Annotated in this window: 98 protein-coding genes, 1 tRNA gene and 1 pseudogene (1 of these 100 running past the window's edge); 40 read left to right on the forward strand and 60 right to left on the reverse strand. The window is 59.9% G+C overall.

Features of this window, described 5'->3' with window-relative positions; genetic code table 11:
- From AC07UC_RS31655 to speB, 4 genes are all read left to right on the forward strand, one after another.
- Positions 1–490, forward strand: the 3' portion of a protein-coding gene (locus AC07UC_RS31655) for an ABC transporter permease (RefSeq protein WP_494908607.1). Its footprint begins 428 nt before the window's first position; only the last 490 of its 918 coding nucleotides appear in the window; its start codon lies beyond the left edge, outside the window; the stop codon is at positions 488–490.
- A gap of 26 nt (positions 491–516) precedes the next feature.
- The gene (locus AC07UC_RS31660) at positions 517–2,565 is read left to right on the forward strand and encodes a dipeptide ABC transporter ATP-binding protein (RefSeq protein ID WP_494908608.1); all 2,049 of its coding nucleotides are present in this window, start codon (positions 517–519) and stop codon (positions 2,563–2,565) included.
- Between the two features lie 199 nt (positions 2,566–2,764).
- Positions 2,765–4,189, forward strand: coding sequence for an aldehyde dehydrogenase family protein (locus tag AC07UC_RS31665; protein ID WP_494908610.1), 1,425 nt, complete (start codon positions 2,765–2,767; stop codon positions 4,187–4,189).
- Positions 4,190–4,337: 148 nt separating this feature from the next.
- Entirely contained in the window at positions 4,338–5,291 is a 954-nt protein-coding gene (gene speB / locus AC07UC_RS31670) for an agmatinase (RefSeq protein ID WP_494908611.1), read from the forward strand.
- A 100-nt stretch (positions 5,292–5,391) separates the two neighbouring features.
- Here the strand turns inward: speB and AC07UC_RS31675 are convergent, their stop codons facing one another.
- The 6 genes from AC07UC_RS31675 to AC07UC_RS31700 form a co-directional block, all read right to left on the reverse strand.
- Positions 5,392–5,814: a cupin domain-containing protein gene (locus AC07UC_RS31675; RefSeq protein WP_494908612.1), complete on the reverse strand. Its 423-nt coding sequence runs from the start codon at positions 5,812–5,814 to the stop codon at positions 5,392–5,394.
- A 219-nt stretch (positions 5,815–6,033) separates the two neighbouring features.
- Positions 6,034–6,933 (reverse strand): hypothetical protein, encoded by a 900-nt coding sequence (locus tag AC07UC_RS31680; protein ID WP_494908613.1) that lies wholly within the window; start codon positions 6,931–6,933, stop codon positions 6,034–6,036.
- Positions 6,934–6,990: 57 nt separating this feature from the next.
- The gene (locus AC07UC_RS31685) at positions 6,991–7,920 is read right to left on the reverse strand and encodes a hypothetical protein (RefSeq protein WP_494908614.1); all 930 of its coding nucleotides are present in this window, start codon (positions 7,918–7,920) and stop codon (positions 6,991–6,993) included.
- Between the two features lie 109 nt (positions 7,921–8,029).
- The gene (locus AC07UC_RS31690; protein WP_494908615.1) at positions 8,030–9,067 is read right to left on the reverse strand and encodes an ABC transporter substrate-binding protein; all 1,038 of its coding nucleotides are present in this window, start codon (positions 9,065–9,067) and stop codon (positions 8,030–8,032) included.
- A 9-nt stretch (positions 9,068–9,076) separates the two neighbouring features.
- Positions 9,077–9,892, reverse strand: coding sequence for an ABC transporter permease (locus AC07UC_RS31695; protein WP_494908616.1), 816 nt, complete (start codon positions 9,890–9,892; stop codon positions 9,077–9,079).
- Complete coding sequence (locus AC07UC_RS31700) at positions 9,892–10,677, reverse strand: ABC transporter ATP-binding protein (RefSeq protein ID WP_494908617.1); 786 nt, start codon at positions 10,675–10,677, stop codon at positions 9,892–9,894. Before AC07UC_RS31700 ends, AC07UC_RS31695 begins: the two co-directional genes overlap by 1 nt.
- Positions 10,678–10,850: 173 nt before the next feature.
- Between AC07UC_RS31700 and AC07UC_RS31705 the strand changes: the two genes are divergently transcribed.
- Positions 10,851–11,888 carry a LacI family DNA-binding transcriptional regulator gene (locus tag AC07UC_RS31705; RefSeq protein WP_494908618.1) on the forward strand — a complete coding sequence of 346 codons (1,038 nt, stop codon included), beginning with the start codon at positions 10,851–10,853 and terminating at the stop codon, positions 11,886–11,888.
- A gap of 204 nt (positions 11,889–12,092) precedes the next feature.
- Here the strand turns inward: AC07UC_RS31705 and AC07UC_RS31710 are convergent, their stop codons facing one another.
- The 4 genes from AC07UC_RS31710 to AC07UC_RS31725 all read right to left on the reverse strand — a co-directional run bounded on the left by AC07UC_RS31710 (position 12,093) and on the right by AC07UC_RS31725 (position 15,039).
- Positions 12,093–12,869, reverse strand: coding sequence for an amino acid ABC transporter ATP-binding protein (locus AC07UC_RS31710; RefSeq protein ID WP_494908619.1), 777 nt, complete (start codon positions 12,867–12,869; stop codon positions 12,093–12,095).
- Between the two features lie 8 nt (positions 12,870–12,877).
- Positions 12,878–13,609, reverse strand: a complete 732-nt coding sequence (locus AC07UC_RS31715; protein ID WP_494908620.1) for an amino acid ABC transporter permease — start codon at positions 13,607–13,609, stop codon at positions 12,878–12,880.
- Between the two features lie 214 nt (positions 13,610–13,823).
- Positions 13,824–14,696 (reverse strand): ABC transporter substrate-binding protein, encoded by an 873-nt coding sequence (locus AC07UC_RS31720; RefSeq protein WP_494908621.1) that lies wholly within the window; start codon positions 14,694–14,696, stop codon positions 13,824–13,826.
- Positions 14,697–14,724: 28 nt separating this feature from the next.
- Positions 14,725–15,039, reverse strand: a complete 315-nt coding sequence (locus AC07UC_RS31725; protein ID WP_494908622.1) for a hypothetical protein — start codon at positions 15,037–15,039, stop codon at positions 14,725–14,727.
- 233 nt (positions 15,040–15,272) lie between these two features.
- Between AC07UC_RS31725 and AC07UC_RS31730 the strand changes: the two genes are divergently transcribed.
- Entirely contained in the window at positions 15,273–16,289 is a 1,017-nt protein-coding gene (locus tag AC07UC_RS31730; protein ID WP_494908623.1) for a LacI family DNA-binding transcriptional regulator, read from the forward strand.
- A 168-nt stretch (positions 16,290–16,457) separates the two neighbouring features.
- Here AC07UC_RS31730 and AC07UC_RS31735 read toward each other — a convergent pair.
- Positions 16,458–16,679: pseudogene (locus AC07UC_RS31735) on the reverse strand (substrate-binding domain-containing protein); the annotation flags it as partial.
- A gap of 542 nt (positions 16,680–17,221) precedes the next feature.
- Here AC07UC_RS31735 and AC07UC_RS31740 point away from each other — a divergent pair.
- From AC07UC_RS31740 to AC07UC_RS31830, 19 genes are all read left to right on the forward strand, one after another.
- Positions 17,222–18,421 (forward strand): FAD-dependent monooxygenase, encoded by a 1,200-nt coding sequence (locus AC07UC_RS31740; protein ID WP_494908624.1) that lies wholly within the window; start codon positions 17,222–17,224, stop codon positions 18,419–18,421.
- Positions 18,422–18,461: 40 nt separating this feature from the next.
- Complete coding sequence (locus AC07UC_RS31745) at positions 18,462–19,487, forward strand: 2,5-dihydroxypyridine 5,6-dioxygenase NicX family protein (protein WP_494908625.1); 1,026 nt, start codon at positions 18,462–18,464, stop codon at positions 19,485–19,487.
- 88 nt (positions 19,488–19,575) lie between these two features.
- Positions 19,576–20,343 (forward strand): maleate cis-trans isomerase family protein, encoded by a 768-nt coding sequence (locus tag AC07UC_RS31750; protein WP_494909018.1) that lies wholly within the window; start codon positions 19,576–19,578, stop codon positions 20,341–20,343.
- A complete protein-coding gene (locus AC07UC_RS31755) occupies positions 20,334–21,146 on the forward strand; it encodes an alpha/beta fold hydrolase (RefSeq protein ID WP_494908626.1) in 813 nt (270 codons plus the stop codon). Before AC07UC_RS31750 ends, AC07UC_RS31755 begins: the two co-directional genes overlap by 10 nt.
- Complete coding sequence (locus AC07UC_RS31760) at positions 21,143–21,760, forward strand: isochorismatase family protein (RefSeq protein ID WP_494908627.1); 618 nt, start codon at positions 21,143–21,145, stop codon at positions 21,758–21,760. The genes AC07UC_RS31755 and AC07UC_RS31760 overlap by 4 nt, the downstream gene beginning before the upstream one ends.
- Positions 21,761–21,782: 22 nt before the next feature.
- The gene (locus AC07UC_RS31765; RefSeq protein ID WP_494908628.1) at positions 21,783–22,493 is read left to right on the forward strand and encodes a TetR/AcrR family transcriptional regulator; all 711 of its coding nucleotides are present in this window, start codon (positions 21,783–21,785) and stop codon (positions 22,491–22,493) included.
- A 246-nt stretch (positions 22,494–22,739) separates the two neighbouring features.
- Complete coding sequence (locus AC07UC_RS31770; protein ID WP_494908629.1) at positions 22,740–23,780, forward strand: alpha/beta hydrolase; 1,041 nt, start codon at positions 22,740–22,742, stop codon at positions 23,778–23,780.
- A gap of 14 nt (positions 23,781–23,794) precedes the next feature.
- Positions 23,795–24,670, forward strand: a complete 876-nt coding sequence (locus AC07UC_RS31775; protein ID WP_494908630.1) for an ABC transporter permease — start codon at positions 23,795–23,797, stop codon at positions 24,668–24,670.
- Positions 24,670–25,581 (forward strand): ABC transporter permease, encoded by a 912-nt coding sequence (locus tag AC07UC_RS31780; RefSeq protein WP_494908631.1) that lies wholly within the window; start codon positions 24,670–24,672, stop codon positions 25,579–25,581. The genes AC07UC_RS31775 and AC07UC_RS31780 overlap by 1 nt, the downstream gene beginning before the upstream one ends.
- A 5-nt stretch (positions 25,582–25,586) precedes the next feature.
- Complete coding sequence (locus tag AC07UC_RS31785) at positions 25,587–26,666, forward strand: ABC transporter ATP-binding protein (RefSeq protein ID WP_494908632.1); 1,080 nt, start codon at positions 25,587–25,589, stop codon at positions 26,664–26,666.
- Positions 26,666–28,099, forward strand: coding sequence for an aldehyde dehydrogenase family protein (locus AC07UC_RS31790; RefSeq protein WP_494908633.1), 1,434 nt, complete (start codon positions 26,666–26,668; stop codon positions 28,097–28,099). Before AC07UC_RS31785 ends, AC07UC_RS31790 begins: the two co-directional genes overlap by 1 nt.
- A gap of 16 nt (positions 28,100–28,115) precedes the next feature.
- Positions 28,116–29,324 (forward strand): aspartate aminotransferase family protein, encoded by a 1,209-nt coding sequence (locus AC07UC_RS31795; RefSeq protein WP_494908634.1) that lies wholly within the window; start codon positions 28,116–28,118, stop codon positions 29,322–29,324.
- Complete coding sequence (locus AC07UC_RS31800; RefSeq protein ID WP_494908635.1) at positions 29,321–30,358, forward strand: agmatinase; 1,038 nt, start codon at positions 29,321–29,323, stop codon at positions 30,356–30,358. The genes AC07UC_RS31795 and AC07UC_RS31800 overlap by 4 nt, the downstream gene beginning before the upstream one ends.
- Positions 30,359–30,403: 45 nt before the next feature.
- Entirely contained in the window at positions 30,404–31,555 is a 1,152-nt protein-coding gene (locus AC07UC_RS31805; protein ID WP_494908636.1) for an ABC transporter substrate-binding protein, read from the forward strand.
- A 270-nt stretch (positions 31,556–31,825) separates the two neighbouring features.
- The gene (locus AC07UC_RS31810; protein ID WP_494908637.1) at positions 31,826–32,740 is read left to right on the forward strand and encodes an amidohydrolase family protein; all 915 of its coding nucleotides are present in this window, start codon (positions 31,826–31,828) and stop codon (positions 32,738–32,740) included.
- Positions 32,737–35,619: an FAD-binding and (Fe-S)-binding domain-containing protein gene (locus AC07UC_RS31815; RefSeq protein WP_494908638.1), complete on the forward strand. Its 2,883-nt coding sequence runs from the start codon at positions 32,737–32,739 to the stop codon at positions 35,617–35,619. The genes AC07UC_RS31810 and AC07UC_RS31815 overlap by 4 nt, the downstream gene beginning before the upstream one ends.
- Positions 35,620–35,882: 263 nt before the next feature.
- Complete coding sequence (locus AC07UC_RS31820) at positions 35,883–36,638, forward strand: autoinducer binding domain-containing protein (RefSeq protein ID WP_494908639.1); 756 nt, start codon at positions 35,883–35,885, stop codon at positions 36,636–36,638.
- A gap of 75 nt (positions 36,639–36,713) precedes the next feature.
- Positions 36,714–37,316 carry an acyl-homoserine-lactone synthase gene (locus AC07UC_RS31825; RefSeq protein WP_494908640.1) on the forward strand — a complete coding sequence of 201 codons (603 nt, stop codon included), beginning with the start codon at positions 36,714–36,716 and terminating at the stop codon, positions 37,314–37,316.
- Between the two features lie 34 nt (positions 37,317–37,350).
- A complete protein-coding gene (locus tag AC07UC_RS31830) occupies positions 37,351–37,767 on the forward strand; it encodes a LysR family transcriptional regulator (protein ID WP_494908641.1) in 417 nt (138 codons plus the stop codon).
- A gap of 25 nt (positions 37,768–37,792) precedes the next feature.
- Here the strand turns inward: AC07UC_RS31830 and AC07UC_RS31835 are convergent, their stop codons facing one another.
- The 13 genes from AC07UC_RS31835 to AC07UC_RS31895 form a co-directional block, all read right to left on the reverse strand.
- On the reverse strand, positions 37,793–38,020 hold the full coding sequence (locus AC07UC_RS31835; protein ID WP_494908642.1) for a DUF2274 domain-containing protein: 228 nt from the start codon (positions 38,018–38,020) through the stop codon (positions 37,793–37,795).
- Positions 38,017–39,216 carry a TraB/TrbI/VirB10 family type IV secretion system protein gene (locus tag AC07UC_RS31840; protein ID WP_494908643.1) on the reverse strand — a complete coding sequence of 400 codons (1,200 nt, stop codon included), beginning with the start codon at positions 39,214–39,216 and terminating at the stop codon, positions 38,017–38,019. The genes AC07UC_RS31835 and AC07UC_RS31840 overlap by 4 nt, the downstream gene beginning before the upstream one ends.
- Positions 39,213–40,226: a P-type conjugative transfer protein TrbG gene (gene trbG, locus AC07UC_RS31845; protein WP_494908644.1), complete on the reverse strand. Its 1,014-nt coding sequence runs from the start codon at positions 40,224–40,226 to the stop codon at positions 39,213–39,215. The genes AC07UC_RS31840 and trbG overlap by 4 nt, the downstream gene beginning before the upstream one ends.
- A gap of 47 nt (positions 40,227–40,273) precedes the next feature.
- Positions 40,274–40,960 (reverse strand): conjugal transfer protein TrbF, encoded by a 687-nt coding sequence (trbF, locus tag AC07UC_RS31850; protein ID WP_494908645.1) that lies wholly within the window; start codon positions 40,958–40,960, stop codon positions 40,274–40,276.
- Entirely contained in the window at positions 40,957–42,327 is a 1,371-nt protein-coding gene (trbL, locus tag AC07UC_RS31855; RefSeq protein WP_494908646.1) for a P-type conjugative transfer protein TrbL, read from the reverse strand. The genes trbF and trbL overlap by 4 nt, the downstream gene beginning before the upstream one ends.
- Complete coding sequence (trbK-alt, locus tag AC07UC_RS31860) at positions 42,324–42,692, reverse strand: putative entry exclusion protein TrbK-alt (RefSeq protein ID WP_494908647.1); 369 nt, start codon at positions 42,690–42,692, stop codon at positions 42,324–42,326. Before trbK-alt ends, trbL begins: the two co-directional genes overlap by 4 nt.
- Positions 42,693–42,704: 12 nt before the next feature.
- Positions 42,705–43,418 carry a P-type conjugative transfer protein TrbJ gene (gene trbJ, locus AC07UC_RS31865; protein ID WP_494909019.1) on the reverse strand — a complete coding sequence of 238 codons (714 nt, stop codon included), beginning with the start codon at positions 43,416–43,418 and terminating at the stop codon, positions 42,705–42,707.
- A 32-nt stretch (positions 43,419–43,450) separates the two neighbouring features.
- Positions 43,451–46,000 carry a conjugal transfer protein TrbE gene (trbE, locus tag AC07UC_RS31870; RefSeq protein ID WP_494908648.1) on the reverse strand — a complete coding sequence of 850 codons (2,550 nt, stop codon included), beginning with the start codon at positions 45,998–46,000 and terminating at the stop codon, positions 43,451–43,453.
- 12 nt (positions 46,001–46,012) lie between these two features.
- Positions 46,013–46,294: a VirB3 family type IV secretion system protein gene (locus AC07UC_RS31875; protein ID WP_494908649.1), complete on the reverse strand. Its 282-nt coding sequence runs from the start codon at positions 46,292–46,294 to the stop codon at positions 46,013–46,015.
- Entirely contained in the window at positions 46,294–46,557 is a 264-nt protein-coding gene (locus tag AC07UC_RS31880) for a TrbC/VirB2 family type IV secretion system protein (RefSeq protein WP_246093916.1), read from the reverse strand. The genes AC07UC_RS31875 and AC07UC_RS31880 overlap by 1 nt, the downstream gene beginning before the upstream one ends.
- A gap of 83 nt (positions 46,558–46,640) precedes the next feature.
- Positions 46,641–47,606, reverse strand: coding sequence for a P-type conjugative transfer ATPase TrbB (gene trbB / locus AC07UC_RS31885; RefSeq protein ID WP_494909020.1), 966 nt, complete (start codon positions 47,604–47,606; stop codon positions 46,641–46,643).
- Positions 47,607–47,819: 213 nt separating this feature from the next.
- Positions 47,820–48,272 (reverse strand): CopG family transcriptional regulator, encoded by a 453-nt coding sequence (locus tag AC07UC_RS31890; protein ID WP_494908650.1) that lies wholly within the window; start codon positions 48,270–48,272, stop codon positions 47,820–47,822.
- A 4-nt stretch (positions 48,273–48,276) separates the two neighbouring features.
- Entirely contained in the window at positions 48,277–50,274 is a 1,998-nt protein-coding gene (locus AC07UC_RS31895) for a conjugal transfer protein TraG (RefSeq protein ID WP_494909021.1), read from the reverse strand.
- Positions 50,275–50,641: 367 nt separating this feature from the next.
- Here AC07UC_RS31895 and AC07UC_RS31900 point away from each other — a divergent pair, with 367 nt between their 5' ends.
- Entirely contained in the window at positions 50,642–52,255 is a 1,614-nt protein-coding gene (locus tag AC07UC_RS31900) for a hypothetical protein (RefSeq protein WP_494908651.1), read from the forward strand.
- 61 nt (positions 52,256–52,316) lie between these two features.
- On the opposite strand, the gene AC07UC_RS31905 is transcribed toward AC07UC_RS31900, so the two are convergent.
- The 12 genes from AC07UC_RS31905 to AC07UC_RS31960 form a co-directional block, all read right to left on the reverse strand.
- The gene (locus AC07UC_RS31905) at positions 52,317–54,056 is read right to left on the reverse strand and encodes a relaxase/mobilization nuclease domain-containing protein (protein ID WP_494908652.1); all 1,740 of its coding nucleotides are present in this window, start codon (positions 54,054–54,056) and stop codon (positions 52,317–52,319) included.
- Positions 54,057–54,303: 247 nt separating this feature from the next.
- Positions 54,304–55,413 carry a lytic transglycosylase domain-containing protein gene (locus AC07UC_RS31910; protein WP_494908653.1) on the reverse strand — a complete coding sequence of 370 codons (1,110 nt, stop codon included), beginning with the start codon at positions 55,411–55,413 and terminating at the stop codon, positions 54,304–54,306.
- Positions 55,397–55,723 carry a DUF736 domain-containing protein gene (locus tag AC07UC_RS31915; protein ID WP_494908654.1) on the reverse strand — a complete coding sequence of 109 codons (327 nt, stop codon included), beginning with the start codon at positions 55,721–55,723 and terminating at the stop codon, positions 55,397–55,399. The genes AC07UC_RS31910 and AC07UC_RS31915 overlap by 17 nt, the downstream gene beginning before the upstream one ends.
- A gap of 46 nt (positions 55,724–55,769) precedes the next feature.
- On the reverse strand, positions 55,770–56,330 hold the full coding sequence (locus tag AC07UC_RS31920) for a S26 family signal peptidase (protein WP_494908655.1): 561 nt from the start codon (positions 56,328–56,330) through the stop codon (positions 55,770–55,772).
- On the reverse strand, positions 56,327–56,791 hold the full coding sequence (locus tag AC07UC_RS31925; RefSeq protein ID WP_494908656.1) for a DUF2840 domain-containing protein: 465 nt from the start codon (positions 56,789–56,791) through the stop codon (positions 56,327–56,329). Before AC07UC_RS31925 ends, AC07UC_RS31920 begins: the two co-directional genes overlap by 4 nt.
- Before the next feature lie 313 nt (positions 56,792–57,104).
- Positions 57,105–57,971 (reverse strand): replication initiator protein A, encoded by an 867-nt coding sequence (locus tag AC07UC_RS31930; protein ID WP_494908657.1) that lies wholly within the window; start codon positions 57,969–57,971, stop codon positions 57,105–57,107.
- Between the two features lie 18 nt (positions 57,972–57,989).
- Positions 57,990–58,280 carry a helix-turn-helix transcriptional regulator gene (locus AC07UC_RS31935; RefSeq protein ID WP_494908658.1) on the reverse strand — a complete coding sequence of 97 codons (291 nt, stop codon included), beginning with the start codon at positions 58,278–58,280 and terminating at the stop codon, positions 57,990–57,992.
- A gap of 135 nt (positions 58,281–58,415) precedes the next feature.
- Positions 58,416–58,844, reverse strand: a complete 429-nt coding sequence (locus AC07UC_RS31940) for a DUF2285 domain-containing protein (protein WP_494908660.1) — start codon at positions 58,842–58,844, stop codon at positions 58,416–58,418.
- A gap of 133 nt (positions 58,845–58,977) precedes the next feature.
- Positions 58,978–59,256, reverse strand: coding sequence for a transcriptional regulator domain-containing protein (locus AC07UC_RS31945; RefSeq protein WP_494908662.1), 279 nt, complete (start codon positions 59,254–59,256; stop codon positions 58,978–58,980).
- 71 nt (positions 59,257–59,327) lie between these two features.
- Positions 59,328–59,606, reverse strand: a complete 279-nt coding sequence (locus AC07UC_RS31950) for a DNA -binding domain-containing protein (protein WP_494908663.1) — start codon at positions 59,604–59,606, stop codon at positions 59,328–59,330.
- 92 nt (positions 59,607–59,698) lie between these two features.
- Positions 59,699–59,902 carry a helix-turn-helix domain-containing protein gene (locus AC07UC_RS31955; protein WP_494908664.1) on the reverse strand — a complete coding sequence of 68 codons (204 nt, stop codon included), beginning with the start codon at positions 59,900–59,902 and terminating at the stop codon, positions 59,699–59,701.
- Positions 59,903–60,120: 218 nt separating this feature from the next.
- The gene (locus tag AC07UC_RS31960) at positions 60,121–61,320 is read right to left on the reverse strand and encodes a DUF932 domain-containing protein (RefSeq protein ID WP_494909022.1); all 1,200 of its coding nucleotides are present in this window, start codon (positions 61,318–61,320) and stop codon (positions 60,121–60,123) included.
- A gap of 417 nt (positions 61,321–61,737) precedes the next feature.
- Between AC07UC_RS31960 and AC07UC_RS31965 the strand changes: the two genes are divergently transcribed.
- The gene (locus AC07UC_RS31965; protein ID WP_494908665.1) at positions 61,738–62,265 is read left to right on the forward strand and encodes a Ros/MucR family transcriptional regulator; all 528 of its coding nucleotides are present in this window, start codon (positions 61,738–61,740) and stop codon (positions 62,263–62,265) included.
- An 87-nt stretch (positions 62,266–62,352) separates the two neighbouring features.
- Here the strand turns inward: AC07UC_RS31965 and AC07UC_RS31970 are convergent, their stop codons facing one another.
- From AC07UC_RS31970 to AC07UC_RS31990, 5 genes are all read right to left on the reverse strand, one after another.
- The gene (locus tag AC07UC_RS31970; RefSeq protein ID WP_494908666.1) at positions 62,353–62,664 is read right to left on the reverse strand and encodes a DUF736 domain-containing protein; all 312 of its coding nucleotides are present in this window, start codon (positions 62,662–62,664) and stop codon (positions 62,353–62,355) included.
- 861 nt (positions 62,665–63,525) lie between these two features.
- Positions 63,526–65,649 carry a ParB/RepB/Spo0J family partition protein gene (locus AC07UC_RS31975; protein WP_494908667.1) on the reverse strand — a complete coding sequence of 708 codons (2,124 nt, stop codon included), beginning with the start codon at positions 65,647–65,649 and terminating at the stop codon, positions 63,526–63,528.
- Positions 65,650–66,162: 513 nt separating this feature from the next.
- Positions 66,163–67,773 (reverse strand): LA2681 family HEPN domain-containing protein, encoded by a 1,611-nt coding sequence (locus AC07UC_RS31980; protein WP_494908668.1) that lies wholly within the window; start codon positions 67,771–67,773, stop codon positions 66,163–66,165.
- 21 nt (positions 67,774–67,794) lie between these two features.
- Complete coding sequence (locus tag AC07UC_RS31985; RefSeq protein ID WP_494908669.1) at positions 67,795–70,104, reverse strand: SEC-C domain-containing protein; 2,310 nt, start codon at positions 70,102–70,104, stop codon at positions 67,795–67,797.
- A gap of 32 nt (positions 70,105–70,136) precedes the next feature.
- On the reverse strand, positions 70,137–71,297 hold the full coding sequence (locus tag AC07UC_RS31990) for a hypothetical protein (RefSeq protein ID WP_494908670.1): 1,161 nt from the start codon (positions 71,295–71,297) through the stop codon (positions 70,137–70,139).
- A gap of 467 nt (positions 71,298–71,764) precedes the next feature.
- On the opposite strand from AC07UC_RS31990, the gene AC07UC_RS31995 reads away from it, so the two are divergent.
- On the forward strand, positions 71,765–76,921 hold the full coding sequence (locus AC07UC_RS31995) for a hypothetical protein (RefSeq protein WP_494908671.1): 5,157 nt from the start codon (positions 71,765–71,767) through the stop codon (positions 76,919–76,921).
- 88 nt (positions 76,922–77,009) lie between these two features.
- Here the strand turns inward: AC07UC_RS31995 and AC07UC_RS32000 are convergent, their stop codons facing one another.
- A complete protein-coding gene (locus tag AC07UC_RS32000) occupies positions 77,010–77,156 on the reverse strand; it encodes a DUF982 domain-containing protein (RefSeq protein WP_494908672.1) in 147 nt (48 codons plus the stop codon).
- Between AC07UC_RS32000 and AC07UC_RS32005 the strand changes: the two genes are divergently transcribed.
- Positions 77,139–77,489, forward strand: coding sequence for a hypothetical protein (locus AC07UC_RS32005; RefSeq protein ID WP_494909038.1), 351 nt, complete (start codon positions 77,139–77,141; stop codon positions 77,487–77,489). The genes AC07UC_RS32000 and AC07UC_RS32005 overlap by 18 nt on opposite strands.
- A gap of 462 nt (positions 77,490–77,951) precedes the next feature.
- Here the strand turns inward: AC07UC_RS32005 and AC07UC_RS32010 are convergent, their stop codons facing one another.
- The 4 genes from AC07UC_RS32010 to AC07UC_RS32025 all read right to left on the reverse strand — a co-directional run bounded on the left by AC07UC_RS32010 (position 77,952) and on the right by AC07UC_RS32025 (position 80,332).
- On the reverse strand, positions 77,952–78,101 hold the full coding sequence (locus AC07UC_RS32010) for a hypothetical protein (protein WP_494908673.1): 150 nt from the start codon (positions 78,099–78,101) through the stop codon (positions 77,952–77,954).
- The gene (locus AC07UC_RS32015) at positions 78,098–79,312 is read right to left on the reverse strand and encodes a DUF6538 domain-containing protein (protein WP_494908674.1); all 1,215 of its coding nucleotides are present in this window, start codon (positions 79,310–79,312) and stop codon (positions 78,098–78,100) included. The genes AC07UC_RS32010 and AC07UC_RS32015 overlap by 4 nt, the downstream gene beginning before the upstream one ends.
- Before the next feature lie 129 nt (positions 79,313–79,441).
- A tRNA-His gene (locus AC07UC_RS32020) sits at positions 79,442–79,518 on the reverse strand.
- 355 nt (positions 79,519–79,873) lie between these two features.
- Positions 79,874–80,332, reverse strand: a complete 459-nt coding sequence (locus AC07UC_RS32025; protein ID WP_056566362.1) for a phasin — start codon at positions 80,330–80,332, stop codon at positions 79,874–79,876.
- Between the two features lie 248 nt (positions 80,333–80,580).
- Here AC07UC_RS32025 and AC07UC_RS32030 point away from each other — a divergent pair, with 248 nt between their 5' ends.
- Entirely contained in the window at positions 80,581–84,486 is a 3,906-nt protein-coding gene (locus AC07UC_RS32030; protein WP_494908675.1) for a PAS domain S-box protein, read from the forward strand.
- Positions 84,487–84,731: 245 nt separating this feature from the next.
- Here the strand turns inward: AC07UC_RS32030 and AC07UC_RS32035 are convergent, their stop codons facing one another.
- Entirely contained in the window at positions 84,732–86,702 is a 1,971-nt protein-coding gene (locus AC07UC_RS32035) for an acetoacetate--CoA ligase (protein ID WP_494908676.1), read from the reverse strand.
- Positions 86,703–86,901: 199 nt separating this feature from the next.
- Between AC07UC_RS32035 and AC07UC_RS32040 the strand changes: the two genes are divergently transcribed.
- A complete protein-coding gene (locus AC07UC_RS32040) occupies positions 86,902–88,752 on the forward strand; it encodes an AsmA family protein (protein WP_494908677.1) in 1,851 nt (616 codons plus the stop codon).
- Positions 88,753–88,840: 88 nt separating this feature from the next.
- On the opposite strand, the gene AC07UC_RS32045 is transcribed toward AC07UC_RS32040, so the two are convergent.
- The 6 genes from AC07UC_RS32045 to AC07UC_RS32070 all read right to left on the reverse strand — a co-directional run bounded on the left by AC07UC_RS32045 (position 88,841) and on the right by AC07UC_RS32070 (position 95,812).
- The gene (locus AC07UC_RS32045) at positions 88,841–89,659 is read right to left on the reverse strand and encodes an ABC transporter permease (protein ID WP_140774844.1); all 819 of its coding nucleotides are present in this window, start codon (positions 89,657–89,659) and stop codon (positions 88,841–88,843) included.
- Positions 89,656–90,624, reverse strand: a complete 969-nt coding sequence (locus tag AC07UC_RS32050) for an ABC transporter permease subunit (RefSeq protein WP_494908678.1) — start codon at positions 90,622–90,624, stop codon at positions 89,656–89,658. Before AC07UC_RS32050 ends, AC07UC_RS32045 begins: the two co-directional genes overlap by 4 nt.
- Before the next feature lie 9 nt (positions 90,625–90,633).
- Positions 90,634–91,773, reverse strand: coding sequence for an ABC transporter ATP-binding protein (locus AC07UC_RS32055; protein ID WP_494908679.1), 1,140 nt, complete (start codon positions 91,771–91,773; stop codon positions 90,634–90,636).
- Between the two features lie 81 nt (positions 91,774–91,854).
- Positions 91,855–92,952, reverse strand: coding sequence for a polyamine ABC transporter substrate-binding protein (locus AC07UC_RS32060; protein WP_140774841.1), 1,098 nt, complete (start codon positions 92,950–92,952; stop codon positions 91,855–91,857).
- Between the two features lie 321 nt (positions 92,953–93,273).
- A complete protein-coding gene (locus AC07UC_RS32065) occupies positions 93,274–94,227 on the reverse strand; it encodes a DMT family transporter (protein WP_494908680.1) in 954 nt (317 codons plus the stop codon).
- A 136-nt stretch (positions 94,228–94,363) separates the two neighbouring features.
- On the reverse strand, positions 94,364–95,812 hold the full coding sequence (locus tag AC07UC_RS32070) for a helix-turn-helix domain-containing protein (protein WP_494908681.1): 1,449 nt from the start codon (positions 95,810–95,812) through the stop codon (positions 94,364–94,366).
- A 237-nt stretch (positions 95,813–96,049) separates the two neighbouring features.
- Here AC07UC_RS32070 and aceA point away from each other — a divergent pair, with 237 nt between their 5' ends.
- The 3 genes from aceA to AC07UC_RS32085 all read left to right on the forward strand — a co-directional run bounded on the left by aceA (position 96,050) and on the right by AC07UC_RS32085 (position 98,322).
- On the forward strand, positions 96,050–97,339 hold the full coding sequence (gene aceA / locus AC07UC_RS32075; RefSeq protein WP_140774838.1) for an isocitrate lyase: 1,290 nt from the start codon (positions 96,050–96,052) through the stop codon (positions 97,337–97,339).
- A 55-nt stretch (positions 97,340–97,394) separates the two neighbouring features.
- Complete coding sequence (locus tag AC07UC_RS32080; protein ID WP_006202762.1) at positions 97,395–97,637, forward strand: SMc00767 family acetate metabolism repressor; 243 nt, start codon at positions 97,395–97,397, stop codon at positions 97,635–97,637.
- Between the two features lie 307 nt (positions 97,638–97,944).
- Positions 97,945–98,322, forward strand: coding sequence for a response regulator (locus tag AC07UC_RS32085; protein WP_494909023.1), 378 nt, complete (start codon positions 97,945–97,947; stop codon positions 98,320–98,322).
- 10 nt (positions 98,323–98,332) lie between these two features.
- On the opposite strand, the gene AC07UC_RS32090 is transcribed toward AC07UC_RS32085, so the two are convergent.
- On the reverse strand, positions 98,333–99,049 hold the full coding sequence (locus AC07UC_RS32090; protein ID WP_494908682.1) for an HAD family hydrolase: 717 nt from the start codon (positions 99,047–99,049) through the stop codon (positions 98,333–98,335).
- A 146-nt stretch (positions 99,050–99,195) separates the two neighbouring features.
- On the opposite strand from AC07UC_RS32090, the gene AC07UC_RS32095 reads away from it, so the two are divergent.
- The 3 genes from AC07UC_RS32095 to AC07UC_RS32105 all read left to right on the forward strand — a co-directional run bounded on the left by AC07UC_RS32095 (position 99,196) and on the right by AC07UC_RS32105 (position 103,266).
- Positions 99,196–100,632, forward strand: coding sequence for a glutamine synthetase family protein (locus AC07UC_RS32095; RefSeq protein WP_181180057.1), 1,437 nt, complete (start codon positions 99,196–99,198; stop codon positions 100,630–100,632).
- 115 nt (positions 100,633–100,747) lie between these two features.
- Positions 100,748–102,034, forward strand: coding sequence for an NAD(P)/FAD-dependent oxidoreductase (locus AC07UC_RS32100; RefSeq protein WP_494908683.1), 1,287 nt, complete (start codon positions 100,748–100,750; stop codon positions 102,032–102,034).
- 425 nt (positions 102,035–102,459) lie between these two features.
- Positions 102,460–103,266 (forward strand): SH3 domain-containing protein, encoded by an 807-nt coding sequence (locus tag AC07UC_RS32105; RefSeq protein WP_494908684.1) that lies wholly within the window; start codon positions 102,460–102,462, stop codon positions 103,264–103,266.
- 130 nt (positions 103,267–103,396) lie between these two features.
- Here AC07UC_RS32105 and AC07UC_RS32110 read toward each other — a convergent pair whose 3' ends face one another.
- Positions 103,397–104,683, reverse strand: coding sequence for a Mur ligase family protein (locus tag AC07UC_RS32110; RefSeq protein WP_494908685.1), 1,287 nt, complete (start codon positions 104,681–104,683; stop codon positions 103,397–103,399).
- An 87-nt stretch (positions 104,684–104,770) separates the two neighbouring features.
- Positions 104,771–105,517, reverse strand: a complete 747-nt coding sequence (locus AC07UC_RS32115; protein WP_140775209.1) for an SDR family oxidoreductase — start codon at positions 105,515–105,517, stop codon at positions 104,771–104,773.
- Between the two features lie 309 nt (positions 105,518–105,826).
- On the opposite strand from AC07UC_RS32115, the gene zwf reads away from it, so the two are divergent.
- From zwf to edd, 3 genes are all read left to right on the forward strand, one after another.
- Positions 105,827–107,296: a glucose-6-phosphate dehydrogenase gene (gene zwf / locus AC07UC_RS32120; protein WP_140774831.1), complete on the forward strand. Its 1,470-nt coding sequence runs from the start codon at positions 105,827–105,829 to the stop codon at positions 107,294–107,296.
- A complete protein-coding gene (gene pgl / locus AC07UC_RS32125; RefSeq protein ID WP_494908686.1) occupies positions 107,278–107,994 on the forward strand; it encodes a 6-phosphogluconolactonase in 717 nt (238 codons plus the stop codon). Before zwf ends, pgl begins: the two co-directional genes overlap by 19 nt.
- 70 nt (positions 107,995–108,064) lie before the next feature.
- Entirely contained in the window at positions 108,065–109,888 is a 1,824-nt protein-coding gene (edd, locus tag AC07UC_RS32130; RefSeq protein WP_140774829.1) for a phosphogluconate dehydratase, read from the forward strand.
- 63 nt (positions 109,889–109,951) lie between these two features.
- On the opposite strand, the gene AC07UC_RS32135 is transcribed toward edd, so the two are convergent.
- The 4 genes from AC07UC_RS32135 to folD form a co-directional block, all read right to left on the reverse strand.
- On the reverse strand, positions 109,952–111,613 hold the full coding sequence (locus AC07UC_RS32135; protein WP_140774828.1) for a vWA domain-containing protein: 1,662 nt from the start codon (positions 111,611–111,613) through the stop codon (positions 109,952–109,954).
- 86 nt (positions 111,614–111,699) lie between these two features.
- Positions 111,700–113,082: a tetratricopeptide repeat protein gene (locus AC07UC_RS32140; protein ID WP_181180056.1), complete on the reverse strand. Its 1,383-nt coding sequence runs from the start codon at positions 113,080–113,082 to the stop codon at positions 111,700–111,702.
- A 202-nt stretch (positions 113,083–113,284) separates the two neighbouring features.
- On the reverse strand, positions 113,285–114,283 hold the full coding sequence (locus tag AC07UC_RS32145; protein ID WP_140775208.1) for a GlxA family transcriptional regulator: 999 nt from the start codon (positions 114,281–114,283) through the stop codon (positions 113,285–113,287).
- Between the two features lie 28 nt (positions 114,284–114,311).
- Positions 114,312–115,211, reverse strand: coding sequence for a bifunctional methylenetetrahydrofolate dehydrogenase/methenyltetrahydrofolate cyclohydrolase FolD (folD, locus tag AC07UC_RS32150; RefSeq protein WP_140774826.1), 900 nt, complete (start codon positions 115,209–115,211; stop codon positions 114,312–114,314).
- Between the last annotated feature and the right edge of the window lie 132 nt (positions 115,212–115,343).

The following is a 115,343-nucleotide window of genomic DNA, read 5'->3' on the forward strand; positions in this document are numbered from 1 at the left end:
TACTTTACAGGCATTTCCTGGCGTGGCGCTGGCGCTCACCGTCATCGCACTGCTTGGTCCCTCGATGGTGAACCTTATCTTGTTGCTGACCATCTCCTTCGTTCCCTACTACGCCCGCGTCTCCCGAGCGCTGGTGATGCAGATCAAGCAAAGCGAGTTCGTGAAAGCGGAAACCGCGCTCGGAGCCAGCGACCTGAGGACGATCTTGGTGCACATCGTGCCAAACATGATGACCTCGCTCATCACCATGATCGCAATGGATATCCCGTCGATCATCACGGCCGAAGCAGGCCTTTCTTTTCTAGGCCTTGGTGTAAAGCCGCCGGCTGCGTCTTGGGGCTCGATCCTCAATGACGGGTTCGGCAGGCTCTCGGAATGGCCATGGGGTGTCGCCTTCTCCGGGCTCGCCATCGTTCTCGCCACGCTCGGCTTCACGCTGGTCGGCGAGCGGCTGCGTGAGCTCCTCGACCCACGTTATATGCATCGATGACCCAAACCATGGCAAACGAGCCCCTCTTGCTGATCGATAGTCTCGACGTCACATTTCAAGTGGCCGGACAACCGTTATTCATACTGAAGGATATCAACCTCTCGTTGCGGCAAGGGGAGGTCCTGGGGATCGTTGGCGAATCGGGAAGCGGGAAGTCGACGCTCGCTTCAGCGCTCCTGGGCGTCCTGCCGGCCAACGCCAAGGCAACGCGCGGCCGAGTTCTCCTCGCCGGCAGGAGTCTGCTTGAACTTAGCGAACCCGATATGCGCAAGGCGCGCGGTGCGGAGATCGCCATGATCTTCCAGGATCCGCTCACCAGCCTCAACCCCACCTTCACAATCGGGGGCCAGATGCGCCGCGCACTCATGGCGCATGGTACCGTTGGGAACGAGACGGACTTCCGAACACGCGCGGTCGACGTGATGAACAAGGTCGGCATTCCCGACCCGGCCCAAGCTTTGGGCCGCTATCCCCACCAATTCTCGGGAGGCATGCGGCAGCGCATTCTCATCGCTATCGTACTGTTGCTCAAGCCGAAATTGATTGTGGCCGACGAACCTACCTCGGCCCTGGATGTTACGCTGCAGGCGCAAATCCTCCATCTCCTGCGCCGACTTGCCGAGGAGAACGGCACCAGTATGATCTTTATTTCACACGATCTGCGTGCCGTTTCCCAAATCGCGGACCAGGTCGCTGTTTTGTATGCTGGAAGGGTTGTAGAACAGGGCACAATCACCGAGACATTCCGCAATCCGCTGCACCCCTACACTCAGGCACTTCTGGCTTCCGCGCCAACCCTGAGCCGCCGACACAGCGAACTGGTCTCCATACCTGGTCGTGTCCTCGACCCTGCGCTGCGAACCGGCGGGTGCAATTTCTATGATCGCTGCCCTCCAGCGATCCCGCATTGTCGCAACGTCATGCCGGTTGGAATTTCGACCGAGACCGGCGCCGTGAGTTGTCATCGTTATGACCCGGCGTTGGCGCTAGAGCACCCGAGCCTTACTGCCGGGATAATGAAAAACAGCGACATAATAAGCGACGAAAGGCGTTACAAGGAACCGCTTGTTGCGGCCCAATCCATCGATACGAGCTATTCCCACTTTGGTCACGGCCTTCGTTCCATTCTTCCCAGCGCGCGCAGGATAAAGATCGTCGATCGGGTCAGCCTGGAGATAGGGCGGGGCGAGACTGTAGGGATTGTCGGAGAATCTGGAGCGGGGAAGACCACGCTCGCTAAGTCGTTGGCTGGATTGCAACCTGTTTCCGCCGGATCGATAATCTTCGACGAAATGGACGTCGTAGGCGCAAGCCGCAGCGAGAGGCATCGCCTGCGCAGCCGTGTTCAATTCGTGTTCCAAGACGCTCATTCCAGCCTTTCGCCACGTATGCGCATCGGCTCGTTGTTGCGTGAGCCTTCCAACATCAACCGGATTCCGAAAGCTGACCGTTTCTCAGCCGCCGAATTGTTGGCAATGGTGGAACTGGGGCAAGAGCACGAGGACAAATATCCGCACGAATTGTCTGGCGGACAGGCGCGGCGTGTTGGTTTCGCGCGGGCACTCTCCACCAGACCCGACCTGATCATCGCCGATGAGCCGTCGGCAGGGCTGGATGTCTCGGCGGCGGCCAGCATCCTCAATCTGATGAAGAGATTGAAGCGCGACTGGGGTACAGCCTACCTCATCATCACCCACGATCTGGACCTCCTCGGCTATATCGCAGATCGGATTGCCGTCATGTATCTGGGGCAGTTGGTAGAAATAGGCGCAGCTGACACAATATTGGCCCGGCCGGTACACCCTTATACGAAAGGACTTCTGGACGCGATTTCCGTGGGTGATCTGAGTGGCAAGAGCGCGCACAAATCGCTGTTACCCGACGAGATGCCGAGCCCATCCAATCCACCTTCAGGTTGCCGGTTCAGGACTCGATGCCCACACGCACTCCCGCTATGCGCGGTCGAGCGCCCCACGACAGAGCGCATTTCCGCAGGCCACGACGTGGCCTGCCATCGCTGGGCCGAACTGTATCAACCAGCATCCACTGAAAAAGACACTTCGCCAACAATGTAGGCGGTGCCTGGCAACTCAATCCGCAATGTTTCGCAAGCTGAACCCCTTTTGTGACATCAAATCAGAACGAATGTCGATATTTTCTTGAGACATCAGCGTCATCGAGAAACAGGAGCACGCGAGGGTCGCAACGTTTGACGCGGCTGATCACATCGCTCCTCGCCCCAACATCACCAAGTAAGCAATACAGGATATGTTCGTGCTTGATAGACGTAAATTCTACATCGATGGCAAATGGGTCGACCCAATTTTCGTGAACGACCTTGATGTTATAGACCCGGCAACCGAGGAGTCTATCGCGGTGATCTCCATGGGTTCGCAGGCAGATGTCGACGCTGCGGTCATGGCATCAAAAAGGGCATTTTCTACGTTTTCATGCTCTACACTTGAAGAGCGGCTCGCGCTGCTTGAGAATTTGCTCGCCATCTACAAGCGCCGCTACGAGGAAATGGCCCAAACTATCACTCTCGAGCTGGGCGCGCCGATCACAATGAGTCGCGAACAGCAGGCCGATGTCGGTGTCGGCCACGTGCAGGGCTTCATCGATGCATTGAAGTGCCTCAAAAGCCGCGAGAAATTGCCTAATGGCGACACCGTGTTGCGAGAACCCATTGGCATCGTCGGTCTGATCACGCCATGGAACTGGCCTATCAATCAAATCGTGTTAAAAGTCGTGCCGGCGCTCGCCACCGGCTGCACTTGCATTCTGAAGCCGAGCGAATTCACGCCGCTTAGCGCTCTTCTCTACGCCGAAATCATCGCTGAGGCAGGCTTTCCGGCTGGCGTTTTCAATCTCGTCAACGGCGATGGGCCAACGGTTGGCGCCGCTATGTCACGCCACAAGGACGTTGATATGATGTCCTTCACTGGCTCTACACGTGCTGGCATCTCCGTGAGCAAAGACGCAGCAGAGACCATTAAACGCGTGACCCTGGAACTTGGTGGAAAATCTGCGAACCTAGTGTTCGAGGATGCAGCTCTGGAGGAGCGAGTTACTGCCAGCGTATTCGATTGCTTCAACAATTCGGGCCAATCCTGCGACGCGCCCACACGCATGCTTGTCCAGCGCTCGGTCTACGACAAAGTGCTTGCCATCGCAGAAGAGGCGGGCGCCGTCATTTCGGTCGGCGATCCGAAAAAGGAAGGCTCCCATATTGGTCCGCTGGTCAGCGGCATCCAGCAAGAACGCGTTCAGGCATTGCTCGAAGCCGGCGTCGCCGAGGGAGCGCGCGTCCTGATAGGTGGACCCGGGAAGCCAGATGGCTTTGATAAGGGTTATTTCGTCAAGCCGACAATCTTCGTCGACGTCGATCCGAAGATGCGCGTCGCGCGAGAAGAGATCTTCGGGCCAGTTCTATCGATGATCCCTTTCGACACCGAGGACGAGGCGATCGAGCTAGCAAACGACACCGCCTACGGGCTCGCCGCGTATGTACAGACGGGTGATCCGGCACGGGCCGAACGGGTGGCAGCACGGTTAAGGGCCGGAATGGTGCATATCAATGGCGGTCCACATCGCTATGGAAGTCCATTCGGCGGTTATCGGCAGTCCGGGAATGGCCGTGAAGGTGGCATATTCGGGTTGGAGGACTTTCTCGAGGTCAAGACCTTGCATCATCCATAGTGCGAGACGCACCGCCGCTCCCTTTGGTAGCGGTGAGATCGTCCACAAACCAGCCCGCATCAACTCGAGCCGACCGGTACGATGTCTGAAAGCTCTACCAAGCCGAATGCGTACTTGATGCCTTCCCATGACAAGCCAAGGATTCACCATGACACGAACTTTGAACCAGCCTCTCGGCGGCAATGAAATGCCACGCTTCGGCGGGCCGACGACGATGATGCGTCTTCCGGCACAGCCCACCGCGGAAGGCCTCGACGCATGCTTCGTTGGCATCCCGATGGACATCGGGTCGTCCAACCGCTCGGGAACGCGACATGGCCCAAGACAGATTCGCGCCGAATCCTGCATGCTACGACCGTACAATATGGCGACGGGCGCCGCGCCCTTCGACAGCCTGCAGGTGGCCGACATCGGCGATGTGGCGATCAACACGTTCGACCTGAAGAAGACCATCGGCTTAATCGAGCGCGCGTACGACGATATCCTGGCACATGGTTGCAGACCACTGACGCTCGGCGGCGACCATACGCTAACCTATCCGATCCTGCGGGCGATGAAAAAGAAGCACGGGCCGGTGGCACTCATCCACATCGACGCGCATGCGGACATCAACGACGAGATGTTCGGCGAGAAGATTGCGCACGGCACGCCCTTTCGCCGCGCCTCCGATGATGGGTTACTCAACAACGACAAAGTCTTCCAGATCGGGCTCCGTGGGACCGGCTATTCACCGGACGATTTCAATTGGTCGCGTAAACAGGGGTGGACCGTCGTTCAGGCAGAGGAGTGCTGGGGCAGGTCGCTCAAGCCGCTGATCTCGGATGTCCGATACAGGATCGGCGATACTCCGTGTTACATTTCTTACGACATTGACAGTCTGGACCCGGCATTCGCGCCGGGCACTGGAACAGTCGAAATTGGCGGTCTGACGACATGGCAGGCACTGGAACTGATACGCGGCTGCGCTGGCCTTAACATCGTCGGAGGCGACCTTGTAGAGGTCTCGCCACCGTTCGATCTCTCGGGCAACACCGCGCTCATCGGTGCAAACCTTCTATACGAGATGCTCTGCGTGCTACCAGGCGTCCGAAACGCCGGCTGACACAAACACGTGGAATTGTAAGCGGCAGCGATGTCGTCGCTCGATCGCCGCTTCAGCGGCGATCCGTTTGATGTACTCTCGCCTGTGCTGCTTTTGGTCGTCAACTAATCGCAAGGAATATCTTGGTGGAAGGTTCGAGTGTCAGCCATGAACCCTGCCAGCCTCGAGGCACTACAAACCCTTTGCCGGCGGTAAATTCAATGCTCTTTCCGAACGCGTCACGCAAACTCACGCGCCCGGACAGGATGGCGCAGACTTCCGTATAGGGCCACATGTCGAACGACACTTCTCCCGGCTCGCCTGTCCAGTAACCGACCGTGACCTCGCTGCTCGGCGTGATAAAGCAGCGATATTCAGCCTCCGACCAGCCAGCGGACGGATTCTTGTAGTCCGAAAGGGGCGGCACACATGCAAGAGCATTTTCGGCGCAGATCTCGATGATCACATCTACGCCCATGGACTGCCTAGCCGACACGTCGTCTTCTAACATGGGATTGTTGCCCTCGATCAAGCTGCGATCCATGATGATTTCTCGGCCATCTTGGTACGTGTAGTTGCGTGCAATTGCAGGCGGACTGCTGCGAAAACTTCAGATGCCGACGCCCAGGTTGAGAAATGCATTGCCACCGGCCAAGCCGAAATAGAGCTTGCCGTCAGCGCCCCACAACCCGGAGGTCTCCGCACGCGGTCGGCGAAGGCGGGGTAAGCGGCATCGAGCGTGCGCGCTGCGTACCGACCCTCACTACGAATTAAGGTGGAACCTGATGCCGCCAGGTGATCGTCCTGCCTTTACCGCCACTTCCGCGCCTACATCGTTCTGCCACCGCACGACGTCAACCGGCGAGCGCAGCCTATCTTCGGCACCGAAAGATTGCGTATCCGCAGTTTTGAAGCCAAGCGCGTAGAGGCCGGGGCGCAAAGGCCAGTCCTCACGAAGTTCGAGGTCCAGGCCAGGGTACCAAAGGAGGTCGACCGGACAACGCCTTCTGTCGTCGGCAAACATGGAACACCCCATGGCCGCAGGACGCGGGAGTTGCATAAGGTCGACCATTGCCTCCTCTGAAAGCGTGGTTCGCCGGATATTATGGTAGCCAAATTCCTCATTCCAAAATCGGAATTCAGCGTCGATCAGATTGGCCGGAATGATCCAGGAAGTCAGCGAGACCTCAGAGAACAGTCGGTCTGGATCGCGATCGAGAACAGTTGGGATGCCACCGGCTGAATAGCTGACACAGAAAATCGAAACGGCAGCATCGGGCGAGACGACGCGCGCTTCGGTCAGATGGCGCCCAGTATCGATGGTCCAACTGACAGGTGACGGCCGGCTGCCGCCTGCATCCGCCGCCAGCGCAATTGCTCGCTGGATATCGGTGGTATAAAAATCGATTCCATGTCCGCCTGCTTCAAACGGTTGCATTGGACGCGCAGCGTGATGCGTCTGCACCAGCCGAACCACTGTCTCGGTCCGCCGGGAACTTAACAGTAGCTGGCTCTCGGCTTCTGCGCATCCATAGAGTGCCAATGCCGCCTGTCGGTCGATCCTGATCGGCGAAACTGTGTCAAATCCGAACACCTGGATGAATGCAGCCATCTTCTCAAGATCGGCTGCGCCTATGATGAACTCGAAAGGTCCTGAAATCACTTCTTGGTCACTCCATGCGTTCTATCGGTCGGCCGGCGGATGCCTGAGCGGATCGGGTTAGTCGCGAGCCTCGAAAAGCTCAAAGCGGATGCCTCCCGGCGAGATGGCGGACGCCGCTCTGGTTTGGCCTCTCCCAAAATCGACCTCGACGGGTTTTGTGAATGCCAGGGCGTCAAATGCATCTATGGCAGCTTCAAGCTGCGGGACGGGAAATCCAATGGAATGGAAGCCGGGACGCAGGTTTGTTTCCTCGGTCCGCACGCCCTCGATATTCCTGTAAAACAAAAGCTCTAGCCGCCGCCGCTTTTCACGATCGCAGAATTGGACCGCACCCATCCGGGCTTTATGAGGCAAGTCCATCAACGACTGCATGGCTTCGTCTTCGAATTCGAGATCCTTGCGGAAAAGTTCTAGTCCCGCCCTTTGCGTCCAGAATTCCGTTTCCTCCGCAATGTCATTCTCGTCGACAAAAGCTACGATGGTGACAATGTCGGAGAATTGACGTTCCGGTTGACTGTCGAGCGCACTGGGGAAAGGCCTATTCTGCACCTCAGATATGAAGATCGCATAGTCTTGATCGGTTGAGAGCACCCGCGATTCCAGAATTGTCACGTTACGCGCGGCATAGGGTACATTGATGGATGCACGACCGCCGGCAGCGCTGACCACATCTCGTGAATGAGCGAGATTTGACGTGTAGAAATCGACCCCGTGGATTCCAAGCTGAAACGGCGCCAGAGGCGTCGGGGCCAAGTCGGTCTCGACAATGCGAATTTCACCGCGGAGGTTGTTCGGCTTCATTGCGATCTGCCGGGCGGAAGCGCCGGCTCCGTAAAGCCTTTTTCCAGCTTCGGCCGGCAGGTCCGGTATTGCGAAGGACTCGTGCCCGAAAGCTGCCAGGTAAGCTGCGGTGGTAGCGGGCTTGTTGCTTCCGAGAGTAACATACGAAAGCCATGACGATTCGAGTGGCCTCTTTGAAGGGCGCATCGATTGCTCCTGAACAAATATGAAATGGATATTTCGCCGACAACGTGCGGGTATGTAACGCAAACAGTCGACGAAGCGTCGAGACGCTCCGCTCAACCTCTTCGATACGTCAATTGCAGGAAGTCGGAAGGTATCTGTTGTCTATGATCTTCGACAGATCGGGTTTTTCGGTGATGAGCGCGCGCTTGACCATCCATCCTGCAAATTCTTCATAACGAGGCAAGCTGAGGCAGCCTAATTCGCCCGAGTCAGGTATCATCAACTTTAGCGACAGTGGAACACTGGCACGGAGATAGTCTTTATCGCGGCTGGTTACCGTTTCCATCAAAGTGGTAACTTCTGCAGGGTGGTCATTTGAATCCTTCACCCCGGCATAATAGGCTTTCAAAAAGGCTTTGACGCGCTCGCGATAATCTTGGTCATTGTCGAGACGGTTGGGGTCGGCAACGATGACGTTCTCGTCGTAGCTCGGGACGCCTAGCGAATCGACCGGCATCATGAAAGGCTTTGCACCGGTTTGCTGTTCGATCTGGATGGCCTGCCCATTGATGAAACCGTCGCCAATGGCATCGACCGAGCCGGACAGAAGCGCCGGAACGAGATTGAAGCCGACATTTATAATCTCGACGTCTCCCTTCTTGAGCCCTGAATTTTCGATCATCGTCTCGATCAGCGCCAGATAGGTTGGAATTCCTGAATACCCGACCTTGCGTCCTTTGAGATCGCTCATTGACTTGATGCCCGAAGACGCGGGAGCCATCATCGCAACAAGCGGCCGCGGAATGACCGAACCTATCATCACCACGGGTACGCCCTGTTGTGCTGCCAGGATGGTCTCGGTGGAATAGGAGATCGCGAGATCGATCTTTCCAGCCGCAACGAGTTTGAGCGGCACAGTCGTATCAGAAGGCGAGAGAATTTCGACCTTCAACCCCTGTCTCTCGTACATTTTCTGCTTCTCGGCCCAGTAAATCGAACCATGCATGGGGCCTGGGGTCCAGTCGAGCATAATCGACAGTGCCCTGTCCTCTGATCGGGCCGATCCAATTGCTGCCGACATTGCAACAATAGCGCCTATGATTGATTTGAAGATCATTTCTTGTTCCCTTGTTTTATTGTTGTTGGGCGGCACGAAGATATGCCGCAACGGCGGGTCCTATCGCGCCTGACCGCTGACGAACCGGGGAGACCACGGAGCCACCAGCCGCTCGACAGCGGCAACGACGCCGATCAGGCAGAATGACATCGCGCAGAGGATAATGACTGCAGCGAAGATACGGGGCGTAGCGAGAGCTGCCGCATTTTGCTGCATGTAAAAGCCGAGCCCAGCCGAGGAGCCTGACCACTCCCCGACGATCGCTCCAATGGCGGCGTAAGTGGCGGCTATCCGCACCCCCGAAAACATCATCGGCAGCGCGCCTGGGATCTCCACACGCCGCAATATCGCCCAACGATCCGCGTGAAGGGTTGCCATCATGCGCTTGATGACGGGATCTGCGGATTGAAGTCCATCTGTGGTGGTAACCACAATCGGAAAGAAGCAGATCAGAGCGACCATCACCAGCTTGGGCCATATCCCAAAACCAAAGACCACGACCAAGATGGGAGCCATGACTATGATGGGAATCGCTTGCGAAGCCACGAGGATGGGGAAGATCGAATTCCGCAGCGTCGCCGACATATGCAGGGAAAGCGCGGTAAGCAGACCTGCCACCAGCGCAAGTGCAAATCCGAGTAGGATTTCTCGAAGCGTGACGCCGGCGTGAAAGGCGAGATTGACGACATCTCCCGTCAGGGACTCGGCGATGTCCGCCGGGGTTGGCATGAGGAACTTTGGCACTGAGAACTGGACAAGCGCGACTTGCCAGATGACGCCGATTCCCAGCAGGATCGCAGCCGGCCCACCGTATTGCTTCAGCGTCTCGGTCAGCGAGTTCGGTCGGCCTGCCACAGGCACATAAGCGGGCTGCATCAGGCAATCTCCAAGGCTTCGAGCGCGCGCTCGCGCAGTTCGACGAATTCTCTTGTCGTAATGGTTTGGCGACGGGTGGCCAGACGCGGTACGGTCACCTCGACGTCAAGCGCTACCCGTGCCGGGCGGGACGAAAGCACGATCACCCTGTCACACAGGAAAAGTGCCTCCTCGACGTCGTGTGTCACCAGAATGAGCGTGCTTGGCGTTTCATCCAGCACGCTACGCAGCCACTCCTGCATTTGGCCACGCACGATCGAGTCGAGTGCGCCGAAAGGCTCATCCAGGAGCAGCACCGACTTTTGGGCCAAGAGAGTGCGGACAAAGGCGACACGTTGGCGCATCCCTCCAGAAAGCTCAGTGGGCCCGGACCGCTCAAAGTCAACCAGCCCTACGCGCTTAAAAAGCGGGCGGGCGCGTTGGCGTGCAGCCTCCCAGCTAAGTCCGCGATTTACCAACGAGATACAGGCGTTATCGAGCGCGTTTAACCACGGCAGCAATAGATCTCTCTGGGGCATGAGGGCGCATTGCGACAGCCGCCCTTTGGGATCCACCTTTCCATGCACGGACAGCTCCCCGGAGGTCTCTCTTTCCAGGCCCGCGACGATCGATAGAAGCGTTGATTTTCCCGACCCGCTTGGTCCGAGCAAGGCAAGGCGGCGTCCGGTAGAAAGTTCGAACGACACGTCCGCCACCGCCTCCATGTAGCCGAAAGCACGTCCCACCTTTCTCGCATTGACGGCGGCTTGTCGCGTGGTGTCCGATATTGCTGCCGTGGTGCTCATGCCGCTCCCCTTTGTAATCTCAAGCTGATTAGAACGCTTCGATTTGTCAACACGATTTGGCACCCAAAATTCCTGGGTATTTCGACAATTTCAACAAGAATATGCCAAAATATTTTGGCATATTGGAGCGCGATGATTGTTTTAGGTTTCGTTGGTTGATAAGCGTGGTCGCAATGAAAAATATCGTAGCAGTCGCGAAAATAGCCGGAGTATCGACGACGACCGTTTCGCATGCGTTGAATGGCAAGGGACGGGTCAGCGAGAAGACGCGCCAGCGTGTCGAGAAGGCGGCGCGAGACCTCGGGTACCACGCTAACGCAAGTGCGGCTGGCTTGCGTACCGGATCGTCGCGTCTGATCGCATTACAGATCGCCTCGGACATGATCGAGGTTACGCTGCCAAATTCTGCTTATTTCACTGAACTGCTTAACGGAGCGGCGCAAGCTGCGATGGAGCTGGGATGGCTTGTCACTGTAATTCCTACAATGATCGACGTGGGGATTATGGATGCATTGGGCATCGACTGCGGTATCGCGGTGGATCCGACGGGATCGGAGTCGTTGCTCAGATTCCTCAATGATCGACGTGGCGTCGTTGTCACGACCGGTCGCCCTCCAGACGACGTCGTCAAAAGTCTTCCTAATCTGTCGTTGTCATATGTCGACAATGACATCAAGAATTTGACCTTCTGTGGTTTGGACCATCTGTTAGCTGCAGGATACACCCGCCCTGCGCTGCTGACACTCAGCAGCCGCAAGTCCTATATCAACGACATCATCGCCGCTTACGAAAGCTGGTGCGTGGCTGTCGGATGCGAGGCGATCGTCGCCCGCGCCTCAAATCTTAACGAGCCACATGCGACCCGGACCGCGGAACGCCTACTCAGCCAGATTCCTCGACCAGACGCGATCTTTACGACGAATGAGGGGGCGGCCCATGGGGTGATCAAGGCTGCGCAGAAGATGGGAATAGGTATTCCCGATGATATTGGTTTGATTGCGACAATGCCGACGTCGAGAATTATTCATTCCACGCCTTCAATGACCGCTATAGATCCCAACGCATACGAAATTGGCCGTACAGCTGTTCGGACCTTGATGCAGAAAATAGGCAATTCCCCATCCGAGGAGGCTACCAGGCCGGTTCCTTTTTCGCTTCGCCCGGGCACATCGACGTCGCGCTTCCTCATCAAGCGTTCGCATCGAACTTGAAGACGGGGTGCTAAACGGCGCGCTAAATCGATGGTCAACAGCCGTTGGAGATACCAGATCCTGCTCCTTCCGATACGCCTATCAAGTGCGAGCCGGCAAAGGAGCAGATCCGGTTACGGTTGATGGGTATCCGCCAATCCCCTGGCATCGACCTTAAAAGGGATGAGCCTTAACAGGACGATTGCGGGATTACTTCTCAGCTATTCAGAGCACACTAGAAAAGAAGGCGGCAGCTCGCTCAGTCCGAGGACACTCGATGACATCTCGGGCGGGGCCTTGCTCGACGATCCCGCCATCTGCCATGAAGACGACGCGATCAGCAACCTCGCGAGCGAAGCCAACCTCATGGGTGACAACAAGCATCGTCATTCCCGTCCGGGCCAATTCCTTCATGACGTCGAGCACTTCTCCGACGAGTTCTGGATCAAGGGCGGATGTTGGTTCGTCGAACAGCATGAGCTTCGGATTCATGGACAGCGCCCGTGCGATAGCTACCCGCTGTTGCTGCCCGCCGGAAAGGTGAACTGGAAATGCATGCAACTTTTCCGTCAAGCCGACCCGATCAAGCAAGTCCCGTGCATTCTTCTCGGCGGCTTTCATGCTACGGCGCAGGACTACGGTTTGCGCCAAAGTGACGTTTCGCAAGACGGTGAGATGAGGAAAAAGATTGAATCTCTGAAACACCATCCCGATTCGTGTGCGCTGTCTCGCTACCTCCCTTTCCGGACATTCATACAACTTGCCATTGCGACGCTCGTAACCGACAAGTTCGCCTGCCACCTCTATCGTTCCGCCGTCCAGGCGTTCGAGATGATTGACGCAACGCAGAAGTGTGGTTTTCCCCGAGCCCGACGGACCCATGAGACAAACGACTTCGCCCGACGCAATGGTCAAGCTGATGTCTTTCAGCACCTTCAGTGCACCGAAGGATTTGGACGCGCCCCGGATAACGATTGCTTCAGGGTGCTCGGCTGGGTGCATTGATGTAATCATCTGACAAGAAACCTGCCCAAGGTTTTGATCCCGCCGTCGGCAGCCCCTTGCCCGTCCCGCGTCAGGTCCGCAGCATACCTCTTCTCCACATAACTTTGAAGCAAGGAGAAGACCGTCGTTAGGAGAAGGTACCATATCGATATCACGCAGAGCAGTTCGATCGTCTTGAAATTGATTGCATAGATACGCCTGGCAGTGCTGAGCAACTCCGAATATCCAATGATCGAGACGAGGGACGTCCCCTTGAGCATGGCATTTAACTCATTCCCAAATGGCGGAATAACCAGTTTGGCTGCCTGCGGACCCACTATCTGGTAGAAGACCTGCCAAGGGCCCATTCCCAATGCCTTTGCCGCCTCATGCTGCCCCGGGTCGACGCCAATAATTCCTCCCCGAATGATTTCGGCCATGTATGCGGCTTCGTTAAGACCCAGGCCCAGAAGTGCGCAGACAAGCGCACTCATGATCTGGTTTGTTGGGGTTGAAAATAGCACAACATCGGTGAAGGGAACCGACACAGATAGATTAGGAAACAATAGCCCGATATTGAACCACAGCACGAGTTGCACAAGACCGGGCGTGCCACGAAACACCCAGATGTATAGCCCCGCCAGACTCCTGGGTACGGGATGCAGGGACAGCCGGAACACTGCCAGCACGGTTCCTAATAAGACGCCGATAGTCAGCGCCGCGACTGTCAGGCCGAGGGTTTTGAGAACCGCGTTCATTATTGCGGGTTCAAAAAGGTACCTGCCGACATCCACCCAAGAGATGAACTTGTTCGAGGCAAGTGCCTGAACTAGGCTGACGAACAAAAATACGCAGGCAGCACTAACGGCCCACCATCCATGGTGCCTTAGACGAACGATAGGCTCGACGGGGATCTCTGTTATCGTCGCAGTGGATGTATTCGCGTCCGCGGTGCTATCTTTGGATAAAGATCTATTTTGTGCCATTGATCGTCACGCGATCGACAGCGCTCGTTTCCAGCCCCCACTTGCCGATTAGCTTCGCATAGGTTCCGTCGTCAATCATTTCCTGCACGGTTTCGCGCAAGGTCTCTGCAAAAGCAGATTGATCCTTGCGCACTGCCATACCGACAAGACCGGGCTTGCTGTCCTCGGTAGCGAACGCCACTACCCCCGCAGGAAGGTTCTGCAACGAGCTCAAGGACTCCACGAAGATGTCAGCTCTCTCGCTGCGCACCGCCAGCACTGCGTCGCTCGCAGATTCAAGAAGTACTTTCGTAATCTCCGATTTGCCTTTCTGGACACATATCCGGCTTTGGTCGTCGATTATCTCGTTGAATATGGATCCGGTCATTGTGATCACACGTAGCCCGCAAAGATTGGCGAACCGCTTGACCGGTTTGTTCGTTTCCCGTTGGAGCATTCCGTCGACGAGAAGGGCATAGTCTATGAATGTGACCTCCTCTCGCCGCTCCTTCGTATCGCTGGCGCCGGAAATCATGATGTCAAAGCGATCGGCCTTAAGAGCCGTGATCAGACTGTCGAAACCAATGTGCTGGATATCGACCTTGAGACCTAACCGCACACCCAGTTCCTTAGCTAGGTCTATGTCAAATCCTTCAGGCGTCACCCCGTCACTGCCGAAATATTCGAAAGGCCGGTAACTGGATTCTATATCCGAGCCGACCCTGACGGTCTTGGCGGTCACGATAGACTCAGGAAGCCCCTTGGAGGCATCCTGAGCCAAGGCCCCGGAACCTAAGCTCAAAAGAAGCGATATCGAGAGTGCAGGCAAATTCAGCATTTGAACCGCCGCTTTTCCGCACAGGATCCGTTTGGCAACCATTGTTCCGCCTCCCTTCTGACGTTTCAACTCAATCGCGAACCGAAATCGCGATCTTGAGGATTCGGCCAGGCTGAATCCAACGGCCGGTGTCTGCGCCCTGATATTTCAGAATCTGACCGGCGGTAGCTTTGTGAGAGACGCCATCGGAATCGATAACTTCCACCTCTCCTTCGAGAATTATGTCGAACTTTGTGAGGCCATCGGGAGATTCCACATTCGGATTGAGCGCCCCAATGTCGGCGTCGCGCTTCCAAAGATAGAAATGAACCTTGTCGTCCTTGCTCGCAAAAACTTCATTGAGACTACCCGGACCAATGTGGTCTGGCGTTTCGTCGAAGCTCATTTCATAGCTTTCCCACCGTAAATCTTTGCTAGATGGATCTATTACAACTACATTACTAGCCAAATCCCGCTCCTATGTGATGATTTCAGCCTAATATCAGGAATTAACCCTGATGGTTTCAGATAAGCATCTTAAGACACGGTTGTCAAATCGATTTGGCAATCAAGCGTGATAAATTTTGTTGCATGTCATTGTTCGCTTGCATAAACGGATGCTCTTGGCGGGAACGTTTTATGGCAGTCAGCATTGCAGCAGTGGCGAAGGCGGCGGGCGTATCACTGACCACTGCATCACAAGCGCTGAACGGCAAAGGACGCGTCAGTCCCGCAACGCGCGAAAGCGTCCTCAACGCGGCTCGGAAGCTTGGCTATCGCGGAAACGCCCTTGCCAGAAGCCTGCGCACGGGTCGCTCAAAATTTGTGGGAATCCAGATCGCTTTTTCGGGAGACAATGGCGTCATCCCAAGCACCAATTATTTCGCCAGATTGCTGGACGGCGCTTCCAGGGCTGCATTCGAAAGAGGCTGGCTTGTGGTGGTTGTGCCTTGGAGCATGAACCTTGCATTGCTGCAGGATTTGGATATTTCGGCTGGCATTATCGTTGACCCGTTAGGGACGGAGCCACTTCTGAGCCATCTTGTCCGTCACGGTGGTTCTGCCGTATGTGTCGGTCAGCTTTCCGGGGGAAACTCCAGACGGCTGCCAGCACATGCCTGCTTCGTCGACAACGACATTGCCAAGGTAGTCGAAACCGGCCTCGATCATTTGGCTCGCGCCGGATATCGCAACTGTGCACTGCTGACGAGCGATCCCGGCGTTTCCTATGTTGACGACACGATCAAGGCATTCAAAACCCTGTTCAGTCGCGATGGACGAGAGGTCGGCATCCGAAGTGCGACCCGAACAGACGACGAAGCGGCAACAAGGGCAGCCCGTGAGTTGTTCAGGCAGCCGACAAGACCCGACGCAATCTATACGACCGACGAGGAAGGGGTTCTCGGCGTTCTGAGAGCGGCCGAGGAGTTCGGCCTGCGCATACCGGAAGACCTCGGTCTGCTGGCTGCGCTAGACAGTCCGATGTTGGCAAACATGCGACCGGGCATCACGGCCATAGACCTCTTTCCAGAGAAACTCGGGCAAGTATCGGTGGCGGCGCTCATCGACTATCTTGACGGTGAAAAGCAGGATTTGCGCTCGCAGTTGGACATGCCTTTTACGTTGAGACCGCGACATTCGACGAAACGAACCTAATCAAGATTCCCGTCCTGGTCAGTTTTCCGAAATAGAACCGCGCTTTATGTCTTTCGCGGCATTTCTCATCCGACCGAATGGCATTCACAGGCGCCGAAGACGAGCCGTGCCGGCCCGATGCCAACAAGGACTTCTGGACCGGTATTATGGAATGGCCACTTTGAGAGCCTATTGCGGTATGGTGAGCTTGGGCACTGGAACCGGGCCTGTGCTATGGCGAACGATGAACTCGACGGGCAATGCGGCCGTTGAGATCAACGGTCTCCCACCTATTGCATCGACTAGGACCTCTACCGCCCTCGCCCCCATCGCCACGGCCGGCGTGCGAACGGTTGTGATGGCCAGTCGGAAATAGGACGAGATATCGAGTTCGTTGAAGCCAACGACAGAAAGATCCGCGGGGGATTCGCAGGCCGACCTCCATAGCCTGCTGCATCACTGCGATGGCTATCACGTTATTGACTGCGAAAACAGCAGTCGGCCGATCACCGCGGGTCAGTTCATAAGCCGCGCGACTTCGGACCGCATCAATCGTGTAGTGATCTGCTTCCCAAAGCTCGACCGCCATGCCCAGGTCCCTGGCTGCACCATCGAGGCGTTACGCCGACGAACAGGGCCTGGCCACAAAGGCTTCACCATCATAACCGCGACTTGACGGTCGCCGAGTGATGCCAAGTGCTGCGCCGCCTGGGCAGCTCCACCTTCGGCATCTTGGCGCGCTTACAGTTTTTTGCTTGGTTCTCTGGTTGACACTAATTAATCAATCGTATAATTAAAAATAACTAGATGAAAGCCCTAGCATCGCAGATCAACGTTCTGGGGTGGAAAAGTACCGTCCAACGCAGAGGCAGAATGCGATTGCGCTCCAGAGCCGCTGGGGCGCCGATGACAACGGCTGACTAGAAAGACGAATAGCTCCAAGGGCGAGGGTCATGAGGGTAGGCATAGTGGGAGGAGGTATTGGCGGCGTGACGCTTGCCAATTGCCTCAGGCAGAAGGGCATTGAGGTCGCGGTGTTCGAGCGTGCAGCGACTTTTGGTGAGGTGGGGGCTGGCATCCAGATGACGCCAAATGCCGTCAAAGCGATCAAGGCCCTTGGTCTCTTTGACAAGATGCAACGCGTTGGCTTCTTTCCAAAAGCGGTAATAGGCAGAAACTGGCGTAGCGGACGACAGAATTTCCAAATTCCTCTCGGTGACGAATTTATAGAGTTCTACAAGGCGCCGTTCGTCCACATTCACCGAGCAGATCTGCACGCACTCTTTGCCAGCGAACTCCCCGATGAAGTCTGCCGCTTCGGAATGAATTGCGAGGCCGTTGAATCCACTGTAAATGGCGCAGTTGCGACGTTTTCCGACGGAACGACCTTCGAAGCTGATTTGATTGTCGGGGCTGATGGTGTGCGCTCGATCGTGCGCAGCGCCCTATTCGGCGCAGAGGCTCCCAAGTTTACCGGCCACATGTGCTACCGCGCGCTCGTAGAGACCGGCGGCATCGTTGACTACGTGCTTCCGACGTCAACGTTCTGGATGGGGCCGAACGCCCACGTTGTAACCTACTATGTGAAAGGCGGAACGGCCGTCAACATCGTCGCCGTATGTGAGGCGCGCGAATGGATTGAAGAAAGCTGGTCGACGCAGGCTTCGAAACAGGAGCTTTTAACTGCGTTCAAAGGTTGGCACCCCGATTTGCAAAACCTTTTCTCCCGCGTCGATCAGGTCTTCCGGTGGGGTTTGTTCGACCGAGATCCGATGCCCCAATGGTCCAAGGGTCATGTTACGCTGCTTGGTGATGCAGCGCATCCGATGTTGCCCTTTCTTTCCCAGGGCGCAGCCATGGCCATAGAAGACGCTCTTGTCTTGGCTGCCGCAGCAGACGGCAATCGAAGCGACATTACCGCCACCCTCTCACGATATGAGGCGGAACGTCGCCCGAGAACTGCCCGGGTTCAGCTTGAGGCTCGCGAGCGCGGGCGCACCTATCATTTGCCCTCGCGTACACAACAGCTGAGGCGCGACACCAATTATCTGATGCGGAGTATTTTCAAACCTCGAAGCACCGGCATCAAGGCGGACTGGGTTTACGAATACGATCCAGGCGCCTTTGATCCATCGCCGCAATTGCAAGGTTAGTACGAACGCGACATTGGCGCAGAATGCAGGAGGAACTCTAATGGACATGAATTCTCTTATAGAGATTTGCCTTCATCAACTTGTACACAGTGGAGTGCAGGAAGGTGAGAAAGTCGTGATCCTCTCCCAAGGAAACGAACGTCTCGACTACGCTGATGCATTTATGGCTGCTGGTCAGCGACTGGGTGCCTTGATGTACCATATGCGCTTGCCTCCGCCGGTACCGACCAGTGCCGCCTGGAATGTCGGACAGACGGGGCTTGCCACCAATCCTGAAGCTGTAGAAGCCCTAAAAAAGGCCGATATGGTGGTCGATCTGATTTTCCTTCTTTTCAGTGACGAGCAAATGGCGATTCAAGCCGCCGGAGCGCGCGTGTTGACAGCGGTAGAGCCGGCGCCATTGCTCGCTCGGTTGCTACCGACCAAAGAGCTCAGAGATCGGGTCGAGATCGGAGCAGAACTGCTCGCAAAAGCGAAGACCATGCGTATCACCAGCAACGATGGTACCGACGTGATCTACAAACTCGGAGTGTATCCGACAATGAGCGAATATGGCTGCACCGACACGCCGGGTCGTTGGGATCATTGGCCGGCGGCCTTCGTCTTCACCGGTGGCGCCGATGACGGTGTCGATGGTCAGATTGTTGTCGCGCCCGGCGACGTTCTGCTGCCGTTCAACAGCTATGTACGAGACCCCATCATCTATACGATCGAAAACGGGACCATTATCGACATTCGCGGCGGTCTCGATGCCGAACTCGTAAAATCCTACATGAAATCCTTCGATGATCCAAACGGTTACGGGATGAGCCATGTGGGATGGGGGCTCGACCACAGGGCAAAATGGCATGGCTTGACCCACTTCCCTGGAGGGATGGGTATGGAACTGCGCTCGTTCTACGGGAATGTCATGTTTTCAACCGGGCCGAACAACGAGCTTGGAGGCCCGAACGGCACGGCGTGCCACCTGGATATACCAATGCGCAATTGCTCCCTGTTTCTTGATGATGAGCCCGTCGTCATCGACGGCGACGTTGTCGTGAAGGAAATGCGCCACACGGCTTAATTTGCCGTTTTGTGCTTGCGGACAACTCAACGAGTGACCGACGTGGGTGAACGTTCGTGGGCACCGACCAGCAAGAGAAAAATCAATGATGACAAAGACATTATATCGAATCGGCCAGATTGTTCCAAGTTCCAATGTCACCATGGAGACGGAAATCCCGGCAATGCTTACGGCCCGGCAGTTGATCCGTCCCGAGCGTTTCACCTTTCACTCATCTCGGATGCGGATGAAAACCGTAGGCAAGGAGGAGCTGGCGGCGATGGACCGTGACTCTGACCGGTGCGCCCAAGAGCTTTCGGATGCTGCGGTTGACGTTATGGGCTATGCTTGCCTGGTCGCAATAATGGCGATGGGACCTTCATATCATCGTAGCTCGCAGGAGAGGCTTCAGCGCACTTCAGCGCAAAACAATGCGCCGACCCCCGTCGTGTCGAGCGCCGGTGCGCTCATCAATGCGCTCCATCGAATGGACCTCAAGCGGATCGCCCTTGTCGCTCCATACATGAAGCCGCTCACCCAACTTGTTGTGGACTACATCCGGGCAGAAGGGATCGACGTTGTCGATCATATTGCGTTGGAGATTCCGAACAATCTGGACGTGGCGCGTCATGATCCGGAGAACCTGCCTGAAATTGCAGGCCGGCTTAACCTCGAACGAGCCGATGCCGTGGTGCTCTCGGCATGCGTTCAGATGCCCTCCCTGTCCGTTATACCCAAAGTCGAAGCGCAGCTTGGAAAGCCCGTCTTGTCGGCCGCAATTGCAACGACTTGGGCGATACTGAATCAACTCGATCTGGATCCAATCGTGCCGGGCGCTGGAGCGCTCCTGTCAGGTGCTTACCCCAAATGCCCATAAGCGAGTTAGTCTATGGTGCCAATGTCCATGCGAATGGAATTCGGCAGCATTATCTGCGCTATGGTGGTCAAGGATCCCCCCTCGTTCTGCTGCCAGGCATAACAAGCCCTGCGATTACGTGGGAGTTCGTCGCGCTTCGACTTGCTCGGGATTTCGACGTGTATGTTATCGACGCCCGGGGGCGCGGCTTGTCATCGTCGGGTCCAGATCTAGACTACGGGTTAGATGCCATGGCCGCCGATGTGTCATGTTTCGTCGAACAGATAGGATTAAGCGACTATACTCTGCTCGGGCATTCCATGGGTGCCCGCATTGCGATCCGTACGGCGGGATCGGCACCCAAAGTGCCTTCAAAGCTTGTCATTGTTGATCCGCCTATGACAGGCCCTGGTCGTCGGCCATATCCAGCGCCATTGTCCTGGTATGTTGACTCCATTCGTTTGATGCGACGTGGAGAAAGCTGGGAAAAGCTGCGGCCGTTTTCGCCGACATGGTCGGAGGCGGAGCTTAGATTGCGCGCGGAATGGTTGCACACCTGTAACGAGGACGCGGTTGTGCAGAGTTACCATGACTTCCATGGAACCGACATCCACGCAGATCTGTCGAAACTGACCATGGACACACTATTGGTTTCCGCAGGCAGGGGTGGCGTAGTGACACCGGCCGACCTGGAGGAGATATCACACCTCAATAACGCAATCCGACACCAACGTGTAGAGGATGCGGGACACATGATACCCTGGGATGATTTTGAAGGCTTCTTCAGCGCCATCGGTCCATTTCTGAAAGGATGTGCTCGATGACGGATAAACATGACGTCTATGCGCGTCAGGGCTTTGGCCAACCCATCGGGCTCGGGAGCGTGATTGGCCTCATGATCGTGGATTTTGTCAACAGCTTTGCTAACCCCAACCAGTTTGGAGGCGGAAACATCGCGCCCGCGATTGAGTGCACCAAGGAGCTCCTTGCCTATTCTCGCGCTCACGGCTGGAAAGTCGCGCATAGTCGCATCGTCTACATGAACAACGACGCCAACGCCAATCCCTTCTGCCGCAAAATCCCGGGCTTACTGAGCTTGAAGGATGAGGCTTTTGCCAGCCAGATTGTGGACACCCTGAAGCCAATTGAAGGAGAACTCGTAGTCAAGAAGTCGGTGCCGTCAGCGTTTTTTGGAACCATGCTTGCCCCTTGGCTGATGAGCCATGGCGTGAATAGTCTGATAATAGCCGGTGCCACGACATCAGGATGTGTGAGAGCCACAGTCGTAGATGCGATTTCGTATGGCCTGCGCGTTACTGTGCTGAAGGATTGCGTTGGCGATCGGGCCCTTGGGCCACATGAAGCCACTCTCTTTGACATCTCTCAGAAATATGGCGACGTTATTTCTCTAGGCAAACTCAAAGCGGCAATTGCCTGAAGTTTGATATGGTGAGAAATTGATGGAAAGTATGAAAAAAGGCATGGATAAACCGCGCAATCTGAAAACATCCGAAAGAAAACGCCCTGCTAAGAGGGAGCGTAATCGCCCCGGCCGACCGGAGGGTCAAACTAACCTCCGCGACAAAATTCTCGACGTGGGCGAGCTTCACTTTGCTGAGTTCGGCTATTCCGGAACATCTCTTCGTCAGGTCGCGGAGCAAGCCGAGGTCAATTCGGCAATGATCGGGTACTACTTCTCCTCGAAGGAAAACCTCTTTCGAGAGGTTTTCCTTCGCAAGGGCATGCAGGTTGCGCACGAAAGGCTGACTGAACTCGAGCGCCTTGGAATGAAGGGGGAGTTGACCGTTCGCAATTTGGTTCGCGCGTTTCTAGCTCCTTCGCTGCGCTTGCGCGAGACGGATCAAGGGCGTGCGTTTTTGCGTCTCCATTCTAGGCTCCATATGGAGCCGGAACGTATTGCGTATGAACTTCGCAGCTCGGTCTACGACGAGTCGACGCGCGCCTACGCCAAAGCCTTTCTCAATTTGCTTCCTGAAAAAGATGAAAGGCAGGTGTATTTCAACATGTCTCTGATGATTGGAGCATACCTTTACGCTTTTTCAGATACCAATCGTCTGAATGAACTACTGCCACCAGGTTCAGCCGCCCAAGATAGTGCGAACGACCTCGACGTGACGGTCAAATTTATCACCGCGGGGATGGAGTCCTAACCTCCTCCCGCGCCACTCCGATGCCTTGATCAGCGGCATCGTCAAATGCCAGATTTTCTTGCCTTAGTCACGGCAGAATTGCCGAAAGGGCTAGACCGACATAGAAATTAATTATACGATGGATTAATAAAAAATGGTACGAAGGCGCCTCAGAGGCGCAGTGGAGGAAATCGTACAGATGCGATCCAGCCGTATCTCAAGCAGAGTTCGGCATTCTCGATCGAGCATCCGCGGCAACCGGACCGGATGCTGCCCCTGTTCGATTTGAAGAGCTTTAAGTTTGAAACAAATGAGCAAAATTGGCGTCAGCGCCCAGGAATGGAGCATAGCGTGAACAGACGAGAGTTCGAATTTTTCAGCGACGGAATCAAGCTCCGGGGGGAGCTTCATCTGCCGGCCGATTATGAATCGGGTCAGAAGCGACCGACGGTGATTATTGCCTCAGGCAGGTTGGGGCTAAAGAGTTGGATCCCTCCGCGATGGATGCCTCTGTTCCTTGAGGTGGGATTCGTTTGCGCCGCCTTTGACTATCGCAATCTCGGCAGCAGCGATGGCGAGCGCGGTCGCCTGTTTCCCGAAGAAGAGATCCGTGACGTCAGGAATGCGTTCACTTTCTTAGAGCAGCAGCCTGAGGTAGATTCTGAGCGATTTGCCCTTGTTGGGTGGGGGCTCGGCGGTGGCATTGCGGTATCGGTCGCAGCCCGCGATCCCCGCGTGAAGGCTGTGGCCTGCGTCAACGGCTTCGGCGACGGCGAACGCACTGTGAGGGTTGGTGTCCCTGAGGACGCTTGGCTTCGGCGAAAGAAACAACTCGCCGTCGACCGTATCAAGCGCGTTTTGGAAGGAAAATCCGACTACATCTCCTATGTAGATGTGACACATCCGGGTAAAACACCCGATGTTGGCCAGTATCAGGATTTCCGAAACGCGCTGAATAACGCAGTTGGCGCAGAGGATGGCAAGGCTATCGGCCTGGGCCACGGACTTCCAGATCGTTTCACACTCGAATCCGCCGAAGCCCTCTACGAATTCAGGCCAGAGCGAGAGGCTCTTCTGATCGCGCCACGGCCGCTGCTCGTGGTGCATGCCGAAGACGACGACTACTACCCCGTCGATGAGGCCTACAGCCTCTATGAAAGCGCGTCTGAGCCCAAGAAATTGGTTATTATCAAAAATGCCGGCCATATCGATTGGATCGAAACCAGCCACCCCCTGCATCGTCCCAATGTGAAAGCGACCGTCGAATGGTTCGTCGATCAGGTGGGGAGCCCACGCGGCTCGAATTAGAGTGAGGGCAACTCATGGCTTTGAGTTTCAGAAGGCGTAAGGGCGACGTGCCCTGGCTGCTGCTAGGGCCCGCTCTGGTTTCGATAGCTTTCTTCATCGTAGCGCCGATCGTGTTCATTGGAACGTATTCCGTGCTCACACGATCGGCAACCGGCGCCATCGAATTCCATCTGACGCTGGAAAATTGGGCATATGTTTTCAGCGACCTGTTCTATCTTGAAGTGCTTGCGAAGACAGTTTTGATGGCTTTGGTCGCAACTGCGCTTTGCGCGCTTATCGGATACGCGCCGGCCTATTTTCTCACCCTTGTTTCCCCGCGGGTGCGGAATTTTCTCCTGTTGCTGATCTTCCTACCGTCATGGATCAGTTACGTCATAAGGACGATGGCGTGGATTCCGATCCTAGGGCCTGAGGGCCTGCTCAATCACTTTCTCGTTTTGACCGGTTTCAGTACTGCACCAGTAGGGCTGCTTTACAATGACTACTCCGTCTACATTGGCGTCGTGCAGTATGTCCTGCCCTTCATGATTGTGAATGTCTTTATCGGGCTGCAGTCGGTTGATGAGAATATAGTCATGGCTGCCCGAACGCTTGGGGCAAGCAGCTATCAGGCGTTCCTCACCGTTACGTTCCCACTCGCTCTGCCGGGGCTCGGTGCCGGTGCGCTGCTTTGCTTTATCCTCGCGATGGGCACCTACGTAACACCACTGCTTCTGGGCGGGACGGGGACGACCTATTATGCGAAGCTGATCTACGACGCCGTCATTCTTGAAAATGACTGGCCGGTCGGTGCGACGGTGTCGCTGGTACTAGTCGTCTTCCTGGCCGCGACCATCGCCCTGTATGCCAGAAAATTTGGCCTAAGCCATGTACTCAAAGGGGCCAAATGATGAATAGCAGCTTCGTCGCTCGGTTTTTGCTCGGCCTCAGCTACGTCGTCGTACTTATTTTCATGCTCGGCCCGGTCCTTGTCATCGTGCTGTTGAGCTTCAATTCTGCGCAATATGGAAGCTTTCCTATCGAATCCTACAGCCTGCATTGGTTCAGAGAACTGGCGCGGGACGAGGCAATTATTACTGCTTTCAAGACTTCGCTGATCATCGGACTAAGTGCGAGTGTCGTTGCTACAGTCATTGGTACGAGTGCAGCTTACGCGGTCTCGCGTTTTGTCTTCCCAGGACGTGGTATCATCCAGATGCTCCTCACTATGCCGATTCTGGTTCCCCATGTCATATTGGGGGTAGGTCTTTTGGTGACCTTCCGCTTCTTCGGGCTGAACAAGAGCCTGCTCTTGCTGATCATCGGTCACGTCGCTCTGATCCTTCCCTTCGTTGTATTGACGACCCAGCACAGGCTGCAACTTATTCCGGCTTATCTGGAGGAAGCTGCGCGTACGCTGGGAGCCAGCCGTTTCCATACGTTCCGCACTGTGACGTTGCCGCTCGCAATGCCTGCCATTGTGGCGGGTTGGGTTCTGGCATTCATGTCTTCCTTCGACGAAGTGACTGCTACGCTCTTCTGGCGGCCCGCGAATACGGAAACGATCCCCACCTATGTGATGGGTATGTTGCAGTTCTCCGTTGATCAGCGGCTCAATGCACTTGGTGCGGTGTTGGTAGGCCTGACCACTTTCATTCCATTATCGGTCGCCATTTTGCGGCTGTTTCCAAGGAAGCCACTATCTCGCACGGAAGAAATTGAGGCTGCGACTACGCCGTCCGAGGTCACCAGACGCATTCCCAACTTCGAAGCCAATTCATCTATGCCAGCCAGCGATGCCGTCGTCGCGATTAGGAGCTGAAAACCATGGCCGGAAAAGACGTGACAATCGCCAATGTCAGCAAAGCTTATGGAGGAGCCGTCGTCGTAAACCAAGTCAATTTCTCCGTCAGGGAGGGAGAGTTCGTTTCTCTCCTTGGCCCGTCGGGTTGTGGCAAGACGACCACGCTTCGGATGATTGCGGGGTTGGAATCCGTAAGTGCTGGCGATATCACAATTGGGGGCACTCGCGTTAACGAAGTGCCGGTGCATAAACGAAATATCGGTATGGTTTTCCAGAACCATGCTCTGTTCCCGCACAAGACCGCCTTCGAAAACATCGCTTACGGTCTACAGTTCCGAAATGTACCGAAAATTGAGATCGAGCGCCGGGTCCGCCGTGCGCTGGAAGTGGTACGCCTTCCGCACATGCAGGACAGGCTTCCCTCCCAGCTTTCCGGCGGTCAGCAGCAACGCGTCGCAGTTGCGCGTGCAATCGTCATAGAGCCCGATCTCCTGCTGTTTGACGAGCCTCTTTCCGCGCTCGACGCAAACTTGCGCGAAGAAATGCGGGTCGAACTGAAGCGTATCCAGCGGGATCTCGGCATTACGACTATTTTCGTCACACACGACCAAGCTGAAGCGCTGGCCATGTCCGACAAGATAGTGGTGATGAACCGAGGGCGCATGGAGCAGGAGGGCCCGCCGGAGGCAATATTCAACAGACCACAATCGGAATTCGTCGCCAAATTTTTCGGCCAAATCACGCGTATCGCGGCGACGGTAAAGGAAAGTGGCCCAGAGGGCTCGAGTGTACTGCTCAACAATGGATACCCTGCGCGCCTAACACATACGCTACCGACAGGCGCAACAATTGTTGAGCTGGTTCTGAGAAGTGAACGTGTCCTGGTCGACACCGGTCACTTTGGTACGCCAGATGCCGACATTTTCGATGGCGAAGTGATGTCGTCCGAGTACCTCGGCATGCTTGTACGTTACACGGTATCGGCGCTTGGCACAGAGATAAGCGCCATTCAGCCGCACAAGGGTCGCTCATTACCCGTGGGAAGCCGCGTGCAATTGCGCGTCGCACACGACGCTTGGCTGACGCTATTGGAGGAGAGATAATGCCCGATCCAATGAGTTTTTACATCAATGGTGCTTGGCACGCGGCCAATGCAAATCCGAGGATCGATCTCACCGATCCCGCCACCGAGAAGGTTTTTGGAACTGTTGCTGACGCCGAGCCCGAGGACGTCGAGCGTGCGGTCGCAGCTGCAAAGGTCGCCTTCCCCTCATTCTCTGCGACAAACAAGTGTGAACGCGCCGCGCTTCTTCGTCGTATTGCGGATGTCTATGATGCCCGCAAGCGCGAGATTGCTGAAACGATCAAACGTGAAATAGGTGCTCCTAAATTTCTCGCCGAAGGCCCCCATGCAAATGGCGGATCGTTGTTCTTGCGCGCTATGGCCGATACACTCGAAGAGTTCCAGTTCGAAGAACAGGAAAACAGTACATTGGTCGTCAAGGAGGCGATTGGCGTCTGCGCTCTAATCACCCCGTGGAACTGGCCAATCAATCAGATCGTCAACAAGGTTGCACCGGCTCTTGCTGCCGGCTGCACGATGGTGCTGAAGCCAAGCGAGATTGCACCGCTCACCGCGATGACCTTTGCTGATATGCTTCATGAGGCCGGCGTTCCGCCAGGCGTGTTCAATCTTGTCAACGGCTATGGTCCTCGGTCTGGTGCCTGGCTCTCGTCCCATCCGGACGTTGATATGGTATCCTTCACCGGTTCAACGCGAGCAGGCGCTGAGATCACGCGGGCGGCCGCTGCGTCGATCAAGCGCGTAACGCTGGAATTAGGCGGCAAATCAGCGAATATCCTGCTCGATGACGCTGATTTCTCAGTGGTTGTGCCAAAGGCAGTTGAATTGTGTTTCAACAACTCGGGCCAAACCTGCAATGCACCCACCCGTCTGCTGGCACCGCGGTCGCGCTATGACGAAGTGTGCGAACGTGCTGTCGCTGCAGTGCGGAATATTGCTGTCGGAGATCCAACCGTAGAAACGACACGGGTCGGACCGGTCGCGAATTCAGTTCAATTTGCCAAGGTGCACGGCTTTATCGAGCGGGGAATTGCCGAGGGGGCGCGTGTCATCGTGGGCGGGCCAGGCCGTCCGGATGGCTTGCCCATTGGCTTCTATGTGAAGCCAACAATCTTCGCAGATGTCACTTCATCAATGGAAATCGCACAGCAAGAGATCTTCGGGCCGGTCCTCGTGATCATCCCGTACGAAGACGATGATGACGCAGTGCGCGTCGCCAACGACAGCATGTACGGCCTCGCCGCGGATGTTCAATCGTCGGATTTGTACCGCGCGCGCGCAGTCGCGCGGCGCATCCGGGCTGGCACTGTCCGGATCAACTATCCGCCACTCGACCGGAACGCTCCCATGGGCGGGTACCGAATGTCGGGAAATGGACGAGAGCGCGGTGTCTACGGCATGCACGAGTATCTCGAGATCAAGGCGCTCATGGGTTACGGCGCCTCCAAATGAATTGAAAGAGGATACTATGACCATCTCTCCCCTTATGCCCACATTCAACCGGTCCCCGATTTCATTCGAGCGTGGACAGGGTAGCTGGCTGTGGTCACACGACAACGAGACATATCTCGATTTTGGATCGGGAATTGCGACCAATAGTCTTGGCCATGCGCACCCTCACCTCGTTGGCGCGATCGCCGACCAGGCCTCCAAGATAATACATGTTTCAAACCTTTATCGCGTGCCACAGGCCGAGAGGCTGGCGGAGCGCCTCGTTCAGGCATCGTTCGCCGATAGCGTATTTTTCTGTAACACCGGGGCCGAGGCCAATGAAGGCCTGATCAAGATGATTCGCCGTTACCAAAGCGACCAAGGGCATCCGGAACGATACCGTATCATCTGCTTTCACGGGGCTTTCCACGGCCGCACCCTCGCGACCATCGCGGCAACCGGCAATCCGGCTTACTTGAAGGGTTTCGGTCCGGTTGTAGACGGCTTCGACCATGTTTCGCCTGGCGATCTCCAGGCGGTCGAGGATGCCATCACGAATGAGACAGCGGGAATCTTGATCGAGCCCATCCAGGGCGAAGGTGGAATTCGCGTTATTGCAGCGGGCTTCCTGGCTGGCCTTCGCGATATCTGCGACAGGCACGGGCTGGTGCTGGCCATGGATGAAATTCAGACCGGCGCGGGCCGAACCGGGAGGCTGTTCGCTCACCAATGGACGAGCGTCACGCCAGACATCATGTCGGTCGCAAAGGGAATTGGCGGAGGCTTACCGCTTGGCGCGATCCTGGCCACGGAAGCCCTGGCCAGACCGATGGTTCCGGGAACTCACGGAACAACGTTCGGCGGGAACCCACTTGCCTGTACCGCAGGAAATGCGGTTCTCGACATCATGCTTTTTGAGGGCTTTCTCGATGCAGTCGTGGCCCGGGGACAGCAACTGCGCGAGGACTTAGAGCAGGTCGCTGCGGAGTTTCCCCAGCTCTATTCCGAGGTTCGGGGCGCGGGCCTTTTGCTCGGCTTAAAATGCGTCGTATCGAATGCGGAGGTTCGCAATGCCTTGCTTGCGCAACGGCTCCTTACCGTGAATGCGGGCGACAATATAGTGCGCTTCGTGCCTGCGCTCATTGTTAGCCCGGACGAATGCGTCCAGGCAGTTGAACGCGTGCGTGCGGCTTCACTTCAGCTCATGGAAGAACAGGGCACCTCCCAACGGAAGGCACTGCCATGAGCGGCGATATCAATCATCTACGCCAACTTTTCGGGGATCCTTCCACCACAAACGGTAATGCGGATGGGTTGGACGACATTCGAGCAAGTTTGTCGAAGGAGAAACCGCGCTCGCCCTTTTCTGGTGCGACAACCTTCCTGTCACTGCCCAACCGCCAGGACCTGAAGGAAAGCGGAAACTTCGCAGAACTGGACGTCGCGATCGTTGGCATCCCGTACGACCTCGGCGTTACGAACCGGTCAGGTGCCCGCCTTGGCCCCAAGGCAGTGCGCAATGTCGAGCGCGTCGGGCCGTTCAGCGCCGCCCACCGTATAGCACCGCCAGCCATGCTTCGCGTCGCCGATATAGGCGACGTCGATTTCCGCGAGCGTTATCAAATCGAGAGCTGCGTCGAGGACATCGAGATTTTTTTTCGTCGGCTCGTTGCCCAAGCCGTCACGCCGCTGACCGTCGGCGGCGATCATTCACTGAGCTTCCCGATCCTGAAAGCAATCGGGGCGTCTCAGCCGGTTGGCCTAATCCATATCGATGCGCATACCGACACAAGCGGGCCTGCAAACGGAACAGCGTTTCATCACGCCACACCATTCCGCAACGCGGTACTGGCCGGGGTTCTGGACCCGAAGCGAACCGTCCAGATCGGAATGCGTGGGGCTGGCGGCGTTTGGTCGGAGTTTTCTCACGCGTCTGGAATGACAGTCATCCCCACCGATACATTTGTGGAAGATGGGCCGGGCGCGATTGCAAGGCAAGTTCGAGAGATTATCGGAGTTGGGCCTGTTTATATCAGTTTCGACATAGACAGTATTGATCCTGGTTTCGCGCCTGGTACGGGCACGCCTGAAGCAGGAGGGCTTGCACCGCGCGAGGTCTTTTCGTTTCTCCGCAAACTCGCTGGAATCGAAATTGTCGGCGGCGATGTCGTCGAACTCGCCCCGCAATATGATCCAACGACCAATTCCGCACTTGTGGCAGCCCAAACACTTTTTGAGTTGCTGGCCCTCGTCGCGATGAAAAGAGTTTATGACCGATAATATCAACTTAGACTCACGAGAACAGGCCAACCAGAGGAGGATGCTATGGACATTACTTCAATTTATGATCGGCTTCATTCAAGATTGAGAGATGGCGATATATCCCGTCGCTCTTTTTTGGGGCGACTTGGTATCCTTGCGGCGGCAAGTGGGGTTGGTGGCAGCGCAATGTCGCTGTTTGCACCCTTGGCCCGAGCGGAAGTGAGTTCGGTCCGCTTTGACGGCTATGGTGGCGCCGCCCAGGCGGCATGGGAAAACAACATATTCAAGCCCTTCATATCCAAGACCGGCATTTCGGTTGATCAGGGATCTTTCAGCAGCAACGACGAGCTGTTGTCGAAAATCACGGCCGACGGGCTCGACCAGTATAATTATTTCGACTGCGGTAGCCCGCTCGACGCTTTGCGCTTCTGGCGGCAATCCTACCTTGAGCCGCTCGATGAAACGAAACTGCCCAATCTGGCCAACGTCGCCTCTCGCGCAGTCGAAAGTTTCAAAAAGCCGTTCGACAACAATCTCATCGGCGTTCCGTACACCGTGACAGGCTATCTCATCGCCTACAATACCGAGAAGATCTCCGTCGACGAACTCACCGCCAAAGGGGTCAACATCCTCATCGATCCCACCCACAAAGGCGTGATCACCGGGCAGGATCGATGGTCGACTCGCATCTGGTTCGCGGCTCTCCAAACGGGACAAGACCCTAACTCTATCAAGGATATCGATGCTATCTGGGAAAGAATTCGCGAGAGCCGCCAACTAGTCCTCAAATACTACACAAGCGGCGCCGAGCAGACTCAGCTTCTCTCCTCGGGCGCCGCACATCTCGGTGACGGGTTCTTTATCCGAATCCATAACATGCAGCGACAAGGGCTGCCGATCCACGGCTTTCAGGTGCCTGGACTGAGCCTCTCCTTCGGCGCCCTTGTCCCTCTCAGAGGCAGCCCGAAGGAACCCTTTTACGAGATGGCCAATATTCTTCTCACACCAGAAGTACAAATCCAACTGGCGCTCGGCCTAGGCACTATGTGCGCGCTCGACATGTCGAAAGTCGACGTGCCACAGGAAATCAAGGAAATGCCAGGTTACGATCCGACGGGCGAATTACGTGGCTGGACCATACCCGATCCGGTGTATTGGTCAAACAACGCTGACGCATGGCAGCGTCAGTATCAGCGCCTGATGGCGCGCGGCTAGGACCGAACCCGACCGGACCCACACAGCAATACTTGAATACTTGAAGCTCTATCTATGAGCCATCCTCCCGCAGGGGACAGCTCATAGCATCATCTATTCATACAACAGATGGCGAACCAGTAATGTGGCATTGTCGCTCGGAGTACTAGAGATTGTGATCACAATTGTACTGAATTCGCACGGGAACGAAAGCACGTCCTCATCATCCTCGGCTACGCAGATTGCATACGGTTAGGCTGTTGGATTCCCTTTCCTTACAGGAGGCTTGCAATGACGTTGATGTCGCCCAAGAACCCCCCATTCTGTCCGCCACCAGACGATGTCACACGACCGGCCGCGCGCTTTGCGATACCCACCAGCGCAGTTGATTGTCACGCGCACGTAATCGGTTCCGAACCGGATTTTCCGCTCTTGAAGGACCGGAGCTATACGCCGTCTCCGGCGTCGCCTTCCGAATACTTCAAGATGCTAGACGCTACATCCATGACTTATGGAGTGTTGGTCCAAATCAGCGTCCATGGTAAGGACAATCGCTATCTACAGCAGGCATTGCGCTCCGCACCTAGACGTTTGCGAGGTGTTGCGGTGATTGATGCGACCGCGACCGACACGCAATGCCAACGGCTGGTCGATGACGGGGTAGTTGGTCTCCGAATAAATGCAATGTTTCGAGGTGGTGTCTCAATCGCGGACATCGAGCGCTACGGTGCGATCTGCCGGGATTGGGGATGGCATTTACAATTGCTGGTTGACGCCTCTGTCTTGCCGCAGCTCGCTGCCCCCATCTCCAATCTTCCGGTTCCCGTCGTCTTCGATCACATGGGGCACCCAGCAGTTGCACAGGGCATAGGAGCGAAACCTTTCCAGACGCTTCTTTGCCTCGTCAGGGATGGATCTTGGGTCAAACTTTCCGGCGCTTACCGCTTCACGCAGCAAGGCTTGCCTTATAGCGACGCGCTGGCATTCGCCCGGGCACTTTATGGGATTGCGCCAGAGCGGTGTGTCTGGGGCTCAGATTGGCCGCACGTCGCCCACTGGGGCAAAATGATGAATGTGGGTGATTTGCTAGACCTGCTATTCGATTGGTTGCCTAACGAAAGGGACAGAAAGAGGGTTCTCGTTGATAATCCACGCCGGCTCTATCGGTTCGGAACGGAGACCAATACCGAGAGCCTCTCGTCGTGAAATCATTCGACTATCCGGTCGGTTCGGCCGCCCACTTCAGGGAACTTAGCGGCAGTTTGCGAAAGGCTGGGTTTGCAGGCGACATAGTGGATGATCCTGCATCGCTTGCTGCGATGTCCACCGATAACAGCGTCTACCAGATTACCCCTGATTTGATCGTTTGCCCTCGCCATAGCAACGATGTCCAGATCATAGCAACAGTTAGTGCAAGCCCGGGGCTCGCAGGTATCGGCCTAACAGCGCGCGGTGGTGGTACCGGAACAAATGGTCAAGCGCTCAATCACGGCGTGGTGATCGACTTTCGCAGGCATATGAATCGTATCTTGGCGTTGGATGTCGAGGAGGGTTGGGTGGAGGTTGAGCCGGGCATAGTGCTCTCCGAACTCAACGATGCAATCGCACACACAGGACTGTTCTTTGCCCCCACAACCTCGACGGCAAACCGCTGCACGATCGGCGGCATGATCGCCACGGACGCATCGGGTAAGGGCTCTCGTATCTATGGCAAGACAAGCGACAATGTACTTGGGCTTGAAGCCATCATTCGTGGAGGACTTGTTCTTGACAGTCACCGTCCGACACCTGTCGCGGCTATGCCCATTTTGGAAGAAATCGCTTCCGCATGCGATTTGGGCAGAGATGCCCTGTTAAGCCGTGTGCCGGAACTGTCGCGACGTTTTACAGGTTATGACCTAGATCGGGCCCGGCCAGACGCGCAGACACTAGAATGGTGGCGCCTTCTGATCGGTGCTGAGGGAACCCTAGGGCTTATCACGCGCGCTCGTTTAAAGCTCATCCACAAACCGCTCAAGAGCCGCTTGCTGGTGATTGGCTACGATAGCTTCGAAAACGCCTTGGCGGCTGCGCCAGCTCTGCTTGAATGCGAACCACTCGCCATAGAAGCTCTCGATGGATGGGTGCAGCGCCTGGCAGAGGAGGCTGGTCTCTTGGAGAGCCTGCCAAAAGATCTGCGTGGTAGACTTGGTGCAAGACCTGTTTACAATTTTGTCGAGTTTGCGGACGACGAGGAAGCCGTGCTCGACGAGGCAGTACGACGAACCATCAATGTCTTGCCCAGGATGACGCGCGTTTCCGGCCATCATGTAGCGAAAACGCATGCGGAAATCGCCCATCTTTGGTCCGTGCGATCGGCCAGCGTGGGGTTGCTTGGAAAGGCCAAATCCAGGCGTAAGCCAGTAGCCTTCGTCGAAGATTGTGTCGTTCCTCCAAAAAACCTTGCTGCATTCGTCAAGGATTTCACGAGCCTCATTCGTGAGGAAAATGTGGACTACGGTATCTATGGCCACATTGATGTCGGCTGCCTGCACGTCAGGCCCGCGCTTGATATCGATGCCATACCAGACCGGATGATCCTGAAGCGCTTGTCAGATGCGGTTTACACAGCTGTCAACCGTCATGGTGGCATTTTCTGGGGTGAGCACGGCAAGGGAGTTCGCGGCGAGTATTTGGCCGATTTCGTCGGCCCTATCGCTTATGAAGCGTTCCGGCGTGTGAAAGCGGCTTTCGATCCGGCCAATCGGTTCAATCCGGGAAAGCTGGTGACACTTAGTGGCGACGTTCTCGGCGTTTCTAGCACACCCTTTCGACAAAGAAGCCCCAGGGACTTGGGCACACTCGACAAGGCCTTTGCGTGTAACGGCAATGGTCTGTGCCTGAGCTACGACAAAGCCTCTCCTATGTGCCCGTCCTTCAAGGCCACAAAGGACCTACGTCATTCTCCAAAGGGGCGCGCTGAAGCACTGAAGCGATGGGACAAAGCAAAACGCGAAGGTGCCACGGATTTATTGGAGATCGAGAATGCTACCTTTGAGGCTCTCGACGGCTGTCTTGGTTGTAAGGCGTGTTCGGGATCTTGCCCCGTTCAAGTCGATATCCCCGCGATGAAATCGACGTTCCTGGAAAGCTATTATGCTACGCGACCACGCAGGGCAGCTGACGTTTTGGGAATCGCTTTAGAGCGGTTTTTTCCGATGCTAGACCGGATACGCCTGCTATTGCGCTTGGGGCAACATTTCGGTTTGGATAGGGTAGCCGCACGGGTAGCAGGTTTGGTGGACGTACCCCGGTTTTCTCGTCATGGGCTATCGACACTGCCTTACCTCATCGTCGATCCCTACAACCTGAATAGCCCGTGGTCCGTAAATACGGTGTTTATCGCACCCGATGCATTCACGGTGCTGTTCGACGTCGACGCAATCCGAGACGTTTGCGACGGCCTCGCTGCAGTTGGGTTTGCGCCTGTGGTTCTCAAGCTCGGTCCTGCCGGCAAGGCAGCACATGTCAAGGGACACCGCCAGGCTTTCATTGATCAGGCAGAGCGCCTTGCGCAGTCTCTGAACGCTGTCAGGAAACTCGATCTGCCGATCGTTGGCGTCGATCCCGCATTTGTCCTGTTGTTGAGGGACGAATACCGCAAACTCGGATTGTTTACTGATCAACCCGTGCTCCTAGTGCAAGAATTCTTGCTGGATAGGGTGACCTCGGAATTTATGCAGGAACCAGTAATCGATCAGCAAGCCTCATCCGTCTTTCTTCATTGCACGGAAGTTACCCGGGGACCAAATGCACTCGGCCAGTGGAAACAAGTGTTTCAGAGGCTGCGTATCCCGACCACCGTGGTTGCAACAGGTTGCTGCGGCATGGCCGGGTTTTTCGGGCATGAGCGAGATAACCTCGAAATAAGCCGGTCGATCTTCGAAATGTCCTGGGCAGCCCCAGTTGCTAAACAAGACAGGATTTTTGCGTCTGGGTTCTCGTGCCGGTGTCAGGCGAAGAGATTTGGGGGCGTGAGAGCTGCGCATCCGATGCGCCTTGTTGCAGAAGCTTTTCAAGCAGGGCGCACTGAAGTCACGAAATGACACTACCGTCTTTCCAGACGCCCGAAACTCGTCAGAGGTCAACCTCGCCGCTACGACTAGGTCACGTGTTTGTCGAGATCAGATCGGAAGCCGCTCGTCGTGGTCGTGTGCCTCCGTTTCCATTTTCATCAGACGTCCCTCGTAGCTGCTCCTTGGGCTTCAAAACTTCAACCTGGCGAAGCTTGGACCGTTATCCGATCACGCTGAATCGTTCCGGCGACGCGCATCGGCTGGACGCTCCCGCCCCGCAAGGATGACAACGAATGGTCGTGAGAGAAACTGCACTTTGGCGCAGGCGTCTTGATGATACGCTCGAATTTCTGTGCGGCATTCGGCGGAGTTCAACCCAGCAAGAAATCTGTCGGCATCTGCTTTGTTATGCGGAGCGATTTGGCGCTACGAACCTGCTGGCAGGACCAATTCCCCCACCTCGTGCCTTAAGGCGTGAGCAGGTTTCACATGTCCTGCTCGACGCTTGGCCAGAACAATGGTCCGAACGCTATTTCTCAAAGGGCTACCTTTTTCGCGATCCAACCATTCAGCTTGTAAGTCGTGGTAGCAGCCCCTTCCGCTGGAGCGAAATAGATGAAATGTGCAGGGTCTGCCCTTTTGGCCGGCGTATCATGGACGAGGCAACCGAGTTTAAGTTATGCGAAGGTTTCACAATACCATTCGCGACATCGGAAAGGGGGGCGGTCGGCTTTTCCGTCGCCGGCGAAAAGCTGGACCCAGATCCTCACGACCGTCTCGCCTTTCAGTTCGTTGCAGCTTACGCTTTCGGCTGCGCGGTTATTCTTGCAGACGGAAAACGGCAGTCGAGGCCGGCTCGCCTGTCTCCGCGACAGCAGGACGTACTGCGATGGGCGTCTGAAGGCCTCACCGTGGACGAGATCGCTGATCACCTTAACATCAGCCGCAATACCGCCGATACGCATCTGCGATTGGTGCGAGAAAGGCTCGGCGTAACAAGCACCGTGCATGCTGTCGCCGAGGCGTTCCGCTTGGGGTTGATCGCCTAATCTCACGCAAATACGTGATGCCTCCTGCTTCCGGGGAGGCCCATTGGTTGACCTCGAAACTGGAGGACAACCAAGATGCTTCTTGTCGTTACAGCGCAGAATGCGGAAGAATATCGGGCAGAGTTGGATCACGCGTTCCGTCTTCGCCACAGGGTGTTTGTCGAAGATAAGGGCTGGACGGATCTGCGGCGCGAAAACGGTCGTGAGATTGACCGCTTCGACGATGAGCACGCAGTCCACATGCTCTTTACCGTCGAGGACCGCGTTGTCGGCTACCAGCGCATGCTGCCTTCGACGCGTCCCCACCTTTTGTCCGAGGTCCTGTCCGGCCTATGCGAAGGCGAGCGGCCAGCCGGAGATAACATCTGGGAGTGGACGCGCTACTGCGTCGAACCGCAATTTCGCGAACGCGGACGCATGCTCAGTCCTGTCGCGAATGCGCTTTTGTCCGGCATTGTCGAGTGGGGCCTGGGCAGCGGCGTCGACACAATCATCGTCGAAATGAACCCGCTATGGCTGCTGCGCCTGGTCCAGTTGCATTTCAGGGTGACGCCGCTGGGGCTGCCGAAGGTCATAGGCGGCGAAGAGACGGTCGCGATGACGGCGCGCTTCGATGAACGCACGCTGGAAAGGCTTCGCGAGACGCGCAGCCCAAGGAATAGCAACTCAATCTTGTGACAACGAGACATCGTCTCTGCGCAAAGGAGGTCCAATGTGGCGCTCCATTCATCTGATCACGCTCTACTGTACGCTCGTTATCGCTGAGGAAGGCAGTTTCCTCGGTGCCTCCCGGCGACTGCGAATTCATCATTCCGCGCTCAGCAGGCGCATTAGGCATCTTGAGTTGATGTTGGGCGTGGCTTTGTTCGAACGCCACCCGGGCGGGGTCAAGGCAACGGCTGCCGGCGAACATTTCCTGGCCAACATACGTCGCATTCTAAACGATCTGGAAGATGTCCTTGAGCGGGCTGAAGCAGCCGGGCCGGGGAACAGTGGCCAATCATCGATCGGATTGGATGCGTCCTTTTGCAATTGCGCGGTTCTCAAAGCCGTCGTTGGATCGATGGGCAACGATCCCAACGTAACTCCCTTCATCGCATTTCTCCGAAGGCTGCATCCTGCCTCTTGACACTCGCCATCGTCCGCGCGGGAACCTAGCTGCCTTTCAGACCATGCCGGGCTCGGGTAAACGCCCGATCTGTCGCCATGAATCGCGCCAACATCGGTGCAATGAGCTTTGCCGGATCGACAACTTTCTGGTCCGTCTCGCGCCCGAGCACTTCGGCGTAGGCGACAAGATCGCGGTGAACGGCGGCGGGCAGTTCGACCGTGATCTTAACGGGCCGGTCGTCAGGAATGGCGGAAAGCTTCAGTCTGGTCATGACGGATCCTTCGGCGCGCCATATGGCGCCAGCACAATGTCGCGGTTGACGATCACGCGGACCGGGAAACCCGGTCGGACTGTCAGTGTTGGCTGGACATCGAGTTGGTGGCCCACGATCTGCTGACCGATATTGCTCATCGAATTCTGCGTGCTTTCGCGGATCGCTTTGGCGATGTCACTCTCGTTGTTGTTTGAACCGAGGCTGCTGCCGACGCCCAACAACGTCGAGAGCACGGCAGCCCGAAACAGCTGCCCCCAATGATGGTCGATCTCGTCCTCCAACCCGGAAAACCCTTCAGCGTCCGCGCCCTGCTGGCGCTCCAGCATGATCGAGGTGCCGTCGGGCATGATGAGCCGGTTCCAGACCAGCAGCACGCGCGACTGGCCGAAGGCGACCTGACTGTCGTACTGGCCGATCAGTCGCGCACCCTGCGGAATCAGGAGATACGATCCTGTGAGGCTGTCGTAGACGTTCTCCGTGACCTGAGCGGTGATCTGACCGGGAAGATCGGAACGGATACCGGTAATGAGTGCAGCCGGAATGACCGTGCCGGCCTGCACGACATAGGGCGAGGCCTTCTCCGCGAGACGGTCAGAACTGACGGTGCGGCGATCCGGCTCAGCATCAACGAATGCGAGCTTCCGATCCTGCATGTTCTGAGCGGAGCCTGGATCGAATGGCTGTGTCGCGGTGGCCAGCGTCGAGCCACTCGCCGGCTCCATCGGCGGCGTCCGTTGAGTGGCCGTTTCCCGAACATTTGTATCGGTGAACAGTTTCGCCACACGCGCGGCCTCGATCTCTGCCAGGCGACGCTGCTCGTCCGGATCGGCGCGCGGCGTACTAATGTTGGGCACCTCGATCGACTGGCCACGCTCCTGCGTACGCAGGATTGGCCGGCCGAGATCGCCGGGCAAGGGCGGCCCGAGTTTTGGAATGCCAGCGTAATCCTTCGGCAGCGTTTGGAGCCCGTCGGCGGTCGATCGATTTTCAGTTGTGAAGAGTTCGGACGGCTCATCGTTGCCGCGCCGCCTGGTGTCGAGCGCCCAGATCAGTGTGCCAAGGATCGCAGCGCTGGCCACTCCACCAAGACCGATCAGCACTTTGCGCGAAAGGCGCGTGACCCTGGCGGGCTCGGGCCTCAGACGTAGTTCGGCCCTGATGTCCGCGTTCGGGGGATTTGCAACGTCGCTCATCGGAACAGCCCCGCGCTGCGCTGCGGTTTTTTCCCGTCAGTGCGCACGATTCTGACACGCTTCTCGCTCGTCTTGTCGCCGAGCCTTAGTTCAGCCGCGGCGAAGAGGCGGTCGACGACATAGTAGTTCTGCCGAGCGCGGTAATTGACCAGTTCCGAGCCGCCCGATGGGCCGATGACGAAGAGCGGCGGCATCTCACCCTGACCGATACCGGACGGGAATTCGATGTAGACTTTTGAGCCGTCATCGAACGCGCGTAGCGGCTTCCACGGTGCCGCGTCGCCCTCGATGCGGTAGCGGAAATTGAGTTTCTGGATGTCGACGCCGGAAGCGACCGGCTGGGCTGCGGAAGCCTGCGCGTTCTGGCGCCGCAGCGCGATCAACTGGTCCTGCGGATACTGCCAGGACACGGAGGCCATATAGGTCTTCTCGGTCGATCGCAGCTCGAGATGATAGGTGCGGCGGTCGCTGTTGATGACAAGGTTGGTCTGGAGGTCGGACCTCGTCGGCTTGACGAGAATGTGGACCTGCAACCGTTCCCCTGCCCCGCTCTGCGTGTCGCCGATGATCCAGCGCACGGTGTCGCCGGCGGCGACGGGACCGGAGCCGACGAGCTGCTCGCCGGGCTGGAGCGCAATATCGGTGACCTGACCAGGTGCTGCATAGATTTGATACAGTGCGCCTTCACTCCAGGGATAGAGCTGGATCGCGTTGATAAAACCGTCCCGGACGGGCTGCATTCGTGCGGCCTCATTGGCCTGGCTGATCCTCTGTTTGGGATCGGCCGGCTCCGCCTTCGCCCTGCTGGTTTCTATCGGCTTTAACTGACCGGGTAGCGGAAGCGGTTTCGGCACCTGCACCACTTTCACCGAACCAGGCGGATCGACCTTCTGCGTGGCAGGCACCGCATCGTCGTAGTTGATCGCCGGCGGAATGTATTTTCTCGAGGCGCAGCCGGCGAGCGCCGTCGCCGACAGCAGTGCCAGGACAAGCACCCGCGCTTTGGTCATGTTGCGGGTAGCATGTCCCCTTGCACTTCTTGCTTGTATCGCGCGCTTCATGAAAGCTCCTTCGACCAGTTGATGGCGTTGACATAGACGCCGAGCGGATTGGCCTTCAGCCGGTCGGCATCGCGGGGTTGTTGAATGACGATGGTGAGGATGGCGGTCCAGCGTTCGGTGCTGGCCAGGCTACCGTTCTCGAAGCGGCGCTCGACCCAGGCGACACGGAACGAATCCGGCGAGGCACGGATGACACTGGAGACCTCGACCGCGATCTGAATTTTGCCGACCTTGGCAAAAGGGTCGTTCAGGCGGGCGTAGTCGTTCAACGAGACGGCGCCGCGGTCGGTCGTGTAGTCGTATGCGCGCAGCCAGTTCTGGCGGACAATAACTGGATCGTCCGGGATGCTTCTGACCTGTTCGATGAAGCGGGCCAGATGCCATGCGATCTGCGGATCTGTCGGCCGATAGTCGGCGACAGCTGAAGCGACCACTTGCGCCTCGCCGAGCTTGTCGACCTGCACCACCCAGGGAACCACAGAGCCCCGCGTCGACTGCCAGACCAAAGCGGAAGCGAAGCCGCTGGCAAGAACCAACGACCCGAAGGCCATCAGCCGCCAGTTTTTCGCTTGCACGCGAGCCGCGCCGATGCGGTCGTCCCAGGCTTGGGCAGCACGTTGATACGGCGTCTCCGGCTGAGGCGTCGTTCCATAGCGAACGGAAGGTCGTTTGAAGAGGTTCATCGGCGGTCGTCCTGATTGAGGGAGACATTCATCGAGCCGCCGCCGTGATCGCCGGAGCGGACGGAATGCGCGGCCATGCTGGCGCCATGGCTCATGGTCTGGCCGCGCTTCATGCGGTTGGCCCATGCCGGCGGTGATCCGGCACCGGATTCAGCCGTCGACGCACGCCCTGAAGCAGCAGCTGCTGCTGGCTGCTCTCCGCCCGTTGCGGTCCATGCGGCCGAGCGGCCAGCCTGCTGGCTGGAAGACAGGGCTGAAGCCGCGCGCGACATTGCCTGCTTCACCGGCTGAACGGCAGCGCCGGCACCAGCCTTGGCGACACCAGCAATGCCGGCGGCGATCGAGCCTGCACCGCTCTGTCCGGATGTTGCAGCGGCGAGGCCGTAAGCTGTCGAGGTGCTGCCGGCCAAATGCGCGCCGCCACGTGCGGCGGCAGCCGACATGCGCCCACCTGCACTGAGCGCACTTGCGCCGCCGCTCAATCCAGCGCGGGCACCCATAGCGCTGGCGGCACCTAGGCCGGCGGCAGCGAGGCCGGTGCCAACGGCGGCACCCGCGCCGAGTTGCGGCGCGCCGGAAACAAGGCCGGTCGCGATGCCGGGACCGAAGATCGACAGCCCCATAAGTGACAGGGCACCCAGCACAAGGGACAGCGCATCGGTGATCGTTGGCTGTTCAGCGCCAAAACCTTGGGTGAACTCGCCGAAGAGACCTGACCCGATGCCGACGATGACGGCGAGCACGAGAATCTTGACGCCCGAAGCAACAATATTGCCGAGGACTTTCTCGGCGAGGAAGGCGGTCCGGTTGAACAACGCGAAGGGGATCAGCACGAAGCCGGCCAGCGTCGTCAGCTTGAATTCGATCAGGGTTACGAAGATCTGGACGGCAAGGATGAAGAAAGCGATGAGAACGATCGCCCAGGCGATCATCAGCACCGCGATCTGGACAAAATTCTCGAAGAAGGAGACGTAGCCCATCAACTGGCTGGCGGCCTCAAGGATCGGATTGCCGGCGTCGATGCCAACCTGCGCGACGCGTCCCGGTTGAAGCAGCGCTGAACCCGAAAGTGCGGATCCTCCGGCCTTCAGGCCGAGTCCGGAAAAACTCTCGAAGACGATGCCGGCCAGGCGATTGAAGTTGCCGATGATGAAGGCGAAGAAGCCGATATAAAGCGTCTTCTTCACCAGCCGATGCAGTACATCCTCATCCGCGCCCCAGGCCCAGAACAGTCCGGCGATCGTGATGTCGATGACGATCAGGGTGGAGGTGAGAAAGGCCACCTCGCCGCCGAGCAGGCCAAACCCTGAATCGATGTAACGAGTGAAGGTTTCCAGGAAGCGGTCGATAACGCCGGTGTCGTTCATGGCGTCAGCGTGTTCGGGTGGCGTTGATCTTGCTCACCGTGGGGCATCGATGGCTGAAGGGGCAGGAGCCGGCTCTGGTCTTTGTCGACTGACGGAAATGCGTAAGGCGCCACGGGGCGGGATGGCCGCAGGAAACGCCGGCGGTTCTCGGCCCACGCTTTCCTGCAGGCTTCGTCGGCGATTGCGGCCATGCCGATCTCCCGGCGTCGCGCAAGTTCGACTCTTGCCGGCTCGCCGCCCGAATGTGCGGAGCGCGGGGAGGACGCGTCCTGCGAGCCGTCGCCACGCAACGCCATGAAGGCGGCGGTCATGGCGGCACCAAGGGCAAGAACGGCTGTCATCCGGGCGGCGATCTTGAGATCCATGCGACTCTCGCCTCAGTCGTGGAACATCTTCACGGATGACGGGCTGTAACCGCTGCCCGTCATGAAGCGACTGAACTGTTCTCGCGCCTGTTCCTGCGCGGCCGCCTTCCTCGCCTGCTCCAACGCGTTGGCGCGTCCCTGCGCTGCCATCAACGCTGTGAGATCAGCGAACTGCTTTGCCTGCACGGCGAGAAGCTGGTTGCCGGCTTGCGTCGCCTGCAGCACGCCGACAGCCGACTGGCTGGCGTCGACCAGTGTGCTCGTCTGCTCCTGTGTCCCCTCGATGTCATCGACAGCGACGGCTCCGGCTTTCAGCGAATGCTCGAAGGCCGACACCGAGGTCTGCCAGCGCTCCCGCGCGCCATCGACAAGCTGCTGGCTGGACAGGTTCGAACCGAAGTTTTCGTAGGTCGAGGTGAACTGCCTGTCGATGCCCTGGACGCTGTAGGCGAGCTTGTCGGCCTCGCCGAGCAGGGTCTTCATCTGAGAGAAATTTCCTTCGATCTGGCCAAGCAGCGAGGTCGGCAGCGAGGTGAGGTTCTTTGCCTGGTTGATCAGCATCTGCGCTTCGTTCTGAAGCGAGGTGATCTGGTTCTGAATCTGCTCAAGGGCGCGAGCGGCCTGGAGAAGGTTCTGGCTGTAGTTGGTGGGATCAAAGACAATGAACGCTGACGCCGGCGCCGATGACAGCGCGATCGCGATGGCGACAACACTGGCGGCCGCCATGTCTCGGACGCGACGATTGCTGCGAACAGGATTCATGACGAGGTCTCCTCTGCGGATTGGTCAATGACGTTGGTGAGATCGGGAAGGAGGTCGGCGGCCCAAGAGAGACCGCGATGGGCAAGCCAGGCCCCGAGGAAATGTTTTCGGCCGCCCTCGATGATGATCCGGTTGATTGCAGCCTGGTCGGACTTGGACGATGCGGCGCACAGTGCCAGCCCGATCGGACCAAGGCCCAGTTCGAACAGCCGGTTGCCGCGGCGCGACTGGCAGTAATAGTCACGCTTCGGCGTCGCCCGGGCGACGATCTCGATCTGGCGGTCGTTGAGACCAAAGCGGCGATAGATGGCCGTGATCTGCGGCTCAATCGCGCGCTCGTTCGGTAGGAACAGCCGCGTCGGACAGCTCTCGACGATCGCCGGCGCTATTCTGCTGCCGTCGATGTCGGAGAGCGATTGCGTGGCGAAGATGACGGAAGCGTTCTTCTTGCGAAGGGTTTTTAGCCATTCGCGGAGCTGATCGGCGAAGCCGCCATCGTCGAGCGCCAGCCAACCTTCATCGATGATCAGCAATGTCGGCCGCCCGTCCATCCGCTGCTCGATGCGGTGGAAGAGATAGGCGAGCACGGCGGGCGCCGCACCCGTGCCGATCAGGCCTTCGGTCTCGAATGCCTGGACAGAAGCCTCACCCAACCGCTCGTGGTCGGCGTCGAGCAGCCGGCCATAGGGACCGCCGATACAGTAGGGCCGGAGCGCCTGCTTCAGTGGCGAAGATTGTAGCAGCACAGTCAGGCCGGTCAGCGTCCGTTCCTGAACCGGCGCGCTGGCCAGCGAGGTCAGCGCCGACCACAGATGTTCTTTCACCTCCGGCGTGACGGGGACGCCCTCGCGCACAAGAATGTCGACCAGCCAGTCGGCCGCCCAGGCCCGCTCCGACGTGTGGTGGATACGGCCAAGCGGCTGTAGTGAAACGGCGTCGACGTCATCCGACAGGTCTGCCAAGGTGAGCAGAGCGAGCGGATCATCCGGCCCTTGCCCGCTCGACGCATTGCCACCGAGATTGTGCCAGTCGCCATCCATGGCAAGCATGGCCGCGCGGATCGAGCCGCCGAAGTCGAATGCAAAAATCTGGTTGTTCTCGTAGCGCCGGAACTGCAGCGCCATCATCGCCAACAGGACTGACTTGCCGGCGCCGGTGGGGCCAATGACGAGGGTGTGACCGACATCGCCCACATGCAGGCTGAACCGGAATGGCGTAGCACCCTCCGTCCTGGCAAAGAACAGTGGCGGGGCGCCAAAATGCTCGTCCTCGACAGGTCCAGCCCAGACCGCCGAGAGCGGGATCATGTGGGCGAGGTTCAGTGTCGACAGCGGCGGCTGGCGGACGTTCGCATAGACGTGGCCTGGGATGCTGCCGAGCCATGCTTCGATGGCGTTGACGCCCTCGACGATTGCTGTGAAGTCCCTGCCCTGGATGATTTTTTCCACCAGCCGAAGCTTCTCGTCGGCGATTGACGGATCGGCATCCCACACCGTTACCGTGGCGGTGACATAGGCCTGGCCGACCTGGTCGGAGCCGAGATCCTGAAGGGCGGCGTCTGCATCGGCCGCCTTGTTGGCGGCGTCGGTGTCCAAAAGAATGGATGCCTCGTTGGTCATCACCTCCTTGAGGATGGCTGCGACCGACTTGCGCTTGGTGAACCATTGACGGCGAATGCGCGTCAGCAACCGCGTGGCGTCTGTCTTGTCGAGCATGATCGCCCGCGTCGACCAGCGATAGACAAAGGCAAGCCGATTGAGATCGTCGAGGATTCCCGGAAAGGTTGTCGTCGGAAACCCAATGATGGTGAGCGTCCGGAGATGAAAGTCGCCGAGCCTCGGCTCCAGCCCGCCGGCGAGCGGCTGATCGACCAGCAGCGCATCGAGATGCATCGGCGTCTCAGGTACGCGGACGCGATGCCGCTTCGTGGAAATGCAGGAATGCAGGTAGGTCAGAGTCTCGGCGTCGTCGAGCCATGTGGTCTCCGGGACAAAACCTTCGACCAGGTTCAGCACCCGGTCGGTGCGGTCCACAAAACCCTTCAGGAGTTCCCACGGATCGACGCCGCTGTTCTCTCGGCCTTCGTACAGCCAGCTCTCGATGCGAGAAGCTTCCTCGGCCGGCGGCATCCAAACGAAGGTGAGAAAGTAGCTGCTCTCGAACAGCTCTCCGTTCGCCCGGCGACCGCCCCACTGGGACGATTCCTGATCGACCTGACCCTCGAACTGTTCACGACGTTCGAGATCGAGCAGTGCCGACGCGCTGTCGGGGAAAAGACCTTCGGGATAGTGCTGCGCGGCAAGCCGAACGGCTTCGACGAAGATCGCCCAGCCGGAGCCAAGACGGCGCAACGCGCTGTTCAGCCGCGCCGTCGTGCCGACCAGTTCCGCCGGCGTCGCACTGTCGAGATCGGGACCGCGAAAACGGGCGGTCCTTTGAAAACTGCCATCTTTGTTAAGCACCACGCCCGGCGCGACCAGTGCAGCCCAGGGCAGATAGTCGGCGAGCTTGGATGAGCGTTTGCGGTATTCGGCGAGGTTCATCATGGGCAAAACCTCTCAGCAGCCAAAATGTGTGGGATAGCGCAGGTGGCGACGAACCACGTCGATGAACTGAGCATCGCGCTTGGCTGCCCAGACAGCCGCGAAATGGCCGATCGCCCAGATGACGAGACCTGCGATCCAGAGGCGGAGGCCAAGCCCAACCGCGCCGGCCAGCGTGCCGTTGGCGATGGCGACCGCGCGTGGCGCACCGCCGAGCAGGATCGGTTCGGTGAGCGCCCGGTGCACCGGGGCGAAAAAGCCGCGGATGTCGTCGTCTTCCAGCAGGGAGCTTCCCATCAGACGAGCGCTCCGCCGCCGAACGAGAAAAACGACAGGAAGAACGAACTCGCCGCGAAGGCGATCGACAGGCCGAAGACGATCTGGATCAGCCTGCGAAATCCGCCCGATGTGTCGCCGAAGGCGAGCGACAACCCGGTGACGATGATGATGATCACCGCGACAATCTTGGCGACTGGTCCCTCGACCGATTCGAGGATTTGTTGAAGCGGCTGCTCCCACGGCATGGAAGAACCGGCCGCGTGAGCGGGCGCGATCATCATAGCCGCTACCGCAGCAGTCGCCGTGGCCAGCGGGAGCACCGCACCGAGCTTACGGATAGACGATGAAGTGAAGCGGATCGGATTCATTCTGTGACTCCATGGAGGATCGGGGATTCACGGTTTGGCGTGGTCTCGAGCTTGGCCTCGAGCGTGCGGTAGTCGCCGGCGGCAGGATCGAGCCCGTCTACGAGAGCGATCTCAACGAGCCGGCGGGACGAGCCCCGGCCGGCCAGCACGGCAACAATGTCGATCGTCTCTGCAATGAGGGCGCGCGGGACCGTCACCACGGCCTCTTGCACGAGCTGCTCAAGTCGACGCAGTGCGCCAAGGGCGGAACTGGCATGGATAGTGCCGATCCCTCCCGGATGGCCGGTGCCCCAGGCCTTGAGCAGGTCGAGTGCCTCAGCACCACGCACCTCGCCGATCGGGATGCGGTCGGGGCGAAGCCGCAACGACGACTTCACCAGATCGGAAAGCGAGGCGACGCCATCCTTGGTGCGCAGCGCCACGAGGTTGGGCGCAGCACACTGGAGTTCGCGCGTGTCCTCGATCAGCACGACGCGATCGGCGCTCTTCGCCACCTCAGCCAGCAGCGCGTTGACCAGCGTGGTTTTGCCGGTCGACGTGCCGCCGGCGATCAGCACGTTCTTGCGTTTCTCGACGGCAAGCCGAAGCACGTCGGCTTGGGCTTCGGTCATGATGGTGGCGGCAACATAATCTTCGAGCGTGAACACGGCGACCGCCGGTTTCCTGATGGCGAAGGTTGGTGCTGCGACCACAGGCGGCAGCAGTCCCTCGAAGCGCTCACCCGTCTCCGGCAGTTCGGCAGATACACGAGGGCGCCCGGAATGCACCTCCGCGCCGACATGATGCGCGACCAGCCGAACGATCCGCTCGCCATCGGCCGGGATCAGGATTTCATCAGTGGCGCAGAGTCCTTCCTTCAGCCGGTCGACCCATAGCCGCCCGTCCGGGTTGAGCATCACCTCGACGATAGCGGGGTCTTCGAGGAAGCCGGCAATGGCTGGGCCGAGCGCCGTGCGCAGCATGCGCGCGCCGCGCGAAATCGCTTCCCTGCCAGGCTGATGATTGGTTGCCAAGATGATCCCCATTCCTCGCGGCGAGTTGGTCCGTGCCGCGGTCGGGGATGATTAGAAGAGGCAGGACTATCGGCCTTGCAACAAGCAAAACCGGCGATCGTGATGCGACCTGAAAAGACTTGCGAAATGCGGTGCGGCGGAAATGGCGAGCTCGGCTCGGGCCTAACCCGCAGGCAAATCGTCCGCGTCGACTGGCAGTGCCGCGGGCACGTCCTCGGCGATTTCCTGCCGGAGCTTTGGTCCTTTGCTCAGCCTGCGACCGAGCGCGTCGACAAAACCATCGTAGCGCTGCAAGCCTTTTGCGCGAGCTTCGGCCTGGGCGGATTCCGGCAAAGCCGGAGTTGAGGTGAGCCAGAAGCGGACGAATAGCGCCAGCGTCTCGATGGCGATGCCGACGTCGCGCTCGACGCGCTGCACGCGCCGGTCGATCTGGTCCAGGCGTCGGGCGATCGCCGCTTCCTTTCGCTCCTCGGCATCTGGCGAAAGCAAAGAGGCGATTGCAGCTTCGGCGATCAGCGACAGCGACACGTCGCGCCGCGCCGCGTAGTCGGCCAGCGCGTTCATCACGTCTGGGTCAAGATAGGCAGAGAGTCGTTTCTTCTTCGCGTTCTTCATGGGCTCAAAGCTCGATGCCGTCATTGGGATCGAGGGCGGCCTGCCGTGCGGCGCGCCGCATCACCTGGTCGACCGAGCGCCGACGGACAGCGTCATCGTCAGGTTCGTCCCGGTCAAGGTCGAACTCGTCGTCGCGCTGTGTTGTTCGCTCCGGCGCGATGTCCTCGTGTTCGGGAATCTCGGGCTGGCGGCGTATGCCGCCATTTGCCGGATCCTCATCCTGTGGACCCAGGGAGGGCTTCGGTTGCAGAAAATTGCCTTCCAATGCCACAGGGACTGTTGCGCCAGTCCAATCGTCGGGTCGTGACGTGTTCTTGCTCTCTCCAGGCTTCGGCGGCGGGAGGACACGCTCGGCAACGCGCGGATCGGCGAAGTACCGCGCCTTCTTCGCTCGGATCGGGAACAGGCCTGACACCATGACTATGGCATCGGTCGGCGGAAGTTGCATGATCTCGCCGGGAGTCATCAGGGCGCGCGCCGTTTCCTGCCGCGACACCATCAGATGCCCGAGCCAAGGTGAAAGTCTGTGTCCGGCATAGTTCTTCATGGCGCGCATCTCGGTTCCTGTTCCCAGCGAGTCGGAGACGCGCTTAGCTGTGCGCTCGTCATTGGTGGCAAAGCTGACGCGCACATGGCAGTTGTCGAGAATAGAATTGTTCGGCCCGTAGGCTTTTTCGATCTGGTTGAGTGACTGCGCAATCAGGAAAGACTTGATGCCGTAGCCCGCCATGAAGGCCAGCGCGCTTTCGAAGAAGTCGAGTCGGCCCAGCGCGGGGAACTCGTCGAGCATCATCAGCAGGCGCTGGCGATGATCCTTCGCATGGAGATCCTCCGTCAATCTGCGGCCGATCTGGTTAAGCACGAGGCGGATGAGCGGTTTTGTGCGACTGATGTCTGACGGCGGCACGACCAGATAGAGTGTCGTCGGCCGCACGCCCTCGCCAAGGTCAGCGATCCGCCAATCGCAACGAGACGTCACCTTGGCCACAACCGGATCGCGGTAAAGGCCCAGAAAACTCATGGCCGTCGATAGCACCCCGGACCGCTCATTCTCTGACTTGTTGAGCAGTTCGCGCGCCGCCGATGCCACGACCGGATGTGGACCGGCGTCGCCCAGATGCCGCGTCAGCATCATGGTGCGTAGTGTCGTTTCGATCGCCCGTTGCGGATCGGAGAGGAAGTTCGCAACGCCGGCGAGCGTCTTGTCCTTCTCTGCATAGAGAACATGCAGGATGGCGCCGACCAGGAGTGCGTGGCTGGTCTTTTCCCAATGGTTCCGGCGTTCCAACGACCCCTCGGGATCAACGAGGACGTCGGCCACGTTCTGCACATCTCGCACCTCCCATTCGCCTCGCCGGACTTCCAGCAGGGGATTGTAGGCAGCCGATGAGGGATTGGTCGGATCGAACAGCAGTACGCGGCCAAAGCGCGAGCGCCATCCGGCCGTCAGTTCCCAGTTCTCACCCTTGATGTCGTGGACGATCGCCGAGCCCGGCCAGGTCAGCAGGGACGGCACGACGAGGCCGACACCCTTGCCGCTTCGGGTCGGCGCGAAGCACAGAACGTGTTCAGGACCGTCGTGACGGAGATAGTCGCGGTCGAGCTTGCCGAGCACCACGCCGTCCAAGCCGGTCATGCCTGCGGCCGCGATTTCGCCGCGCGTTGCCCAGCGAGCCGAACCGTAGGTGGCCGCATGCTTCGCCTCCCGCGCCCGCCATACCGACATGCCAATGGCCACTGCGATAGCTATGAAGCTGCCGCTGGTGGCGATGAGGGCGGCCTCGAAGAAAACCCGAGGTGCGTAAGCGTCGTAGAAAAACCACCACCAGAAAAAAGCTGGGGGCGAATAGATCGGCTGGCCCGCCAGTTCAAACCAGGGCGAACCGAGTTGCGGCTGAAAGCCGAGCCGCCACGCCGTCCACTGTGTCGCGCACGAGATAGCGACGAGAACGATCATAAGGACCGCAAGGAGCTGCCCCCACAGTATCCTGGTCGTGGGCACGTCGTCCCTCTCTCCTCGGTGGGTTGAGGTTGGATAGGAAATTTGGCGGGCCATGATAGCAAGAGGAAAACGCCGGTCTAAGTAACGCCGTGTGTTCCGACGTTGAGAGACCTGCTAAATGCGATGCAGGGCGTTGGCCAGATCCGACGGCTCTTGCGGCAACCAGAGCCAAGTCACATGCCCCATATGCGAATACGAGACGAATATGGACGCATTCTTGTCTCCAGAGCTGCCTCTTGCGGTGACTTGGTCGTGTGGTGGTGATTCCGTTAACTTCCCTGCTGCCGGTGTGGGTCGGCGCGCCCGGCTCGGCTTGCTGGATACAGCACCCTAGGCGCTACAGAGCGATTGCGTGGACAGACTCGGAATGACGAATAGGCGTGCTCTCTTTCGCAACATGCTAAAACACTCAACTTGTCATGTAAGCCCGGCCTATCTCGCCATGCAGATCGTTCGCGACGAATCCGAAAATCGACGGTTCGGAACCTCGGCAGTAATTGCAGCCCGCCATCGGTTCGTCGGACCCGATGAACTGCGCGCGGCGCTCACGCAGTTTTGCGCCGATGTAGGGATCATAGATGAAGCATCCATTGAGATGCTTGCCGAGAATAAGGTTCAGCACAGCGCTTTGACCGAATTTTGGGACAAACGCCGCTTTTTTGCGCCGCAAGCCGGTATGGACGCAACCGGCCGTGCAGCGGCGCAGTTCATGGCTGCTGAAACTTTGAACCTATTTTTCGGCGTTGAATCTGCTGTGAGCGGAGCGCCCATCCAGATCCCTCTTGTCGAGGCGGTCTTGCGTCGAGGCGCAGACGGTTTGTTCGAGGTGGGCCGGGAGCAATTCGACACGCTGGCGCAAATGGCAGTCGACCTCGTAGACTGGCTTGTCAGCGCCGGTCATCGACATGTCGTCTTGATCGAGGCACCACTTGGAAACTCGGTCCCGGTAGCGGTCCTCCGACGTGTCGCGGAAGCGCACGGCTTTTTTATCGAAGTGGTTGAATGGGGGTGTCCGCGCAACGATAAGGCACTCAAGGGCAGAACTGTCACGGACTCCGCGAAGGATTTGGCGGCGGAACCGACCGTTGCGGCCGCCCCTTTCGTCCTCTTTGTCGACGATGCGATAACAGGCAGTCGCTTTCTGAAAATGGCAAAAGCACTGCGCAAGGCTATCGGCAGTCAACGATTTGGCGCGGTCGCCATGCGGGTAAAATACAATACAAGGGCAGGTTTCCCTGTGGGGCAAGCTCGCGATCTGCACACTGTTCGCGATTGGGCAAAAGACCAAGGCATGCCCTTTGGCGAACTGAAATTCCCGGACCTGCCGTTGTTTCACGTCGATGGCGAAGGGCCGGTTTTGTTCGAGACAGCGCTAGCATGGGGCGAAGCAGCCCTCACTGCCGGAAAACGCAAGAACAACCTTGTCTTTATGTTCATTGATCGCTTCGAGGCGATCATAGCGCAATTGGGTACAGATGGACCGAGTGACGCTCGGGATTTGTTGACACAGGGTCTATGGCAGCAGGACCAATCAGGCCAGCAGTTCATTATATCACCGCACGTCGCGGAAGCGCTCTTTAAGCGACTTGTCACTACGCTGCCGCCAGATTTCTTCGTTCGTATACGCACGGCGGCATGTGTAGCTTTTCCTCACGATTTCTTCGGGCGTCGGATCACCGGCACGGAAGAAATCCGACGCCGAAGTGACTGGCTTGCACAATGCGTGGGAATTTGTGCTTGCGATATATTGAGCGAAAAAGAGGCTTGGTGGCTTAACGGAGCCGTCCAGGATCTGCACAATGCAGGATTTAGCGCCGGTATCGACAAACCGCCACGTGATCATGTCTACGGTCTGTATACTATGCCTCTCCCCAAGGGAGAGGACGCACTCCACTTGCACTTAGTCGACCTTATCGTCGCCGTGGCAGCCGCTCGCGCTTCGACGTCGGCGGCGTCTGCTGCTGTTCGCAGTTGCGAGTGACCGAACCGGCACAACCCACTGCCAACAAGGCAGACATCTTGATGCCAAGGGTTGGCGCTATTCACAACCCGAGAGTTCGCCTCCTTCCGAAATTCCAATCGACGACATTCCTTAATCGGGCAACGCCAGTAACATGCCTGCCCAGTTGCTTGTCGAGCGATGGCGCCCATGGCACGAGCTTGAAACCGAGCCCATCGTCGATCATCGCGAAGCGGCCGGAGGCGAGCGACAAGCGCTGCCGGTAGATGCCAGCTATTTGTTCGCCTTCCGAAGTCTTGGTGAACGGTAGCCCGATCTTGGCAGCGAGATGAGCACCGAACGTGTCCACCTCACGGTCGCGTAGCGTGTCGATCAGATTGCGATCGAAGACGATGCGTTGATCTTCGCGCCGTGCAAGGCCCTGCTCAATAAGGTGATCGGCGCGATCCTTTAGCGCCTGCTTCACTTCCCTACCAAAGCCGCCCTCCCCAACTTCGACGTGTGCACGCGCGACGAGCTGACGGTCCAGCCAAGTCGAACCGTGGGCATGGATTTGTTCTTCAATCGAGGGGTCGGAGCGGACGGCGAGTGCAACGCGGCCGCGGCCCTTCGCATCCTCGTAACGACGAAGCTCGACGATCGAGCCACGGGCGGAATCGCCGGTAGCGTCTAGATCTTGAAACCGGATGTGATAGGCACGACCGTCTATGCCGTCCACGATGGCATAAGCCGAGCCTTGTAGCTCATCGTCGAGCCCCCGCTCCAACAGCCGACCGATCATAGGTGTGTCGATCTGCTCAGCTGCAAGGACGTAATCGGCTGCTCCTTTGTCGATCCCATGGCCGGTTAGGCTGCGATGCATGCGCTTGATGATGTCACCGCGCTCGCCAAGCGCGCGCAAGGTGGGTTCGGCTTCATCCGCCATGATCCATTGGCCCGGGCCGACCTCGCTGGCGAGGCCGAGGCTTTCAAGTCTGCGGAGCCGCCCGACCTTGAGCGTCAGAAATTCGTCCGGCGGGCTATCAGGGTGAAGTGCGAGATCGATAGTGCCATGGCGATCTGCGTCGCGAACGAGCTGGCGGTCGAGCTGCGTCCAACGCTCCGTGTCGACCTGTCGCTCGATGGTCTGGCGAATATCTCGGTTGGTTCGGAGTCCCAATGTCTGGGTGAGTACATCGCTCGCCCGGTCGCGCATGCCCTGGCGGATGTAGTCGCGTGAGATGACGAGGTTCTCGCCATCGTCGGCTACGCCGCGCACAAGAATATGAACGTGCGGATGTTCGGTGTTCCAATGGTCAACGCCGATCCAATCGAGCTTCGTGCCGAGATCCCGCTCCATGTCGACCATCAGGTTACGGGCGATGCCTTTGAGGTCGCCCAACTCGTGGGCGTCATCGGGTGAGACGATGAAACGGAAATGGTGCCGGTCCTCCTTGCACCGATCGGCAAAGACCTCGTGATCGGCCTCGTCCGTGTCAGGACCAAACATCGTCGCCTTCTCGCCGTCGCGTGTCACGCCCTCGCGACGAAGGTATTTGAGATGAGCAGCGAGCGGCGCCGAGCTTCTGAATTGGCGAACGACGCGCGCTTTGACAATGGCACCGCGCGAGCGGCCGGTGATGAGGCGATTGGCTCGAATGCTTGCCGACCGGCCGCGACCGAAGGTGGAGTTCCGTGGCGAAATGATCCGACCTTTGCGCGAGATATGACCGCCCGTCCGTTGTGCCGCTGCGAGTGCCTGGACGAGAAAAGGGCGTGCGCGCTGGCCGGCGCGAGAGCGGATACGGCCGGGGCGGACGCGAAAGTCATTGTCACGAGTCATGGCCGCAAAGCCCGCGAGGTGCGATTTCTACGGGAAAGATTGAGAAAATGACGATAGCGCACGTCGCCGTTTGCATGAGCACATCGCAAATCGGAGCAAAAACAGTAAGAAAAACAATCGACCGACCGAGCCGCACATCGCGGCCCTTTATCCTGCCATCCCTCGCCACCCTCCTCCATCAGCCATCCATCCACCGCAACTTCCGCGATAGAGCAGGCCGGAATGCGATTGACCAGGAATGCGGCAATCATCGCGATGTCACGGAAAGCCGCTGCACGAACAGACTGCCTGCAGCGGGCTTCGGCGCGGATGCATCCCCGCCGGACGAGCCGTGAGATTGCGGTAAAAGTCCCGTCAGATCGGTGACGGCACCGCCCATCGGCGACCGCACACTGGACGAATGGACCGCTGCAAACATCGTCCCAGAGGCAGCATCTTCGTCACGGCCGCCATCCGATGCAGCGACATTTCGGATGTCGCGGGTGTGCACGAAAACCGCCGAATCAGGTGCGCTCGCCCTGCCCGCCCGTTGCGATGCCCGCGTCGCAATAGGAACCAAACCATTGATCAGCGGCGCCAGTTTCCTGACGTAGTCGATCGTCTCGCGCGGCAGCGGACGGTCGGTAACAAGATGCTCTTCGTAGCGCTGCGGACCGGCATTGTAAGCAGCGAGGAATCCGTTGCGACCGAACCGGTCGAGCATCTCGCGCAGATACGCCGCACCTGCAAAAATGTTGTCGCGCGGCTGATAAGGATCACCACCAAGACCGTGTTTGGCTCGTAGTTCTTCCCAGGTCGCCGGCATGATCTGCATCAGGCCCATCGCGCCCTTGCTCGACACCGCATGAACATCGCCAACGCTCTCGACCTGCATGACGGCGCGCAGCAGCCGCTCAGGAATAGCAAAGCGTTTCGCGGCTTCCTGGATATGAGCCGACCAGGAATCAGCGGACGAAGTCTTGGCGTTAGAGAGAGCCGGCCCCTCGCCATGAGAGGGAGGTTCTGCGTAAACCGCCGATGCAGAAGGAAGGAGCATGACGCATGCACAGAACATCGTCACGCCTCGCCGGATGACAGCGCATGCACCGCTGTCCCGACGCGCGGAAACCCTGCCACCGTGCTCGCTCCCGTCAAGGGCAAGGCTTCGCCGGCCGGACTTGCTTGCCGGAAATTTCTGGGAGATGAGCGTCCGCAGCGACTGGCAAGCGTCCGACCGCCCTTGACCTTCGCTGCGCGCGGCAGCCGCCTGGCAGGCGATCGGGTCGAAGGGTTTGACCAGCGCCCGATCGATCAAAGGGTTTGCTGCGAACGGTTCGCTGTCGCGCGGTCGGGGCATCCGATCAACCTGGCTCGTCACGCTTGGATGGCCGGCTCCAGTGCAAGGCCCAGACGCTTTTCTCGGCATCGGACTGAAACAGATTGGCGCGGATCGGCTGCGTGAAGGACGGGTCGTCGATGGAAACAGACAGATAGTTGCCAGCCTTCTCGCCGGTGCGTTCCCACGCCGCGCCGATCTCCATGCCTTCGCAGAAGATGCGATGATCCGGCGCGTTCTCGGCATCCGATTTCTCGGCGGGCAAGATGGCAAGCTTGGCGTCGAGCGTCAGCGTCGAGACGTTACCGAAGAAGCCGTCGTCGTTTCGGATGAAAGTGCCGATCTGGGCCATTGCGGTGCTCCTTTCATGAGCGTTTGGGGATGATTGGCGCGAGCCTTCACGGCTCGCCTGGAACGCGATCGTTGGAAACTTTCCGCGCTGGAGAGGTGGTGTCGGCGACCCAGACAGGAGCCGCACGACCAATGATCGAGGTGAGCGGCAGCGGGCCGAAATAGCGGCCGTCAAAACTGTCGGCCACGCCCCGATTCATCAGAAAGACTTCGCCGGCGGCGATCACGCGACAGCCCCGCCAGACGGGCAGCGGCCGGCCGCGACTATCTCGCTCGCGCGCAAGTCCGACGGTCACGCCCTGGGCGATGATGGAGGTGCCCTGGCGGCAGACGGTCGTGCCTTTTATTGCCAACACGCGCTTCAGAAGCGGCACGCCGTTCGGCAGATATTGACGCTCAGCCAGGAAGCTGGCGAGCGGTTCGGGCGGCATGACGACGGCGATATCGGCGACACCGATCCTGTCGGCCGGCTCGACGCGATAAAGCCCAGTGGGAACACTTGCCGATGCGTTCCAGATGAAGCGCGGTCGATGGTCGATCCACCCCGGAGCGACGGCGAGAACCGCGCCACCCAGCATCATGGCGATAATCGCAAGGCGCCGGCTCATGGCTCAATCCTGCGGCGCAGGAGCCAGGCCTCATGGCGCTGGCGTGTGTAAGGCCTGGGCGTCTCGCGCGCGGCAAACCGGCTGTGGGCATGGCGCCAGTAGTCAGGCGACACATCGACAGGCTCGATGCCGATCGCCTCGATGGCGTCGATTATCTTCAGCACTTTTTCGACATTTGGCCATCCGGTCACCGTGAGCAGTATCTCGGCGCCGGGACGCACATAGGCGACGGTCGAGCAGCGCTGACCGGCTGTGACAGCACGCAGGATGTCGATGCGGGACGCGACGGTGCCGAAGTCATTGGCCATCCATCGGACAAAAGCGAAGATGCTGCCGGGCGCAAAGGAGATGACACGACGACTGCGGTCGATGTTCCTGTTCGAAGCAACCTGACCAAACCGGATGTAGTTCTCGATGCGCTTCTTCAGCCAGACGAGCTCGACGTGGGTGAGATCACTCATGCTGCCCTCCATGCTTGAAGGCCGGCAGTCAGGATGGCGAAACGAGGATCGGAGGAAGCCGCCGAGCTTCGAGAGGAATAATGGGCGTCGAGCGTTCTCGGCGTGGCCGAACGATCATGGCTTCGCGGTCGTCCACAGCCTCGCCGATCAGCGCTTTCCGTTAGAAAGAATCCGAAGGATTCTCTGTTAGATAAGTTAGCGGCGCGAATTCGGCTGCCCGCTCCGTGCGTTAAGCGGTGTTTGGGTTCCTGAAATGACGAGGATCGGGTTCCCGAAATCCCGTGTCCCCGAGTTCCCGAAATGACGAGCTGATTCACAGCTTTTCCCCCATGGTCGCTGTCAATCGGGAGCGCGCGAAAGGTTCAGTGCGATGGGCCTTGAAGGTCAGCAGCGGTTCGCCGGCGCGGTTGAGGCCGAGCGCCAGCCGATAACCAGGCAAGGGCTGCCGGCGCACGATGTCGCGGATTTCGAACGCGAACCGTTTGTAGGCCGAGAGACTGCCCGATTTGAGGTGGAGGTGGCGCAGGTCGAACGACCAGCCATGCGCCTGCCTGCCACCATGCTTGCGCACGAGACGATAGAGCCAGCGCTCGATGCCGCCAGTCAGATCGAAGTAGGCTCGGTCTATGGTGAGCACAAAGGCGTCGACCATGATGCCGGCATAGAACCAGTCCGGCAGGACAAGCTCGATGCCAAGCGGTCGACCATTCGGATGAGCACACTCTTTCCATTCATTGATCCAGGAGAAACGATGCATCCGCCGCTCGGTCGGCTGACGGATCGAGGTCGCAACGGTGGTCGACTGCAGCCGGTCGAGCGCTGCCTTGAGCAGCAGGTACTCGCGCGCCGACGTTCCTCGACCGATGCAGGTGAGGATTTCGTGCGGTGTCGCCGCCATCAGGCGGGACGTTCGCAGTCCTCGGTCGCGCGCATCGACGATCTGCGAGGCTGCCCAGATCAGGATGTCGGCGTCCCAGATCGTTGCCATGCCATGTTCGACCGTCGCCTCGACACGGATCGACACGTCGCCCATGCGAAAGTCGATCGGGGCGACGCGGCGGGATTTGGCGAGCGAGAAAAACGGCCATGACATGAGGTCTTGCGCATCGCGCAGCGACATCTCGCCGGAGCGTGCATGGAACAGCTCAAGTTGAACTTGGTCGGCCGAACGATGCCGCATAGCCGCGACCCCTGTAGGTCAGGAGACGCGATCGCGTCTGCCGGCATAGGCCGGCGCGCGGGCGGCATGCGGCTTGGCGGGCGGAACATAGGTCGCGCTCGCATCGCTGGTGGAAGTGCGCGCACCAAGCTCGATCCAGGCGTGCAGATCATCGATGTCGTAGAGGACGCGACCACCGACCTTTCGGTATTTTGGTCCGGTGCCGTAGGTCCGGTGCTTTTCCAGCGTGCGAGCGCAAAGGCCGACGATTGGCGCCGCCTCCTTCGTTCGCAGGTATTTTTGGGGCGCGTCCGCGGGACCCTTCGACATCGCTCGATCTCCGTTCGGTTTTGCTGTCGTCCTGGCCTGCCGGGACGCGCGAAACGGACGATGGCCGAGATGAGAAAAGACGAGGGAGGGCAAACATCGGGGGATGTGTTTCTGCTACCCCTGCGAAGAAGGGCTTCAGCGATCGGATTTTCGGCTGCGGCTGTGCGGATAGAAGAGAAGGTCGCGGTAGCCACCAGCCACAAGACGATCGGCCCTTCGCAGGATCGCCCGAACCTTGTGCCGGAGATGATGATCACGCCAGTCTCGAGGTGCGATCGGCTCTCGTGACAAAAGCACCTCCGCGACCTCGCGGTAGGTGGCCCCAGCACGGCGCGCGTCATGAGCGCGCAGATTGAGAATGTGCCTCGCCTTGGTCTGCTGCGGCAGCGCGCCGTAGGCAGGACCGTGCGGTCGGCCGTTTAGTTCACGCCAGAACCGACGCGCTGCGTCCAATCTTGTTTCGAAGGCGTCGTCGAGCGGCAGGATTATGGCATTGATGCCAAATGAACCGTCGTGGCTCTCGGCAACCAAACGATGCGGTGAGGCCAAAGCCGGCCAAAGCACTTGGAACTCTTCGCCCGGCTTCCAGACGCTGACGTTGTGGAGCCTGGTAGGATGTATGATTGGACTAGTCGCGGCAGGTGTCTGTGTGCCCCGGAGTAGGCGCGGCGAGGCCTGCTCCGTCCAGACGATGTTCTCAGCTAACGGAAAGTCGTCGCGCGTAGTTTTGAAATCGCGCGCCCCACCGGGCCGCGAAGTTGGGCGGACCGACAAGTTCTCCGGAGCCTGAGCGATGTGACGCAAGATGGACGCACTCGGCGACGAAATCGTCGTTGCGGATTAGATACTCGGCAGCGAACTCCGCAGCTTCGTATTCTCGCATGTGCGCATAGGCAGCCGGATCGGTCCAATCGCCTCGCAATGTGCCACGTCCTCTCCCGGCACCCGCATCAGTCAGGGGCTTCGGAATGAGCATCCGTTGCGATACGCAAGTCGGGTAGTTGGAGAGTCGGCAAACCGCTGTGCTGATTCAGCAAACCATGGCGCTCAGTGTGGCGCACCGCCGGCAAGAAGATATCGATAGCCGTTCGTCGTCATCCAGCGGGCACGGGCAAGATGCGTCTCCCATGACCGGAACGCCCGCTCTGGTTCCTCGGCCGGGTCTATATGCAGGACAATCTTGGCGACTTCGCGCCAGTCCGCATCTTCGGCTGCCGCGTCGAGAAGGCGGATGTATGTGAGCAACCGCTCCTCATCATAGCCGGTCAGGATCGGGGCATCCGGCGCAATGTCGGCGACATCGGGATCAAGGAGCGGCTTAAGCATGGCACGCATGCTTTGCGTAGAGATTCCTTTGCTCGTCGGAAATCCGAAAACGCCTTGGGTCCTTTGAGGCGCTCCTGGGCTGCTCTACAGCCTTATCGGAAGAACTCGATTGGATCGACATCCAGAACTGCAGCGAGCTTTTCAAGCATATCGATTGTGGCTGCGTGTTCCTCGCGCTCAAGCATACCGACATAGTTACGATTGACGTCGGCACGATCCGCGAGCTCCTCCTGCGACAAGCCAGTGGCATGTCTCAGCCGGCGTAGATTCTTCGCTACTCTCTCCCGCAAGATCATTGGGGAGGAGTCACCGGCTACCTAATATACTGCCACCCAATATACTAGGTATTCGTCTTTTGGAAACCGTCTGTGTGTGTGTTTCGCGAGCCGGGCGGAGCCCGGCGAGCCGCGGCCGCAGCCAAGGCACCGCCGAAACCGGCCAGCGTCACAGATCGATCTAAGATTCTTCAATCACGCCGCGCAGCCGGATGTCCGGCCGCGCGGCATCATGACTGTCACCCGGCCTTTTCCAACAAGGCCTTTGCCTTCCCCTCGAGCTCAAGCCGGCTATCCTGATGCGCCTTGCTACGGGCATGCGCTGTCATGCCCTGCACAAAATCGAAGATGCTTTCAGGCGGGCGGCCTTCCTCCTGCAATACCGTCTCGATGATCCTGCCCGTTTCACCCTTCGAAAAGCCGCGCTTGCGCAGGAAGCTTTCGCGGTCTTCGTCGCTACGGGCGACGATCTTCTCACGTGCGGCCTTAATCCCAGCGACGAACGGCGCCGGACTTGAATTGGCAAAGCTCGTCAGTGCCGGAGCTGCCTCATGGGCAAAGCGCTGCGCGGCGAATTTCGAATGCCGGATCGTGATTTCCTCGAAGCCTTCGACGCCCCACAGATTGCGGTTCATGCAGACAGCGCGGAGATAGAAACTCGCAATGCCCAGCGTCTTCGATCCGACTTCCGAATTCCAGCAGTAGAAGCCTCGAAAATACAAATCCGGTTCCCCGTTCGGGAGGCGCCCAGCTTCGATCGGATGTGTGTCGTCCACCAGGAACAGGAATACGTCGCGGTCGCTGGCATAAAGCGTGGTGGTATCCTTGGTGATGTCTACGAAAGGATTGTGGGTCATCGTTGCCCAATCCAGAACGCCCGGCACCTTCCAAATGGTGTCGCCAGTTCCGTTGCCCGCTATCTTCATGACGGCGGCGACAAGCTCGTGATCCCAGATGCGGCCGTAGTCCGGGCCGGTCACAGCGCGAAGTTCGACACGTCCGTCTTCCGTCTCAAGAGTCTTTATCAATTCCGCACGATGGCTCAAAAGGCCGTGCTGCAAGTTGATGCCGACCAGCGGTGCCGGAAGTTGGCGCATGTAGGTCGCCGGTGCGCTGACAAGGCTGCAAAGCTGGCCGAAGCTCCAGTGTGTCGGCGCAATCGGCTGCTCTTGTCCGGGCACGATAAGCGAAAGCCGCTCTGCATTGTCGCGGCTGGCCTCGACGCGCACGGCGCGGCTCTCGACGGTCCGGGCGGTGGCGCGGTCCGCTCGCTGCTTCACAGCATCGTAAAGCTCGGTCAGGCTCAGATAGCGCTCATCGTTGGGACGCGAGAACCATTCCGACGAAACCCGGCCAATCCGTTCGCCTCGCGAGATATCCACGCGAAAGCCGCTGGAAGCCGCCTGCTGCTGGCTCTCGCTGTTGATGATGGTGGTCATGTTCATTGTGCTCACTCCTTTTCCGTTGATGCCGAAGGCATGTCCCCCGGCATGCCTTCCGGGGGCGCGTGAGCGCGCGGGAGTGATGGGGGCCAATGCCGGCGCGCAGAGCCGGGCTGCGCTGTCGAGCGAAGCTTGATGGAGTTGATGCGAGACTTCCTGGCAGTCGACAGCTTTGCGAGCCGGCGGCCCTGCTCTGCACAGGCAGCATTGGCGGGGAAGCGAGGGGAAGTCCCTCGCTTTCCAACGGATCGGCAAGGTTATCCGCAGCCGATCGGAACGATGAAAGCGTAGCTTGCCTTTGTAAAATTGGCGGAGAGATGTGGATTGTAGAGAGGAAACGGACTATTTGCCTGATTGGCGGATTGGGTAAATCCACGACTTTTAGTACGTCCGATAAGACAAGAGGAAAACTATATGACCATTTCTACCGAACAAGACAGCAAAACGGAAATCGTGTCGATCGCCGCCGACATTGTCGCCGCCTATGTTTCGAACAATCCAGTGCCGGTCGGCGACTTGCCGAAGCTGATCGGTGACATCCATGCCGCCCTGCAAGGGATCGGCACGCCGGCGACGGAACCTGTGGTCAAGCAAGAGCCGGCAGTCTCGATCAGGAAGTCGGTAACAGCTGACTACATCGTCTGCCTGGAAGATGGAAAAAAGTTCAAGTCTCTGAAGCGCCACCTTGCTACACATTACGATCTGAGCCCGGACGACTACCGCCAGAAATGGAACCTGCCGTCCGACTATCCGATGGTGGCGCCGAGCTACGCGGCCACCCGCTCGGCTCTTGCGAAATCCATAGGGCTAGGCCGGAAGGCAGTAGCGCCGGCCGTGGTTGAAAGACCAAAACGAGCTGCTCGCGCAGCAGCAGCGAAAACGACCCCAGCGGCAGTCAAGTCGCCGGTGAAGAAGGCGCGTAAGGCACCCGCCAAGGCGTAGCGTGCTGCACCTGACAGAGTTGCCAGGCAGTGGCGGACCTGAACATGACGAAGCCCCGCTTGCGGCGGGGCTTCGTGTTAGGTCGGATCACTCTGCGGCGCGGCGGGACCAGATGAGTGAGAACTCCCCTTCGGTTTCGGTCTCGACCAGGCTCGCATAGATCGGAGCGGGGAAGCTTGGATCGTCGAGCTTGACGGAGTGGTAGTCGCGGCCCTCGCGAGAGGTCTTCTTCCAGGCCGCGCCGAACTCGGTGGCGCCGGCGAAGATGCGGTAGTCCGGGCCCTTTTCGTTGTCGCCCTCGGCGGGGACGAAGTCCACGGCCTTGACGTTGAGGTTGAGCGTCTTGACGGAGCCCTTGAAGCCCTTAGCGGTGCTGGAGAAAGTGCCGATCGTAGCCATTTTGGTAGTTCCTTCCGTTTGATCGGGCCGCGCCCATCGCGGCCTCGATGGTGGTCGTGAGACCGGGGACGATCGGCCCCGCACCCGAAGGGCTGGAACGCAATGAAAGGCGGCCGGTGACAGCTTTTTTGTTTCGCGATGCAAAGCCGAACCGGGGTCCCCATCCGGCTTGCCGCATGGGGTGGTTGGGCGGCGGAAAAAAGCCGGCGGCGGACGTTGCGGGAAGACGATCGAGGCGCAGCGAAGCGAAGGCGGTCTTCGGTCAGACCCAATCCATTCGAGGACGCCGTGGGCGTGGTTCGAGCCGGCAGACAGGGGGAACCGCCACGATGGCATGGAGATCGGTCGCGCTTTCTCAACTACATAGCGAAGGGTTCCGGCAGCCAGCCCGGGACGCCCCATAACTCCAGACCAGGGAAGGGTACCCTCCGCCGCCATCGACGACGATGGCGTGCCGAACCGCGCGATCGTGTCTATCGCTGCCTGGACGGCACAAGGCGCCGAGAAAGCGGCGGCATCCGCATCCATCGCGTATCGTGACGTTCCGAGCTTGCTCGAAGCTGTCGATGCAATGCGGACGTGATCAAAGACGACACCGGGGGCGAGTTCTCTCTCATCTGCTCGCGTCGCGCCGCTGAGTGATCCAACTCTAACACGAAGCCCCGCAGCGATGCGGGGCTTCGCCAAGGGAGGTTCGCTCTCCGCCGTTGAAATAGGAGTCGATGGCGCTGTTCTGCATCGCTTCTTTTGCTTCGATCCTGATGTCGAGCTGTCGAGGTTCCGGCCGCGCCATTGGCGCGGCCGGAAAATTCACATGCGGTCCATGCCCGGAGCCGCCGAAGCGGCTCCGGGCATGGCGGCTTATTCGGCTGCGACGTGGAAGGGCTCATCTTCTTCGGGAGAGGCGGCGCTATCGAGAGATGCAAGGTCTGCTTCCACACGTGCAAGGTCTGCCTGCGGCTTGTCCGATGCCGCCGCTTCCGCATCGTTCACGTCATGCCGCTCCCCGTGCGCCGTGGGCTCTGGCGTGCGCATGATCGCCGGGAGCCATCCGGTTCCGGCGAGCAACTGCTCGGCAGCCTCCGCCATGGGCTGCTTCTTCAAGGCGGACAGCCTGTCCACTGCTTCTTTGCCGACAACTTCGTGCACGGCTTCGAGGATATGCGCCTTGGTGACACGTCCAAGATAGGTCCGCACGGTCGGCGTCCAATGCGCTGTCATGTCGAGCGCGACCGCTGTTACCAGCCTGTCCGCTGTCTCATGGGCGCGAGGCTTGCGCTCCCAAGGCTGCTTCACGGCATTGACGGTGAGCGAGGCGCAATGCGCGAATAGCGCCATGACGCTTGCGTGGTCGAGTGAGATGACGAAGCGCCACAGGTCGGCCACGTCGCGCGGCATGTCCGCCGCCCAAGCCGCATGACGATCCGCCAGCGCCTTGCCCGCCGCCGTGTCCTCGATGCCATCCGCGTGACCGCCAAGATGCGCGCTGCTCGGGCGAATTTCGAGGCAATGGGCTTCCATGCCCTGATAGAAGGTCTGCGCGGCAAGCGTATGCGTCACGGCGACAAGGGCAACGTCCGGATGTTCACCAAGTGCAAGGCGAAGGCCAAGCGTCCGGTGGGCAGTCAGGTCGCGGACGAGCAGATCGGACAGTGGCTTGCCATCGTCCTCTGCTTCTTCCTCGTTGCTGCCGCCATCGGGGTCCGAACTGATACCATGCTCGATGATTTCGCCATCATCATTGACGGAGTAGCCCTCGCCACCAGCTGGGGCCTCCGTTTCTGCTTCCGGCCGCTCATCTTCGGCGCGGATGAAACCGCGTTCGACGCGGGCCTTGCCGTCGTGCGAAACCACGACGAATAGGCCGCCCCGAGCAACATCGTCCGCATCGTACGCGTGGCGCAAGGCGTCGATGCGCTCGATCTCGGCTTCAAGTTTGCCGAAGCGCCCATCCACATCGTCGGGCAATTCCTCGGCGCTGTCCCATTCCTCCGTAAGCTGGGTGAACGCCTCAGAAGCCGCCTCATAAGCGGCTTCGTCTTCTTCCGACAGGACTACCGGCTGCGGGTAGGTGCGGCGCAGGCCATGTGCATGCGGATAGTCGATATGGACATCGGCCCATTTCCAGCCTTCGGCCTGCCTGACAGTCTCTCCGATACCCTGCAGCTTCGCGATGACCAGTTGGTCGAGCAAAGCGGCGTCTTCGTAGAAGCCGCCGCGATCCTCGGTGAACAGGTCGCGCAGGATGGCGCCACCAGCTTCCATGTAGACCTCCGCGCCGATGAAGATGGCACGGCGATCGCTAGCCGCAACATTGGTCCGCGTCAGTTCGCGGCGGATGATGTAGGGCTCTCGATTGTAGGTGAGGCTTTCGAAAACCTGCTCCTGCCGGGCGTGATCGTCGGTGATGGCGAAGGCCATCAACTGGTCGAGCGTCAGATCGCCATCGCGGTAGACCTGCATCAGCCTGGGGCTGACCGCGCCAAGCCGCAGGCGCTGCCGCACGACATGCGCGGTAATGCCGAAACGGGCGGCGATCTCTTCCGCACCCCATCCGCGTTCCTCATGCAGTTCCCGGAACGCCTCGAACTGATCGGCCGGGTGCATGTCCTCGCGGGTGATGTTTTCGTCAAGGCTGATTTCATGCGCGTCGTTCACCGTGTCGATGACGCAGCGGATCGGTTCGGTCTTCTTGATCTGCTTGCGCTTCACGCGCAGCAACTGTGCCAGCCTGCGGCCCTCGCCGATGCTGACGAAGTAGAAGCCGGTTTCCGCGCCCTCTCCGTCAAGCTCGGGCTCCACCACAAGATTTTGAAAGATGCCCTTGGCGGCGATGCTGGCTGCGTAGGCTTCGATGATCGCCTCGCTATGCGGCGTCTTGCGCGCGTTGCGGGGCGATTTCTTCAGCTTATTCAGCGGAATGAAAACGTCAGTGCCGCTCTCGCTTGCAGTTGTGGTTTTCGCACTCGTTTCATTGTTCGTCATGGTTCTGGTCCTTTCCCGATAACATGCCGAAGGCATGCCCCTCGGCATGCCTTCCGGGGGCGCGTGAGCGCGCGGCAGAGAGGGGGGCGAATGCCAGCGAGCGGAGCTGGGCTGCGCGTCGAGCGGGGCGGATCGGGTGAGTTCAGAAACAGATGGTCATGTGCCGCCTTGCGAGCGGGCGGCCCCGCTTTGCGCAGGCGGCGTTCGCGGGGGGAGAGATGGCCAAGACCATCTCTCCCATGTTCGGATACGACTGGTGCTTGGCGTAGGAAACTCAGGACGGCGATGGAAACCGTAGTCACTGCGAGTTCCGATAGCGTACAGTGTTGTTGTTGTGCCTATGTCGGCAACGCTGTAACTCAATGCAACTTACCACCCGAGCCATATTGAGAAGCTGGACGACTTGCACCCAGCACCCAGCACCCAGGCGCCGATGGCGAAGGAGCCTAGAGCGTCGCATCTCGCGGCTATACATTGTGAGGTGAGGAATTGAGTCCAGCCCCTTACGCGTTGTTACACCGTCGCTTGCCTCGCCTGATATAATGGGTCGCGGCGTTTGCGGCGGTCTTCGAGGCCGTAGAGCGGCATCGACCCAAGGACATTGGTGTCAGGCCTGGCTTGCGAGCGGGTACGTTCCTCAACACCGATCGCCAAGGCGAGGTGGATAAGTGCGGATCGAGCAATCTTCATCACGCGCAGCGCCTTCGCTTCCAGCAGGTCGCTGTCGATCGAAAACCCCAAGCCATCTGCACTGGGCGATGTAAGCATGAACGGCCGAGCCCATCCTTCGTGAACCTGGAGGTATCTGTGCTCCAGCGCGTTGCGGATGTCGTGCAACTCGCGCGCGTCGGCTCCCGTCGTTTGCTTCAATTGATCGTCGAACAACTCCTTGGAGAGCCAGTAAAGCCCGCGCAGCGGCCAGTTAGGATACGCCTTGAGACGATCAAGAAGCCGATTTTTACGTTCCACCATCCAGACGTTCTTGAAATTTATCCGGTTCGCGGATTTTCCCAGCTTCCAATAGTAATCAATCAGGAATGCCACCTTATCGAGCAAGGAATAGGCGATGCGAAAAGCCGTACGGACGCGCTCTGTAGCTAGCGAGTGGAGAGGATAATCAAGCGTATCGAACAACCAGACGCTGCGGTCAGAGAAATGTACACTCGTGTTGTGAAGCCCCTCGTACAGTATGAAACGTGCCGACGCATATTCCTGCTTCATCTGGTTGAAAAAACCGATGACGGGGGGAGGTGTGATGCTGCCTGGCCGTTCGTCGAAACGTTCAGTGACCGGCGGCAGGACGAGATTGTCTGAAGCCGCTGCTGAATGCGCGCCGAGGTCGTTGATCGGGTTCAGGAATAGGCGGTGGCCGAGGCACCATTGCCGATAAGCGCGTTCCGCCTTGCTGCGGCCGAGCGGTTGCCCATCAAGGTCCTGTAGCGCGCGAATGCGGTCGAGATCCGCCACTGCGGCATATGTATTGGCGTCATCAACGATCCGCTGTCGCATCGCGTCAGGATAGATCGAGTCGAATATCGCACTGTCGGCGTTGGCGGCGATTAGTCCATCATAGGCGTGAAGGAGAAAAATAGCTCGTTGGCGGTCATCGTTCAGCAAACTGGCATAGTGCTTGAGCCCGTAGCTACGATTGAGCTGCGCCATGGCGAACTTGGGCATGATCCGAAGTGCTGCGTCCCATCCTTCGATGGCATCGATGAAGCGTCCCATAGTATTGAGCTGGTTCGCCCAATTCGTCAGAATTTGACAGCGACGAAGTATATCAAGTTTTTCGAACCCGCCGTGTGCGGTGGCCCGGGAAAGTGCGAGGATCTGCTGTTCGTGGTGAGGGTGTTCCCATTCCCAGGAGCCTCGGTCGCCGGCGACTTTCTCCTTCACACTCCACGCGTTGGCGCGGAAATATTCTGCAACCACGCTGTGCTCCGCAGTCAAGTCACGCTTCGCTAGCTCGTTTATCAGGTAGAGGGCGCGATCCGCGCCGGGCTCGAACCCTACATCGAAAGATGCGTCGATGAGCTTCCCGATATGTTCGAGCGCCGCATCGTTATCCAGCCTGGAAATCGAGCGTTCACGCAGCCTTTCTATGCTTTCAGGTGCTGCCGCCATGTTTCTCCTTGTACCTTCATTTTACACGCGGTGGCATTTCTTGTATTTCTTCCCGCTGCCGCACCAGCACGGATCATTCGGGCCAGGTAGGCGGCTTCGCGGGATCTGGCTTTCGCGTTCGATGCCATTCGGAATCGTAACCTTGCGTGCCGCCATGCGCGATACGTCTGCTTCAATCGCTGCAAACTCCGGACTTCCCTTCACTGGAACTTGAATGGCAAGCGGTACGGCGCGCGAGTAGCTCCCTGCAGGCGTGGCGTATACTAGCAGTGCGGTGGTACGCGGCGATCCCGCCATGACAGCTGCGGCGCTGGCTTTTTGTCGGATAGCCTTCAAGTCCGGAAGGTAGCCCGTGCGGTGTAGCCATATGAAGAGAGGCGGATCCTCGCCGAACTGAAAATAGCGGCTTGTCTGCTGCGACAAGCTGCTCCGCACCTGCCGCAGCATTTCTGAAAAGTTTTGGCGGCCTTCCTCGTCAAACGCCCTGATGTGACTAGTCGCCGACAGCCATCCTTTCTCTGCCGTCGTTTCTAATGCGTCCAGAAGCTTCTGACCCTCCGCAGGATAGTCCTGTCGTGGCGCAGGCTTGGTATTGAAGTCAGCGTTGGCAAAGTAGTTATCAACGGGATCGCTCTGGCCGTCCCACCAAATCAAATCCGGCCCTTCGGCGAGTTGGTCCTTTAGGGTTAGGTCGAACCGGTTCTTTGTCAGGTATGCGCCCAGATGATCCATTTCGTCGAAAAGGATCGCTTCGGGAATTCCCGCGACTGCTTGGCGGACTTCGAAATAGTGCAGCAGTTCGCCGGTCGTCGGAAGGAACCGCCGAAGCACAAACAAATCGTCAATCGACAGCGAGACGAAGGGGTATCGGCCAAGGATAGGCTCGATGCCGGGGAACTGCTTCGAAAGACCCGAAAAGGGCGAGAAGGATTCGACTGTCAGACCAACTGGCAGCACGGTCCGAAAGTCGATAAGTCGAATGCGCGCCGTTTGCACATAGCGACCAGCATCACGTTTATACAACGCAACCTCCTCGGCCGAATTCAGGTATTCAACGAACCGGCGGCATTGATCGTATGCCTTGTTGATCAAATCCTGGATGGCTCGGCTGTGACGTTTAAAGTCCGTTGCCGGAGATGCTATCGTGGCAGCTGCACCGGCCTTGGCCTCGACCATTATCAAGACATCGTCAAGCAAGATCAGCGCGTCATTCTCTACCCATTGTCCGGTGTCCGGATGGCGATACCAAACCTCCTGCTGCACGACCGCTCCAACCAATTGCCGTTCGAGCACGGAATAGAAAGCTGTTTCACTCATCTCCTTCTGGCGCGTTTCAAACGTTTTCTTGTAGTCGGGCTTGCGCTGCAAAAGATTCCAAAGAAGCGCGCGATAGCTGGAATCCCTAATGAAAGCGTGGTCGGTTGCGAAGAACTCGCCATCGAGCTTGACGAGCGGTCGCATACGCGCCGGCAAGGTTCGAAGCGGTGTGCCGGATAGTGGCCCTGGGGCAAAGAAATCGCTATGTTCGCCGCGCTCGAAGGCCAAGTCCTCCAACAGTGCGGGCGGCAGCTTCGTATGCTTGCTGAGATTGCAGACGCCGCCTCGGAACATATCTGTAAATACGCCTGCGGCTGCCGTTAGTCGCTCCGGGGCCTCGCGCTCCCATAGCTCGCGGACTTCATCGGGTGTCAGACCCTGCTCGGCATGGGCTTCCGCGGCAGCTCCCATGAGTTCCTGCATTTGATCTGCTGCTCGGACATGTCCGCCAGCCATCGATTGGGCTGCGGCCTGAATCCCGGCGGCAATCTCGCTCGCACCCATGCCGTAGGCTTCCCGCAAGGCATCATCGTGCGGTTCGAGAGCAAAGGCGTAGAATTCTTCTTCCAAGGCGCCATAGCGATTGCCCCTCATCAGCACCCAGTTTGATTTGACCGAGTGCGACATCGAGCCGGTTCGCTCGCCGAAAATGCCGTCCTCAACTCCAATCGAGCTAAACATGCAGTAGCGCGCTGCTGCGGAATGAAGCTCCTCTGCAACCGTGAAAATTTCGGCGCAGACCCTCTCTTCAAAGGCGCCCTCATGTCCGGGTGGAAAACTCACCAAGACCGCGTGAACATATTCCAGCACGAATTGTGTCGTGTTGAGCTCCGCCCGGTGCTGCGAGCGCTCTTCGCCTTCGGCGAACATCGCGCTCACTACCATTGTGCTCCAGATGTAGCCGAGCAGCTCGCGGGGCGGCAGCGAGAGGATCAAGTCCTTCAGCCGCAACGCCAGGCGTTCCATCGCAAGGCGGCTGTCATCCTCCGCTTGCTGGCGCTGTGTTTCATCCATTCCAGGGATCGACATAAACCGACTCGCTCCGCTCAGGTTCGCTGTTGTTGCATCACAGGAGGGTCGGCGCCGGCATTTCGCCCCTCAAGCGTCTTCAGAGATGTGATGGCGTCCCGCACATTCGAGATAACCTCGCACCGGAACACGCGATCGAGCGCAATGTTCTTCGACGAAATCAGCACACGAAGCGGGCCGTCGGTAAAAAAGGCGCGGCAATACGACAGCGCGGCGCTCGCATGGCTGAAATCATACAGATCATTGCCCTTGAAGCGACGAGGTTTGTCCCAGCGAAACGCAGCATGCAGGCACGCTTCGATATACATACCCCGCAACTGAAGCCGCATCTCCGGCTTCGATTTGAGCGCATGAAACAAGATATTCGCGCACATCGAACGGCACTGGGTCCATTCGGACGAATTGCGCAGAACCGGCGGACCCCCCTGTTTTTCGCCTATGTCCGAAATGACCTCGACCGCCATATCGGCAAAAAGATCAGCGACGCCCTTGAGTTCGTCGATCCAGACCTGCTCGAAACTGGCAATCCCGCTCGCGTGACGAGCGATGCCCTCGTTGAGCCTCGCTGCACTATCTCCAAGCTTCAGGTCGTCGGCGTCCGGCACATCTTTGATCATCTCGACCATCCCGGCGAGAGGAATGTCCCACATGTGATCAAAAAACGCCTTCTGAATCGCCAGCTGAGTTTCGGCATCAAAGAGTGTGTTGCTTGGATGGATGGCACCAAGAACATACGAGAGCTTCGACCAAACCAGATGGCGCAACGGATGCAAGTTCTCGCCGCGATCTTTGAATGAATGGAGGAAATGGGCGAGCTCTGTCGTGAGACGCGCTTGATTATGGAGCAGCGTAACACCGAGACTCAGCTCGTCGATCAGCCGGGCCGTCGCCAAGCGTGACGTTGAATCGGATTGCTTCAGCAATTCCAAAAACACACTCTCGCTAGCGGGGCAAAACAGCCTGCCTTCGGCAACGCCACTGCGCAGCAGGCTGAGCAACTCAAGGCTTTCCTCATCACGATTTCGACCGAGTGCCGCATTCAGCAAGAGAATCCAGAAATTCATATCGAGATAGATCGGAATTTTCGAATCGAGCGCGCAGCCGAGCTCAACGGCGCGAACCTTGACATGTTGATCGACCGAGATGTGTGGATTAGCGAGGTGCTGTTCGAAATTCATTCTGTAACCAATGTGGATTTTGGCGTTCGAAATACCGGATTGCTGCTCTGTCCGACTTAAAGAGAGGCTTACCAATATAGAATAACTGATTTGTGGGCAGTCACTCGCAGTTAGAGGCTATTCTATCGCCAGACCGAGACAAACAAAACGTCGACAGGGGTGGCGTTTCGGGCGCGGCATCGGCGCAGCACAAAATTGCTGTGCATAAGCGCCAGACTAAGAGGCCTTCTGGCCGAATTGACCGGGCGTTCGGGGCGAATGTCGTTGAATGATGAGGGGGCCAGGTCTAACTTGTGCGTTCCCGGTATGCGGCGCAGGTGCCGAACCTGATGCAGTAGGCAAAAAGCCGCTCACCCAACAGAATGGCACGGAAAACATCCAAGAATGAAAAGGCGCCGAGTCCGGCTACGACTCGGCAAACAGCGGGGCCAGGCTTCACCTTCGAGGACCTTTCCGCAGGATGGCTGTTGACCAAGATTCTAGCCGGCGTGGAGCTGCCCGGCGTTGGCACCGCAGGCATACGAATCCAGTCGCAAACCAGCGCGCTGCGGTGGCATATTGACGACCTGCTGGTGACGGCGGATGCCGACGGCAGTCACCTGGCGGTCTCGTGCAAGAGCAACAAGCAGGTCTCGGGCAACGGTTTACCGGCGGACTTTGTTCAGCGCGCCTGGAAGCAATGGCGAGACTCCGACAGCCCGATGCAGCGAAGGAGCGATGTGTTGGCGCTTGTGACGCGCGGGCGGCACGAGGCGTTCACATCGCCATGGAGCGATATCGTCAGTTGGTGTTCAGGTGACGACCCGGCACTCGCTATCGCGCGCATTCGAGAAACCCAGAAGCACACGCGCATCTTTGAGAGCATCCAGGCACCCGGTGGCACGATCACGGCAACGGACGCCGAAACCGTCGAGTTGATCCGCCATCTCGCCGTCATTCCGCTCGATTTTCAGCTCGATCAATCATCCTCGGTCGAGGAAGCCATCGCTAGATGCCGAACGCTCTTGCAGACCGGCGAACGAAACGAGGCACAATCGGTCTGGACCGATCTGGTGCAAATGGCTACCGACATGCGGGTCGGCTCCGGCACGCTGACGCTCCGCACGGTTTGGGAAAATCTCCGCGCCAAACACCGCCTCAAGGATCAACCGAGCTTCGAGGGGTCTTGGAACGCTCTCCAAGCGTTGACCGTGGACTACAGAGCGCGGATCCAGACCGCGCTTCCTTCCGGTATTGTCATCGACCGCAAAGACGACAAGGTAAAACTTGCAGCGCTTCTACGGGATCAGCCTGCCGTGGCAGTGTTTGGCGATTCCGGCAGCGGGAAATCGGCGCTCGTCAAAATGACGCTAGACGAGTTGTTTCCTGCCGAGAATCAAGTGTGGCTTGGCGCGGAGCAGATCGATTTTGCGACCAGCGAGATAAACCGATCCCGGCTCCAACTGGCGTACCCTCTGCACGATGTCCTTCAGGCGAGCACGAGGCCTGCCAATGTGCTCGTGATTGATGCGGCAGAAAAGCTTGATGCCGACGCACTTTCTCGAACCAAACTACTCATTCAGCGCCTGGCGCAGCCCACCGGTTTGGCAAGCAGTCTGCCGTGGCGAGTTGTAATCGTCAGTCAAACCGAAGGCTGGCGCGACCGGCTGCAGCCGTTGATCGGCCAAGCCGTGAACGATCATCTCGCCGTGGAGACCATCGGTGTCGAGGATGTAAGAACCGCGTTGCGCGCGAGCAGCGACCTGCGTTGGCTGGCTAGTCGGGACGAAACAGTTGCGGCCCTCACCAACCTACGAGTCTTGGGCTGGGTCGTCCAGGCATCGGCCGTGTTTCAGCCGGGAAGCGCGGAATTGACGTCACCTGCGGCAATTGCGGACCGTATCTGGGCATTTTGGACGCAAGACCAACCAGCCACCCAAAACCTGCTCATTCGGCTGGCTGAACGTGAAGCGGAGTTCGTGCGAAGCTTCGCGCTAAGCGAGTTGGACGCGACCGACGCCGTAATCTTCCAGAACAGGCCGGCGCACCTGCCGCTAAGGAAGAACACGCGCAACCGGATTGAGTTCGAGCACGATCTTGCGGCGGATTGGGCCCGATTCCAGCGGCTCAAGGAAATTTCGCATGATGTCGATCGGTGGGCTGTTCTGGCCGATAATCCGCTGTGGGGCGGGGCACTGCGCCTTTTCGGTCAATTCCTTCTGCGCGAGCCCGCCGGCACCGCGAGTGAATGGGATGAGGTGCTCTCGATCTTAGAGGCGAAGGGCGCCACATCCGCTGCTGATATCCTGCTGGATGCACTTTGCCTTGATCCGCAAGCTGCTCGATTTTTGAACGACCGTGCCGAACTGCTGTTCTCGAACAACGGTAAAAGGCTAAATCGCCTGCTTCGCCGGTTCCTTCACATTGCCACATTACCGAGTGCCCCGGAGGCATTGCAAAACGTCGATCGCTCCCTCGCACTCTACATGGAAGATAAGTACCGCACCCCAATCATCGGGCTTTGGCCTGCGATGGCGAATTTTCTTTATGCGCACCTGACGCAAGTTGCGGAACTCATCTTGCCAACCGTGGCTGACGTCTGTGCAGTGTGGCTGACGACGACCCCGTTGCGGCTGCACGGCGATATGCCTTTGCCGTTTCGCAAAGAGTTTGCCGAGATTGCATTGGCGACGGCGCGGGCGCTCCAGGTCGATCAGGGCAAAGACGTAATTTATCTCGGCGATGGTGAGCGCCCAATCTACGCGGCGGCGTTTTCTGCTGGATGGGATCTCCCTGACGACGTGGCCACCTGGGCGCTGGAAATGGCCGAGCGGCGTCCTAAGGCGGAGGCGGTTGCGAAAGAGATCGCTGACGCCAAAGCAAAGACGGCAGCAGATCATGCGGCGCGTATGAAATCCGATCCCGAGTATCGGAATCATCAGAAAGAATTGGCCAAGCGGCGGTCCATCGGCCCGGTGGGCTTCCTCAGTTCACGAAAGCTGCCGCCTTGGCCGCTCGGCCCGAAGGGCCGCGTCGAGAATGATTTCCGCCACGTGGCCCTTCATACAGCTGCGCTGACGCCTCTGATGAACCTGCGTCCCGAATTGGCCGGGGAGATCTTGCTTGCCGCTATCATTGAAGGAAACCCAAGAGAGGAACACTCTGACAGCCTGCATTTCGACAGGGTCGGCCTGGAATATGATGCCGAAAGCTACCCCACGGCCTTCTGGAAGAGCCAGTTCCTCACCTTCCTGCAAATCAACCCTGACATTGCGATGACAACTCTCATCCATCTGGTGAATTTCGCCACCGATAGATGGGCGCATACCAGGGAGGGCAACCGCCGGAAACCACGCCAGACCACACTTGTGATGCGTGACGGCAGGGAAATGTCCTATTTCGGCGACGGGATGGTCTTTGACTGGACCCAGCAGGAATCCAACTCAGCTGGACAGCTTCACTGTGCACTGAACGGCCTGGAACGCTGGCTGACCTTGCAGTTGGACCAGGGAGCAGACATCGACCACCACTTGACGCGGCTTCTGAACGAAGGGAATTCGCTCGCCTTCATCGGGCTGTTAGTGAACATCGCCAAATACCGGCCTGTTCTACTTTCGGGCGTGCTCATGCCCATACTCAGCAGCGATAGCGTGTTCTGGCTTGATGCGGGCCGGGTCAAGAACAGCGGATTCAACGCATACGCGTGGTGCAACGCGGGCGATACAGTTTTCAACACAGCGCGGGATTGGGCAGCAGCCCCTTATCGACAACAGAATCTGCCGGAGATCGTCAGCCCCCTCATTGTGAGAGACACGGTCCTTGCCGGCTTTCTAAAAGCGGCAATCACCAAATGGGAGAAGCCGGACACTCCGAAGGGGGCCATCGAATTCAGCATCCTTTGCGCGGAGCTCGACGAAGCAAATTACCGGGTCGTTCGTGATCCGGATACAGGGGAGGAGACAGTTGGATTCGACTACCCCGAAGCCGTCAAGGTCGAGGCTGCCGTGTTCCAACAGGCGAACGCTCCCAAATTGCAAGATCTCATGCTCGCGTATCGGTGCGAGCAGATCCTTCAGCAGCGCGGCAAACTGGCAGATCGAGACGCTCAAATCTTGGCGGACGTGCTGACCGCCGCGCCGACTGAAGACGAGCCTGACGACAAGGGCCGGCAAGCGCTCAACAAGTTGGCGGCAGGCGCAACGCTGGTCGCCTGCGCTGGAGTGTGGCTTGCAACGCGACCCGATATCGAAGCGGCAGCTAAGTCCGAACTCCTGGCCGCCGCCGAAAGCAGCGCAGAGGCTTCCGAGACATTGCGCCGGTCGCGGCGCATGATTTTCGAAGACCGCCTAAAGTTTGCAGCGTATGGAATTTTTCACCTGTGGCTCGGTGGCGGCGAAGAACAAGCGCAATTGGAGCGGGCTCTGCTTTGCATTCTGACCTGCAACGATGAGCGTGCTGCCGGAGCGGTGGGTTTCCTCGCCCATCGCTATCGAACAGAACTTGGCGAGCGCTGGTGGCGACTGTTGCAACTCGGCGTCCTGTGGTCGGCGCTGTCGATGTTCGGGCCGGATTACGATGATCCACCCGAGATCGAGGTTCGCTGGCAGCGCTGGCTGCGGTGGCTGCGTTCCCGACCGGTATCAGGCATGCCCGGTAACAAATCATTCCTCGATCCACTCGGCATTTGGCAACGGCTCAAACCACTTGAACATGCGCGCTGGCGTCGCAAAGTATCCGCCGGAGACTGGCTTCCGCCGCACGAAGAAAGAGCCTCGCACGGTCTCGATACCACCATTCTGGGCAGCCTTTTTGGCTGGCTGCTGGCGGAAGAGTCTCGTCCCGAGGGGGAAGATCTCGAAACCTGCAGCGAGGTGATCTTGTCGCTTTGGGCCTATGAAGCCGCCTTTTGTTCGGAGCACCGCAACGAGCGCGGCGAGTATCGCCTGCCTGATCAGTTTGGATACAAGATCATTGCTAAGCTGGCTTTCTATGCTGCGCACCTCCAGGCGGACCGCGCATCCCAGATTTGGCGGGGAGTGCTGGGCCTCGGCCCTGCCGCACGCCACCTCATCGAGCATTTTGTCGGTGCGTGGTTTGTTGAACTGAACCGCGGCTGCGACACAACCGCGTTTTGTGCGCGTTGGCGAGATATGATCGAGTTCGCATTGGACGCCGAGTGGACCAAAGGCGGCTACTGGTTCGACGACCTGCGGATATTGCAGCGACTGCTGGGATTTGGTTCTGAGGCGCTCCTGACAAATCTGCCTGATGCTGCTTCATCCGTGTTCGCTATGCGGGAGCTCTACCGGCGCTGGGCAGAAGCCAACTTGCAGGTAGATGAGGAAAATGTAGCCGGGTTTGCCTACTTTCTTGCTTCGAAGTCCGGGGCGGAATTACGGACCGATGGTGTGAAATGGCTGGCTGCATCGTTCGGCGGCGCAGGCAGTGAACAGCATTGGCGAGATCGGAGAGGCACCGGAGATGCTCTGGTCAATCTCCTCGACATAACACTCCAAGAGAATGCCTCGGTATTGAGGCAAGATCAGACGGCTCGGGATGCGCTAGTAGCGCTGGCGTCTTATCTTGTGGCCAGGCAGATTCCGACTGCGCTGGCGCTTCAGGAACGCATCAAGCGCTTGAGATGATTCCGTTTTCTCGAAGACTACTTCACCTGCACCACGTCGGCTGCGGTGTCGGCGAGGTCGTAAGCCGTTCCCGCGTTCTTGATCCTTCTTAGCTACGGCCATAGTGGCCCTCGTGCAAGATGTCGGCGTCAGCCACTGCCCTCACGAATGCAGCCCTTGCCGCGCTGGCCTCTTTGAGCCCGTCCAAGACCGCCAAGCAGGCTTTTCGAGCGGCCACATGGCTTTTCGCCGTCACGGCCTGACTGTCCAGGACGCCAACAATCTATACGACGCGCTGTCGTCCGCAGAGCGACAGATGGTCCAAGACAATTTCGCCAAAACGATGAAGCGCCGTGGGCAGAGAATCGTTCGGCTGGCCGACCAGGCACCTTTGGATCGCTTCGTCTTGATTGCGATCGTGCTACGATCCGCTCTGGTTGCTGCACGAAGAGAGAGATGGATGCGCTTAAGGTGCCTGATTGACTACTTTTCCCACTCGATACAAAGTTTGTCGCCCAAGGCCCTCACCGCACGATCAATCGCGCGAAAATTATGCTTCTTGCGCCGCTGGACCCTGCCGGTGAAGTAGCGGGGCCATGCCTCCTAATTTCGAATGATCATCGACTAACTCTACGGGCTATGCAGAGCGTCGCCGATAGCAGAAGAGTGCTTCTTCGATAGTGGGACTCGCGATGTAGCGGTCTCCCGCTACCAACCCCCGACGGGCAGAGAGCGTTCCCATTTTCAGGTCGCAGCCGCAGATTATAGCCCGAGCCGAACGCAGGCCTTCACTGCACTAGGAAAGCCCGCCTACGCATAGGGCATGCTACATTCATGGCCCTGCAGAAAGGCGAAGCAGTGAGGCGATATTCGCCTGCGCTTCGACCGATCACCGCGCAGCGGATTGAGCGAGCGCTCGACCGCGTGGCTGAGATCATCGTGGCGCGCGGCAGCCAAGGCGAGACATGGCTCCCCCTCTACGACCATCTTGAGCACGCGCTCCAGGACTACCAGGCCAAGGAGGGACGCCTTGCCGCAGTCCATCAGCGCGCTACACGATTGAAGGATCAAACGGCAACACGATCTTCATAAGCTCCTCCTGCCACATCTTCATGTCGCCGCCCTCGCCGTATTTCGGACGGTCTATGGTGTGGCCCATCAACATGCGGCGGAGTTCCTCATCCAGCCTGGCGTTTTTCATGCGGTCTTCAAACGAATGGCGCAGCGAATAGACCGTTGTTTGTCGGTTGGGAACAGTTTGTGGATCTCGAAATGCTTGTTGAGCAGGGCTGATAGCGACGCCTCGCGATCCTTGTACCTCGGAAAGCCATTCGGATGCCTCTTGAACACTTCAAGTGCCACGCCGACCAGGGGCACCTTGCGCACCGATGAGGCTGTCTTGATCTCACGTGGGTCGTCAGGATCCTCGCGTGGCTCGACCGAGATGTGAGGCACCTCGTGGTCGAGATGGATGACGCCGGCGTGCAGGTTGGCGAGTTCACTCGGCCGGGCCCCTGTCTCCGCGAAGGCAAGTACGATGCCTCGCGCCTCATCGTTGAGCGTCGCAAGCGCGCCGGGCGCGAAGATCCTGTCGCGTATCCAGTCGGTCGGGAACGGTGGACGACTGCGTTTCGACTTATCGCTGAATGAGAGATCGGCGAACGGGTTCTTCTGTTCGGGTGAACCGAGATGACGATAGTAATCGCCATAGAGGGTTCGCAGGTTCCCCATATTTCGGTTGCCGGTCGACGCCGAACGGTCCGCCTTCCCCGTTATGGGTGCAATTCGATCCAACCAATACTTGTGCACTGCACGTGCGTCGTCGCGCGTGATCTCACCCATTGGTTTGTCGCCAACCAGCGCAATGAAGACATCGACGCTCATTTGGCGTTTTGCCTTCCATCGTTTCTTCTGCTCAGCGCTTTTGGTGCGGAGTTCGTCGCGGACGATCTCATCGAAATAGAGTTTCAGCGCTTCCGATATCTTGTCGTCAGGACGGGAGACAGTGCCAGTGACCGCGTCAACCACGAGGGAGCTGGCTGGCTTTCCAATCGTGGCCTCGACCCGCTGCAGGATCGTGTCCAGCGGCTCGGCGACTAGGATGTCGGCGAGCGGCCGGTAGACGAACCCTAGCGCCTCTGCGCGCTTGATAGCGCGCTGGTAGAGAATGCGCGCGGCATGCGGATTTTCGCCCAGCATAAGTGAGGACCATAGCGCGTTGTCGGCAGCTTCATGGAGATCGCGCGCGGTGCGCGCCTTTGACCGGTCTGCCGTGTCCAACGCACGGCGTACGAATGCACCGCGATCATCGAGATCCCTTAGCTCCTTTGGGACACGTCTGTAGTAGTGGAAGCGATCGCCTCTCCGTTGGAGAAAGCGATCTGGATCATGCTCTTCGCGGCGCCGTCCCATGTCTTCAATATACCATTTGTATCACAATAAGTAACACAATAGGTATCACAAAAAGCCAAAACAGCGCAAGAGTCGCAGCCGCCTCCGCGAAATTCTACAGCAAAATCAATAACTTATTGGAAAATCCGATGGTACCGTTGGCTGGGATCGAACCAGCGACCTCCGGATCCACAATCCGGCGCTCTAACCAGCTGAGCTACAACGGCACATTTGCCTGGGCGTGATCTCGTCGGAAACGCGTTCCACTTGACCCACTCTGTCGTTCGGCGATGCGTCCTTACGGGCTTATGGATTTTAATTCAAGGCTTTTGCGAAGCAAAGACCACTTCCCCACATGTCGCCGCGTCGAGCAGGATCCACCGGGCAAAGAAAAAGGCCGGCGGGAGGAGGTGCCGGCCTTTTCCTGTTACGAGCCAGCGGGAGGAGGTGCTGGCTGGTCACCCCGGGGAGCAGAGGGAGGAGGTTCCACTCGCCGGGTATTCCTTGATGGCTGGCATCATACGCTTGATCAGTTTGAAGAAAATGCGACCTTTTGTTGCATCTCCTGATCCTGCGTAAATATTAGGCAGCCTTAATGTCCTTGATCGCCTTCTCGAAGGCGGTCTTGATCGGCTTGGAGACGTCTTCGGCCGCCTTGGAAGCGACAGCCTGCAACTCCTTGGCCTGCTCGACGGACAATTCGACGCGCTTGCGCAGGAAGGCGGTCTGCAGTTCGATGACTTCCGACAGCGACTTGGCGCCGATAAGGGCTTCGAGATGCGAGAAACCGGCTTCGGCATTGGCGCGCAGTGCCGCGATGGTCTTGAGCGACAGGTCGCTGGAAACAGTCTTGGCGGTCTCGTAGGTCGACTCCAGAGCCTTCTGGGTCTCCTCGGCGCCGGTCTTGAGCTTGGCATAGGCCTCTTTCGACTGCTCAACGCCCTTTTCGGCGAAAGCGCGGATCTGGTCGGTGGCCTTGGAAGCGTCGAAGCTCGGGAATTCAACGTTTTCGATGGTCTCGGCAGTCTTGGTCCTGGACATTTTCCATCCTTTCAGCGGCAGCGGCTTTGACAGAAAGCCGTCTCGTTCATGTATGATGTCAATATAAAGGCAAATTTTGTGCATTGCAATATCTTTGTTGCAGTGCACAAAAAAATCTTTCGGGCCGTTAACCAAGAGCCCAAATTCCAGCCTTTGCACGTTCTGGCTTGTGGACCTTCGTGGCTGCGGCTTTTATTAACAAAGCGTTAACTGCAATTTTCGCCGCTCCGTGAGGGTTCGCCAAGCGCATGCCGTCCGAATATTCCTTCCTCGACGTCGCCGTGCTCGATGCGGTCCGCCAGCGCTTTGCCGCCGGCGACGCGATCGCGATCCTGTCGGGGGACCTGGAGCAGGTGATCTGGGCCAACGGGCCGGGCGCAGCCGTGTTCGGCTATCCCGACATTGAAGCGATCATCGGCGCCTCGGCCCGGCTGCCGCTGATCGCCCGCCGCCAGATCATGGCGACCAGCGGCTTTCCCGAGATCGGCAGCGATCGCGCCATCATGGTGCGGCTGGCAACGGGAATGACCAGCCGCGCTGTCAGCTTCCTTGCCAGTGCCGTGGCGCTGCCCGATGGCGAGAAAGCGATCATGCTGGCGGTGCCGGCGGCGCAGACAGGCTCGCGCGGTGCCGCCGAGATCGCCAGCCGGGCGATCGGCGGCTTCACCGAAGACGGCCACTTCATCGCCTTCATCGACGCGGGGGGCAATGTCGAGGCGGCATCGGACGGGTTTTCGAGGCTCGGCATCCAGCCGGCGACGCTGGCCGCCCTGGTGGCGGATGTGACCGCCGAAGGCGAGCGTATCGTCAAGCGCCTCGTTCCGGGCGGCAGCACCTCCTACCCGGCCGGCCTGGCGCGGCTGACGCCGGAGCGGCATCTCCTGGTGGTGATCGACGAGGATCAGCTCGAGGACAGCATGCCTGCCGCAGAAGCTTCGGCGGACGGAGTGCCCGAAGCAACGGAAAGCCCCGCCAACCAGACTGGCGGCGCGAAGAGCGTTTCCGCAGAATCGGAGTCTCATCAGGACAATCAGCCGCCGGCGGATGTTTCACAGACAGAAGCAATCGAGGGACCGACGGGCACCGCCGCGCCTGAGCAGCAGCCAGCCCTCTCTCCAGCCGGGCCAACACCAGCTGCCGCCGACAATGATCGGCCGGTGGTGGGCGGCACGACTGCACAGCATGATCATTGGTACTTCAATGCGGGTGAGGAGGACGCGCCAGCCGCGCCGGAGCCAGAAGCCGTGGCCGAAGCAAACGGCACCGAGGCTTCGGTGGACAGCGCGAAAAAAGACGAGGCCGCCTCCCCGGCCACAAGCTCGGCCGCCCGGACGATAGACCGCTCGGCGGCGCCGATGCGCTTTGTCTGGCGCACCGACGCCGAGGGCAGGTTCAGCGCGCTGTCGCCGGAATTCGCCGATATCGTCGGCAAGCCGGCCGCTGACGTGATCGGCCGGCGTTTCAGGGATGTCGCGGCGACCTTCGGCCTTGACGCGTCCGGCGAGATAGCCGGCCTGCTGGAGCGACGCGACACCTGGTCCGGCCGCTCCGTGCTGTGGCCCGTGGTCGGCACCGACCTCAAGATTCCCGTCGACCTCGCGGCTTTGCCTGTCTATGGCCGCAGCCGTGCCTTCGAGGGTTTTCGCGGCTTCGGCGTTGCCCGCGCCAGCGACGCGGTCGTCGATCCGGAAGCGATCGGCATGGCGCTCGTACCCAATGGCCAGGCTCCAGCGTCGTCCGTGCCGGAAACCGTCGAAGCTCCCGCCGAAGAGCCGAAGGCCGAGGAGCCGAACGCGGACCCGTTCAAGGGCGAGGTGCCGGCGCTGACCATCGTGCCAAAACAGGAGCGGCGCTTTGCCGACAAGGTCATCCGGCTGGCCGAACACCGGCAACCGGCCAATGACAAGGGACTGTCGACACTGGAGCGCAGCGCCTTCCGTGAGATCGGCGAGCGGCTGAAGAAGGAGAGTGCGCCGGCCGAGCCGCCGGAAACCGACAAGCCCGGCATCGAAAGCCCGACGGAACCGGCGATCAACACGCCGGCTGAGCCCACGGCGGAGGCCCCGGCCGCGAAGACGGAGACTGCGATCGAACCCGCCGGCGAGGTCGCGGCGACGCCTGATGCCGTGCCGGATCAGGAGGATGCGGCGCTGGCCGAGCCAGCCGAGACCGATGCCGAGGACGAGGCGGATCTCGCACGGCTTGATGGCGGTCACCCGGATGAAGTGGATGATGTGGAACCCGTCGGCACCTTGCCTGGTGTGAGCGGTTCGTTGCTTGACTACGCCGACCGGAATGATGAACCCGGTCCTGTCGCGAACAATGACGAGCCCCCGGTTTCAGAACCCGCTGTGGCGGAACCGCAGGGGACCGAGCCGGTCGCGGCCGAAGGACCTGGTACCAAAGACGCCACGCATGATGCCGTCGAGGACGACGACAGCATGACATCGGCCGATTTTCGCGATGCCGAGGACAATGAGGACTGGGCCGACGGCGAGGAAGCCGCGGCCGCTGATGAGCAGGCCGCCGCACGCACCGGTGAAGCCGCCAGTGCAGCCGACACCGTCGATAGCCTGGCTGAACGTCCTCGCCTGCGGGTGCCGCCGCTCAAGACCGAAGGGTTCGTGCCGTCGGCCTTTTCCGTCGGCGACGAAAGCAAGGCTCCGGACACCTTGCTGCTCGGCAAGCTGCCGGTGCCGCTGCTCATCCATTCGGGCGACCAGTTGCACTATGCGAACGATGAGTTCCTGAACCTGACAGGTTACCCAGCACTCGAGGACCTCGCTGATGCGGGCGGCCTGGGCGCGCTGTTTGCCGATCCCTATGGGGATGACGGCGCCTCCGACGGGAGCGACCGGTCGCTGCGGCTGAAGACGCGCGATGGCCAGGAATTCCCGATCGACGCCATCCTGCGCTCCGTGCCCTGGCGCGACGGCAAGGCCCTGATGCTGGTCGTGCGCCGTTCCGGCGAGGATGACGCGCCGGCGGCCCTGCACGTGGTCGGCGAGGAGCCGACGCAGCCCGACATTTCCGAACTCAAGGCACGCATAGCCGAGATGCGCACCATCATCGATACCGCCACCGACGGCGTCGTGTTGATCGGCAGCGACGGCACCATCCGCTCGATCAGCCGCCCGGCCGAAGCGTTGTTCGGCTTCGACAGCGACGAGGTGACCGGCAAGCCATTCGCCTCGCTGTTTGCCATAGAAAGCCAGCGCGCGGCACGCGACTATCTCACCGGCCTGTCCGAGCCCGGCGTGGCAAGCGTCCTGAACGACGGCCGCGAGGTGATCGGGCGCGAAGCGCAGGGACGCTTCATCCCGCTGTTCATGACCATCGGCCGGCTGCCCAACGACAGCGGCTTCTGTGCCGTGGTGCGCGATATCACCCAGTGGAAGCGAGCCGAGGAGGATTTGACGCAAGCACGCGCGGTGGCCGAACGGGCGTCCTCGCAGAAGACCGATTTCCTGGCTCGCATCAGCCACGAGATCCGCACGCCGCTCAATGCCATTATCGGCTTTTCCGAATTGATGGTCGACGAGAAGTTCGGGCCGGTCGCCAATGACCGCTACCGCGACTATCTGCGTGACATCAACCGCTCGGGCAACCATGTGCTCGACCTCGTCAACGATCTGCTGGACATCTCGAAGATCGAAGCCGGCCAGCAGGAAATGGCCTATGAGGCGGTGTCGCTCAACGACACGCTGGCCGAGACGGTGGCGATGATGCAGCCGCAGGCCAACCGCGAACGCGTCATCATCCGCTCCAGCTTCGCCTCGCGGCTGCCGGAAGTGGTGGCGGATCTGCGCTCCGTGCGCCAGATCGCGCTCAACATCCTGTCGAACGCCATCCGCTACACCCAGGCCGGCGGCCAGGTGATCGTCTCGACCGCCTACGAGACCTCGGGGGATGTCGTCATGCGGGTGCGCGACACCGGTATCGGCATGAGCCAGGCCGAGATCGAACAGGCGCTGAAGCCGTTCAAGCAGATCAATGCGCTGAAGCGCGGGCGCGGCGACGGCACCGGCCTTGGTCTGCCGCTGACCAAGGCGATGGTGGAAGCGAACCGCGCTCGCTTCACCATCAATTCGACACCGGGCGAAGGCACGCTCGTCGAGGTCGCTTTTCCCTCGACCCGGGTGCTCGCGGAATAGCGGCTCCAAAAGAAAAGGCGCCCAAAGGACGCCTTAAGAGATGGGATTGCTGTCACAACGGGGGCTTGAGCGAATTCAGATCCTCCGGGGGCTGAGGAACGGGATTTCTCCCTCAAGTTACATGCGACTATCGGGGTCGGGCCTTAACAAGTCCTTACCGGGCCGCCAAAAAATTTACGAATGTGTACCACTCGTGAAATCTAGGTAAATTCCCGAGAGATAATCCGTTAACCATGACGGACCGGTCATTCGGCAAGCTGCGGCAGGTTGCGGAACAACTCCAGCGCCTCCGGATTGGCAAGCGCTTCCTTGTTCTTGATGGCGCGCCCATGCACCACGTCGCGCACGGCGAGTTCGGTGATCTTGCCCGATTTGGTGCGGGGAATGTCCGACACGGCGACGATCCTGGCCGGGACATGGCGGGGGCTGGCGCCGCCGCGGATCTTGGCACGAATGCGTTTTTCCAGATCCTCGTCCAACTGGACGCCCGCGGCCAGCCGCACGAACAGCACGACGCGCACATCATTGTCGAAATCCTGTCCGATGCACAGCGCTTCCAGGATTTCCGGCATCTGTTCGACCTGGTTGTAGATCTCCGCCGTGCCGATGCGCACGCCACCCGGGTTGAGCGTGGCGTCGGAACGGCCGTGGATGATCATGCCGCCATGCTCGGTCCATTCGGCGAAATCGCCATGGCACCAGACATTATCGAAACGCTCGAAATAGGCCGCCTGGTATTTCTTGCCGTCGGGGTCGTTCCAGAAACCGATCGGCATGGACGGAAAGGCCTTGGTGCAGACCAGCTCGCCCTTTTCCTGCCGGATCGGCTTGCCGTCGTCATCCCAGACATCGACCGCAAGGCCAAGGCCAGGGCCCTGGATCTCGCCGGTCCAGACCGGTTCGGTCGGCACGCCGAGCACGAAACACGAGACGATGTCGGTGCCGCCGGAAACCGAGGCCAGATGCACGTCCTTCTTGATGCCCTCGTAGACGAAGCGGAAATCCTCGGGCGACAGCGGCGAACCGGTGGAGGATATCGCCCGCACGGTCGACAGATCGTGGCTGCCGATCGGCTTGAGACCGGCCTTGCGCACGGAATCGATAAACTTCGCGGAGGTGCCGAAGAAGGTCATCTTCTCGACGTCGGCGAAGTCGAACAGGACATTGCCGTTGGGGTAGAAGGGCGAACCGTCATAGAGCAGCAGCGTCGCACCGGACGCCAGGCCCGACACCAGCCAGTTCCACATCATCCAACCGCAGGTGGTGAAATAGAAGAAGCGATCGCCGTCGACGAGCCCGGCATGCAGCCGGTGCTCCTTGACATGCTGGATCAACGTCCCGCCGGCCGAATGGACGATGCATTTGGGAATGCCCGTGGTTCCGGATGAAAACAGGATGTAGAGCGGATGCGAAAACGCCAGCCGCTCGAAGGTGACGGGCTTGACGACGAAGGGCGCCAGCGCCTCCTCCATCGCCACGGCCTTGTCGATGATCGCGGCCACGTCGGTCGAGGTGCCAAGATAATCGACGAGCAGAACCTTGCGGACACTGCCGAGCTTGGCCGCGATCGCCGCGACCTTGTCGGCGACCTCGATCGCCTTGCCATTGTACCAATAGCCGTCGGGCGCGATGAAGATGACAGGCTCGATCTGGCCGAAGCGGTCGAGCACGCCCTGCTCGCCGAAATCGGGGGAGCAGGATGACCACACCGCGCCGATCGAGGCCGCCGCCAGCATGGCCGCGACGGTTTCCGGCATGTTGGGCATCATCGCGGCAATGCGGTCGCCCTTCTTCACCTTGAGCGACAGGAAGAGCTGCTGCAGACGCGAGACCAGGCCATGCAGCTCATTCCAGGACAGCCGCCGCTCGACCTTGTCCTCGCCGCGAAAGACAATCGCCTCGCCGGCGCCGGTCTTCTTCAGCAGGTTCTCGGCGAAATTCAGCGTCGCGTCGGGGAAGAACGAGGCACCCGGCATTTTGTCGCCATCGGCCAGCACGCGCTCGCCGCCATTGGTCCATTTGTCGCCGACGATGCCGGAAAAGTCCCACATCAGGCTCCAGAACGCCTTGCGATCCTCGATCGACCAGCGGTGAAGGTCGGCATAGGAGGAGAATGTGGCGCCGGCTTTCGCCTCCGCGGCCTTCAGGAAAGCCGTCAATGGCGAAGCATCGATCCGGTCTTGCGTCGGGGTCCAGAGCGGTACTTCGGCAGCCATCATCGATCCTCCCACGGTCGTCATCGCTTATGCATATCGCAGCGCAGCAGAGCAAGATTTTGTTGGGCCGAAGCGACCAGGTGTGCGCAAATGCCATCGCCGGGCCATAAAGACTTGAAATGCCTCAGTCCTAAGTCGTAGTGACGACTGGGGTTACACACGTCGGGCAATTAATCGGAACGGAAGCATATAGGGCGAGATGCCATCATCCTTGATCCGCCGCGGAGTATGGGCGATCGGCGCTGCCGTGATCGTCATTGCTCTGGTGGTCGCCGCGCTGCCGCTGATCGCCTCGACGCGCATCGTGCGCGACCGCATCGCCTGGGAGATGAGCGCGTGGAGCGGCTTCCGGGTCGCCATCGAAGGCTCGCCGCGCATCGAGGTCTGGCCGAAATTCCGGGCAATCCTGACCGATGTGACGCTGTCCAGGTGGACGGACACCGATGCACCGCCGGTCGTCGAAGCCGAACGGGTGGAAATCGACCTCTCGGCCATGGCGGCATTGCAGGGCGACGTGGCGTTTTCCACGGCGCGGCTGGTGCGTCCGACGATCCGGGTCCAGCGCACGGCCGATGGCCTGTTCCTGCCCACCGCGCCGACGGGCGGGCGCATCGCGCGCTCCATCGACACGGCGCGCGGCGTGGTCAATGCCGATCCCGCCAAGCCCGACCTCGACAAGCTGCCAACCGACGCCTTCGGCACGGTCGAATTCAGGGACGGCCGCATGGTGGCGTCCGTGAACGGCAAGGACGTGGAGATCCTCAGCAGCCTTAGCGGCCAAGCGACCTGGGCGGCGATGAACAGCAATGCGACATTGTCGGCAACCGGTATCTGGCGTGGCGAAAGCGTGGCCCTGGACGCTGCCTCGCCGAAGCCGCTGGTGCTGTTTGCCGGCGGCATGGCGCCGCTCACCCTGACCTTCAAGGCTGCGCCCGCCACCTTCTCCTTCGACGGCACCGCCAACATGTCCCAGAACGCCTATTTCAACGGCCAGGTGAAGTTCGCGGCACCTTCGCTGCGCCGCGTGCTGGAATGGTCGCAGGCCGGCATCGCGCCGAGCGCGGCGATCGGTTCCGTCAGCATTTCCAGCAAGGTCACGGCGTCGGCCGGACGCGTCAAATTCGAGAACACCGCGCTGGCGCTGGACAACAATCCGGGTATGGGCGCGCTGGACCTGTCGCTTGGCGACGCCCAGCCGGTGATATCGGGCACGCTAGCCTTCGATACGCTCGACCTCAGATCGTTCCTCTCCGCCTTCACGCCGCTGGGGCCGGCGAGCGGCACTGGACCGGGTGACGTCGACACAAGCTTCGCCGATCGGGTCAATCTCGACCTCAGACTGTCGGCGGCGCATGCCACGGCCGGCTCCATCCAGCTTGCCGACGTCGCCGCCACCGCCCAGGTCAAGGACGGTCTTTCCGTCTTCGATATCTCCGACGCGTCGGCCTTTGGCGGCAACATCCAGACCAGCCTTCGTTTCGACCGCAAGCCCGAGGGCACCCAGGTCGAGATCCGGCTGCTTGCTTCCGATGTCGATGGCGGCGCGTTCGGTACGGCGGCCGGGATGACCCGGCTGGTGCCGGTCGGCACGGGCACCGTTTCGGTCATCCTCAAGGGACCCGGCAGGACCTGGGATTCGATCTTTGAAAACGCCGACGGCTCGGTCACGGCGACCTTCGGGCCCGGCGCGCTCAGCAAGTTCAACCTGCCTGCCTTTCTCAAGCATACAGAACAGGGCGGCTTCTTCGCGCTCGACGATGTCTCGGACGGGACACTGCCGATCGACGGCGCTGAAGTGAAGGCGACCATTTCACGCGGCGTGGCGAGGCTGGACAAGGCCGAAGCCAATTCGGCGAAATACAAGATCTGGCTTTCCGGCATCGCCTCCTATGCGGGGCGTGGGCTGGCACTGTCAGGCGGCGTCATCCAGCCTGACCAGGCGGCGCAGAAGAATGGCCAGCAGGGGCCCAACCAGTCGTCCTTCTTCGTCGGCGGAACCTGGAGCACACCGTTCATTTCCCCGATAAGCCGCGGCGTTTCGGGCGAATAGAAACGCGCTTTCCTTCAGTTGAACATCGTCTCGTCCGAAAACCGGTGTCACCCTCGGGGCCAAGCCCGAGGGCACGCTGTCGAGATGCTCACCCGCGCTGCGCAGCCTGTTCGTCGAGCTGACGCTGCACCTCACGCCGCTTATTGGCGATCGAGGCGACGATGACACCGACCGCGACGACGGCGATCAGGATGGTGCAGGCGGCATTGATCTCCGGTGTCACACCGAGGCGGACCTGGCTGTAGATCTTCATCGGCAGCGTCGTGGCGCCCGGGCCAGAGGTGAAGCTGGCGATCACAAGATCGTCGAGCGACAGCGTGAAGGCCAGCATCCAGCCTGACACGATCGCCGGCAGGATGACCGGCAGCGTGATCTGGAAGAAGGTCTTCGCCGGCGTTGCGCCGAGATCCATTGCCGCCTCCTCCAGCGAACGATCGAAGGAGACCAGGCGCGATTGCACCACGACGGCCACGAAGCACATTGTGAGCGTGATGTGGGCGAGCGTTACAGTGAAGAAGCCGCGGTCGAGGCCGACGGCAACGAAGAGCAGCAGCAGCGAAAGGCCGGTAATGACTTCCGGCATGACCAGCGGCGCGAAGACCATGCCGGAAAACAGCACCCTGCCCCGGAAGCGGGTGTAGCGCGTCAGGGTGAGCGCCGCCAGCGTGCCGAGCACGGTCGCCACCGTCGCCGAAATGACGCCGACACGCGCCGTGACCCAGGTGGCGTCCATCAGGCCCTGATTGTGGAACAGCGACACGTACCATTTGGTCGAGAAGCCGCCCCAGACGGTGACGAGCTTGGATTCGTTGAAGGAGAAGACGATGAGCAGCACGATCGGCAGGTACAGGAAGGCAAAGCCAAGCACGATCGAGGTGACGTTGAAGCGGCTCCAGGTGGCGTTCATTTGCCTTGCTCCTGGGCACGCGCCTGTGCCTGTTGGAAAAGCATGATCGGCACGGTCAGCAACAACAGCAGGATGACGGCCACGGCGGACGACACCGGCCAGTCACGATTGGCGAAGAACTCGTTCCAGAGCGTCTTGCCGATCATCAGCGTCTGCGATCCGCCGAGCAGATCGGGGATGACGAACTCGCCGACAGCCGGGATGAACACCAGCAGGCAGCCGGCGATGACGCCGGGCAGCGACAGCGGGAAGGTGATCTTCCAGAAAGCTGATGTCGGCGGGCAGCCGAGATCCTTGGCCGCCTCGATCAGCGAATAGTCCATCTTCTCCAGCGACGAATAGAGCGGCAGCACCATGAACGGCAGATAGGAATAGACGATGCCGATGAAGATCGCCGTGTAGGTGTTGAGGATGACCAGCGGCTGGTTGATGACGTGAAGCGACAAGAGCAGCTGGTTGAGCAGGCCCTCGGGCTTGAGAATGCCGATCCAGGCATAGACGCGGATCAGGAACGAGGTCCAGAACGGCAGGATGACCAGCATCAGCAAGGTCGGGCGGATGGTGGCCGGCGCACGTGACATGCCATAGGCGATCGGGTAGCCGACGATCAGTGTCAGCACGGTCGAGATGGCGGCAATGATGACGCTCGTCACATAGGCCTTGAAATAGAGCGCGTCCTGCGTCAGCCAGACATAGTTGTCGAAATTGAGGTCGCGGAACCCGGCAAAGAAGCCGGAGAAGCCATCGCTGAAATCGAGCACCGGCGTGTAGGGCGGCATGGCGATTGCCGTCTGCGACAGGGAAATCTTGAAGACGATGATGAAGGGGATGAGGAAGAAGAACAGCAGCCAGAGGTAAGGAACGATGATGACGAGCCGGTTGACGAAGCCGCCACCCAGCCGCGTCAGGAACGGCTTGGCGACGGTCGATGGTCGGGCGGCATCGGTGACAGCGATGTTGGACATATCAGCCCCCTACCGCGCCAGCACGACGCCGGCGTCGGGCCGGAAGGACACCCAGGCGCGGTCGTTCCAGGTCAGCGGATCGTCGGTCACCCGCGCCGCATTGAGCGCGCTTGCCCTGATGATCTGCCCGTCATCCAGCCTGATGTGGTAGACGGTCATGTCGCCGAGATAGGCGACGTCGTAGACCTCGCCTTCCAACGCATTGACAGCGTCCACCGGCTTCTTCGACGACACCTTGATCTTCTCCGGCCTGATGGCGAAAACGATGTCGGAACCGGCTGCGGTATCGGCGCTGTTTTCAACGACGATCTGGGCACCTGTGGCGCCAGTGATGCGGGTGGTGTTGGCCGACCGCTCGGCGACCTTGCCCTCGAACATGTTCACGTTGCCGACGAAATGCGCGACGAAGCGCGAGGCCGGGGCTTCATAGACTTCCGCCGGCGTCGCCACCTGCATGACCTCGCCCTTGTCCATGATGGCGATGCGATCGGCCATGGTCATCGCTTCTTCCTGGTCGTGGGTGACGACGACGAAGGTCAGCCCAAGTTCCTGCTGCAAATCCATCAGTTCGAACTGGGTCTCCTCGCGCAGCTTCTTGTCGAGAGCCCCCAGCGGCTCGTCGAGCAGCAGCACCTTCGGCCGCTTGGCGACCGAGCGGGCGAGCGCGACGCGCTGGCGCTGGCCGCCGGAAAGCTGGTGCGGCTTGCGCTTGGCGAACTGCTCGAGCTTGACCAGCTTCAGCATCTCGACGACGCGCTTTTCGATATCGGACTTGAGCATGCCTTCCTGCTTGAGGCCGAAGGCGATGTTGTTTTCCACCGTCATATGCGGGAACAGGGCATAGGACTGGAACATCATGTTGACCGGCCGGCGATAGGGCGGAATGCCGCGCAGGTCCTGGCCGTCGAGCAGGATGCGGCCAGCCGTCGGTTCCTCGAAGCCGGCAAGCATCCTGAGCAGCGTCGACTTTCCGCAACCGGAGGCGCCGAGCAGGGCGAAGAATTCGCGCTCGAAGATCGTCAGCGACAGATTGTTGACGGCGGTGAAGTCACCGAACTTCTTGGTGACGTTGTCAAACTGGATGTATGGCTTGGCGTTCGGGTCGTTCCATGGCGCGAAATCCCTGCGGATGCTGCCAAGCGATTTCATATCCCCACTCCGTGCTGTTTCTTGCTTCGTGCCCCAAAATGAGCGACCCCGGCAGTTGTCTGTCGGGGTCGCTTCAGATGCTTATTGGCCGGTGACGATCTTGGTCCAGCTGCGCGTGATGATACGCTGTGTCTTGGGATCGTAAGGGGAGACCGTGTAGAGCTTCTGCAAGGTCGCGTCGTCCGGATAGACAGCCGGATCCCCCAGCAGCGCCTTGTCGACAAATTGCTGCGATGCCTTGTTGCCGTTGGCATAGAGCACGTAGTTCGACGATTTGGCGATCACTTCGGGCGTCATCATGTAGTTGATGAATTCAAGTGCCTCGGCGACATGCGGCGCATCGGCGGGGATCGCCATCTGGTCGAACCACATCTGTGCGCCTTCCTTCGGCACGGAATAGCCGATTTCAACGCCTTGCTTGGCCTCTACCGCGCGGTTGCGGGCCTGGAACACGTCACCAGACCAGCCGACCGCGAGGCAGATGTCGCCGTTGGCGAGCGCGTTGATGTACTCGGACGAATGGAACTTCCTGATGTAGGGACGGACCTTGAGCAAAGCTTCCTCGGCCTTGGCGATATCGTCGGGCGAAGTGCTGTTCGGGTCGAGGCCGAGATATTTCAACGCCGCCGGTATGATGTCGGCCGGCGAGTCCAGCACGTAGACGCCGCAGTCCTTCAACTTGGCAAGACTATCCGGATTGAAGAACACGTCCCAGCTGTCGATCTTGTCCGTGCCCAGTGCAGCCTGCACTTTCTTCGTGTTGTAGCCGATGCCGACCGTGCCCCACATGTAGTTGACCGAGTATTCATTGCCGGGGTCATATTTGGCGGTCCGCTCGGAAACCGTGTCCCACATGTTGGAGAGGTTCGGCAGTTTCGACTTGTCGAGCTTCTGGAACACACCGGCCTGAATCTGGCGGGCGAGGAAGTTTCCGCTGGGCACGACGACGTCATAGCCGCTGCCGCCGGCGAGCAGTTTGGTTTCCAGGATCTCGTTGGAATCGAACGTGTCGTAGACGACCTTGATGCCGGTCTTCTTGGTGAAATCGTCGATGATCGAACTGTCGATATAATCCGACCAGTTGAAGACATTGACGACGCGATCCTCGGCATGCCCGGCGGGCGTGAACAATGTCAGAAATACCGAGGTCGCCGAAAGCCAGAGCGCTTTGCGGATCATGCTATTCTCCTTTGGTGAGTGTTCCATCGCCGGCTCGTCGCGACGCGCGACCGGGCATTTGTTTCAGACTATTGAGCTTTCCAGGGGACAACAAGCGGCGATTGGCGCGCCGGTCGCGGCCACGCAATTGACCCGGACTGGAAGGAATCGCGGTGCCGTCAGAAGCTTTCGCCGCCGCGCGGACAGAAATACAGAAATATGGTCCGGTCTCGATCGGGCCGCCGGGGAGACTTGGCAAGATACGCCTGTCTTGTTGTTGCCGTGTTCCCAGCCTGCCCGGGCGGCAGCGAGGTTGTCAATGGCAAAGCATCGGCGCCCGCATCAATTCGGCGACGGCACTCCGGTGACGCCTGCCCGCCGCGGCCGTGCCTGGCGTTTGAACTCGAGACCGATATGGACGAGCAGCGCCGTGACCACCACCGCGCCGCCGATGATGGTGCGTCCGGACGGCACTTCGGAATGGATGAGCCAGACCCATATCGGCCCAAGGATCGGCTCGAAAGTGCCAAGCAGTGCCGCGATGGCAGCCGGGACCAGCCTCGCGCCGGTGGCGAAGAAGGCAAGACCGATGCCGAGATTGACCACGCCGAACGCGAAGAGAAAGCCCATGTCGCCGGCCGAGACCGTGAAGGTCGACGCCTGCGAGGCGGCAAGGCCCGCGGCCAGGATAGTGCCGAGACAGGTCGCCGGGGTCATCCTGACGCTGGCGAACCGCCTTGTGATGACGGTGGCGATCGAGAACATGAACGCGATCAGCAGCGCCAGCCCGTCGCCTATGGGCGAGACGGCACCATTAAGCGATTCCGACACCATGATGGCGACGCCGGCGATGACGGCGGCAATCGCCACCCAGGTCACGACACCAACCCGTTCGCGAAACAGCGCCCAGGCAAACAGCGCCGCCAGAAGCGGCACGCCGGCCTGCATCAAAAGGATGTTGGCCACAGTGGTGTAGGAGAGCGCCACGACGAAGGAGGTCGATGCGATGGCGAAGCAGAAGCCGACGGCAAGGCCGGGCAGGCCCATGTCGCGAAACGATCTCAGCATGCCGCGCCAGCCGTCACGCCAGGCCATGAAGGAGAGCAGGAAGGCGGCGGCCCAAACCGAGCGCCAGAAGATAACCGTCCAGCTGTCACCGACGGTGATGAAGCGGGCGATGGTGCCGCCGAAACTCCACATCAGCGCCGAGAGGAAGACCAGAAGCATCCCGACGCGTTCCTCGCGCGGCGAGGTGGTCGAAGCAACAAGGGCCGGTGATGATGCTGCGTCTGTCATGGGCGCGACTGTCGAGCTTTTGTGGACGGGACGATGCGCAAGGGACGACAAAGAACTGCCCTGTTCGCGTAACGCAAAGACTTCAGCCGCGGGTGATCCAGACACAGGCGACGATTGTGGCACCTATGCTGCCGCGTTACTGGAAGTCGAAGGCGCTCAGGCCCGTCACCATCTCGTCGAGGCCGAGCGGGCGCGTCACCGGCGGTTCGGCACGCGCCAGGCAGCCGACACGCTCGCAAAGCCGGCAGGCGGGTCCGACCGGCGTCGCCACGACGGCGCCTGCTCCCGACTTTCCGGCGGCGGCCGCTCCGGGCAGCGCCGCGCCATAGACGATGTCGTCGCGAAAGCCGATGTCGCAACCGAGCAGCAGCGCAGTGCGGCGCGGACGCTCCGAGAATGCGCCCTGCGGCCCCTCCAGCGTGCGGGCGAGGCACAGGAACTCGGCGCCATCGGGCATTTCCACCGCTTCGACGAAAACCTGCCCGGGCTGGGTGAAGGCAACGTGCACGGGCAGCTTCGGACAGCCGCCGCCAAAGCGGCTGTGCGGAAAGCCCTGGCTGCCGGCCCTGCGAAAGCGGTTGCCCGCATTGTCGACCTCCAGCATGAAGAACGGCACGCCAAGTGCGCCCTGCCGCTGCAGCATCGTCAGCCGGTTCGCCGCCTGCTCGAACGAGACGCCGAAGCGCGAGCGAAGGACGTCGATGTCGTAGCGTGCGCGGACGGCGGCCGCATGAAAGGCCTGATAGGGCATCATCAGCGCATGCGCGGCATAGCGGCCGAGTTCGAAGCGGGCAAGGCGACGGGCTTCGTCCGTGCTCAGCTTGAGCGCCTGGATTTGACCGGCGACCGCAACCGTCATGCGGATCAGGCAGGCTTCCATCGCCACTTCGCGCAACTGGTCGAACGGCGACAGCCGCTCCGACAGGAACAGGCGCTGCGAATGGCGATCGTAGCGGCGGCGCCAGTTCGGCATGGTGGCGACCGGCAGCACCTTGACGACGATGCCGTATTCGCGCTTCAGCCAGGCCTTCAAGGCTCCGAACAGGTCATCGCCGGGATCGAGCACCGCAGTGAACGCCTCCGCCTCCTCCTCGAGTGCAGTGAAATGGTTCGGCCGCCGCTCGAAGGTCTCGTGCACCTCGTCGATCGGCAAGCGGGCGCCCGAAAGCGCCGTCGCCCGCCCCTCGCGCGCCAGAAGTTCGTTGAGGTCGGACAGCCGCTCGGCCTGCTCGCGATAGGCGCGGAACAGTTTTATCACCGCGGCCGACGCGTTGGGCGCCGCCTCGGCAAGTTCGATCAGCTCTTGATCTCCCGGCAATTCGCCGACCAGCAGCGGATCGGTGAACACCTCCTTCAAGGCCGCGACCGACCCTCTCGCCTCGCCCTGCAGCTCATGCGGGTCGACCTTGTAGACGGAGGCCAGCTTCAGGATCAGCTGCACCGTCAGCGGCCGCTGGTTGCGCTCGATAAGGTTGAGATAGGACGGCGAGATGCCGAGCCCCTCGGCCATAGCCGTCTGGGTGAGGCCCTTGGCGTTGCGGATGCGGCGAATGCGCGGCCCCGCGAAAATCTTCTGGTCAGCCATCGACTGTCCTTGACAGGAATTTACACGGCATTCGCGATAATTCATCGCTCACAGGTTTTACAAGTATGACAAATTTACAGCGGCTGTCTGTCAAACACAACACAGATTTTCCCTTATCTCCGGCTGTAATTGCTGATTTTTCTAGCTGATTTTGCGCCGCAATGTAAATTCAGTCATATCGCAGCTCGCCAAAAGATTGGTGCGCGGACAAAGTACAGCAATCCTTCGGAGTGACCCATGACTGATTTTTACAACCTCGTTCCCTCGGCGCCTGAAGGTCGCTTCGACGGCGTTGAACGCCCCTATTCGCCGGAGGATGTGAAGCGGCTGCGCGGTTCGGTGCAGATCCGCCAGAGCCTGGCCGAAATGGGTGCCAACCGGCTGTGGAAGCTGATCCACGAGGAGGATTTCGTCAACGCGCTCGGCGCCATGTCCGGCAACCAGGCGATGCAGCAGGTGCGCGCCGGGCTGAAGGCGATCTACTTGTCGGGCTGGCAGGTCGCGGCCGACGCCAACACCGCCTCGGCGATGTATCCCGACCAGTCGCTTTATCCGGCCAATGCCGCGCCGGAGCTGGTCAAGCGCATCAACCGGACGCTGCAGCGCGCCGACCAGATCGAGACCTCCGAGGGCAACGGGCTTTCGGTCGAGACCTGGTTCGCGCCCATCGTCGCCGACGCGGAAGCCGGCTTCGGCGGGCCGCTCAACGCCTTCGAGATCATGAAGGCGTTCATCGAGGCGGGTGCCGCCGGCGTCCATTACGAGGACCAGCTGGCGTCGGAAAAGAAATGTGGCCATCTCGGCGGGAAGGTGCTGATCCCGACCGCCGCGCATATCCGCAACCTCAACGCCGCGCGGCTCGCGGCCGACGTGATGGGCACGCCGACGCTCGTCGTGGCGCGTACCGACGCGGAAGCCGCCAAGCTTCTGACATCCGACATCGACGAGCGCGACCAGCCCTTCGTCGACTACGATGCCGGGCGCACGGTGGAAGGCTTCTACCAGGTCAGGAACGGCATCGAACCCTGCATCGCGCGGGCCGTCGCCTATGCACCGTACGCGGACCTGATCTGGTGCGAAACCTCCAAGCCGGACCTGGCGCAGGCCAAGAAGTTCGCCGAGGGCGTGCGCAAGCACCATCCGGGCAAGCTGCTCGCCTATAATTGCTCGCCCTCGTTCAACTGGAAGAAGAATCTCGACGACGCGACGATCGCGAAGTTCCAGAAGGAACTCGGCGCCATGGGCTACAAGTTCCAGTTCATCACGCTGGCCGGCTTCCACCAGCTCAACTACGGCATGTTCGAGCTGGCGCGTGGCTACAAGGCGCGGCAGATGGCGGCCTATTCCGAGTTGCAGGAAGCCGAGTTCGCCGCGGAGGCCAATGGCTACACCGCCACGAAGCACCAACGTGAGGTCGGCACCGGCTATTTCGACGCCGTGTCGATGGCGATCACCGGCGGCAAGTCGTCGACCACCGCCATGCATGAATCGACCGAGCACGCACAATTCAAGCCGGCCGCCGAATAGCGGGTCGGAAATACAGAGGAAACGCCCAGCAGGGCTCAGAAACGGGAGAAGACCAATGGCATCGATAAGCCGCGTCAAGGAACGGGCGGAAGAGCAATCGACCACGATGAGCGTCGATCAGCAGGCGACGATCCGCATGCTCGCCAACGATCTGCACAGGCTCAACCAGTCGGTGATGAAGGCGGTCGAGGCGGGCGTCTCGGTGGAGCTGGTGCGCTCGGCCAGGCACCATGGCGGCGACGGCAATTGGGGCGATCTGCTGATCCCGGTGATCGTCACACAACAGAGCCATGGCTGACCGGCAATCGTTGCAACCGACCTCTCACCTGCGCAGCGTATGCGCAGGTGAATTCTATTTTTATGCAACCAATGCGTGGACAGGACAGTACAGTACTATTGCTTGACTCCACTGTTGGAGGAGGCGTCTCCAAGGTCTTTTATTTCAACTTGACATGGGGTGCGATCTCACGCCAATTGTCACCCAGATTTCAACTCTGCATTGAAATAGGGGCGAGCTTCTTGGCCGACTTGGGTGCCCAGTGAGTAGCAAGGACGAGACCGCAAAACGTCCGAATCTGGTGACCCAGGGTTCAAGCGCCGAAACGATCCGCAGTCCCCCGCAAGCGCTTGTTGTCGGGAAATCGCCGATCAATCGTGTGGTGGTGTCGAAGATCGTCGAGCGATCCGGGCTCAGGCCAATCTCGGAATCGCCTGACATGGCGGCGAAGACCTTGCGAACACTTGTGCCGAGCGTGATTGTCCTGGACGGCGGCGCGGACAACAAGGACTGCGACAATCTGATGTCCGGCATCGAAACGTTGCGGCGGGCCTCGGGCAAATCGATGCCTCCCGTCATCCTGCTTTCAACCAAGAATGGCACGCCGGAAAGCCTGGGCCTGCCGAGCGTGATCGACGTCGTGGTCGCGAAGCCGATCACGCCCGAACGGCTGCAACCGGTGATCGATCGCCTGATCAGGCGCTAGCCAAGCGCGATCAATCTCGCTTCGTGATGTCTTGTATCAGTTCGGGCAATTGCCCAAGGTCGGATATCTGGCGGAATCGCGGGTCGGCGACCGGCGCCTCGACATGCTCGAGCACCCAAGTCAGCTCGTGCGGCACATGGACACCCCAGCCGCCGGCCTCGATGGCCGGCACCACGTCCGACTTCAGCGAATTGCCAACCATCATGCTCTTTGCCGGACCGTCGCCGTGGCGGCTGAAGAGGCGGGCATAGCTGGCGGCGTTCTTGTCGCTGACGATCTCGACCGCATCGAACAGGTCGCCGAGGCCGGAGCCAGCCAGCTTGCGCTCCTGGTCGAAGAGATCGCCCTTGGTGATCATCACGAGGCGGTATGCGCCGGCGAGCTTCTCCACCGTCTCACGCACATGCGGCAAGACCTCGATCGGGTGGCTCAGCATCTCGCGGCCGGCATCGAGGATCTGCGCTATGACCGAAGCCGGGACCCGTCCGTCGGTGACCTCGATCGCCGTCTCGACCATCGACAGCGTAAATCCCTTGATGCCGAAGCCATAAACGGCCAGGTTGCGCCGTTCGGCTTCGAGCAATCGAGCCGAGATCTGCTTCTCCTCGCCATGGTCGGCAAGCATGGCGGCGAAGCGCTTCTCCGTCATGCGGAAGAACTGTTCGTTCTGCCAAAGCGTGTCGTCGGCGTCGAATCCTATCGTGGTCACTTCGCTACTGGTTCGCATCGTCGAGTTCTTGAGTTCAGGACAGGCTGAGCCTAAGCCGAGCCGGGCACTATTTTCAACCGCGGCGGCAAATGCCGGCAGCGGCTCCCCTTCCCTTCCACAGTGGGGCACGGCTATACTCCGAAATCCGCAACCCAATCTGGTGAATGATGCCGCCTGCAAAAAAGGAAGTCCGTCCGTCGAGCCGCGGAGGACGGGCTCGCACGCCTGCCTTCGTGAAAAACCTGCGTGGTGTGAAGAACTGGAAGGAAGTCAGCGAATGGCTGGAATGGCGCGGCATCGAGGATATCGAATGCATCACGCCTGATCAGGCAGGCGTGGCACGCGGCAAGATGATGCCGTCGAAGAAATTCACCTCCAACACCTCTCTGGCGCTGCCTTCGGCCGTCTTCATGACGACGATTTCCGGCGGCTATCCCGAAGATGGCAACGGCTTCCATTATCCCGAGGATGACGGCGACCTCAAATTGATGCCGGATCTTTCGACACTGACGGTGGTGCCGTGGGAAGAAGACCCGACGGCGGCCGTCATCTGCGACCTCGTCCACCAGGATGGCCGCTCGGTCGAATTCACGCCGCGCAATGTGTTGAAGCGCGTGCTTGCAGCCTACGACAAGCTTGGGCTGAGGCCGGTGGTGGCGCCCGAGATCGAATTCTACCTGGTGCGCAAGAATCCGGACCCGGACTATCCCCTGACCCCGCCCGTCGGCCGCTCGGGGCGCGCAATCGGCGGCGGCGCCGGCTATTCGATCGCCGGCGTCAACGAGTTCGACGAACTGATCGACGACATCTACCATTTCTCCGAAAGCCAGGGGCTGGAGATCGACACGCTCATTCATGAAGAGGGCGCTGGCCAGCTCGAGATCAATCTGCGCCATGGCGACCCGATCGAGCTCGCCGACCAGGTGTTCATGTTCAAGCGCACCATTCGCGAAGCCGCGCTCAAGCATGAAATCTACGCGACCTTCATGGCCAAGCCGATCCAGGGCCAGCCGGGTTCGGCCATGCACATCCATCAGTCGATCGTCGACAAGAAGACAGGCAGGAACATCTTTTCGGCCGAGGACGGCTCGGAGACCGAGGAGTTCTTCCATTTCATCGGCGGCATGCAAAAGCACGTGCCGAACGCGCTGGTGATGTTCGCGCCCTATGTCAATTCCTACCGTCGGCTGACGCAGGCGGCTTCGGCTCCGGTCAACAACAAATGGGGCTATGACAACCGCACCACCGCGTTCCGCGTGCCGCGCTCGGACCCGGCGGCACGGCGCGTTGAAAACCGCATCCCGTCCTCCGACGCCAATCCCTATCTGGCGCTGGCGGCATCGCTTGCCTGCGGGCTGATCGGCATCACCAGGAAGATCAAGGCCGAGCCTCCGGTGCTGACGACCGCCAACGCGGACGAGATCGACCTGCCACGCAGCCTGCTCGAAGCCGTCGACCTGTTCGAGGGCGATGAGGAGCTTTGCGCATTGCTGGGCAAGTCCTTCGCCGCCACCTATGCAGCGATCAAGCGGGCGGAATTCGAGACCTTCATGGAAGTGATCAGCCCGTGGGAGCGGGAGTATTTGTTGCTGAATGTGTGATGATTGAGTGAATAGTGAGTAGTGAGTAGACTCATCACTAGCCTATTCACTACTGACTACTGACTACTCACCATCGGCTGCACCGTCCTCCGAACACCCGAGTCTTCACAATACCATGCCTTACCAATCCCCCATTTCTCCCGGCCGCTCGTGGTATGAAGACACGGCGGGACCTAGACCCGAATACCCGGTGCTCGACGGCGACCGGGCCTGCGATGTCATCATTATCGGCGGCGGCTTTACCGGGCTGTCGGCGGCGACACATCTAGCCAAGGCTGGAACCAATGTCGTTCTGATCGAGGCGTATCGCTTCGGCGACGGCGCTTCCGGGCGCAATGGCGGGCAGCTCGGCACCGGCCAGCGCGCCTGGGCCGAAGACCTGGAGGCGGAGTACGGCTTGTCCCGTGCCAGAGCTTTGTTCGATCTTGCCGAGGAGGCGAAGGCGCATCTCATCGAATTCGCCGCCGCCAACCAGATCGATATAGATTATATGCCGGGCCAGCTCTCCGTGGCGCACAAGCCTCGCTATGTCGACGATTACAAGGCGCATGCGGAGATCATGGCCAGCCGTTTCTCCTATACGCACATCTCGTTCATGGATGCCAAGGAGACGGCGGAGCGGCTTGGCTCGACCGCCTATTTCGGCGGCACACGCGACACCGGCACCGGCCATATCCATCCCATGAAGCTGGTGATCGGCACGGCGCGGGTGGCGGCGCAGGCGGGCGCGCAGCTGTTCGAAGGGACACCATCGACCGGCATCGTTTCGACCGGCGGCAAGATCAGGGTTTCGACGCCAAGAGGCACCGTGACGGCGCAGAAATGCCTGATCGCGGTCAACGCCTATGGCGGCACGCTCGAACCGGTGAGTGCGGCGCACATCATGCCGATCGGCTCCTTCATCGGTGCGACCGTGCCTTTGGGGGCGGACTTGAAAGTGCTGCCCGGCGGCGAAGCGGTCGACGATTCCCGCTTTGTCGTGCGCTATTTCCGCAAGTCGAGGGATGGACGGTTGTTGTTCGGGGGACGCGAAGTCTATGGCGTCAACGACCCCAAGGACATCCACATCCATATCCGCCGCCAGATCGTGGAGCTCTATCCGGCATTGAAGGATATCGAGATCACGCATGGCTGGGGCGGCTATGTCGGCATCACAGTGCCGAGGAAACCGTTCGTGCGCGAAGTGATGCCCAATGTGATCTCGGCTGGGGGCTATTCAGGCCACGGCGTCATGCTGTCGAACTTCTTCGGCAAACTCTATGCCGAGACCGTTGCCGGCAACCGCGACCGGCTGAAGCTGATCGAGGACCTGAAAATTCCACCATTTCCGGGCGGCCGCCGTTTCCGTACGCCCCTGCTTTTCCTGGCGCTCAACTGGTTCGCGCTTCGCGACAGGATCTAGTTGCCCCCCAAAACTGGCTCCAGGTTTGGGAGAACAACATCCACAAAGTAAGGGTTGAAGCGCGTCGCCTGAAATCCGTTTCGGCGCGACGCGCCTCATGCGGGATCGGATCGCCATCACGACCCCATGTAATATTGTAATATTCATTGTAACATTTGTTGCCCTAGCGGCACATTGCGGAAATGCCGGCAATGGCGCAGAATCCCTTATAATGGCGTACTGATGCCACAATCGCGGGTGAAAGGTTCCCGCTTCTGGGCGATTATTCGGGGATTGCTGCGGGCTTGCCCGCGTTGATTTAGGGACCGATGCCGATCAGACGCCGGACTTCCGGCATCGATTGAAAGAACATTGGCCCGCTTATGGAGGTGGCGAGAGTGAGAGAGCCCTTCAGTTTCGGTACGCCGGAACGTCGGCGCTTTGCCATGCAGTTTGGATACGACATGCGGCCGTCCTTCTGGCAGGAAGTCCGTTCGAACTCGCATCTGGTGATTGCCGCGGTTGGCACCGCCGCGCTGCTTGGCGTCGCCGCGGTGGCGCTCTGGCTGGCATTGCCGACGAGCGAGCGGCAGGCAGCCGCCAGCCAGGAACAGAGCATTCCGGCCATTCCGGTGAAGACGACGAAGATCGTCCCCGCCGGAACCACGGTGGCCGCGGCGGTCGTGCCGGCTCGCAAGTCCGATCAGGTTTCATCGACCGCAGCGCCGGCGAAAGCAAGCATACAGGCGCTTGCGGCCAACGATCCCCGCTGGACCGAGGCACAGCCGAAGCCCGCTTCCGCCTCCACCGCCCCCAATCAAACGGCCAACCAGGCCGAGCCGGCGGCGGGCAAGGCAGTGGCGTTCGCGCAGCCGTCAACCAGTACCGATGCCGTTAACGAGCTTGCCAAGGTTGCCGCGCCGGCGCCGTCTGCGAATGGCGGCAAACCCGATGGCGCGCGGACCGCTGCCATCCCCGAGACGCAGCCGCAAGTGCCGGAACAAAAACCCGCGAATGCACAAGGCGACGATGGCGCGGCCAAAGCGAAGCCGCGAAAGGTGGCGGCGGCAGGCACCGGCCGCGTGCTGCGGGCTGTGACCATGCGCAATGCCCCGAAGAAGGGGGCTACCCCCATCGGCACCGTGCCCGCCCGGACTTCAGTGCAATTGATGGGCTGCAAGCAGTGGTGCGAGATCGTCTACAACGGCAAGCACGGCTGGGTCTACAAGAGCTACATCAAGCCCGGCGCGTGAGGCTTAAACCGCCAGGCAACCGCCCAAAGCGACGCCTGCTGCCTTGCTACTTGTGAGCCTGCAGGGTTCGATGGCGCCGCTCGACGTCTCAAGTCGTTACGGATTTCTCCGGAGCCTGATCGATACAAGCTCATCGGCTGAAGAGCCGCCGGAAACGCCGCAGGCGACGCGCCGATTTGCGTTGCCTTACAAACTCCCGATGTTGTTCGAAGGGCACTCCATAGAGGCCGCACTGCTGGCATCCCTCGGTTTTGCCACATACCGGTACCCAGCACTGAACATCGCATGTCCAGGCGAGCGGGACGCGTTCCAGATGAAGATTGGAAGAACTCTTCAACAGGATCAACTCGCCAGGCACTGCCGTCTGCCTGATGTAATCCGAGACCTCTTTCGGCGTGCGCAATTCGACGAAGCGGCCGGTGTCGCGATCGGCCTGGCTGGCCTTCGAGCGATGCGCATGCTCGCCAACATAGATCACCTGGTTCGCGATCCCACGCGCGCTTTTGTAGGCGCGGGCATACTTTGCGTTCGAATCGGTAAAGTCCGACAGTTGGCCAAGCACGATCCGCTTTTGGCCAAGGGTAGATCTTGCCATCATATCCAATGCAAGGGGTAGCGAATGCCAAGGCGCCTTGACAGAGTCCACGATGAAGTGCGGCCCGCCCTCGGGGGTGATCACCTGGCACCGGTTTTCCACGGGCTGGAACGTTTCGATCCTGTCCCTCACTGTTTGCGGAGGCACTCCAAGTTCGAGGGCCGCAGTCGCGGCCGCGGCCGTCGGCAGCCAGAAATGCTCACCTGGGAATGGGGTTTTGAGGTCGAGCGTGCCGCCGCGCCAGTGTAACTTGAAGCTGAGCATGCGGGGATAGCCGGCACTGACCTCGGTGACACGGTAGTCGGCCGATTCGGACTCGCCGAATGTGACGAAGCGTTGTGCTCTTCCCGATGCCATGGCCAGCACATTGGGATCATCGGCATTGAGCACGGCGAGGCCGCCCGGTTCCAGCGCCTCGACGAGTGCGCCTTTTTCGTGAGCGACATTCTCCAGGGTTCTGAAACTGGAGACATGCTCAAGCCGGACCATGGTGACGATAGCGACATGCGGCCCCAACATTTCTGCCATCGGCTTGATGGAATTGATCGCCGACGCTGACACCTCAACGACGACGTAGTTCACGCCGCCGATCCGGCGCGAAAGCATCCTCGACAGCATCTTCAGCGAATGGAAAAGAAGTTGAACATGGACCGAACCATGGCCGGCCAATATGTGACCAAGCAGCGCCGTCGCGGTCGATTTGCCGGAGCTACCGGTTATGCCGATGAAGGTCGCGTTGCTTTTAGAGCGGGCGCGCCCTGCCCTGTAAGCCATCAGGCGCTGCCTCAGGCTTTCGCGAATTTTCCGCAGTTTCGCATTCATCGCGCCGCCAGATTTCCCAAGCCCCTCAGCTTATGCCTTCTCGCGGATGATCAAGTCAAACCACAGCCATGCGTAGCGCTGATCAGGTCAGATGCAGCGGCCCCCATCGACCTCCAGCGCCACGCCGGTGATGAAGGCGGCTTCATCCGATGCCAGCCAGAGCGCGGCATTGGCGATATCGAGCGGGGTCGAAAGCCGGCCGAGCGGGATCGAGGCACGGAATTTCTCGCGGATCTCGGGAGTGTCGGCGCCCATGAATTTCTCCAGCATGCCGGTCTCGCCGGCGACCGGGCAGAGGCAGTTGACGCGGATGTTCTTGGGCGCCAGTTCCACCGCCATCGATTTGGTGGCGGTGATCGCCCAGCCTTTCGAAGCATTGTACCAGGTGAGGCCGGGCCGCGGCCGCAGGCCCGCGGTGGAGGCCGTGGTCAGGATGACGCCGCCGCCTTGCCGGTCCATGATCGGCACCACGGCAAGGGCCGCGTGATAGATCGCCTTCATATTGACAGCGGTAATCAGGTCGAAAGTGTCCTCGTCGACCTTGAGCATGTCGCCGTTGCGATGGGTGTAACCGGCATTGTTGACCATGATGTCGATGCGGCCGAAGGCGCTTTTTGCGGCATAGACCATCTCGTCGAACTCGGAGCGCAGCGAAACGTCGGTCTGCGTCCAGATCGCCGCCTCGCCGATTTCATTGGCGACGCGCTCGGCGCCCTTGGCATTGAGATCGGCGACAACCACCCTGGCACCCTCTTGCGCGAAGCGCTTGGCCATGCCTTCGCCAAATCCCGATGCCGCGCCGGTGATGACGGCAACCTTGTTTTCCAGACGCATGCTTTTCCCGCTCATTGATGTCTTCCCGGAATTAATAAGACGGCCGACCGCCATGGCCCATGCGGCAACAGACAGCGCGCCATTTCTCCCTTAGCTTTCGTCACATTCACGTTCTATGCTGCAACTGCGAAAGCTTCCGGGGTCTTCGTCCACCGACAAGCCTCCGGCAAGCGCCAGTGTCAAGCGCACATATGGGGCCAATCAATATCGTGCGATTGGTCCCTGATGTGACACCATGGCACTGGAAAATTTAAATCGATTAGAATATATCAGCCGCGTACTCGCGACCGGCGTCAAAGCGGACAGACCATGACCAGCCAGATCATTCCCGTCGACCCTTTCGACTTCATCATTTTCGGCGGCACCGGCGACCTGTCGGAACGCAAGCTGCTGCCGTCGCTCTACTATCGCCAGCGTGACCATCAATTCTCCGAGCCGACGCGCATCATCGGCACCTCGCGCTCGAAGATGAGCGACGAGGAATTCCGGGCTTTCGCCAGCCAGGCGATCTCCGATCACGTCAAGCCGGCCGATATCGACGCAAAGGAGTTGAAGACCTTCCTGGCGCGGCTTTCCTACGTCTCGGCCGATGCGACGAGCGGTGCGGGCTTCGACAAGCTTAAGAAGGCGATCGGCGAGAGCGACAGCATCCGCGCCTTTTATCTTGCCGTTGCGCCGGCGCTGTTCGGCGATATCTCGCACAAGCTCAAAGAGCACAAGCTGATCACGCCGAACTCGCGCATCGTGCTGGAGAAGCCGATCGGCCGCGACCTTGCCTCGGCGCAGGCGCTCAACGATCTGGTCGGCGACGACTTCCACGAAAGCCAGATCTTCCGCATCGACCACTATCTCGGCAAGGAGACGGTGCAGAACCTGATGGCGCTGCGCTTCGCCAACGCGCTCTACGAGCCGCTGTGGAACTCCGCCCATATCGACCATGTGCAAATCACCGTCGCCGAGACGGTCGGCCTGGAAGACCGCGTCACCTATTACGACAAGGCCGGCGCGCTGCGTGACATGGTGCAGAACCACATGCTGCAGCTGCTCTGCCTCGTCGCCATGGAGGCGCCGTCGTCGATGGACGCTGACGCCGTGCGCGACGAGAAGCTGAAGGTGCTGCGGGCGCTGAAGCGCATCAACGGCAACGAGGCGCCAAAGCACACGGTGCGCGGCCAATATCGCGCCGGTGCGTCCGCCGGCGGACCGGTGAAGGGCTATGTCGAGGAGCTCGGCAAGGACAGCAACACCGAGACCTTCGTCGCCATCAAGGCCGAGATCGGCACATGGCGCTGGGCGGGCGTTCCGTTCTACCTCAGGACCGGCAAGCGGCTTGCGACCCGGGTTTCGGAGATCGTCATCGAGTTCAAGCCGATCCCGCATTCGATCTTCGGCGACAGCGCCGGGCCGATCTTCGCCAACCAGCTGGTCATCCGGCTGCAGCCCGATGAAGGCGTCAAGCAGTTCATCATGATCAAGGATCCAGGCCCGGGCGGCATGCGGCTGCGCCAGATCTCGCTCGACATGAGCTTCGCGCAATCCTTCGATGGCCGTGCGCCCGATGCCTATGAGCGGCTGATCATGGATGTGATCCGCGGCAACCAGACGCTGTTCATGCGCCGTGACGAAGTCGAGGCGGCATGGAAGTGGATCGACCCGATCCAGAATGCCTGGGAAGGCGCCAAGCAGGAAGCACAGGGCTATACGGCAGGCACCTGGGGGCCGTCGGCCTCGATAGCGCTGATCGAACGTGACGGGCGGACATGGCACGAGAGCAATTGAACAGCGCCAGCTACAACTGGAACGCTTTCCCGGACCGTCCGCATCTGGCGGCGGCACTGGCCGGCCGTGTGGCCGATCGCCTGGCCGGGGCGATAGCCGAACGCGGCACGGCAGTGCTGGCGGTCTCCGGCGGTACAACGCCGGCGAAGTTCTTTGCCGCGCTTTCGGTGGCGCCGATCGCCTGGGACAGAGTGATCGTGACGCTGGTCGACGAGCGTTTCGTGCCGGCCTCCTCACCGCGTTCCAATGCCGGGCTGGTGGCCGCCAATCTGTTGCAGAACGCGGCCAAGGCGGCACGCTTCGTGCCGCTCTACCATGAGGCATCAGGCATCGAGGATGCCGCCGCATCCGACGATGCGGCACTGCGATCCCTGCCCTGGCCGCTCGACGTCGTGGTGCTCGGCATGGGGCCGGACGGCCACACCGCCTCGTTCTTTCCCGATGCCGACGATCTGGCAAGGTTGCTCGACCCGGCCTCCGACAGGATCATCCTGCCGGTTCATGCGGCCAGTGCGGGCGAACCGCGGCTGACGCTGACGCTCGCGCGCATCATCGATGCCGGCTTCATCGCGCTGCACATCGAGGGCGAGGAAAAGCGCACTGCCTTCGACGGCGCGGTCGCGCCTGGACCGCGAAAGCCGATCCGGGCCGTGCTTGACGCCGCACCCATGCCCGTAGAGGTTTTCTGGGCGCCCTGATTTTACGTTTAGTGGTCCCGGCAACGGCGGGAGGATGTTTCCGGGACCTCGCCTGAAAGGACCGACCGCCATGACCGCAAGACGCGATATCGAAGCCATCACCGAGCGGATCCGCCAGCGCTCCAGACCGGGCCGCGAGCGCTACCTCGGCCGTATCGCCGAAGCGTCGAACCAGACCGCCAACCGCTCGGTGCTGTCCTGCGGCAACCTCGCCCACGGCTTCGCGGTCTGCAGCCCCTCGGAAAAACTGGCGCTCGGCGCCGACAAGGTGCCCAATCTCGGCATCATCACCTCCTATAATGACATGCTGTCGGCGCATCAGCCCTTTGAGACCTACCCCGCCCTGATCAAGGAGGCAGCGCGCGAGGCCGGCGGCATCGCCCAGGTGGCCGGTGGCGTGCCGGCGATGTGCGATGGTGTGACACAAGGCCAGCCCGGCATGGAGCTGTCGCTATTTTCACGCGACGTGATCGCCATGGCCGCAGCGGTCGGCCTGTCGCACAACATGTTCGACGCCGCCGTCTTTCTCGGCGTCTGCGACAAGATCGTACCGGGCCTGGTGATCGCGGCGCTGACCTTCGGCCATCTGCCGGCTGTGTTCATCCCGGCCGGGCCGATGACGACAGGCCTGCCCAACGATGAAAAGGCCAAGGTCCGCCAGCTCTATGCCGAGGGCAAGGCGGGACGCGCCGAACTCCTGGAAGCCGAGTCCAAATCCTACCATGGGCCGGGCACCTGCACCTTCTACGGCACGGCCAACTCCAATCAGATGCTGATGGAGATCATGGGCCTGCACACGCCGGGCGCCTCCTTCGTCAATCCCGGCACGCCGTTGCGCGAGGCCCTGACCCGCGAGGCTACGAAGCGGGCATTGGCGATCACCGCGCTCGGCAATGCCTATACGCCGGTCGGGCGGATGATCGACGAGCGCTCGATCGTCAATGGTGTCGTCGGCCTGCACGCAACCGGTGGCTCGACCAACCACACGATCCACCTGATCGCGATGGCGGCGGCGGCCGGCATCGCACTGACCTGGCAGGACATTTCCGACCTCTCGGAAGCGGTGCCGCTCTTGGCGCGCGTCTATCCGAACGGGCTTGCCGACGTGAACCATTTCCATGCCGCCGGCGGGCTCGGCTTCCTGATCCGCGAGCTGCTTGACGAAGGCGTCCTGCACGAGGACGTGCAGACGGTGTGGGGCGAAGGCCTGCGGCCCTACGCCGTCGAAGCAAAGCTCGGCGCCGATGGCTCCGTGGTGCGCGAGGCTTCGCCGCGCGCCAGCGGTGACGAAAAGGTGCTGGCGCCATTCAGCAAGGCCTTCCAGCCGACCGGCGGCCTGAAGGTGCTGGCTGGCAATCTCGGCCACGCTGTCATCAAGACTTCCGCCGTCAAGCCGGAACGACGTATCATCGAGGCGCCGGCCAAGGTGTTCGACAGCCAGCAGGGCCTGAACGATGCGTTCAAGGCCGGCACGCTCACCGGCGATTTCATCGCCGTCATCCGCTTCCAGGGGCCGAAGGCCAATGGCATGCCGGAACTGCACAAATTGACCACCGTGCTCGGCATCCTGCAGGATCGCGGCCAGCGCGTCGCACTGGTCACCGACGGGCGCATGTCGGGCGCCTCCGGCAAGGTGCCGGCGGCGATCCATGTGACACCGGAAGCGGTCGAGGACGGGCCGATCGCCAGGCTCCATGACGGCGACATCATCCGCCTCGACGCCGACGCCGGCACGCTCGAAGTGCTGGTGCCAGGGACCGAGTTCGCGCTGCGCCGCACCGCCGAAGTCGATCTCATCGGCAACGAGTTCGGTTTCGGCCGCGAGCTTTTCGCCGGCTTCCGCCAGATGGTGGGCCGTGCCGACCACGGCGCCAGCGCCTTCGGAACGGCTTGAGCTTTCTCATGCCCAAATGAAAAGGGCGGCCTTGAGCCGCCTTTTTTGCTTATCCTGCCGGAGCTATTCGACCTTGAGCTCACTGCGCTCGCCGGCCTTGACCGTAAAGGGCGTTTCCTTGTCGGCCTTGTCGGTGGTGAAATTGGTTACGAGCACGTAGTCGCCCGCCGCCAGCGTGGTCTGCATCTTCTCTCCATAGGCGTAGGTCACCTGCTTGCGCTCGCCCTGGATGTTCTTCTTGGCCTCAAAGATCTTGAACCCATCCGCGCCGGGCGCGTCGACGGCCAGGACGCCCGCGTTCAGCGTCACGTTGACATCGGTCATCTGCCCGACCGTGACGCTGAAGGGCTGTTCCGTGGACACCGCCTGCACATCGACGCCCATCACATAGTCGCCCGGAGGCAGGTCGAACTGGCTGTCGGGGCCGTAGGCGTAGGTCACCTGATCGCGGGTGCCGTCGAGTTTCTTGGCCGCCTTGTAAACCTTCCAACCCACATCGGTTTCGGCCTTTTCGCCGCCCTGCGTGTAGAAGGCGTTGGCCTTGGCCTTGCCGACACCGACGATGATGTCCTTGTCGACGACCTGGCCGGCGACGAGTTGCATGGTCTCGCTCGCCTCGCCGGCTCCCAGCTTCACCGTGACCTTGGTCTCGCCGGCCGGAACGACGTACTTGACCTCGCCGTAGTTGGCGTCCGACGTGCCGCCGGGATAGGCGATACTGATCTGCGCATTGCGGTCGACATCGGCCCCAGGGGCAGGCCGGGCGTGGATGGAGATCTGCGCGGCGTTCAGATTGAGCGCCAGCTCCGTTGCCTTGTCGGCCGTCAGCGAAACCTTCTGCTCCGCCTTGGCGGCGCCACTCGAGGCGACGACGATGTAGTTGCCGGCAGCAAGATGGAACTTGACGACGTTGTAGCCGGAGTCGACATGGTCGCCGCCGCTTCCCTTGGCGTCATCCTTGAAGATTTCATAGTAGACATCAATCTTCGGCACCTCGCCGCCCTCTTTCAAGAACGCTTGCGGGATGAGGTTGTAGTCGACCTCGGCTGCCTTCGGTTCCGGCGCGGGAGCCGGTGCTGGTTCGGGGGCCGGCGCAGGAGCCGGTGCAGCGACGGTTTCGACCAGCGCTTCCTGCAGCGCCTTCTCGTCGGAGGCCTGGATGTACTTGCCGCCCGTGTTGTCGGCGAGGCAGGCGATCTGCTTGCCTTCATCGGCGGTCAGGCCGAAGCCGACGACGTCGGCTGTGAAGTCGATGCCGGACGCCTCGAGTTCCTTACCAAGCGCACACGGGTCGCCGCCGCAAGTTTCGAGCCCATCGGTGATGAGGACGACGGTCGCCTTGTCCTCGGTGTATTTCAGCGCTTCGGCCGCCTGCTTGACGGCCGCCGTAAGCGGCGTCTTGCCGAGGAATTTCAGACTGTCGGCGGCGTCCGTGATGGCGCTTGCCGAGCCCGCCTGGGGCGGCACGATCAGCTGGATATCATCGCAGCTGCCTTTTTCGCGATGGCCATAGGCCATGAAGCCTATTTCGTCGTCGGCGGGAACCGATTTGAGCACGGTCCTCAGCGATTCCCTGGCGATCTCGAGCTTGGGCTTGCCGTCGATCTGCGCCCACATCGACCCGGAAGCATCGAGAATGATGATGACCTTGTTGGCGGCGAAGCCAAACGTCGTCATCGACAAAAGGAGGATCGCCGCAGCGATGCTCCGTGCAAGTCCCACCATCAAAATCTCCTGAGTAGCCGCCCCGCCCGAGGCCCAAAACTATTTGAGCGCGCGTCGCGACACAAGCCCGGACGCAGCCACCTCGTTCAGGCGCCAACCGGTGGAGCCGGCCTGAAGCCTTCGTGCTCGACGATGGCGCGGTATCGGGCATCGGACCGCAATCCCTTGAAGGAAGGCTCTATGCGGATGCCCAGCATGTCGTCCTCCTTACGCCGCATCGCCTCTTCGAGGTAGCGGATCGCGTCGTCATAACGCCCGAGCATCGCCGCCGTGCCCGCCACCTTGTAGGCGGGCTCCAGGTTTCTTTCATACTGGCGTATTTGCTCGGCATACATGGCCGACAACAGGCCCTGGCCGCCGGCTTCGCGCAAACCTTTCTCGGCGGCGTCGGCTATGGCCAGTCGGGCACTGTTGTTGGCGATCTCGGCGGCGCGCCGGTATTCGCGCAGGAAATCGGTGAAGCGGCCCTGATCGAGATAGATGGTGGCCAGATATTCGGGCGCGGAGCGCAGATTCGGCTCGGCCTTGGCCAGTTGCTGCAGGATCATCACGGCATCGTCGGCGCGCCCGGCATAAAACAGGATGAGCGCCTTGTTGGCGATGATGGCGCGGGATTCCGGATTCAACTGCTGCGCCTTGCCTATCTCGGCCAAGGGCGCGGCGGTCTCGCCTGTCACCATCAGGGTCAAGGCGTACCAGTGATGGGTCTGGGCCGCGTTCGGATCGAGCCGGATCGCGCGCTCGAACAATTCCCTCGATCTCGGAAAGTCCTTCGCCCAGTAGAAGGTGGTGAAGGCAAGGGCGGCATAGGCACCGGCATTGTCGGGATCGAGCGCGATCGCCCGCTCGGCGGCGGCGACGGCGCGTGGATAGGCCTCGTTCGGCGGCATCAGCGTGAACTGGCTGACCGTGTTGTAGGCCTCGGCAAGCTTGACATAGGCATCGGCATAGTTCGGGTCGAGCGTCGTCGCCTCGGTCAGCAGCTGGATCGCATGGGTGAAGCCGTCCGCCTGGCGGGTACCGAGATGATAGACGGCATCGAGGTAGAGATCCTGGACCCGGGAATCGGGCCGGTAGATAGTCCGTGCCGGAGGCGCATCCGCACGTTGCATGGCGAGGGTGCCGGCAACCGCGAGCAACACCAATCCGACCGCGCCGAGCGCCAGCAGCGAGGTTTGGGTCCATCTCGAAAACCGGGCCGAAACGCCTGGGGCAGTCGTAGCCGAGGGCGGCAAGACCGGTTCCTCGCCCGGAGGCTCGACGTTGTCGGATACGACCGGCTCACCGCCACGCAGCCACGCCTCAAGCTCGTCCGTATAGGCAAACACCAGGCTCCTGGCGCCGCCAGAAATGCGGTGCACGGGCAGCCCGCGCTGTCGCTCCCAACGCCGCACCGTGCGTTCGTCACGTCCGAAGAACGCGGCGATTTCCTTCCAATCGCGAAGGCGACGATCGCGCTTGTTTGCCAAGACCAGCCCCATTGTCCCCTAACGCCCGTATCTGCCCGCTTTCGCCTGATGCCCTCCAACATCAGGGCGAGCTATCATCGGCATCGACATCAGCGCTTCGATGCCGACCGACGGTTCCCGCCGGCGGGCAGCATTGCTTGGCCCATCGCGGTTTTCAACCCGGCGAAAAAGTGGGGGAAGTCAGAGCTGCCTTCCAGGCGGCTCAGTAGGTGGTGCGGCGCTCCTCGGAAGGCGGACGGCCAAACTGCAGCCGGTAGCTCTGGGCAAAATAGGAATGCGAGGTGAAGCCGGTGGCGATCGCCACGTCGAGGATCGGCATATTGGTCTGGCGCAGCAATTCGCGCGCCCGCTCCAGCCGCAATCGCATATAGTAGCGGCCAGGCGTGACATTGAGGTGGCGCAGGAAAAGGCGCTCCACCTGGCGCACCGATAGACCCGCCGACTTGGCGAGTTGCACCGCTGACAAGGGTTCGTCGAGATGGTCGGCCATCAGTTCGACGATGCGCCTCAACTTCTCCGACTTGCCGGTCAGGTCGCGCTCCGGACCGACGCGCTGGCGGTCCCCGGCCGAGCGGATGCGCTCGTGCTGGAACTGGTTGGCGACGCCATTGGCGAGGTTCGAGCCGAAATCGCCACGCACGATCTCCAGCATCAGGTCGATCGAGGTGGTGCCGCCGGCGCAGGTGTAGCGCTTGCGGTCGATCTCAAAGACATTGCCGGTGCAGTTGATGTCGGGGAAGCGCTCCATGAAGCCGGCGCGGTTTTCCCAATGGATGGTGCAGCGGTAGCCGTCGAGCTGTCCGGCCTCGGCCAGCAGGTAGGAACCAACCGACAGCGCGCCGAGCGCGTTGCCGCGCCGGCCCCAGCTGCGCAGGGCCGCCAGCACCTTGCTCTTGCCTGGAAATTCCGTCGTCAGGCCAACCGAGACGAAGAGGATGTCGACCGGCGGCAGGTCGGCGACGCTGTAGTCGATCTTGAGCGGCAGGCCGTTGGAGGCCATCACCGGATCGCCGTCGGCCGACACCGTGGTCCAGCCATAGAAATCGCGGCCGAGCAGACGGTTCGCCGAACGGAACGTGTCTATCGCCGCGGCCAGCGAGAACATGGAGAACTTGTCGACCAGCAGAAAGGCGAACTGCCGGCCACCTTGAACGGGATCACTCGTGACCGGCCGTTCCTGGGAAACAGAGGGGTTCGGCAAAGCTGCGGCTTTCAGGGTCAACCCGGGCTCAGAAGGAGGGCCGTTTCAATCCGGCCGCAAGGTATGCGGAAGCTAACGTATTGGCCATCAGCATGGCAATGGTCATCGGCCCGACACCGCCGGGCACCGGGGTGATGGCGCCGGCTTCCCTGGCCGCCTCAGCATAGGCGACGTCGCCGACCAGGCGCGACTTGCCCTCGCCTTTCTCGGGCGCGGGAATGCGGTTGATGCCGACATCGATGACGGTGGCGCCGGGCTTCACCCAATCCCCCTTGATCATTTCCGGCCTGCCGACGGCGGCGACAAGAATGTCGGCCGTGCGGGCCAGCGCCGGCAGATCCTTCGTGCGGCTGTGAGCGATGGTGACGGTGCAGTTGGCGGCAAGCAGCAGATTGGCCATCGGCTTGCCGACGATGTTGGAACGGCCGACGACGACGGCGTTGAGGCCGGACAGATCCTTGCCGCGCACGCGCTCGATCAGAAGCATCGAGCCGGCGGGCGTGCAGGGAACAAAGGCCGTGTCGAGTTCGCCGGTGCCGAGCTTGCCGACATTGATGAAATGGAACCCGTCGACGTCCTTCTGAGGCGCGATAGCCTGGATGATCTTGCCTGCGTCGATATGGGCAGGCAGCGGCAGCTGAACCAGGATGCCGTTGATGGCCGGATCGGCGTTGAGTTCGGCGATGATCTTGAGCAGCGCCTGCTCAGAGGTCTCGGCCGGCAGCGTGTGCTGCAGCGAATGAAAGCCGCATTCCTTGGCGGTGCGGGATTTGGAGGCGACATAGACCTGGCTCGCCGGATCCTCGCCGACGATGACCACGGCCAGACCGGGCTTGGCCTTACCCTTGGCGACCAGTTCGGCAGTCAGGGTCTTGACCGTCCGCACCACATCCTCGGCGACGCTTTTTCCGTCAATCACTTCGGCCATGAACCATCCTCAACACTGTTTCGTCCAACGCCGCTTTCGGGAACACAACGCAGCGGCGCCGGCAACATGCAGCGCGGCATTGTCACGAAAATCCCACCACGCAATCCCGCCAAAACGCCGTCCGATGCCGTT

Source organism: Mesorhizobium sp. GW821-FHT04C10 (assembly GCF_059420305.1).

Bases quoted from the DNA above. Each gene is read 5' to 3' on its own strand.
- AC07UC_RS31890 (WP_494908650.1), bottom strand. From the start codon at position 48,272: ATGAAGAACGCGAAGAAGAAACGACTCTCTGCCTATCTTGACCCAGAC.
- pgl (WP_494908686.1), top strand. From the start codon at position 107,278: ATGGCACGAGAGCAATTGAACAGCGCCAGCTACAACTGGAACGCTTTC.
- AC07UC_RS31705 (WP_494908618.1), top strand. From the start codon at position 10,851: ATGAAAAATATCGTAGCAGTCGCGAAAATAGCCGGAGTATCGACGACG.
- aceA (WP_140774838.1), top strand. From the start codon at position 96,050: ATGACTGATTTTTACAACCTCGTTCCCTCGGCGCCTGAAGGTCGCTTC.
- trbF (WP_494908645.1), bottom strand. From the start codon at position 40,960: ATGAACCTCTTCAAACGACCTTCCGTTCGCTATGGAACGACGCCTCAG.
- AC07UC_RS31810 (WP_494908637.1), top strand. From the start codon at position 31,826: ATGACGTTGATGTCGCCCAAGAACCCCCCATTCTGTCCGCCACCAGAC.
- AC07UC_RS31930 (WP_494908657.1), bottom strand. From the start codon at position 57,971: ATGCGGCATCGTTCGGCCGACCAAGTTCAACTTGAGCTGTTCCATGCA.
- AC07UC_RS31800 (WP_494908635.1), top strand. From the start codon at position 29,321: ATGAGCGGCGATATCAATCATCTACGCCAACTTTTCGGGGATCCTTCC.
- AC07UC_RS32095 (WP_181180057.1), top strand. From the start codon at position 99,196: ATGATGCCGCCTGCAAAAAAGGAAGTCCGTCCGTCGAGCCGCGGAGGA.
- AC07UC_RS31755 (WP_494908626.1), top strand. From the start codon at position 20,334: ATGCCCATAAGCGAGTTAGTCTATGGTGCCAATGTCCATGCGAATGGA.
- trbJ (WP_494909019.1), bottom strand. From the start codon at position 43,418: ATGGCGGCCGCCAGTGTTGTCGCCATCGCGATCGCGCTGTCATCGGCG.
- AC07UC_RS31750 (WP_494909018.1), top strand. From the start codon at position 19,576: ATGACAAAGACATTATATCGAATCGGCCAGATTGTTCCAAGTTCCAAT.
- AC07UC_RS31725 (WP_494908622.1), bottom strand. From the start codon at position 15,039: ATGAGCTTCGACGAAACGCCAGACCACATTGGTCCGGGTAGTCTCAAT.
- AC07UC_RS32030 (WP_494908675.1), top strand. From the start codon at position 80,581: ATGCCGTCCGAATATTCCTTCCTCGACGTCGCCGTGCTCGATGCGGTC.
- AC07UC_RS31955 (WP_494908664.1), bottom strand. From the start codon at position 59,902: ATGATCTTGCGGGAGAGAGTAGCGAAGAATCTACGCCGGCTGAGACAT.
- AC07UC_RS32115 (WP_140775209.1), bottom strand. From the start codon at position 105,517: ATGCGTCTGGAAAACAAGGTTGCCGTCATCACCGGCGCGGCATCGGGA.
- AC07UC_RS31925 (WP_494908656.1), bottom strand. From the start codon at position 56,791: ATGAGTGATCTCACCCACGTCGAGCTCGTCTGGCTGAAGAAGCGCATC.
- AC07UC_RS31990 (WP_494908670.1), bottom strand. From the start codon at position 71,297: ATGAATTTCGAACAGCACCTCGCTAATCCACACATCTCGGTCGATCAA.
- AC07UC_RS31795 (WP_494908634.1), top strand. From the start codon at position 28,116: ATGACCATCTCTCCCCTTATGCCCACATTCAACCGGTCCCCGATTTCA.
- AC07UC_RS31740 (WP_494908624.1), top strand. From the start codon at position 17,222: ATGAGGGTAGGCATAGTGGGAGGAGGTATTGGCGGCGTGACGCTTGCC.
- folD (WP_140774826.1), bottom strand. From the start codon at position 115,211: ATGGCCGAAGTGATTGACGGAAAAAGCGTCGCCGAGGATGTGGTGCGG.
- AC07UC_RS31715 (WP_494908620.1), bottom strand. From the start codon at position 13,609: ATGAACGCGGTTCTCAAAACCCTCGGCCTGACAGTCGCGGCGCTGACT.
- AC07UC_RS32100 (WP_494908683.1), top strand. From the start codon at position 100,748: ATGCCTTACCAATCCCCCATTTCTCCCGGCCGCTCGTGGTATGAAGAC.
- AC07UC_RS31965 (WP_494908665.1), top strand. From the start codon at position 61,738: ATGACCATTTCTACCGAACAAGACAGCAAAACGGAAATCGTGTCGATC.
- AC07UC_RS32050 (WP_494908678.1), bottom strand. From the start codon at position 90,624: ATGTCCAACATCGCTGTCACCGATGCCGCCCGACCATCGACCGTCGCC.
- AC07UC_RS31775 (WP_494908630.1), top strand. From the start codon at position 23,795: ATGGCTTTGAGTTTCAGAAGGCGTAAGGGCGACGTGCCCTGGCTGCTG.
- AC07UC_RS31730 (WP_494908623.1), top strand. From the start codon at position 15,273: ATGGCAGTCAGCATTGCAGCAGTGGCGAAGGCGGCGGGCGTATCACTG.
- AC07UC_RS32045 (WP_140774844.1), bottom strand. From the start codon at position 89,659: ATGAACGCCACCTGGAGCCGCTTCAACGTCACCTCGATCGTGCTTGGC.
- AC07UC_RS32070 (WP_494908681.1), bottom strand. From the start codon at position 95,812: ATGGCTGACCAGAAGATTTTCGCGGGGCCGCGCATTCGCCGCATCCGC.
- AC07UC_RS31760 (WP_494908627.1), top strand. From the start codon at position 21,143: ATGACGGATAAACATGACGTCTATGCGCGTCAGGGCTTTGGCCAACCC.
- AC07UC_RS31985 (WP_494908669.1), bottom strand. From the start codon at position 70,104: ATGGATGAAACACAGCGCCAGCAAGCGGAGGATGACAGCCGCCTTGCG.
- AC07UC_RS31785 (WP_494908632.1), top strand. From the start codon at position 25,587: ATGGCCGGAAAAGACGTGACAATCGCCAATGTCAGCAAAGCTTATGGA.
- AC07UC_RS32035 (WP_494908676.1), bottom strand. From the start codon at position 86,702: ATGGCTGCCGAAGTACCGCTCTGGACCCCGACGCAAGACCGGATCGAT.
- AC07UC_RS31960 (WP_494909022.1), bottom strand. From the start codon at position 61,320: ATGACCACCATCATCAACAGCGAGAGCCAGCAGCAGGCGGCTTCCAGC.
- AC07UC_RS32040 (WP_494908677.1), top strand. From the start codon at position 86,902: ATGCCATCATCCTTGATCCGCCGCGGAGTATGGGCGATCGGCGCTGCC.
- AC07UC_RS31745 (WP_494908625.1), top strand. From the start codon at position 18,462: ATGGACATGAATTCTCTTATAGAGATTTGCCTTCATCAACTTGTACAC.
- AC07UC_RS31790 (WP_494908633.1), top strand. From the start codon at position 26,666: ATGCCCGATCCAATGAGTTTTTACATCAATGGTGCTTGGCACGCGGCC.
- zwf (WP_140774831.1), top strand. From the start codon at position 105,827: ATGACCAGCCAGATCATTCCCGTCGACCCTTTCGACTTCATCATTTTC.
- AC07UC_RS32135 (WP_140774828.1), bottom strand. From the start codon at position 111,613: ATGGTGGGACTTGCACGGAGCATCGCTGCGGCGATCCTCCTTTTGTCG.
- AC07UC_RS32090 (WP_494908682.1), bottom strand. From the start codon at position 99,049: ATGCGAACCAGTAGCGAAGTGACCACGATAGGATTCGACGCCGACGAC.
- AC07UC_RS31945 (WP_494908662.1), bottom strand. From the start codon at position 59,256: ATGCTCATTCCGAAGCCCCTGACTGATGCGGGTGCCGGGAGAGGACGT.
- AC07UC_RS31840 (WP_494908643.1), bottom strand. From the start codon at position 39,216: ATGAGCGACGTTGCAAATCCCCCGAACGCGGACATCAGGGCCGAACTA.
- trbL (WP_494908646.1), bottom strand. From the start codon at position 42,327: ATGAACGACACCGGCGTTATCGACCGCTTCCTGGAAACCTTCACTCGT.
- AC07UC_RS31920 (WP_494908655.1), bottom strand. From the start codon at position 56,330: ATGAGCCGGCGCCTTGCGATTATCGCCATGATGCTGGGTGGCGCGGTT.
- trbG (WP_494908644.1), bottom strand. From the start codon at position 40,226: ATGACCAAAGCGCGGGTGCTTGTCCTGGCACTGCTGTCGGCGACGGCG.
- AC07UC_RS31710 (WP_494908619.1), bottom strand. From the start codon at position 12,869: ATGCACCCAGCCGAGCACCCTGAAGCAATCGTTATCCGGGGCGCGTCC.
- AC07UC_RS32025 (WP_056566362.1), bottom strand. From the start codon at position 80,332: ATGTCCAGGACCAAGACTGCCGAGACCATCGAAAACGTTGAATTCCCG.
- edd (WP_140774829.1), top strand. From the start codon at position 108,065: ATGACCGCAAGACGCGATATCGAAGCCATCACCGAGCGGATCCGCCAG.
- AC07UC_RS31970 (WP_494908666.1), bottom strand. From the start codon at position 62,664: ATGGCTACGATCGGCACTTTCTCCAGCACCGCTAAGGGCTTCAAGGGC.
- AC07UC_RS32080 (WP_006202762.1), top strand. From the start codon at position 97,395: ATGGCATCGATAAGCCGCGTCAAGGAACGGGCGGAAGAGCAATCGACC.
- trbE (WP_494908648.1), bottom strand. From the start codon at position 46,000: ATGATGAACCTCGCCGAATACCGCAAACGCTCATCCAAGCTCGCCGAC.
- AC07UC_RS31820 (WP_494908639.1), top strand. From the start codon at position 35,883: ATGGTCGTGAGAGAAACTGCACTTTGGCGCAGGCGTCTTGATGATACG.
- AC07UC_RS32005 (WP_494909038.1), top strand. From the start codon at position 77,139: ATGGCTTTTCGCCGTCACGGCCTGACTGTCCAGGACGCCAACAATCTA.
- AC07UC_RS31980 (WP_494908668.1), bottom strand. From the start codon at position 67,773: ATGGCGGCAGCACCTGAAAGCATAGAAAGGCTGCGTGAACGCTCGATT.
- AC07UC_RS32105 (WP_494908684.1), top strand. From the start codon at position 102,460: ATGCAGTTTGGATACGACATGCGGCCGTCCTTCTGGCAGGAAGTCCGT.
- AC07UC_RS31770 (WP_494908629.1), top strand. From the start codon at position 22,740: ATGCTGCCCCTGTTCGATTTGAAGAGCTTTAAGTTTGAAACAAATGAG.
- AC07UC_RS32015 (WP_494908674.1), bottom strand. From the start codon at position 79,312: ATGGGACGGCGCCGCGAAGAGCATGATCCAGATCGCTTTCTCCAACGG.
- AC07UC_RS32110 (WP_494908685.1), bottom strand. From the start codon at position 104,683: ATGAATGCGAAACTGCGGAAAATTCGCGAAAGCCTGAGGCAGCGCCTG.
- AC07UC_RS31880 (WP_246093916.1), bottom strand. From the start codon at position 46,557: ATGATGATCGCGCCCGCTCACGCGGCCGGTTCTTCCATGCCGTGGGAG.
- AC07UC_RS31900 (WP_494908651.1), top strand. From the start codon at position 50,642: ATGACGAATAGGCGTGCTCTCTTTCGCAACATGCTAAAACACTCAACT.
- AC07UC_RS31905 (WP_494908652.1), bottom strand. From the start codon at position 54,056: ATGACTCGTGACAATGACTTTCGCGTCCGCCCCGGCCGTATCCGCTCT.
- AC07UC_RS31950 (WP_494908663.1), bottom strand. From the start codon at position 59,606: ATGCTTAAGCCGCTCCTTGATCCCGATGTCGCCGACATTGCGCCGGAT.
- AC07UC_RS32055 (WP_494908679.1), bottom strand. From the start codon at position 91,773: ATGAAATCGCTTGGCAGCATCCGCAGGGATTTCGCGCCATGGAACGAC.
- AC07UC_RS31935 (WP_494908658.1), bottom strand. From the start codon at position 58,280: ATGTCGAAGGGTCCCGCGGACGCGCCCCAAAAATACCTGCGAACGAAG.
- AC07UC_RS31975 (WP_494908667.1), bottom strand. From the start codon at position 65,649: ATGACGAACAATGAAACGAGTGCGAAAACCACAACTGCAAGCGAGAGC.
- AC07UC_RS31835 (WP_494908642.1), bottom strand. From the start codon at position 38,020: ATGACCAGACTGAAGCTTTCCGCCATTCCTGACGACCGGCCCGTTAAG.
- AC07UC_RS31825 (WP_494908640.1), top strand. From the start codon at position 36,714: ATGCTTCTTGTCGTTACAGCGCAGAATGCGGAAGAATATCGGGCAGAG.
- AC07UC_RS31805 (WP_494908636.1), top strand. From the start codon at position 30,404: ATGGACATTACTTCAATTTATGATCGGCTTCATTCAAGATTGAGAGAT.
- AC07UC_RS31830 (WP_494908641.1), top strand. From the start codon at position 37,351: ATGTGGCGCTCCATTCATCTGATCACGCTCTACTGTACGCTCGTTATC.
- AC07UC_RS32065 (WP_494908680.1), bottom strand. From the start codon at position 94,227: ATGACAGACGCAGCATCATCACCGGCCCTTGTTGCTTCGACCACCTCG.
- trbK-alt (WP_494908647.1), bottom strand. From the start codon at position 42,692: ATGGATCTCAAGATCGCCGCCCGGATGACAGCCGTTCTTGCCCTTGGT.
- AC07UC_RS31720 (WP_494908621.1), bottom strand. From the start codon at position 14,696: ATGGTTGCCAAACGGATCCTGTGCGGAAAAGCGGCGGTTCAAATGCTG.
- trbB (WP_494909020.1), bottom strand. From the start codon at position 47,606: ATGCTGCGCACGGCGCTCGGCCCAGCCATTGCCGGCTTCCTCGAAGAC.
- AC07UC_RS31700 (WP_494908617.1), bottom strand. From the start codon at position 10,677: ATGAGCACCACGGCAGCAATATCGGACACCACGCGACAAGCCGCCGTC.
- AC07UC_RS31875 (WP_494908649.1), bottom strand. From the start codon at position 46,294: ATGGGAAGCTCCCTGCTGGAAGACGACGACATCCGCGGCTTTTTCGCC.
- AC07UC_RS31780 (WP_494908631.1), top strand. From the start codon at position 24,670: ATGAATAGCAGCTTCGTCGCTCGGTTTTTGCTCGGCCTCAGCTACGTC.
- AC07UC_RS32010 (WP_494908673.1), bottom strand. From the start codon at position 78,101: ATGAAAAACGCCAGGCTGGATGAGGAACTCCGCCGCATGTTGATGGGC.
- AC07UC_RS31765 (WP_494908628.1), top strand. From the start codon at position 21,783: ATGGAAAGTATGAAAAAAGGCATGGATAAACCGCGCAATCTGAAAACA.
- AC07UC_RS31915 (WP_494908654.1), bottom strand. From the start codon at position 55,723: ATGGCCCAGATCGGCACTTTCATCCGAAACGACGACGGCTTCTTCGGT.
- AC07UC_RS31685 (WP_494908614.1), bottom strand. From the start codon at position 7,920: ATGCGCCCTTCAAAGAGGCCACTCGAATCGTCATGGCTTTCGTATGTT.
- AC07UC_RS31675 (WP_494908612.1), bottom strand. From the start codon at position 5,814: ATGGATCGCAGCTTGATCGAGGGCAACAATCCCATGTTAGAAGACGAC.
- AC07UC_RS32060 (WP_140774841.1), bottom strand. From the start codon at position 92,952: ATGATCCGCAAAGCGCTCTGGCTTTCGGCGACCTCGGTATTTCTGACA.
- AC07UC_RS31695 (WP_494908616.1), bottom strand. From the start codon at position 9,892: ATGCAGCCCGCTTATGTGCCTGTGGCAGGCCGACCGAACTCGCTGACC.
- speB (WP_494908611.1), top strand. From the start codon at position 4,338: ATGACACGAACTTTGAACCAGCCTCTCGGCGGCAATGAAATGCCACGC.